This is a genomic window from Mesorhizobium sp. B2-5-11 (genome assembly GCF_006440835.1).
Lineage (GTDB): Bacteria > Pseudomonadota > Alphaproteobacteria > Rhizobiales > Rhizobiaceae > Mesorhizobium.
The window spans coordinates 282,211-392,330 of record NZ_VFUK01000005.1 but is presented as its reverse complement, the minus strand read 5'-3'; the positions used below and the strand labels follow the sequence as shown (position 1 = coordinate 392,330).

Genomic DNA, 110,120 nt, shown 5'->3' with positions numbered 1-110,120 from the left:
GATGACGACACCCGCATCCGCAACCTGCTCAAGCAATATCTGACCGAAAACGGTTTTCGCGTCACCGTCGCCGGCAATTCGGGCGAAGCCCGGCGCAAGCTCGCCGGTCTCGACTTCGATCTTCTTGTGCTGGACGTGATGATGCCCGGCGAAAGCGGCGTCGATCTGACCAAGGCGCTGCGGGCCGAGAAGAACGTGCCGATCCTGATGCTGACGGCGCTATCGGAAACCGACAGCCGCATCACCGGCCTGGAGGCCGGCGCCGACGATTACCTGCCAAAGCCTTTCGATCCGCGCGAATTGATCCTGCGCATAAACAACATCTTGCGCCGCGGCGGCCCTGCGACCACGCCCAAGGTGGAGCAGCTCGTCTTCGGCCCCTACACGTTCCAGATCGCCAGGCGCGAATTGAAGCGTGGCGGCGAGGCGCTGAAGCTGACCGATCGCGAGCAGGAGATCCTGGCGATATTCGCCGCGCGCGCCGGCGAAACCATCCCGCGCCACGAACTGGTCGGCGACGAATCGGATGTCGGCGAACGCACCATCGACGTCCAGATCAATCGGCTGCGCCGCAAGATCGAGCGCGATCCCTCCAATCCGGTCTGGCTGCAGACGGTCCGCGGTATTGGGTATCGGCTCAGCGTCGAATAGACTACCGCCTTCGGCCTGCCTGACGGCCACGGAGCGAGCGAAAGGTGAATGGCGACCACGGAACTGGAACAGCCGGAATCTGACGGCTTGAGCACGCGCTCCACCCGGCTGCTCAAGAGGGTTCCGCGCGTCTGGAACCGGTTCTGGCGCCTCGTTTCGCTCTATATGCCCAAGCGCCTCTACGCGCGCTCGCTGATCATCGTCATCGCGCCGATGATCCTGCTGCAATCGGTGGTCGCTTTCGTCTTCATGGAGCGGCATTGGGCGACCGTGACGCAGCGCCTGTCGCAGGCGACCGTGCGCGACATCGCCGCCATCATCGACCTTATCGAGACCTATCCGCACGACGCCGACTACGCCAACATCATCCGCATCGCCCAGGACCGTATGCAGTTGAAGGTCGACCTCCTGCCGCCCGACCCGCTGCCGCCGCCCGGGCCAAAGCCGTTCTTCTCCATCCTCGACGACGTTCTCTCCGCCGAGATCACCCGCCAGATCAACCGGCCGTTCTGGATCGATACGGTCGGCAACTCCAACATCATCGAGGTGCGCGTCCAGCTCGAAGGCAAGGTGTTGCGCGTCTTCGTGCGCCGCAGCCAGGCCTATGCTTCGAACACGCACATCTTCCTGATCTGGATGGTCGGTACCTCGCTGGTGCTGCTGATGATCGCCATTCCCTTCCTGCGCAACCAGATCCGGCCGATCCTGACGCTGGCCGAAGCCGCCGAAAGCTTCGGCAAGGGCCGGCCGATGCCGCGTGATTTCCGTCCGCGCGGCGCGGAGGAGGTCCGCCGCGCCGGTTTTGCCTTCATCCAGATGCGCGAGCGCATCGAGCGCCAGATCGAACAGCGCACCGCCATGCTCACCGGCGTCAGCCATGACCTCAGGACCATCCTCACCCGCTTCAAGCTGCAGCTGGCGCTGGCGGGCGGCAAGGCCGAGACCAAGGCCGCGCTCAACCAGGACATCGACGACATGCAGTCGATGCTCGAAGGCTATCTTGCCTTCGCCCGCGGCGAGGCCTCGGAAGACACCGGGCGCTTCGATCTCGAAGCCTATTTCCAGAAGCTGAGCGAGGAAGCTCGGTTGCGCAAATGCAAATTGTCGACGACGCTTTCCGGCGATCCGACCGTGCATGTGCGGCCGAACGCCTTCGCCAGGCTGATGTCGAATGTCATCGGCAACGCCTTCCGCTACGCCAAGACGGTGGAGGTGGCCGCCAATCATGGCCGCGGCTCGCTCGTGGTCACCATCGACGATGACGGTCCGGGCATTCCGGCCGAAAAGCGCGAAGAGGTGTTCAAACCCTTCATGCGGCTCGACGAGGCCCGCAATCTCGATGCCAGCGGCACTGGCCTCGGCCTGTCGATCGCCCGCGACATCGCCCGCAGCCATGGCGGCGACATCACGCTCGATGTCAGCCCGCTCGGCGGCTTGCGCGCCGTGATCAAGGTTCCGGCCTGACAGGGACTTAATCGCGGGAAGCGGAAACCGTTTCCGGACGAGGTCATGTTCGGCCGATTTCATTGGCGCGTCATGAAACCATGCTGAAGAGCGCGCATGAAGCGCGCGACCTCACTTGATTCGAGCCCGCCGCCTCACTTCGATCCCGTGCCCGCCCGGGTGCGCTGGAGCGAAGCGAGGGCCGCAGGCTGGTCGCCGTCCCGGCATCATACCGAGGCAACCGCCGACCTTTCGAGCAAAGGCCCGCCATGCGCATATTGATGGTCACCGACGCCTGGCGCCCGCAGGTCAATGGCGTCGTCCACACGCTGGAGCGGCTCACCGAGACGCTGAAATCGTTCGACGTCGCGGTGGATTTCCTGACGCCCAACATCTTTCGCACTTTGCCCTTGCCGACCTATCCCGATATCCGCCTGGCGCTGACCACGCCAGGTCATGTCGCGCGCCTGATCGAGGCCTACAAGGCAGACCACATCCACATCGTCACCGAAGGTCCGCTCGGCATCATGGCGCGGCGCCACTGCCGCAATGCCGGCCGGCCGTTTACGACCAGCTACCACACACGCTTTCCTGAATATCTCAGCGCCCGGCTGCCGGTGCCGGAAAGCTGGGCCTATCGCTGGCTGCGCGATTTCCACAATTCCGGCCAAGGCACGCTGGTCGCGACGCAGTCGCTGGCGGATGATCTTGCAGCGCGCGGTTTCAACAAGCTGAGGCCATGGACGCGCGGCGTCGACACCGATCATTTCCGGCCCGACAAGAGGAAGGATCTCGGCTTCCCCGGCCCGTTGTTCCTCTGTGTCGGCCGCGTCGCCATCGAGAAGAACCTCTCCGCCTTCCTCGATCTCGACCTGCCCGGCAGCAAGGTGATTGTCGGCGAGGGCCCGGAACTGGCGAAGCTCAAGGCGCGCTACCCCGCCGCGCATTTCCTTGGCCACCGCCCCAACGATGAACTGGCCGAAATCTACGCCTCGGCCGACGTTTTCGTCTTTCCGAGCCGCACCGACACTTTCGGCAACGTCATCATCGAAGCGCTGGCCAGCGGCACGCCGGTCGCCGCCTTTCCGGTCACGGGACCGATCGACATCGTCGGCGACGGCTTCGGCGGCGCGGTCTCCAGCGACCTGCGCGCGGCATCGCTCGCCGCCCTCGATGTCGACCGCGCCCAGGCGCGAGAACGCGCTATGCGCTACAGCTGGAAAGCCTGCGCGGAAATGTTTCTCGATACGGTCCAGGAGGCGCTGGGCACGACGCGGAAACTGGCGGCCTGACGCTACCTCTCGGCTAAAACAGCCGCCCGCCGTCCGGCACCTTGCGCTCGATGGCGCCGAGCACCACGGCGCCCTCTTCGTCGGGAAAGCCGAGCGTCAGCACTTCCGACATGAACGGCCCGATCTGGCGCGGCGGAAAATTGACCACCGCGAACACCTGCCGGCCGATCAGCGTCTCGGGCGTATAATATTTGGTGATCTGCGCCGACGATTTCTTCACCCCGATCTCGGGCCCGAAATCGATCTTGAGCTTGAACGCCGGCTTGCGTGCCTGCGGAAACGGTTCGGCCTCGAGGATCGTGCCGGCGCGGATGTCGACACGATCGAAATCGGCGAAACTGATCTCGGGCTTGCGCTCGCTGCTTGAACTCATGTCGAAAACATCTTGGTCAGGCGTTGCCGAAAGTCTCGAACAGCACCCCCGCCAGCGCGTCCTTGGCCGATGTGCCGGACCAGACGACGAACTGGAACGCCTGGAAGTAGCATTCGCAGGCCTCCAGCGCCGACGACAGCAGCACCTCGACCTGCTGGCTCGATGGCTCGACCCCGCCCGCCAGAAGCAGCGACTGGCGGAACATGATAGCGCCTTCCTGCTCCCACAGGTCGAAATGGCCGAACAGCATCTGTTCGTTGATCAGCGACAACAGCCGCATCACTTCCAGCGCGCGGGCCTCCGGCACCTTGATGTCGAAGGCGCAGGCCAGATGCAGCGCCTCGAAATCCTCCATCCAGGAGAAGGAGACGTGATAATCGGTCCAGCTTCCGGCGACCGAGATCGAGATTTCGTCGTCGCCGGCCCGTTCGAAGGACCAGTCATTGTTGTGGGCCACCTGCTCAATGACATCCACCGGATGGATTTCGCGGGAGAATTCGAGTTCGAGAAGTTCCATGGAATGCTTCCTGTGTTCAGGGGAGCGCCACACGCTCCGCGGGGCACACACGACGAACAATCTGATCTAGAACTCGGACGGCCAGGACTTCTCGACGCAAAGACCCCAGACCGGACCCCACCGCCCGGCGCATGACCCTGCTCCGAATCATGCAACAAATTCAGTCTATTGATCGGGAGTCGCGTGAACAGCCCAATTTTTCGCGCTGCGTCATTCGCATGTGGAAAGGCGCTGTCACACAGAGTCACGCAATGCCGGTAAGCGATTCACGGCAAAGCGCTTTTCAGGCTGGTGCTTTGTGGAAAAGTTTAACGAATTATTTTTTCGGCCTGGGCTTTGCGGAAGCCGCAGGTGTGGCCTGCCCGGTCAGTTCGGCAAGCCTGGCCTCAAGCGCCTCGATGCGGTCGGCAAGGCGAGCATTCTCTTCCCTGGCCTTGGCGGCCATCTCGCGCGCGGCCTCGAACTCCTCGCGCTGCACCACGTCCATCGAATTCAGGATGCGTTCGGCCTGTCCCTTGAAGGCGGTCTCCACCTCGCGCCGCACGCCCTGCGCGGCGCCCGCGGCATCGGTCATCAGCTTGGCGAATTCGTCGAGAATGCGGTTCGGTCCGGTCGACATGGCAAATCCTCGGTTGCTGAAATTGAGTTAGTAGTGCCGCGCGCCGAATGCAAGAACGTTGAGGGTTGCCGTTCCATCTGCGTTGCTGTGGCGCATGGCGGTGCCATTCCTGTAAGAAGCTCCCGGACGACGCCAGAGCTGTACTTGAGGGCGCAAGCTCGCCTATTGTGTTCTCGTCTCGTATTGCCTCAAGCACACTTCAGTCAGGTCACCAATGGCAACCCCTCCGCGCCGACCGACCAATCCGATGGCAGCCGCCGAAGCTGCCTTCAAACCGGTGAAGAAGCCGGCACCGCCAATTCGCGAAGCTTCGGCCGCGCCGAACGTCCGCGAGCTTGTTTCGATCCGGATCGACCGGGCCGTGCTCGATCATTTCCAGGAAGATGGCCCCGGCTGGCAGGACAGGATCAACGACGCGTTGCGGCAGTTGGTGGCCGCCAAGCCAAGGGACTGAGCTCACCGCCCGCACGGCGCGATGGGCCTGCAAGCGGTGATCCGATCCGATCTTTGAGGCCGACCACCTTGCCTTGACCCCGCCAAAACCCTGCCGCATGGTCCGCGCCAAACGCAACCGAGAGCTCCCGTTGAACGAATATTTCCTGCTGCCGCTGGCCTCGTTGCCCTTTCCCAACATCGACCCGGTGCTGATTCAGATCGGGCCGCTGGCGGTGCACTGGTACGGCGTCGGCTACATCGTCGGCATCCTGTTCGCCTGGTGGTACGCCAAGCGGCTCGCCGCCAATCCGAAACTCTGGGCCGACGGCATCCTGCCGATGAAGCCGGAGGACCTCGATGATTTCATCATCTGGGCGGCCATCGGCGTCGTGCTGGGCGGACGCACCGGCTACGTGCTGTTCTATGACCTGCCGCGCTATATCGCGCACCCGCTCGACATCTTCGCCGTCTGGCAGGGCGGCATGTCGTTCCATGGCGGCCTGCTCGGCGTCATCCTCGCCATGACGCTGTTTTCGATCAAGCGCGGCATCCGCACCTGGTCGCTGTTCGACGTCGTGGCCGCCGGCGTGCCGGTCGGTCTTGGCCTCGTGCGCGTCGCCAACTTCATCAACTCCGAGCTCTGGGGCCGGCCAACCGACGTGCCGTGGGCGATCGAGTTTCCCAATGGCGGGCCGTTTACCCGCCATCCGAGCCAGCTTTACGAGGCCCTGCTTGAAGGCCTGGTGCTCTTTCTCGTGCTGCGCTTCCTCACCCATTCGCGCCTCAAGCTGAAGACGCCGCGCTTCGTCGGCGGCGCCTTCATCTGCGGCTATGGCCTGTCGCGCATAGCAGTCGAATTCTTCCGCGAGCCCGACCAGCAGCTCGGCTATCTCCTTGGCACCAACTGGCTGACGATGGGCATGATCCTGTCCTCTCCGATGGTGCTGGCCGGCATTTGGGCGATGACGACAGCCAAGCCGGTGCCGCAGTCACGGCCGCAGGCGACATGACGCGGCTGAAGGCACGCATCGTCGATCTGATCGAGGCAACAGGGCCGATCCCCGTCAACGAATACATGGCATTGTGCCTGTTCGATCCCGAAGCGGGCTACTACACCACGCGCGAACCGTTCGGCGCCGCCGGGGATTTCGTCACCGCGCCGGAGATCAGCCAGATGTTCGGCGAGCTCGTCGCCGTCTGGCTCTACCAGGCCTGGCTGGCGGTCGGCCGGCCGACGCCGGTCACCATCGGCGAGATCGGCCCCGGCCGCGGCACGCTGATGAAGGACGTGCTGCGCACCCTGTCGCGGCTCGAACCGGCACTGGCCAACGACGCTGCGTTCGCCATGATCGAGACCAGCCCGCGCCTGACCGAGGTGCAGAAACAGACGCTCGGCGCCACACCGTTCTCCATTCGCTGGCACGAGACCATCGACACGCTGCCGCCACAGCCGCTTTTCATCGTCGGCAACGAATTGTTCGACGCCATCCCCATCCGCCAGTTCGTCCGCACCGGCACCGGCTGGCGCGAGCGCGTGATCGGCCTCGACGGCGCTGACAATCTTTGCTTCTTCGCCGGCGCCGGCTCGCTCGACCCGACGCTGCTGCCCGCCGATGCCGGCGAGGCGCCGCAAGGCGCGATCGTCGAACTGGCGCCGGCGCGCAGCGCCCTGATGGCGACCATCGCCGAGCGCATGGCCGCTCATGGCGGCTCCGGCCTGTTTGTCGACTATGGCCATCTGCGGCCGGGTGTCGGCGACACGTTGCAGGCCTTGCGTCGTCATGATCACGAAGATGTGCTGGCCAATCCCGGCGAAGCCGATCTCACCTCCCATGTCGATTTCGCCGCCCTTGCCGGGGTGGTGCGCGCGCATGGTCTCGACGCCCATCTGTCGACGCAGGGCGATTTCCTGCTCGGCCTGGGCATTCTGGAGCGCGCCGGCCGGCTTGGCGCCGATGCCAGCCAGGCGGCACGCGACAAGATCGCTGGCGATGTCGAACGCCTCGCCGGGCCGCAGGCCATGGGCGACCTGTTCAAGGTGCTTGCCATAATGCCGCGCGGCGTTGCCGTTCGCCCCTTTGCCCAGGCTCCGAGCTCGGATTGACAAGGCGTGACGACGGCCAGCCCGGTTGTGTCGGTAGCTTTTCATGGCCGGCAACTTCTCATGATAGGAATTTTTTCTTGACAGGGTGAAGGCAACTATGGTAGATATTTGGTTATGGTGCTGAGTTGCGCCAGGGACCCGCCGCACAGGCGGGTTTTTCCGTTCAATGCTCCCTCACCGCGCAGCGGCGAAGGAACCGTTACCCCGGATTCGTTGCGTTGCCCCTTCGCCACGCCGGATTGACTTTTCATCGTCACCCCTCCCAATCTCCCGTCCGGTAAAAGAGCGGCTGAACGCCGGCCGTCTCGCTTCGGACTTTTTCTTGACGAAACCGCCCACACGGACAACAACGCCCACATGCTGAATCAGACCAAACTGGATCCCGTGCGGTCGCCGCTGCTGGACCTGGCGCAGGCACAAGGCATCCGCCACGGTTATTTCACCCGCGTCGGCGGCGTCTCGACCGGCATCTATCAGGGCCTCAACATCGGCACCGGCTCGGATGACGACCAGGCGCTGGTCGCCGAGAACCGCCGCCGTGTCGCCGCCTGGATGGGCGTGCCGGCGGACCATCTCCTGACCGCCTGGCAAATCCATTCGCCTGATGTCGTCGTCGCCAGGGGACCCTTTGCAGGCGAGCGTCCCAAGGCCGACGCCATCGTCACCGACCGGCCGGGCATCGCCATCGGCGCCTCGACCGCCGATTGCGGCCCTGTGCTGTTCGCGGATGCCGCGGCGCGTATCATCGGCGCGGCGCATGCCGGCTGGAAAGGCGCCTTCACGGGGGTGCTCGAGAACACCATTGCCGCCATGGAAAGTCTCGGCGCCAGGCGTGAAAACATCGTCGCCGTGCTCGGCCCCTCGATCGGCCCGGAAAACTACGAGGTCGGGCCTGAATTCGTCGCCCGCTTCGTCGAGGCCGATGGCGAAAATGACAGATATTTCGCGCCTTCGGCGAATCCCGGTCATTCGATGTTCGACCTCAACCGCTACACGGTGGACCGGCTCGACAGGGCGGGTGTGACCGCGCAAGGTCTCGGCCGCTGCACCTATACCGAGGAAGATCTGTTTTACTCCTACCGGCGCACGACGCACCGCAAGGAACCCGATTACGGCCGGCAGATATCGGCAATCGTTTTGGAGAGTGAATAATGGCGCTGCATTTTGAACGATCCGAATTCGACGCGCGCCGCGACCGGCTGGTGATCGAGATGGCCGAGAAGAAGCTCGACGCCATCCTGCTCTTCGCGCAGGAAAGCATGTATTGGCTGACCGGCTACGACACGTTCGGTTTCTGCTTCTTCCAGTGCCTGGTGGTGAAAGCCGACGGGTCCATGGTGTTGCTGACCCGCTCGGCCGACCTGCGTCAGGCGCGCCACACCTCAATCATCGACAACATCGTGCTGTGGACCGATCGCGATGGCGCCAATCCGGCCGTCGACCTGCGCAATCTGCTGAACGAGCTCGACCTGCTCGGCGCCCGCATCGGGGTCGAATACGACACTCATGGGCTGACCGCCTATAATGGCCGCCGCCTCGACGAGCAGCTGCAGACCTTCGGCCAGATCGCCGATGCGTCCGGCATCGTCGGTCGGCTGCGCCTGTTCAAGAGCCCGGCCGAGATCGCCAAGGCCGAGAAGGCGGCGAACCTGGCCGACGACGCGCTGGATGCGGCCTTGCCGCTGATCAAGCAGGGCGGTGACGAGGCGCTGATCCTTGCCGCCATGCAAGGCGCGATCTTTGCCGGCGGCGGCGACTATCCGGCCAACGAATTCATCATCGGCTCCGGCGTCGACGCGCTGCTGTGCCGCTACAAGGCCGGTCGCCGCAAGCTCACCAAGAACGACCAGTTGACGCTCGAATGGGCGGGAGTGTTTCATCACTATCATGCGCCGATGATGCGCACGGTGCTGACCGGCAAGGCCTCGAAGCGTCACCAGGACTTGTTCGACGCGGCCCGTGCCGCGCTGCTGGCGGTCGAGAAGGCGATGACGCCGGGCAACAGTTTCGGCGACGTGTTCGACGCGCATGCCCGTGTCATGGAGGCACGTGGACTGACCAAGCATCGGCTGAATGCCTGCGGCTATTCGGTCGGCGCCCGCTTCACCCCGTCCTGGATGGACATGCCGATGTTCTACCAGGGCAATCCCGAGCCGATCGCGCCGAACATGACATTGTTCGCCCACATGATCATCATGGATTCCGAAACCGAGACGGCGATGACGCTTGGCCGCACCTATCTCACGACCGAATCACAGCCGAAGCCGCTTTCCCGCCATGATCTCGACTTGATCGTACAGTGAATCCACGATGGGAGGCGTTCTTCGCCAAGGAGTTAGAAGGCAAATGAGACGATCGCAGCTGACGACCGTGTCATTGCTCGTGGTCCTGGCGCTCGCCGCCTGCACCAACGCAAAAGACGTCCTCGAACCCTCCGCCATCACCCCGCCCACGGCCGCGGCGCCGGCCACGCCGGCAACCCAGGGCAGCGCCGCCACCCCGGCGCCCGCTGGCCCTGCCACGACCGCGGCGGGCGCTCCAGCAACGACCACGACGTCAGCCACGCCCGCACAGACAGCCGCAATCCTTGCCAGGACGCGCCTGCAGATCGCGCCGATCGTCGGCGCTTCGGTGGAAGCGGCGACGCCGCTGACGGCGGAGTTGCAGACGCGCGCTAGGCAGCGCGGCATCACGCTGGCCGGCAGCGCCGACCAGACCGCGACCCATGTGCTCAAAGGCTATTTCTCGGTGATCTCCGAAGGCAAGGACACCACCGTCATCTATGTGTGGGACGTCTACGATCCCTCGGGCAACCGCCTGCATCGCATCAACGGCCAGCAGAAGGCGGCTTCGGCCAGTTCCGGCGCCAGCGCGGGCGGCGACAGTTGGAAAGCGGTGGCGCCAGCCACCATGCAGGCGATCGCCGACCAGACCATCGACCAGTTCGCGGCATGGCTCGGCGGCAAGGCGGGCTAGACCATCGGACCCGAATGGAAACGGCCGCGGGGAAATCCCATGCTCGAACAAGGGGAAGGAGCAGCGGCGGCGGGTCAGCTGCCCAGTGTTGCCCATACGCGATGGCGCGAACATTTCCCAGGATTAGCCGGCGGATTTCCAATCACGGTGCTTGCAATAGCCGCGCGGGCCGCTAAAAGCCCGGTTAAAGGGCGTAGGCGAGTCTGTTGGGGCTCTCCATCCTCCACCAGGAACGGTGCATGAAACTCTTCGCGGGCAATTCCAACAGGGTGCTGGCCGAGGCGGTCGCCCGCTATCTCAACATCCCGCTGGGCAAGGCCAGCGTCAGGCGCTTCGCCGACCAGGAAATCTTCGTCGAGATCCAGGAAAACGTGCGCGGCGAGGATGTCTTCATCCTGCAGTCGACTTCCTTTCCGACCAACGATCACCTGATGGAACTGCTCATCATGATCGACGCCTTCATGCGCTCGTCGGCCAAGCGCATCACGGCGGTGATCCCCTATTTCGGCTATGCCAGGCAGGACCGCCGCGCCTCCGGCCGCACGCCGATCTCGGCCAAGCTGGTCGCCAACATGATCACCCGCGCCGGGGTCGACCGCGTGCTCACGCTCGACCTCCACGCCGGCCAGATCCAGGGCTTCTTCGATATTCCGACCGACAATCTGTTCTCGGTGCCGGTCATGGCCCGCGATGTGAAGGCGAAATACAAGCAGCTCGGCAACGTCGTCGTGGTGTCGCCCGACATTGGTGGCGTGGTGCGTGCACGCGCGCTGGCCAAGCGCTTCGACGCACAGCTCGCCATCGTCGACAAACGCCGCGAGCGTCCCGGCGAATCGGAGGTCATGAACATCATCGGCGCGGTCGCCGGCAAGGACTGCCTGCTGATCGACGACATCGTCGATTCCGGCGGCACGCTGTGCAACGCCGCCGATGCGCTGCTGGCCAACGGCGCCACCAGCGTCACCGCCTATATCACTCATGGCGTGCTGTCGGGCGGCGCGGTCGCCCGCATCAGCGGCTCCAAGCTGCAGGAACTGGTGATCACCGACTCCATCCAGCCGACCCAGGGCGTGCTCGACGCCCCCAATATCCGCGTCATCTCGATCGCCGACCTGATGGGCGAAGCCATCTCGCGCACGGCAACCGAGGAATCGGTGTCGAGCCTGTTCGACTAATTGTCGATCCCGGCGGGCGCGTAGCGCAGCAAAACAGATTACAACGTGCAATCAGTGCTCCTGCAATGGACCTTAGACCGAGGGTTGCCGCATCAGCTTGATGCCATCGGCATGCCTCAAGCGGCGATCGGACCGCCTATGCGCCGCGGGTTTTCGCCGGCATCTCGCGCGCCGCGCATATAGCCGCGCGGCGAGGCACCCAGCATGCGCTTGAACATGGTGATGAAGGCCGGCACGCTGTCATAGCCGAGATCGAGCGCCACCCGGGTGATCGGCTCGCCATCGGCGAGCCTTGGCAGCGCCGCGAACAGGCATGCTTGCTGGCGCCATGTCGATAGCGACAGTCCGGTCTGGCGATGAAAGGCGCGCGTGAAGGAGCGTCGGCTCATGCCGGCGGCATCCGCCCACTCGTCGATCGTCGCGCGCGGCGACGGTGCCGCCACAAAACGCCGGCACAGCGCCGCCAGCCTGGGATCGGAGGGGAACGGCAGGCCAAGCGGCCGCTCCGGCAAAGTCGGGATTTCGTGCAGCAGAAGATTCATGATCAGCCCGCCGCGCCCTTCCAGCACGCCGCCTTGCGGCAGTTTTTCCGATTCCACGATCAGGCTGTGCATCAGGTCGGTGACGCCGACGACGCGCAGGCCTTCCGGCAGTCCGGGGATCGCTCCCGGCATGACATAGACCGAGCGCATCGAGACATCGCCCAGCATCTCGACGGAATGCTCGGTGCCCGCGGGAATCCACATTGCGTGATCGGGCGGCACCATCCAGCGCCCGTGCCGCGTCGTCACCAGCACGACACCGACCAGCGCATGCAGCAACTGGCTGCGGCTGTGGCGGTGCCGCGGCACATGGTAGCCGTCGGGATATTCGGTCGGCAACGCCACCGCCGGTCCGGCCACTTGCTCCAGCCATAGCCAGCGGCGCTCGTGCAACTGCTCGAGGTCGGCACTACCAGCGTGAAAAATTTCCCTGCCGTGCGGCATAAGCTATGGCCCACTTGCGAAACTATTGGACCAAACCACGAAAGAAGTCGTCCCGCAAGCAGCCTATAAGCCATCCGTTTCCAAGGCGGCCGCAGGAGCGTCCGCCAGCTTGCCCGCGGGTATGCCCGCCAAAAAGACTACGGAGCCTGCCTTGACCGATACGACAGCCGTCGCCCCTCCCGCGACCGCCAGCCATGCTTCAGCCCAGGCGACGGCCTTCACCGTCATCCTGGCGGTGAGTTTTTGCCATTGCATCAACGACATCATGCAGTCGCTGCTATCGGCCATCTATCCCTTGCTGAAGGAGAATTACGGCCTCGATTTCTGGCAGATCGGCCTTCTGACCTTCACCTTCCAGGTAACCGCGTCGCTGCTGCAGCCGGTGATCGGGATGATCACCGACAAGCGGCCAATGCCCTATTCCCTGCCCTACGGCATGGCCTCCTCGCTGATCGGCCTGATCGTGCTTGCCTATGCCGGCCACTACACGCTGCTCCTGATCGGCGCTTCGCTGATCGGCATCGGCTCGGCGATCTTCCATCCGGAATCCTCGCGCATCGCGCGCTTCGCCTCCGGCGGCCGTTTCGGCCTGGCGCAGTCGCTGTTTCAGGTCGGCGGCAATTTCGGGCAGTCCATGGGGCCGCTGCTGGCGGCGTTCATCGTCGTGCCCTTCGGCCAGACCAGCATTTCATGGTTCGCCGTCGGCTCGCTGATCGGCATCGTCGTGTTGTGGCAGGTCGGCGGCTGGTACAGCCGCTTGCGCGCCACGCAGGCGAACCGCAAGACGTCCAGTTTCGTCTCGCCCTTCCCGCGCCGCAAGGTGATGGGGGCCCTGGCGGTGCTGACGCTGCTGGTCCTGACCAAGAACGCCTACATCGCCAGCCTCTCCAGCTACTACACCTTCTACGCCATCCATAAGTTCGACGTCTCGGTGCAGATGTCGCAGGTCATGCTGTTCCTCTTCCTCGGCGCCTCGGCGCTGGGCATCCTGCTCGGCGGTCCGTTCGGCGACCGCTACGGACAGAAGGCGATGATCTGGTTTTCCATCGTCGGCGTGCTGCCCTTCACGCTGGCGCTGCCCTACGCCAACATGGAATGGACGATGGTGCTGACGGTGCTGATCGGCCTGATCCTGTCGTCGGCCTTCTCCAACATCGTCGTCTTCGCGCAGGAACTGGTGCCGGGCCGCGTCGGCATGATCGCCGGCATCTTCTTCGGCTTCGCCTTCGGCGTCGGCGGCATAGCGGCGGCCGTGCTCGGCATCGTGGCCGACATGAAGGGCATCGACTTCGTCTTCCAGATCTGCTCGTACCTGCCGTTCCTGGGCCTGCTGACGGTGTTCCTGCCCAATATGAAGGAAGCGCGGAAGGCCTAGCCTGGGAAAGCGCCTCGACACGTGCGAGCGCGTCGAGGCCTCAGTGCAGGCCGAATTCGCGCAGCAACTCCTCACGGTGGCGCACGAAGCGGCTTTCGCTGCGGTCACGGGGACGCGGCAGGTCGACGGTGATCAGCCGCGCCGCGCCGCCTTTCTCCTTGGGCAGAATCAGCACTCTGTCGGCGAGATAGATCGCCTCCTCCAGGTCGTGGGTGACCATGACCATGGTGACGTTTTCCTCGCTCCAGATGCGCGCCAGTTCCTCCTGCATGGAGATCTTGGTCATGGCGTCAAGGGCGCCGAGCGGCTCGTCGAGCAGCAGGATTTCGGGCTGCACCGTCAGCGCCCGGGCGATGCCGACGCGTTGCGCCATGCCGCCCGAAAGCTGCCGCGGGTAGGCATCGCTGAACTCGGCAAGACCGACCAATGCTATGTAGAAGCGCGCCCTCTGCTCGGCCTGCGCCTTGGGCACGCCGCGAACTTCGAGGCCGAAGGCGACGTTGCCAAGCACGCTCAGCCAGGGCAGCAAGCGCGGTTCCTGGAAGATCACCGCCCGCTCCGCGCCGACCCCTTTTATTTGCTTGCCATCGATCGCAACGGCGCCTTCGTCGGCGATCTCTAACCCGGCAAGGATGCGCAGCAATGTCGTCTTGCCCGATCCGCTGGCGCCGACAATGACCACGCACTCGCCGGAGCGGATGTCGAGATTGAGCGAACGCAGCACGGCGAGCGAGCGCCCGCCGAGCGCAAAGGACTTCGATAGGTCGCGGATCGTGACCTCGCCGCGTGCTGTGGCCATGCTGGGTGCCTCCTTGCTCAATTGGTCTTGCTTTCGCCTGGCCGGTAGAGGATGTCGGCAGCCTTGAGCTTGCCTTTCGGCAGGCGGCCGTCGCGCTCGAGCACAGCCACCCAGAAGTCGATGTCGCGGTCGGTCGCCACCGCCTTTTCGCGCAGGCCGAAACCCGTCCAGTAGCGCGCCAGTTCGCCGTTCTCGCCGCGTTTGTCGAGGATTTCGGCCAGCACCTTGCGGGCCTCGTCGGGATTCTGCCGCGACCAGTCGGCCGCACGCGCGGACTGTTCGACGAAGTTCTTGGCGGCGTCGCGATTGGCGGCGATGAAATCCCGCCGCAGCACGATGAAGCCGCCCGCGATCTCGCCCAGCACGTCGGCGTCGTTGAACACGCCGCGCACACCGCCATTGGCCACCAGGGCACCGGCGAAAGTCGCCTGCCAGTAGCCGAGCCCGGCGACATCGACCTGATGCGAGCGCAACGTCTGCTCGAGTTGCGGCCCGGGCACCACGACGAGCTTGGCGGCGTCCGGCGGCAGGCCGACGCTGTGCAGCGCCTCACGCACCGCGTAGTCGAGATGGGCGCCGAGCGTGTTGACGGAGATCGTCTTGCCGGCGATGTCCGCGATCGACCTGATCGGGCTGTCCTCCAGCACATAGAAGACGCTTTTGACCTGGCTGTTGATGCCGTTGCTCGGATAGGCGGCGACGAAGTCGTTGCCGCCGGCGATCGAGTTGATCACGGCCGGCGTGGCGGCCGAACCCAGGTCGACGCTGCCGGAGGCGAGCGCAAACAGCGATTCCGGGCCGCCGCCGGCATAGCCGACATTCTCGAGCTCGATGCCGAGGCCCTTGAAGTAGCCGAGTTGGTCGGCAAGCTCATGCGGCGAGATGCTGCCGCGGCTGGCGAGATAGCGTATCTTGACGGAAGCGGCCTGCGAGCGCGCGATCGATGGTAGCCCGACGGCGATGATGCCGGCGGCAAGAGGGGCGCGCAGAAGCAGCGAGCGGCGTGTGATGGTCATGATCCGGCCTTTCACTTTTCAAAAATGACGATGATGGGGGCGGCTGTTCAGCCGGCGGAACTGCTCCAGCGGCAAAGCCGCCGCTGCAGGCTGACCAGCACCTGGTTCGCGATCAGGCCGAGCGCGGCCAGGATGACGATCGACGCGAACATCAGCGGGATCTGGAAATTGTACTGCGCGTTCATCACCTGGAAGCCGATGCCTTTGTTGGCGCCGATCATTTCCGAGGCAATCAGCAGCAGCAGCGCGGTGGTCGCGCCGAGCCTCAACCCGACGAAGATCGAAGGCACGGCGCCCGGCAGCACGACGCGCCGGAATATGGTCAGCCGCCGGGCGCCGTAGACGCGCGCCATTTCGAGCAGCTTCGGATCGACCTCCTTGACGCCGCTGATCGTGTTGAGCAGCAGCGGAAACAGCGTTGCCCAGAAGATGACGAACACTTTGGAGGCTTCGCCTAGCCCCAGAAGCAGGATGAAGACGGGATAGAGCGCCAGGGCCGAGGTCTGCCGGAACAGTTGCAGGATCGGATCGAGCGCCGTCTCGACGCTGCGGGTCTGACCCATGACGAGGCCGAGCGGGATGGCGACCGTAGCCGCCGCGGCGAAGGCGAGGCCGGCGCGCTGCAGGCTGATGGCGATGTCGCCGAGCAGGCTGCCCCCGGCGAGGCCCTTCCAGAGCGCTACGACGATCATGTCGATCGGCGGCAACACCGCGGCATTGACCCAGCCGCCACTCGCCGCCGCCTGCCAGAGCGCCAGGAACCCCAAAAGCACGCCATAGCGCGACAGCAGACGCGTGAGGGTTCGGCCAGCCAGGCTCAGAATATCGGCGCCGAGCCCGTTGCCGTTTTCATGCGCGCCGATGCCGGTCGGCCGTTCAATGTGCTGCAAAGTCATCGTCATGCCTTTCGCTTCAACGCATCATTCGGCGGCGAGCACGGTCGAACGGGCAACCGTCCAGGGGTTCTGCGGCCGCTTGAGGCCAAGATTCTCGCGCAACGTCCTGCCCTCGTAAGCAGTACGAAACAGGCCGCGCCGCTGTAATTCGGGGACCACCAGGTCGACGAAATCGTCTAGCGCGCCGGGCAGCCATGGCGGCAGGATGTTGAACCCGTCGGCGGCTTCGTTGCTGAACCATTCCTCCAGCTGGTCGGCGACCTGAATGGCGCTGCCGATCACGGTGTAGTGGCCTCGTGCGGTCGCGACCCATTGATAGAGCTGGCGGATGGAGAAGTTGTGCTCGTCGGCGATCTGGCGGATCAGCGCCTGGCGGCTCTTCATGCCTTCGGTTTCGCGGCTCGGCGGCAGCGGTCCGTCGAGCGGATAGCCCCTGAGATCGAGCGTTTGTCCGGCAAGCCCGTTGAGCAGTGCGACGCCGTCCTCGGGCAGGATCAGGTCGTTCAATTGCTGATACTTGGTTCGCGCCTCTTCTTCGGTGCGGCCGACAAAGGGCGCCACGCCGGGCATGATCAGCACCTGTTCGGGATCTCGGCCGGCCGCCGCCACGCGGGCCTTGATGTCGCGATAGAATTCCTGCGCGGAGGCAAGGTTCTGATGCGCGGTGAAGATGACCTCGGCCGAGGCCGCCGCGAGCTTGCGCCCATCCTCGGACTGGCCCGCCTGCACGACCACGGGGTGGCCCTGCACCGGGCGGGGCACGTTGAGCGGCCCTTTGACACTGAAATGCTCACCCTTGTGGTCGATGTCGTGAAGCTTGTCCTTGTCGTAGAAGCGGCCCGTTTTCTTGTCGCGGATAAAGGCGTCGTCCTCCCAGCTGTCCCACAGCGCCTTGACCGTCTCGACATGCTCATGCGCTCGTGCGTAGCGCTCGGCATGGTTGGGCTGGATGTCGCGGTTGAAGTTGCGCGCCGTGTCGTCGCCCGCCGAGGTGACGACGTTCCAGCCGGCCCGGCCATTCGACAAGAGGTCGAGCGAGGCGAATTTTCGGGCAAGCGTGTAGGGCTCCTCATAGGTGGTCGATGCCGTGGCGATGAATCCGAGATGCGTCGTCAGCGGCGCCAGCGCCGCAAACAACGTCACCGGTTCGAAGCCCGCGATCTTGGCGTTGCCGCCTTCGCGGGCGCCAAGCCCGACCGTCAGGTTGTCGGCGAGGAAATAGGCATCGAACAGGCCGCGTTCGGCAGTCAGCGCGAGCTGCTTGTGAAACTCGAAATTGGTCGCGCCGTCGGCCGGAGCGTCGGGATGGCGCCAGGCGGCGACATGCTGGCCGCCACCGGGTAGAAAGGCGCCGAGCTTGATCTGTCTTGATTTGATGGTCATGGCTGGGTCCCTTTGTTCGAAAACCATTTGGAGTTCAGGCGGCGAGGCCGACGCTGCGTGCCGTCCCGACGACGCGGGAAACCTCGGCAACCGCCTGCCGGGCGCGGGCATGGATGGCCTCCGACACCAGGACGCCGTCGGCGAAATCCTTGTCCGATGCGTAGATTGCGGTCGGCACGGTCAGCGCCTCGAAAAAACCGAACAGCGGCCGCAGCTGATGTTCGACGATCAGCGAGTGGCGTTCGCCGCCGCCCGTCGCGGCAAGGATGACCGGTTTCCCGCGCAACGACGACGGATCGAGCAGATCGAACAAATGCTTGAAGAGCCCGGTATAGCTGCCTTTGAAGGTCGGCGACCCCGCGACCAGCACGTCGGCGCCGACCAGTTGTTCGATGATGGCGCGGGCCGCAGGATCGAGATCGCCGAGGCGCCGAGCCGCCGGCAACGACGGACCGAGATTTTCAATGTCGTATATAGCCGAGGTCGCCCCGATGCGGTTCGCCGCCTCGCCGGCGATGTGGCTGATAAAGGCCTTGGTCTTCGATGGGCGGGTCAGGTTGCCGGATATTCCCACCACCAGCTTGTTCGTCATCGGGCTCTCCTCGCGGTCCTTATTCATTAAGACTACCGATTTTGTAGAATTAAATGAGCGAGAAGATTTCAAAACTGGCGGAATAGAGAGATTGAGTTTGCGCCGCGGCGCCCTTCAGTGGTTCGGCAGATGCGCGGTTCCGGCCAAGGGCGTCGCCATTCTCGGACGCCAGGCCAACGAGCGACAGATCCAGGTCGACCCGACCGCCGCCGCAAGCTGCCCGTCCATTGCAACGCCCGAATGAGACCCCGACCGAACGCTCGGGCATGACGCTGGCCGAACTCGATGCCTGAACCGAGAGATCCAGGCGCTGTGCGCGGCGTTGACGAGCGATCGTTGGCCACACCCGCGCCTGGCAGCCGTTCCGACGGTGAATTGTGCGGGGCGAGGATCAAATCGACGACCCGCCGTGCGGGTCGGCGGGACCTGAGCCAAGACTGATCAGGCGGATTTCAGCACGGTGAATGGGCGCTTGACGGTCCGTTTAACCTGGAAACTCCCGGCCGGAGCGGGACGGCCGACATGAAAACCCTGGACCTTGTCGATGCCGAATTCGCGCATGAGAGCCATCTGCTCGTCCGTTTCCACCCCTTCGACCAGGATTTTGTGGCCGCGGTTTCGGACCAGGGCGACAATGTCCTGGAGCATTGCCTTGCCGTTCGGGGTGGCGCAGTCGTGAAGGAAGGAGCGGTCGATCTTCACCGTATCGAAATCGATCAGGCGAAGCCACGAGAGGCCAGCGAAGCCGGTGCCGAAATCATCAAGCCAGATCTTGATCCCCAGCAGCTTCAGGTCGCTGATGCAGCGAAGAATGTCCGAATGCATCTCCATCTCCAGCCCCTCGGTGATCTCGAAGGCCAGCCTGTTGCCGGTGACGCCGGTCTCGCCCAGGATGGTCGCGACCGACGCCGCGAAGCCGGGCGTCTTGAGCTGGATCGGAGAGACGTTGACGCTGACCACGCGCACATGATCGTGCGCCAGGAGCTCGGCGCAAACAGTCCTGATGGCCCAGCGCCCGAGTTCCAGGATGGCGCCGGTTCGCTCCGCTACGGGAATGAACAGGCTCGGCGGAACCGATGTGCCGTCCAGCATTTTGAGGCGCATCAGGGCCTCAACCGCTTCCACCCGGTCCGTCGCGACATCCTGGATCGGTTGATAGACGAGTGAAACGAGATCCTGGCCGATCGCGATCTTCAGCAAAGCCGCAATGTTCTCGCTCTCGTCGCTGCTCTGGGGATCGGTTGGGTCGAACAGCCGGGCACAGTTTCGACCGCCTGCCTTTGCGAGATAGAGTGCGCGATCGGCCTCGTGGATGATCTTCTCCAGCTTGGCACCGGTCTGCGTCCTGGTGAATGCAGCGCCAACGCTTACCGTCACAACCGAGATACCGTCGCGCCGCAATTCGTGGGTAAGCGCCAGGTTCTCGACGGTGCGGCAGATGGCTTCCGCGATATCTATGATCTGATCCTTGTTCTCCATGCGGGCCAGGACGATGAATTCTTCACCGCCGTAGCGGCCGATCGAGCCATTGTATTCCCTGATCATATCCCGGAGGGCATTGGCGACATGGATAAGGCAACGGTCGCCTTCCTGGTGGCCGTAGCAGTCATTGAACTTCTTGAAGAAGTCCACGTCGATGAGCATCGCCACGAAACTGGTGCCGACCCTTTGCCACTCCCCCCAGTAGTCCCTGAGCTTTTCGTCGATCGCCCGTCGATTCTCCAGACCCGTAAGCGGATCGGTCCGCGACAGCCGCAGCAGGGCCTTGCCGCGTTCGGTGGCTTCCTTGTGCTGGATTTTGGCTTCCAGCGCGTTCAGGAAGACGTTGTAGCGCTCCTCGTTCAGCTTCCAATTCACATAGGACGTGAATGTGAAGCACGAAACGTAGAAGGCGCCAAATACCATCTTGTATGTTACCGTGGCAGGCACAAAGTAATTCACGGCATACAAGACACACATGATGATGGTTGATGTCACGATCGATAGATTGAAACTGAACGTGAAGAACAGATTTGCACTCATCATGAAAATGGTGCCGAATACCATATAGTAGGCGACGCTTTCCTTGTCCGCGCTCATAAAGGCCGGGAACAACCAGCCGATATAGCCGAAAATGATGGCCCCGGCGCAAGTCACGTCGAGCCATTCCGTGGCCACTCCCCGGCGAAGTTGCGCCTCCAGGATCGACAGCGCGGTCACGCCGACGGCGAAGCGCGCCATGATCGTATAGGCCGCCACGTCCGGGATCAGCAGCAGATCCGTTGCCGAAAACAGGAGATAGATGGCCACGGCGATCCAAAGCCCAGGCCGGGCTTCCAGTCTTCGCTTCGCCTGGGCTTCCCTCCGGTAAAGGACGCGAAGCTCGTCGGGCCCCGGCTCGTAGCGGGCTTCGTACGGCTCTACATGCGCCATGTCGGCCAGTCTGGATGACACGCGTTCGCTCTCGACAAATCCTGGTTGAAGGGGATTTTGCGTTCCAAGTTCTTTTTTGGCTTCTGCCCCCACGCGGGCCAACTCCTTGGACGCGACGGCGACTGCGCACCTCGCACGACAATGCAACGGCGCGAAACAAATTTCGGTTAATTCAGGCCGTGAATCCAATGCGGTGGGTTTTAACGCGCGAACATGGTTGGCGGGAAATTAAGCATACCGTTAAAATGCGTTCGGGACGACATTGGCAAATCGAGCATTGTACGCAATAAGTTAACTGACTGTTAACTATGGAGTGCTCGAGTGCAAAGTGTCTTTGATGGCAAAAGCCTGATTACTGCCGAGATGATTGCCGGCAGTTTTCCTCGAAGAAAGCCCGAGCATCACGGCGAGGCGTTCGAAACCGCCCGCGCGGAACTCGCGCTCATTCTCCACGCGACACACCAGCAGGTCGAGGAAGAGAAAGACCCTGCCGAGATCGTTCGTCGCCTGCTGTCCTATCTCAACGCCCTGCGGGCCAAGGTTCACCCCGACGTTTGGCAGTCGTTGATCCCGGTGGCGCAGAACCATCCGATCCTTGACTACTTTCTCCAGGACCCGCTCACCCGGTGGTCATTCACCAAGCCCAGGGGCTATTCCGGCGACGCGCAGTTGCTTGACTACATCTATTGTGATCCGCACGTGGCCGAAAGCGTGGCGAGCGCCTCGGACACAGGGAAGGCACTCTACAGCCATACCAAGGACGTACCGTCCTGCGTGGCGGCGCGGGAACGGCGCGATCTCTTGACCCGGTATGTCGACGAGACGGCGGACAAGAGCGGACCGCAAGCCGAGGTCCTGGCGATCGCCGCCGGTCATTTGCGCGAGGCCAATCGTTCGACCGCCTTGGCTGAGGGCCGCCTCAAGCGTTGGGTTGCGCTCGATCAGGATCCCCAGAGCGTTGGATTGATCGCGCGAGACTTCCAGGGCACCGCGGTCGAGGCCGTCGACGGCTCGGTGCGGACCGTGCTCACCAGGGGCCACAAGCTGGGCAAGTTCGACCTCATCTACGCCTCCGGCCTTTACGACTACCTCCAGCACAACGTCGCCGTGAAACTCACGAAGACTTGCCTGCAGATGCTGAAGCCGAACGGCAGGTTCCTTTTTGCCAACTACGCCGAGGGCAATCCCGACGCCGGCTATAGGGAAACGTTCATGGACTGGGTGTTGCTGCTGCGCTCCGAGGCCGACATGTGGAACATCATCAATGCCAGCGTCGACCGCAACACCGTCGAGGCGCAGGTGTTCTTTGGCGAAAACCGCAACGTGCTGTATGGCGTCATCGAAAAGCGCGGATAGGGCAATTCCAGGAAAAATGTGCAGCGGTTTTCCCGGAGAAAGTGCGTAGCGCCTTCCCGGGCAATTGCCTAAGACAAAGAACTGGAGCGGGTCGGCGATCCTATCACGCTGAACCGCTCCAGTGACAACCTTGGACCGGCGCCGGCGTGAAGCCTCGAGCGCTTTCGGCCGGGCGAGGCGTCCCGTCCCGGACCATTGCCTTTGGATGACTGCCTTTGGCTTGCACCTCCGGCCGCCTTCCGCTATAGAGCCGCCACCCGCGTAGACACCCTTGGAGGCAACGCGGCGGAAGGCCGCCTCACCCGGCGGCTTTCGACGTTTACGGTCCAGGCCCATTGCCAACCGCAAACGCTCCAGAACAACGCGAAAGGAAGTGCCATGAGCCACGATACTTACGAGCTCAAGGCCGAAGCGCGCGAACAGGTCGGTAAGGGGTCCGCCCGTGCAGTTCGCCGCAACGGTAAAGTGCCTGCAGTAATTTACGGTGACAAGCAGCCTCCCCTGGCGATCGCTCTCACCTACAAGGACATCTACTACAAGATCCACGGCGGCGGGTTCCTGACCACGATCGCCACGATCGATGTCGACGGCAAGAAGATCCAGGTCCTGCCGAAGGACTTCCAGCTCGACCCGGTCAAGGATTTCCCTGTCCATGTCGACTTCCTGCGCATCGGCAAGGACACCGAGGTCAATGTCGACGTGCCTGTCCACTTCATCAACGAGGACAAGTCGCCCGGCATCAAGCGCGGCGGCGTGCTCAACATCGTGCGTCACGAGGTCGAGTTCCACTGCCCGGCCAATGCGATCCCGGAATTCATTACCGTCGATCTCACCGGCGCCGACATTGGCGATTCGATCCATATCTCGTCGGTCAAGCTGCCGGCCGGCGTCAAGCCCGTCATCTCCGACCGCGACTTCACCATCGCGACCGTCGCCGGTTCGTCGGCGATGAAGCCGGAGACGGAAGAGACGGTCGAGGCTGCACCTGAGGCGGCTCCCGCCGCCGAAGAGAAGTAACTTTTTCACGCCCGGAGCTGACGATGCCGCTTGTCTTTGCAGGCCTCGGCAATCCGGGCGCGAAATATGCCGCCAACCGGCACAATGTCGGCTTCATGGCGGTGGACGCGATCGCCCGCCGCCACTCCTTTTCGCCCTGGTCTAAGAAATTCCAGGGATTGATCGCCGAGGGCACGCTCGGCGGTGAAAAGATCATCCTGATCAAGCCGCAGACCTTCATGAACCTGTCCGGCCAGTCGGTCGGCGAAGCGCTGCGCTTCTACAAGCTCGGCCCCGGGGCGCTGACCGTCTTCTACGACGAGATCGACCTTGCCGAAGGTAAGCTGCGCATCAAGACCGGCGGCGGCGCCGGCGGCCACAACGGCATCCGCTCGATCGACGGCCATGTCGGCAACGCGTATCGGCGTGTGCGCATCGGTGTCGGCCATCCCGGCGTCAAGGAGATGGTGCAGCATCATGTACTCGGCGATTTCGGCAAGACCGACCGCGACTGGCTGGACCCGCTGCTCGACGCGGTCGCCGACAACGCGGCGATGATCGTCAAGGGCGACGAATCCGGCTTCATGAACAAGGCCGCCCTCGCCGTTCAGGGCAAGGCCGGCGTGGAACCGGAAAAGCCGGCGCCCAAGCAGCAAAGCCACATCCGCCAGGCACGGCCGCAACAGGCGCCCGCCAAGCTGCCGGAGAGCGGCCCGATGGCCGCCATGCTGAAGAAGCTGTTCGGCAACAAGGACTGAGCTCGGGTCCATACGGCGTTACAGGGCTTGACGTTCATCACCCCTATCGCCCATAGCCCTCACCAAATCTCAAATTCCCGATAGGACCGGACAAAATGGGTTTCAAATGCGGCATCGTTGGCTTGCCCAATGTCGGCAAGTCGACGCTTTTCAACGCGCTGACGAGGACGGCCGCCGCGCAGGCCGCCAACTACCCGTTCTGCACCATCGAACCGAACACCGGCGAGGTGGCGGTGCCCGATCCGCGCCTGCAGAAGATCGCCGCGATCGGCAAGTCGAAGGAGATCATCCCGACCCGCATCTCCTTTGTCGACATCGCCGGCCTGGTGCGCGGCGCCTCGAAGGGCGAAGGCCTGGGCAACCAGTTCCTCGCCAACATCCGCGAGGTCGATGCCATCGTGCATGTGCTGCGCTGCTTCGAGGATGACGACATCACCCATGTCGAGGGCCGCATCGACCCGGTCGCCGACGCCGAGACGGTCGAGACCGAGCTGATGCTCGCCGACCTCGAGAGCCTCGAACGCCGCATCGCGCAATTCCGCAAGCGCGCGTCCGGCAAGGACAAGGAAGCCTTGACCGTGCTGCCGATGATGGAGGCAGCGCTTGAGCTTCTGCAGGCAGGCAAGCCGACCCGCATCCTGCTCAACGGCATCTCGGCGGAAGACCTGCGCATTCTGCAAGGCTTGAACCTTCTGACCTCACATCCCGTGCTCTACGTCTGCAACGTCGCCGAGGCTGACGCGGCCACCGGCAACGAGCACACCAGGGCCGTGGAGCAGATGGCCGCCGCGCAGGGCGCACGCACCGTCGTTATTTCGGCCGCGATCGAAGCCGAGGTTGCGCAGCTCTCCGACGAGGAAGAGATGGAATTCCTGTCCTCGCTCGGCCTCGACGAGCCCGGCCTGAACAAGGTGATCCGCGCCGGCTACGAATTGTTGCAGCTCATCACCTATTTCACCGTCGGGCCGAAGGAGACGCGCGCCTGGACTGTGCACAAGGGCGCCAAGGCGCCGCAGGCCGCCGGCGTCATCCACACCGATTTCGAGCGCGGCTTCATCCGCGCCCAGACCATCGCCTACAATGATTTCGTCACGCTGGGCGGCGAAGTAGCGGCCAAGGAAGCCGGCAAGGCGCGCGACGAAGGCAAGGAGTATGTCGTCCAGGACGGCGACATCATGCTGTTCAAGTTTAATACGTGATCCTTCGGTCATCTCCGCAGGGACCACAGGCCAGAGTGTGAACAGACCAGGCCGGGTCGCATTCCCGACAGGGTAAGGCCGTGCACGGGCTGCCCTCGCTAGGCCTTTCCGCTATTGGCTCAGTGAACGCGGAAGGGGACCATATGAAAAGGACCATCCCGACCCTGATCGGTTTCTCGGCCATTCTGACCTGGTCGTTCCTCGCGCTGCTGTCGACCGCCGCAGGGCCGATCCCGCCCTTTCAATTGGCGGCAATGACGTTTCTGCTGGGAGGCTCAGTCGGGGCGGCCAGCTGGATTGTCCGCCCGTCGGCGCTCAAGTCGCTACGGCAGCCATGGCAGGTCTGGGCAATCGGCACGGCAGGGCTGTGCATCTATCACTGCGCGTACTTTTTCGCCATCCAGTCCGCCCCGCCCGTCGAGGTGAGCCTGATCGCCTATCTCTGGCCATTGCTGATCGTCGTCTTCGCCGCCTTCCTGCCGGGAGAGCGGCTGAGGTCTCACCACATAGCCGGTGTGATGCTCGGCCTGGCGGGTGCCATCGTCGTCATCACCAAGGGCAGCAGCGTGGGGCTTGCCGACGGCGTGAAGCCGGGCCACGCCGTTGCCCTGTTCTGCGCCTTCGTCTGGTCCGGTTATTCCGTCCTGTCGCGCCGTTTCGGCCAGGTGCCGACCGATGTGGTGGCGGTGTACTGCCTGATCACCGCGGCCGTCGCCTTCACTCTCCATCTCGCGCTCGAGATCACGGTCTGGCCGCAGACGATGACGCAATGGAGCGCTATCGTAATTCTAGGCATGATACCGCTCGGCGCCGGCTTCTACGCATGGGACCATGGCTGCAAGCGTGGAGACATCATGATCCTGGGCGCGCTTTCCTATGCCGCGCCGCTGTTCTCGGTGATCGTGCTGCTGCTGGCCGGGTTCGGCCTCTTCCACTGGTCTGTTGCGCTCGCTTGCGTCCTGATCACGGTCGGCGCGGTGATCGCCGCCAAGGACGTGTTGCTGAAGGCGCAAAAACAACCTCTTGCCGAGGAACCATCGCGCGCATAGGGCCCGATCTGAGACTGCGACGTGGCTACTGCCCCACCACCGCCCGTCCACTCACCCAGACAGCAGCGATGTTGGCGCGTGCCGCGTTGAGCACGATCTTCTGGAAGACATCGTCGAGCGTGTCGTCCGCCATGCTGACATGAATGTTCGAGGCCTTCGCCGTCGTGTCGATCAGCAGCGCGTCGAATTCATGGCCGACGCGAAAGCTGCCCGTCGGCAGGTCGAGCGCTTCGGCACCGCCGGCGGTGGCCAGCCAGAACGCCTCCTGATGCGTGATCGGCGCGCCGGGCGCGCCGCGCTGCGCTGCGTCCAGGCCGGCATGGACACCGCTCTGCAGCGTCCTCGAGGCTGACAGCGCATGCCGGCAGCCGTCGAAGAGCGACGGGCTGTAGCCGCCGGAAATGTCCGTCCCGAGCCCGACATGCATGTGCCGGTCAAGCGCGTCGCGCAGCGGAAATACCGCATTGGCGAAATAGAAATTGGACAGCGGGCAATGCGCGACCCCAGCCCCCTTCCCCTTGATGAGGTCCATATCCCGCCCGTCGATGAAGTTCGAATGCGCCAGGATGGTGTGGCGCGTCAGCAGGCCGAAACCGTCGAGGCTCGCCGCGTCGGTGCAGCCAAAGCGCGTCTCGACGAATTGCCTTGCCCAATCGCTCTCCGAGCAATGTGTCTGCACGTGGCAGCTAAATTCCGTTGCGAGTTCGCCCAGGCCTTGCAGCGCCGCATCCGTGCAGCTTGGGATGAAGCGCGGCGTGATCACCGGCCGGACCAGCGGTCTTTCGCCGGTATCCAAGGATCTGACCGCCTCGATGAAGCGTCTGGTGTCGGAAATGGCGCTTGCCGCGTCGGCATCGCGATAGAAAGACGGGCACTGCTCGGGATCGTCCATCGCCACCTTGCCGACCAAAGCGCGCTGGCCCTTTTCGAGGCATATCTCGGCAAGCGCCAAGCTGGCCTCGACATGGACGGTGGCAAAATAGAGCGCCGTGGTGGTGCCGTTGGCGAGAAGATTGTCGATCAGGTCGGCATAGACCTCGCGGGCGTAGCCGGTGTCGGCATAGCGCGCCTCGAGCGGAAACGTATATTTTTGCAGCCAGACCTCGAGCGGCACGTCCAGTGCCTTGCCCATTTGGGGCCATTGCGGCGCGTGGATGTGCAGGTCGATCAGGCCGGGCAGCAGGAACTGGCCTTCGCCGAGCTCCACTAGGCTGCCCGCCTGGCGGGCATCGGTCTTCCTCGCCGCGTATTCGGGATGGCCGGGTGCGAGAATCTCCGCGATCCGTCCCTGTGCATCGATGCTGAACAGATGGTCCTTCAGCACCTCCAGCCGGCCGCGCTCCGGCGTGTGGAAGGCGGTGCCAAGCAGCGTGAAGGCCTCTCTTGTCATGGATCGCTCCGGTTGCGCTGGCGCGTGTGGCCGTTATTGCATGGCGCGCAAGAAAACAGTTGGCAAGCCTTTGCGCCGCTGTCCTTTGGCGCCGACTGATCCCATGATCGGCCGGGAAATTCCAGAGGGGACATCATGGAACGCACTGCACCGGAAATCACTTTGATTGCTCAGCCGGACGATCCGCTGCCACTGGGCAAGGCCGCCCCGCTCGGCCTCCAGCACGTGCTGGCGATGGATGTTTACATCGTGCCGTTCATCATCGCATCGGTCCTGGCCTTCAGCGCGGGCGATGCCGGCGCCTTCATCCAGTCAGCTTTCGTCGCGGCGGGCATCGCCACCCTGATCCAGTCGCAGCTTCTGATGCGCCTGCCGGTGGTGCAGGGGCCGTCCTTTGTGCCGATCGGCGCGGTGCTGGCTATCGCCTTCGGCGCCGGCGGCGGCATTGCCGGTCTTTCCGCGGTGATCGGAGCGCTCATTCCCGGCGCCATACTGGTCATGCTGCTCGGTTCGCCCACGGGAATCTTCCATCGCTTGGTAGACCGCTTTGTCCCGCCCATCGTCGGCGGCGCCATCATCATCGTCGTCGGCATCGCGCTGATGCCGGTCGCACTCCGCGAAAGCGTGTTCGCGGTCCACGGCACTGCCACCGTCGGCGGCAATATCATCCTTGCCTTTGTTGCGGCGGCGGTGCTCGTCGGCTGCATGCTGACCGGCATGGCGCTCGGCGCAAAGGGCGCCTGGCTGCGCCTGCTCTCCGTAATCATCGCACTTGTGGCCGGCTGCGTGGCCGCCGCCTCCATGAGCCAACTCAACATGGGAGCGGTCTCCGAGGCGACCTGGTTTTCGATGCCGCGCGTCGCCTTCCTCAACCTCGACGTGACGTTCTCGCTCTCGGCGACGCTCACGATGCTCATCGTCTATATCGTGGTCCTCGCCGAAACCACCGGCACCTGGTTCGCGGTCGGCGCCGTTATCGACAAGCCGCTGTCGAATGAACAGCTCGACAGGGGCGCCACCGGCGAAGGCCTCGGCTGCCTGGTCAGCGCACTGCTTTGCAGCACGCCGGTCACCGGCTATTCGTCGAATGCCGGCATCATCGCCATCACCGGCATCGCCAGCCGCGCCGCTTTCGCCGCGGCAGGCATCTTCCTGGTCCTGTTCGGACTGATCGGCAAACTGTCGGCGGTGATCGCCTCGATCCCGGGCCCGGTCATCGGCGGCGTGTTCGGCGTGCTCTGCGTCGTCATCGCCATGAACGGGTTCCGCGTCGTGCGCGGCACGCCGCTGACGGAAAGGAACATGCTGGTCGTCGGCCTGCCGATCCTGATGGCCCTGTTTGCTACGCTTGCGCCGCCGGATTTCGTCAAGACGCTTCCCGATATCGTGCAGTACATTCTGGGCTCGTCCATCGCCTTTGGCGCCGTCTGGGCCATCGTGCTGCACCAGATCCTGCCGAGCGCCCGATAGGGGCATTCGCAGGCCGGCCCCCGCGGGTCCGGCCAGCTCTCCACGATAAGCCCGAAGCGCGGTCGATGACCCGACCCGTCGAAGCTTTCATGCTGCCGGCTGCTCGACGAATTTTCTGAGCGCCCCTGGTGTCGGCCCCAAGTCCGGCTTGTCTTGATTTTGTCATGCCGCAAGTCTAAGCGGCGGGCACAGGCTCGGCGCACGAAGGCTAGTGCGATCCGATACGACGCAGCAATCCGAACGCTTTCCGGCAGGGAGATCTGGCGATGATCAAGGCTTTCGTCGTGGACAATGATCGCCTGCGTCTCACGGACGATCTCCTGGGCAATGGCGACAAGGTCGTCTGGGCCGATCTCTTCAATCCGACCAAGGACGAAGAGGCAACAATCGAGAATTGGCTCGGCATCGCCATTCCGACCCGCGAGGAGATGGAGGAGATCGAGATTTCCAGCCGCCTCTATATCGAGGACGGCGCCTACTTCATGACCGCCACCTTGCCCGCCCAGACCGACGTCGACGATCCCCTGATCTCGCCGGTCACCTTCGCGCTCGCCGGCAATAGGCTGGTCACCGTGCGCTATCACGAACCGAAAGCGTTCAAGACCTTCCCTTTGCGCGCCGAGAAGGTGGCGACCGGCTGCACCAGCGGCGACACCATCCTGATCGGCCTGCTGGAAGCGATCGTCGACCGGCTCGCCGACATCCTCGAGCGCGCCGGCCGCGACGTCGAAGCGATCTCGCGCGACATTTTCGAGGCGCGATCGACCAAGGTGTCGAAGCGCAACCGTGACTTCCAGGAACTCTTGAAGGGCATCGGCCGCAAGGAGGACATCGCTTCCTCCGTGCGCGACAGCCTGATCTCCTTGCAGCGGCTGGCCGGCTTCCTCGCCCATGTCGCGACCCAGGCCAAGATGAGCAAGGACGTCCGCGCCCGCATCAAGACCTTGTCGCGCGACGTGCTTTCTCTTGCCGACCACGCCACCTTCCTGTCGCAGAAGATCTCCTTCCTGCTCGACGCCACGCTCGGCATGATCTCGATCGAGCAGAACGCCATCATCAAGATCTTCTCGGTCGCCGCCGTCATCTTCCTGCCGCCGACGCTGGTCGCCTCGATCTACGGCATGAATTTCGACGTCATCCCCGAGCTCAAATGGGAGCTCGGCTATCCGTTCGCGATCGCCATGATGGTTCTGTCGGCGATCCTGCCCTTCTGGTATTTCCGCCGCCGCGGCTGGTTATGATCGCAACGGCCGGCCGGGCGCCCGCGGCTGGCTCACCAGAAAGGGCTTGACCAAACGCCGTCCGGCCTGCATCCGGGTTTGCCGATCCATGTGGATCGCGCGTTCTGCAACCGGATTCCACGCCATGACTGGAAAGACATGGGCCTATGAGGACTTCGTCGAAGGAGCCTCGTTCGACCTCGGCACCAAACAGGTGAGCGCGGCCGAGATCATCGAGTTCGCCAGCGAATTCGATGCCCAGCCGATGCATCTCGACGAGGAGGCCGGCAAGGCAAGCATCCTGGGCGGCCTCTCGGCCTCGGGCTGGCATACCTGCGCCATGTTCATGCGCATGCTATGCGATGCCTTCCTGCTGGACTCGACCTGCCAGGGCGCGCCCGGCGTCGATCAGGTCAAATGGAAGAAGCCGGTGCTGGCCGGCGACACGCTCAAGGGCAGCCTCGTCGTCCTGGCCAAGCGTCCTTCGAAATCGAAGCCGCAGCTCGGCTTCGTGACCATGCGCAGCGAGCTGGTCAACCAACGCGGCGAAAGCGTCTTCGAGCTCGAGAATTCCGTCATGTTCCTCACGCGCAATGCCGCGGGGAGCCTTGCATGATGCTCGACGAATTCTTCCGCGTCGGCACCACCGTCACGCTGGGCTCTCATACGTTCGAAGCCGAGGCGATCAAGGCCTTCGCCCGCAAATACGACCCCCAGGTCTTCCACATCGATGAGGATGCCGCGAAGAAGAGCGTGCTGGGCGGGCTGTGTGCGTCCGGCTGGCATACCGCCGCCACCTGGATGAAACTCAACCTCGAAACCCGCATGGACGCCGAGTGGAGCGGCCCTGGCCCGACGCCCGAATTTGGCCCCTCGCCCGGCTTCAAGAACCTGAAATGGCTGAAGCCGGTCTATGCCGGGCAGACCGTGACCTTCACCCGCACCGCCCTTTCCCACCGCCCGATCGCCTCACGTCCGGGCTGGCGGGTGCTGACCTTGCGCTCGGAAGCCTTCGATTCGACCGGCGACAAGGTACTGGAGTTCGAAAGCGCCGTGCTGGTCAAGGTGGAGTAATGGCGCCTCTTCCTTCTCCCAGGGAGAGAAGGAGGAACTGCTCTCTCAATGCCCCTCGAACCCGATCAGCGTCCGCACCGGCACGCCGAGCGCTTCCAGCTTGGCGCGGCCGCCGAGATCCGGCAGGTCGATGACGAAGCAGGCGGCAAGGATATCGGCGCCGATCTGGCGCAGGAGATTCACCGCCGCTTCCGCCGTGCCGCCGGTGGCGATCAGATCGTCGACCAGGATCACTTTCTCGCCCGGCGACACGCCGTCCTTGTGCATCTCCATCTCGTCCAGCCCGTATTCCAGGCTGTAGGCGACGCGCACTGTCTCATAAGGCAGCTTGCCTTTCTTGCGGATCGGCACGAAGCCGGCGGAGAGCTGATGGGCGACGGCGCCGCCGAGGATGAAGCCGCGCGCTTCGATGCCGGCGATCTTGTCGATCTTCTCGCCGGCATAGGGATGCACCAGCTCATCGATCGCGCGGCGGAAAGCGCGCGCGTTGCCAAGCAGCGTGGTGATGTCGCGGAACAATATGCCGGGCTTGGGATAGTCCGGGATGGTGCGGATCGCCGCCAGCAGCGTGTCTTCGAGCGAAGGTTTCATGAGGCGGCTCCGGGTGGTCCAGTTTCGGCGGAAGGGCGTGAAATGGCGCAGCGCCAAATCCTATCCCGGCGCGACCGACAACGGCTAGCGCGATGTGGCGGCCGAGACAAGCGCATCCGGCGAAAGGAGCACATACGTCCAAGGGCTTGCCTCTGCCGGCGCTGCGATCTTTCGCATCGAAGCAATGGCCATCACCGAAAACGCAAATTCTGGCGGGTCAACTGTTCGATCGAGCTGCACCCCATCAGCTTCATGCCGCGTTCGATCTCGATGCGCATCTGTTCGAGTGCGCGTTCGACGCCAGGCTGGCCCGCCGCCGCCAGCGGAAACAGATAGTAGCGTCCGACGCCGACGGCCTTGGCGCCGAGCGACAGCGCCTTTAGCACATGCGTGCCGCGCTGCACGCCGCCATCCATGATGACGTCGATCTGGTCGCCGACCGCATCGACGATCTCGGCGAGCTGGTCGAAAGCCGCGCGCGAACCGTCCAGTTGCCGGCCGCCATGGTTCGACAGCACGATGCCCTTGCAGCCGATCTCGACGGCGCGTCTGGCATCCTCCACCGACATGACGCCCTTGAGGCAGAACGGTCCCGGCCAAAGCCTCACCATCTCGGCGACGTCGTCCCACGTCATCGACGGATCGAGCATTTCGGTGAAGTAGCGGCTGATCGACATCGTGCCGCCGCCCATGTCGATATGCTCGTCCAGCTGCGGCAGCTTGAACGCCTCATGCGTGAAATAGTTGATCGCCCAGGCAGGCTTCATCGCGAACTGCGCCATTCCCGCCAGGTTGAGCTTGAAGGGAATCGCAAAACCGGTGCGCTTGTCGCGCTCGCGGTTTCCCCCGGTGATGCTGTCGACGGTCAGCATCATCACTTCGACGCCGATCTCCCGCGCCCGCTGCATCATCGCCCGGTTGAGGCCGCGATCGCGATGGAAGTAGAACTGATAGACCTGCGGGCCGCTGCTGATTTTTCGGACTTCCTCGAGGCTGACCGTGCCGAGCGAGGAAACTCCGAACATGGTGCCGTATTTTGCAGCGGCCCTGGCGACCGCCCGTTCGCCGTGATGGTGGAACAGCCGCTGGAGAGCGGTCGGCGAACAGTAGAACGGCATCGCCAGCTTCTGGCCCATGACGGTCACCGACATGTCGACCTCGCTCACCCCGCGCAGCACGTTGGGAACGAGATCGCAGGTTTCGAAGCTCTCGGTGTTGCGGCGATAGGTGACCTCGTCGTCCGCCGCGCCGTCGATGTAGTTGAAGATCGGCCCCGGCAGCCGCCGCTGCGCCATGCGGCGGAAATCGGAGAAGTTGTGGCAGTCGCTGAGCCGCATCATGGAACCCCAAACGCCCTATAGGCGGCAAAGCCTTCGCCGCCGTCGGGGCGTCGAATAGCAATCGCCTGCCGCGCTGCCAACCGGCTTGTTCGACAACAAAGCGATCACCTCACGCGCCAGCCTCTTCGGCAAGCAAAAAGGGCGCTTCGCGGGCGCCCTTTCTTCAATCTCCGGCCGCGCGGCTTAGTGCGCGACTGCTTCCCAAACCTTGCGCTTGGTCATGTAGACCAGTGCGCCGAACAGGAGCAGGAACACCAGCACCCGGAAGCCGGTTTTCTTGCGGGCTTCCATATGCGGTTCAGCCGCCCACGCCAGGAAAGCGGCGACGTCGCGGGAGTACTGGTCGACGGTCTGCGGCGCGCCGTCGTCATAAGTCACCTGGCCGTCGGAAAGCGGCTTGGGCATCTTCAGCGACACGCCGGACATGAAGTACGGATTGTAGTGCGTGCCTTCCGGGATGACCATTCCAGCCGGAGGCGTCTGGTCGTAGCCGGTCAGCAGCGAGTGGATGTAGTCAGGGCCGCCGGCATCATACTGGGTGAAGATGTCGAAGACGAACTGCGGAAAGCCGCGCTCCACGCCCCGCGCCTTGGCCAGCAGCGACATGTCGGGCGGGGCTGCGCCGCCATTCGAGGCTGCCGCGGCTTCCTCATTGGCGAACGGCGCCGGGAAATGGTCCGACGGCTTGCCGGGACGGTCGAACATGTCGCCGGCGTCGTTGGGGCCGTCATGGATGGTGTACTCGGCCGCCAGCGTCTTGATCTGTGCGTCGGAATAGCCGAGGTCCGAAAGCGTGCGGAATGCCACCAGGTTCATCGAATGGCAGGCCGAGCAGACTTCCTTGTAGACCTTGAGGCCGCGCTGCAGCTGCGCCTTGTCATAGGTGCCGAACGGGCCGGTGAAGCTCCAGTCCATTTCCTTCGGTTCGTTGATCGGGAAATGCGTCGGCGCCGCCGCGTTATGCGCCTCTTCGGCCGCGGTCGCCCAGGTGCCCGTAGCCCCAAGGCCGGCGGCCACAAGGCCGATCAGCGCAAGCGAGGTGAGAATCTTTTTCATGCCAAATCCCCTTAGATTCTCTACCGCTCAGCCCTTGGTCTCAGGTGCGGCCGTGGCGCCCGCCGGATGCCCGCTGCCGCCCTTGTTCTTCTCGAGCACCGCCTCGGTGATCGAGTTCGGCAGCCTGCGTGGCGTCTCGATCAGGCCGAGCACCGGCATGATGATCAGGAAGAAGGCGAAGTAGAACAGCGTCGCCATCTGCGCCATGAACACGTAGCTGCCTTCCGCCGGCTGCGAGCCCAGCCAGCCAAGCAGGATGGCATCGGCCACGAACAGCCAGAAGAACAGCTTGTACCAGGGCCGGTAGACCGCCGAGCGCACCTTGGAGGTGTCTAGCCACGGCACCAGGAACAGCATGGCGATGGCGCCGAACATGCACAGCACGCCGCCGAGCTTGGAGTTGATCGGCCCGATGTTGAAGGTAATGGCGCGCAGGATCGCGTAGAACGGCAGGAAGTACCATTCCGGAACGATGTGGGCCGGCGTCTTCAGCGGGTTGGCGACCGTGTAGTTGTCGGGGTGGCCGAGATAGTTCGGCAGGTAGAAGACGAAATAGGCGAAGAAGAACAGGAACACGATCATGCCGAACGCGTCCTTGATGGTCGCGTAAGGGGTGAAGGCGACGGTGTCGGTCTTCGACTTCACCTCGATGCCGGTCGGGTTCGACTGGCCCACGACATGCAGCGCCCAGATGTGCAGCACGACCACGCCGGCGATCATGAACGGCAGCAGGTAATGCAGCGCGAAGAAGCGATTAAGGGTCGGATTGTCGACCGCGAAACCGCCGAGCAGAAGCTGCTGGATCCAGTCGCCGACCAGTGGAATGGCGCTGAAGAAGCCGGTGATGACGGTGGCGCCCCAGAAGCTCATCTGGCCCCACGGCAGCACGTAGCCCATGAAGCCGGTCGCCATCATCAGGAGATAGATGATGCAGCCGAGGATCCACAGCAGCTCGCGCGGCGCCTTGTAGGAGCCGTAATAGAGGCCGCGGAAGATATGGATGTAGACCGCGACGAAGAAGAACGACGCGCCGTTGGCATGCATGTAGCGCAGCAGCCAGCCGGAATTCACGTCGCGCATGATCTTTTCGACTGAATCGAAAGCCAGATTTGTGTCGGACGTGTAGTGCATGGCCAGCACGATGCCGGTCAGGATCTGCGCCACCAGCATGATCGACAGGATGCCGCCGAAGGTCCAGGCATAGTTGAGGTTGCGCGGCACCGGATAGGCGACGAAGCTGTCATAGATCAGCCGCGGCAGAGGCATGCGCGCATCGAACCAGCGCTCGATACCGGTCTTGGGCGTGTAGGTCGAGTGTCCCTCGCTCATCGAAATATCCCCTGCCTCAACCGATAAGGATCTTGGTATCGGAAATGAACTTGAATACCGGCACAGCCATGTTCTCGGGCGCCGGGCCTTTGCGGATGCGGCCGGCGGTATCGTATTGCGAACCGTGGCACGGGCAGAACCAGCCGCCGAAATCGCCTTCCTGGCCGAGCGGAATGCAGCCCAGATGCGTGCAGACCTGAACCATCACCATCCAGGCTTCCTTGCCGGGCGTGGTGCGGTTGGCGTCGGTCGCCGGCGCGTCGGCCGGCAGGTTGGCGTTGCGGGCGATCGGATCCTTGAGATCGGCGAGATTGACGGCCTCGCCGTCCTTCATCTCCTTCTCGGTGCGGTTGCGCACCACGACCGGCTTGCCGCGCCACTTGACGATCAGCGACATGCCCGGCGTCAGCGAGGAGACGTCGACCTCGACCGAGGCGAGCGCCAGCGTCGAGGCATCGGGGCGCATCTGGTCGATGAACGGCCACGCGACGGCGCCCGCGCCGACCACGGCGGCCATGCCGGTGGCGACGTAGAGAAAATCTCGACGGTTGGGATCCTGGGTGTCGGTTGCGCTCACGGGTGCCTGATCCTTTCGCCTCTTCCGTGCCGGTGAGCGAGCCTTGTTCCCCGCTCATTCACGCCAACCCGACAGCGCATGGCGAACAGGCTAGCGAACTCCTCCGGCATTTGGACTTCGGTTTATGCGTGAAGCCCGTTTTTGTCCAGACGGGTGAAGGCACAAGGGCAGATTGTCGCGGGGACGAAATCCGGCACCGCGCGACAAGACGGCGGATGACCGTGAAACACCGCCAAACAGCCGGGAAACAGTAGCGAATCCGGGGGCCACCTTCGCCTCGACACCTGGCTCCGGGGGGTCTATCCTGCCCCCATGTCGCATGTCATAGACCGCGAGGAATGGGCTGTTCGCCCCGACCGCTGGAAGGGCGAGTTGCAATGTGCCCCCTACGGTTCCAACTCCTGCCTGATCTTCAACTACCTGCCGGAGACCGGCGGCGGACCGCGCCTGCATTCCCATCCCTACGCCGAGATCTTCATCATCCGCCAGGGCATCGGCCTGTTCACGGTCGGCGGTGAGGAGATCGAGGCCTCTGCCGGCCAGATCGTCATCGTGCCGCCCGGCACGCCGCACAAATTCACCAATCTCGGCCCCGGCCCGCTGGAGACGACCGACATCCACGAGAACGGCACTTCATTACCCAGTGGCTGGAGTGATCCAGGCCCAGGTGGTTCCTGGAAAAGTATGAAACGGTTTCCGTCCGCAACCGCGTCAAAAACAATCCAGCCCTGTCGGTTTTCCGATCGCCGCCTAGATCTATGGCATAGGCAGCCGGCAGGGTCAGGACATGCAAACCTCGAACATCGAAATCGAAGGGCTGAGCATAGCGATCCGTGAGGCAGGCCCGGCTGAAGCGCCTGCATTCCTGCTGCTGCATGGGTGGCCGCAAAGCTCCTATGCGTTCGAAGGGGTGATCGGCCGGCTGACTGCCGACTACCGGGTCGTCGCACCCGACCTGCCCTGCATCGGCGGCTCGCAAGGCATGCCTGAGGCGGGCGACAAGAGAACCCTGGCGAGGCTGATGAGAGGCGTTGCCGAGGCCTGCGGGCTGCGGCACCTCGTGGCGGCCGGTCACGATGTCGGCGGCCAGATCGTGTTCGCCCTGCTGCGCGACCATCCCGAGATCCTTTCCGGCGCGGCGATCATGAATGTCGCTGTTCCAGGTGTCGGGCCATGGGAAGAGGTCATTCGCAATCCGCGGATCTGGCACTTTGCCTTCCATGCCGTCCCGGCGCTACCGGAAACGCTGGTGAGCGGCCACCAAAGCACCTATTTCGACTTCTTCTTCAATGTGCTTTCGAAGGATCGGACATCGATCCCGGCGCAGGCCAGGGAAATCTATGCGAGAGCCTATTCCCGGCCTGAAAGCCTCCAGGCCGGTTTCGATTGGTATCGCGCCTTCCCCGAAGATGCCAAAGCCAATGCTGCACGGCCCGCGACGCCTACAGCGATTCCGGTGCTGTATCTCAGGGGCTCGGCCGAGTCCGGCGATATCGGCGATTATGTCGAGGGCCTTAGGGCCGCCGGGCTTTCGAATGTCGAGGGCGACATCATTGCCGACAGCGGGCACTTCGTCCCCGATGAGAACCCCGAAGCGCTCGCCAGCCGCCTGGCGAGATTCCACAGGGAAATCGGCGCGGCAAGCGCCAACCCTACATGGCGCCGAGCCTGACCAGCACCGCCTTCGGGATGTTGTATTCGCGGATGACGGCATCGTGCTTTCGAAGACCGCACAGTTCGCGCTGGATGAAGTAACCATGCACCGCCACCGCTGCCTCCTTGAGCAGCCGGGGACGCAACTGCTCGTCGCCATTGTTGCGCAGTCGGGCCAGCGTTTCTTCGACGCGTTGTCCGGCGCGGCCGAGTGCCGCCGCCTTCTCGGCAAGGACTTCATGGCCGAGCGCGTCGAAGGCGGCTTCGGCGGCCGAGGCGCTGGTCAGACGGGACGGCGGGCGCAGGGACATTTTCAACCTCCTTTCTCGAAGATCATCCGGTGCGTGACGAATTCTTCGCCCGCCACCGGCGCGAAGCCAAGCCGCTCATAGAAGCCGAAGGCTTCCTGCGGCGCACGGGTGTTGAGCACGGCGAAATAGTGGCGTGCCCTGTCGACAACGGTCTCGACCAGCATGCGGCCAAGGCCCGTGCGCCGATGGCGCGCGCCGACGAACAAATGCCGGACCCGGCCATGGTTCCTGCCCTCGAAATAGGGATCGATGTTCAGCCCGCACACGCCGGCGAGTTCGCCGCCGTGCCATGCTCCGAACAGTGCCTCGCCGTGTTTCAGGAACTTGTTGCGGCCGCTTGTCCAGCCGTCGCGAAGCCGCACCAGCATCCAGTAGCCTTCCCGCCGGCTCTCTTCCATCAGCGCATCGAAGGCCGGTGTCGTCGGCCGCAGCCGTTTCAGCAGATAGTCGGTCTCATGCGTCGCGCCCATGCCGCTACTCCGCCGGCCGCGTCTCTTCCAGCACGGCTTCCTCATGATAGAGGAAGCCGCCGGACTGACGCTTCCACAGCCGCGCGTAGAGCCCGTCGAGCGCCACCAGTTCGTCATGCGTGCCTTGTTCGACAATGCGGCCGCCGTCGAGCACGACGAGGCGGTCAAGCGCGGCGATCGTCGACAGCCGGTGGGCGATGGCTATGACCGTCTTGCCTTCCATCAGCCGCGTCAGGTTTTCCTGGATCGCCGCCTCGATGTCGGAATCGAGTGCCGAGGTCGCCTCGTCCAATATCAGGATCGGTGCATCCTTGAGGAAGACACGCGCGATCGCCACGCGCTGGCGCTGGCCGCCCGACAGTTTGACGCCGCGCTCGCCCACATAGGCCTCGTAACCCTGTCGGTCGCGATTGTCGCGCAAGGTCAGGATGAAATCATGCGCCTCGGCTTTCCTGGCCGCCGCGATCACTTGCGCGTCGGTGGCGTCGGGCATGCCGAGTTTGATATTGTCGCGCAGCGAACGGTGGAAAAGCGCTGTGTCCTGACTGACGACGCCGATATTGGCGCGCAGCGAATTTTGCGTCACCTGCGAGACATCCTGGCCGTCGATGGCGATCTTTCCGCCTTCGAGTTCGTACAACCGCAGGATAAGGTTGGCGAGCGTGGTCTTGCCGGCGCCGGACGGCCCGACCAGCCCGACCTTCTCGCCCGGCCGCACCACGAGATCGATGCCGTTGAGCACGCCGAACCCCTTGCCGTAGTGGAACTCGACATTCTTCACCTCGATGCGCCCGCCGGCCACGAACAGTTCCCGGGCGTCGGGTGCGTCGACCAGACCGAGCGGCTGCGAGATCAGCGCCTTGGAATTCTCCAGCACACCGAGATTGCGCAGGATGCTGTTGAGCTGCATCATCAGCCGGCCAAGCAGCATGTTGAGCCGCAGCACCAGCGACAGCGTGAAGGCGACCGCGCCGACGGTAATCGAGCCCTGGACCCAGAGATAGACGGCAAAGCAGCCGATCGCCGTGATCATGATGCCCGACAGCGTCGTCAGCGCCATGCGCACGCCGGTCAGCCGGCGCGTGAACGGGCGCAACGCGTCGAGATAAATGTCGAAGCCGCTCCTGATGTAGCGGTCGTCGCCATCGGCGGAGAACAGTTTCAGCGTCTGTACGTTGGAGTAGGAATCGACGATGCGGCCGGTGATCATCGACCCCGCCTCGGCGGTCGCCTCGGCATGTTTGCGGATTGCCGGCAGATAGAGCCTGGCCAGCCAGGCGAAGGCCGCGATCCAGATCACCACCAGCACTGCGAGCCTGATATCGAGCCCCGCGACCAGCGCCAGCGTCGTCACCGTATAGACGATCATGAACCAGACGACCTCGATGAAGCTTTCCATCAGGTCGCCGGTCGCTTGCCCAGCCTGCCAGACTTTTGTCGCGATGCGGCCGGCGAAATCGTTCTGGAAGAAGGAGTAGGACTGGCGCGACACGTGCCGGTGCGCCTGCCAACGCACCAGATTGTAGAAGCCGGGCGTAATTGTCTGCTCGTCGACCAGGGCCGACAGGCCGACGACGATGGTGCGGACGACCAGCACCACGACGATCATGAACACAAGTTCCGGCCCGGCGGCCGTCCACAGCGCATGCCAGCTGCGTTCGCCGGGAAGCTGGTCAAGGATGTCGACCAGCCGCCCGACAAAGTAGAACAGCCCGGCCTCGACCAGCGGCGCGATGCCGCCGATGACCAGCATGGCGAAGAAGGCGAACTTGGCCTGGCCGACATAGTGCCAGAGAAAACCGGCGACGCCGGACGGCGGCCGAAGATTCGTGGGCTCCCTGAACGGATAGACCCAGTTCTCGAACCAGCGATAGACGGCTGTCATCATGCGGCGGCGGCCATCATTCAGCGGCTTGTCCCTTTGCGCCAACGTCATTGGCAACAACGTCGTTTGCGGCACCGATCGGGCCGTCATCCAGCAGGAAACCGCCCGACTGGCGCTGCCAGAGCTGCGCGTAGAGCCCGCCCTTGGCCACCAATTCCTCGTGCGAACCTTCCTCGATGACGCGGCCTTGGTCCATCACCACAAGCCTGTCCATCGCCGCGATGGTCGACAGCCGGTGGGCGATGGCGATGACGGTCTTGCCTTGCATGAGCTTGTAGAGGTTCTCCTGGATGGCCGCTTCCGCCTCGGAATCCAGCGCCGACGTCGCCTCGTCAAGGATAAGTATGGGCGCGTCCTTCAACATAACGCGAGCGATGGCGATGCGTTGCCGCTGGCCGCCGGACAGTTTGACGCCGCGGTCGCCGACATAGGCGTCGAGTCCCTTGCGGCCGCTATGGTCCGAAAGCCCGGCGATGAAGTCCAGCGCCTCGGCGCGCCGCGCAGCCTCGACAAGCATGTCGTCGCTGGCGTCGGGCCGGCCATAGAGGATGTTTTCGCGCACCGAACGATGCAGCAACGAGGTGTCCTGCGTGACCATGCCGATCTGGGCGCGCAGCGAATCCTGTTTCACCGCCGCGATCTCCTGGCCGTCGATCAGGATACGGCCGGCTTCGAGGTCGTAGAACCGCAGCAGAAGATTGACCAGCGTCGACTTGCCGGCGCCGGAGCGGCCGACAATGCCAACCTTCTCGCCCGGCTTCACCGCCAGCGACAGGTTCTCGATGACGCCCTTCTGCTTGCCATAGTGGAAGCGGATGTCCTCGAAGCGTATCTCGCCTTTGGAGACCGTGATCTCCTTCGCACCGGGCCTGTCCTCGACAAGGCGCGGCAGCGAAATCGAGGCGATGCCGTCCTGCACCGTGCCGATATTCTCGAACAGGCCCGACATTTCCCACATGATCCACTGCGACATGCCCCACATCCGCAGAACCAGGCCGATGACCACGGCGACCGCGCCGATCGTCACCGCCTGGCCCAGCCACAGCCACAACGAGATGGCGGTAACCGAGAACAGGAGAAGCGCATTCAGGATGTAGAGCGAGCCGAACAGCACCGTCACCAGCCGCATCGACCGGTAGACCGTGTCGAGGAAGCCCATCATGCCCTCCTTGGCGAAGGAGGCCTCGCGGCGGGCATGGCTGAACAGTTTGACCGTCTGGATGTTGGAGTAGCTGTCGACAACGCGGCCGGTCATGACCGAGCGCGCATTGGCCTGTTCCTCGCCGACCTTGCCCAGCCGAGGAATGAAATAGCGCAGCAGAAGGATGTAGCCGACCATCCACACGCCGAGCGGTGCGGCCAGCCGCCAGTCGGCCGAGCCGACGATGAGCAGCATGCCGAGGAAATAGACGATGACGTAGTTCAGGACGTCGATCACCTTGATCACGCATTCGCGCACGGCGAGCGCCGTCTGCATCAGCTTGGTGGCGATGCGGCCGGCGAATTCGTCCTGGTAGAAGCTCATCGACTGCTTGAGCAGATAGCGATGCACCTGCCAGCGGATACGCATGGGATAGTTGCCCATCAGCGTCTGCTGGTTGAGCAGCGAATGCAGCCATACCGTGCCAGGCAGCGCGAACAGCACGATGAAGGCCATGCTGGCGAGCTTCCAGCCCTCCGTCTGCAGGAAGGTTTCGCGGTTCTGCGCCGAAAGCCAGTCGACGATGCGGCCGAGGAAGCCGAACATCCACACTTCCGCGATGGCGATTGCCGCCACCAGCACCGCATCGACCAGGATATAGGGCCATGCGCCGCGCGTGTAATGCAGGCAGAAGGCAACCAGCGTCTTGGGCGGCTCGACCGGCTCCGCGCCCGGGAACGGATCGAGCCTTTTTTCAAACCAGCTAAACAACAACATAGGTCATGCTCATGAAATCTGTTTCCGCTCACGCGGCGCGTGAACGTGCGAAGTCCTCGGACCGCATGGCGCCGAGGGCCGACGGTCCGGAATCATCCGGACCGTCGGCCCTGCTTCGCGCTATATAGGGGTTCGCGGGCTTTTCGCCGACAGGCTCTTTTGTTGATCCTGACGGTGCGGTGTCGACAAGGCGGATCTTCGCGCCCGGCCGGATCGCCCGGATGAGACGGCGCACCAACGAGGGCCGGCTCGGGTCGGGAACCGCGCGCGAGAAATCGACATCCGGCAGCATGCCGCGATGCGGACGCCGGCGAACCTCGGCGTGGACCGCCGACGAATAGGTTTCGCCGATCAGCAGCGCCCAGGTCGGCAGCCGGTGGATATGCAGGCTCCTCGAGCCCGGTATTCTGTAGGGATCGAACATCGGTCCGTCCTCCGTGCGAAAATAGAGATAAAAAGGGTGTTCGACGTCCTGCCGCGGGATCGGCAGCTGATCAGTCGAGACGCGTTGGGGCGGGGCCATCGGCCCCTTCGGCAGCTTGAAAAACATCGCAGGATTCCTTCGAAGACCAGGGAATGGTTTCGGCGGAAATCGGTGCGGAAGCGTCTAAGAGATCAGGAGAACCGTCGTACCGAAACCGCCAGCGGGCATGTAGGCCCACGGAGAGGGTGCTGGATGTGCATGGCCATCATGAATTACCCCTCCTTCGGTTCGGGTTGACAATGTACGCTGTATACCCGAGTTCGCAGAAAATGGCCACCCGCAGGTCCAGCAATTTCCAAAACCGCGAAGCCGCTGTGGCCGATTTGCCACTTAATAGAAGGATGCGGAAATGAACGACCGTCTCCGCATCGCCCTCTACCAGCCTGACATCGCCGGCAACACCGGCACAATCCTGCGCTTCGCCGCCTGCCTCGGGATCGGCGTCGACATCATCGAACCGGCCGGCTTTCCGCTCTCCGATAAAGCGCTCAGGCGCGCCGGCATGGATTACCTCGAAATGGCTGCCCTGACCCGGCATGTCGACTGGCACGCCTTCGAGGAGTGGCGCAAGGCCCGCGCGCGCCGGCTGGTGCTGCTGTCGACCAAGGCCGCGACCCCATACACCAGCTTCAACTTCGCCACTGGCGATATCCTTTTGTTCGGCCGTGAATCCGCAGGCGTGCCGGATCCGGTCCATCAGGCGGCGGACGCGCGGCTGACGATCCCGATGCAGGCCGGCGCGCGCAGCATCAATGTGGCCCTCTCCGCCGCCATGGTGGCCGGCGAAGCCACGCGACAACTGGGCCAGAATGCCATCCGCTGAAGCGGCGGCCACGGTCCCGCCGGCGCCCGCGACACGGCCCTCGCCCGTCATTCTCACCCAGGCGCACATAGCCATCTCCTGTCGTTTGCATGTCGATGGCTTCTTCGCTACAAGCTCAACTTAACTTGAGGTCAAGCGGAAAAGTGCGAGATGGCGCCAGCAGCGGAATTAACGGTTGGCCAAGTGGCCGCGCGCAGCGGTGTCGCGGTGTCGGCGCTGCATTTCTACGAAGCTCGCGGCCTGATCCGCAGCCACCGCACGTCAGGCAACCAGCGCCGCTACGGCCGCGACGTACTAAGGCGCGTGGCCATCATCAAGATCGCGCAGGAGGTCGGCATTTCGCTGGCCGAGATAGCGACGGCGCTTCAATCCCTGCCCGAGGGCCGCACCCCGACGCGCGACGACTGGAGCCTGCTGTCGACCGCCTGGCGCGACGGGCTCGACCGCAAGATCGGTCAATTGAAGAAATTGCGCGACGGGCTGACCGACTGCATCGGCTGCGGCTGCATGTCGATCGACAAATGTCCGCTCCGCAACAAGGATGACCGGCTGGCCAGGGAAGGAACAGGGGCGAGAAGGCTGGTTCTTCCTTCTCTCGGTTCACGGAGAGAAGGTGCCTGAGCGTAGTGAAGGCGGATACAAGGGGCGACGCCTGTATTGGGTTGTCCCCGTAAACAGGGCGAGGAATTCTAATCCGCCGCCGGCAGGCGCCTTATGGTGAATTCGATCAAATCGCCCGGCCGTTCGAACCAGCTTTCGATCTCGGTCCAGTAAGCCTGCTTGGGGAAGCGCTCGAACCATTCCTTTGCCTTGAGGCGAGCGTCCGAACGCGGCAGGACGAAGGTTTCGCGCAAAAATCCGTCGCGCGGCATGCGCGCGCGTTCAGCCCGGCTTTGATCGAGCTTTTTCTTCAGGCCATCCAGCGGCGGTCTTGCCGGGGTGCGCACGAAGGTCTCCTTGCTCCGATCAGATCAGACTTGACCCTTTCCCCTAAGAGATTAGGGATCGCGCCGGCAAAAGACGAGTCATTTGTAGGGGCCGGCCGCCCCGAAACCGGAGACAGCACTTGGAACGACCTGAAATACCGGTTGGCCTGCCCGCCGACATCGAAGAAAAGAAGATGAAGGCACGGCTGTGGTTCGAGGCGCTGCGAGAACGCATCTGCGGCGCCTTCGAGCAGATCGAGCAGGATCTCCAGGGCCCGCTCGCTTCGTGGTCGCCGGGCCGGTTCGAAAGGACGCCGTGGGAGCGTGATTCCGGCAAGGGTGGTGGCGGAACCATGTCGATGATGCACGGCCGAGTCTTCGAGAAGGTTGGCGTCCACACCTCGACGGTTTACGGCGAGTTCTCGCCCGAATTCAGGAAGCAGATGCCCGGCGCCGAGGAGGACCCGCGCTTCTGGGCATCCGGCATTTCGCTGATCGCGCACCCTTGGAACCCCAACGTTCCGGCCGTGCACATGAATACGCGCATGGTCGTCACCTCGCGCCATTGGTTCGGCGGCGGCGCCGACCTCACCCCGGTGCTCGACCGGCGCCGCACACAGGACGACCCCGACACGACAGCCTTCCACCGCGCCATGCAGTTCGCCTGCGAGAAGAATGCCGGCGTCGCCGACCATGCGAAATTCAAGGCCTGGTGCGACGAGTATTTCTTCCTTCCGCATCGCAACGAGCCGCGCGGCACCGGCGGCATCTTTTTCGACTGGCTGCATTCGGGCGAGGACAAAGGCGGCTGGAATGCCGACTTCAACTTCGTCCAGGATGTCGGGCGCGCTTTTCTCGTCGTCTATGGCCATCTCGTGCGAGGCAATTTCAACGAGAACTGGACCGATGGCGACCGCGACGAACAGCTCATCCGCCGCGGCCGTTATGTCGAGTTCAACCTGCTTCATGATCGCGGCACCATTTTCGGCCTGAAAACCGGCGGCAATGTCGCCTCGATCCTCTCCAGCCTGCCGCCGGAGGCCCGCTGGCCGTAAAAAGATGGTGAGCGCGCCGTGAGCCGCATTGATGTCCCATTCGCTTCGAAATGGGCATCGAATGTGGCGCGGGAGCCGTCGCAAAGTTTCTTTTTCGTCTAATAGGCTTCGGAAAAGACTGGGCTATTTGTCGGGACGGGTCGGGAAGCGCCGGCGGTTCGCCTGCGCAATTCCAGGAGTGCAGAGCGGTGCTCCGTTCGGAATTGCGTCAGAACGAAGCGGATCGCGACTCGACGCAACCGGACGGCCCAGGACGATGCGGGACACCTCTGCCAAAAGGGTGCCCGCGCTTTCCAGGAGTACTTCGCAATGCGCAAGATCATTGTTTCGGCCGCAGCGGCTGCCCTTCTTGCTTCCGGTTCGGTGGCATTCGCCGCCGTCAAGCACACCACCGGCACGATCAAGACCTTTGATACGGCGGCCAAAAGCCTGGTTCTCGACAATGGATCGTCTTTTACGCTTCCCCGGACCTTCAAGGATCCTGGCCTGAAGGTCGGCGAGAAGGTCAGAGTTTCATGGGACATGAGCGGCAAGGATAAGGTTGCCGAGGCAGTCAAGATCATGAAGTGATGACCTGCCCATAGGGCTGGCGTAAGAGTGCGGAGCAGCGCTGCTCCGCCTTTTTGTCGTTGACGGCAATCAATGCCACCCCATCTGTGTTATGGTTTCACCCGCTCGTGGTCCAACCAGTCTCAAGGTCGGACAACGCGCCAAGAAGATGCGGAGTCCCTGCCGCCTTTTGCAGGACGGTCGACCGGACTCCATGGAGGAAAAGGAGAAATCCCATGAAGGAATTCCACTGCGGCTCGCTCGTTCCAGGTTGTGAATGGCACACGCGCGCCGAGGAGGAAGCTGAGGTCATGCGCCGTGCCGTCGAACATATGCGCGAGACGCATGGCGAGACGATCATCCGCGAAACGATGATCGAAGCGATCCGCTCGCGCATCGAGAAGGTCCGCGACGCGGCCTGATTTGGAGCAAGTCCCGGAAATCGCGGCGATTTCCGCCCGGATTGCGTTGACTGATGCTTTATCCGGCCTTCAGGGCCTGCGCGGCGCGCTTGAGCAGCGCGTCGCGATCGGGCCCAAACCCGGCATCGACCCATTCCGCTTCGAGATTCCTGAGGATCGCGCCGAGTTTTGGCCCGGGCATCCCCCCGATCGCCGTCAGATCGGCGCCCTTGAGCGGAAACACGGGCCTTTCCCATCTCAATGCGAAGGCGAGAAGTCGGGAAAAGCCGCCTGCCTCGATGAGCGCATCGGTCTGGTCCACCGCGCGCACCCGTGCCGCTGCGAGTGACAGGCGAAGCCGGTCGACGACCCCCTGCCGGTCGCCGCGGTAGAGCGTCTTGGCCAGTTCGCCTTCGGTCGTTTTCGGCGCGATCCTCGGCGTAAGCGCCCAGTCGCGCAAACGGTTTGCTTCCGCCGTCGACAGTCTCAGCCGCTCGACCAGCGTCTTCATGCGCGCCGCATCCGGCGGCACGATCGCCTCCAGCCTGAGCAGCGGGTCCGCGGTCCAGCCCAGATCCTTCTCGGCTCTGGCCAGGCCGTGGATCGCGTCGATGCCCCATTTCTCGCTTTCCGGCAGCACGCTGGTCAAAACGCTCGCCTGCCGCATCCACAACAGCGCGCGGGACGGATCGGCCGCCGACAACAGTTTCTTGAGTTCGGACCAGACGCGCTCGGCCGAGAGCTGCACGAGCCCTCCCTTCAGCCGGGCGCAAGCCTTCAGCCCCTCGGCGTCCGGCCGGCCTTCGCCATACCAGGCGAAGAAGCGGAAAAAGCGCAGGATACGCAGATAGTCCTCGCGGATACGCGCTTCCGGATCGCCGATGAAGCGCAGCCGGCGCCCCTCTATGTCGGCGACGCCGCCGACCAGATCGACGACCGTGCCGTCGGCTTCCGCGTAGAGCGCATTGATGGTGAAGTCGCGCCGTTCGGCATCAAGCTTCCAGTCTCGCCCGAACGACACCTTGGCGCGGCGGCCGTCGGTCTCGATATCCGCGCGCAGCGTGGTGATTTCATAAGGCTTGCCGCCGGCAATCACGGTGATCGTGCCGTGCTCGATGCCGGTCGGAACCGTCTTGAACCTCGCCGCCTCGGCGCGGCGGATTGTCTCCTGCGGTAGGCAGGTGGTGGCGATGTCGATGTCGGCGACGGGCTGGCCGATCAGCGTGTTACGCACCGCGCCGCCGGCGACCCGCGCTGCCTCGCCGCCGCTCGCCAGAATGGCAAGCAGGCGCTGCAGATGCTTGTCGCCGAGCCAGTCGGCCCTGTCAGCGATCGAGACCTTCACCCATAGAGCCTTTCATAGAGCGTGCGGATGATGCCGGCGGTGACGCCCCAGATGCGCCGGTCGCCATAGGGCATATCGTAGAAGAACCATTCGAGATCGTTCCAAATGCGGCTGTCCCTGATGTGGTTGGCCGGATCCATGAGGAAGCGCAGCGGCACTTCGAAGGCCAAGTCGACCTCCTCGGCATTGAGTGTCAACTGGAAAGGCGGCCGCACGATGCCCAGCACCGGCGCGATCCTGTAACCGCTGCCCGCGACATAATCGGGCATGCGGCCGATGACCTCGATATGGTCCCGGCCAAGGCCGATTTCCTCGAAAGCCTCGCGCAGCGCCGCCGCTTCCGGACTGGCGTCGGTCGGATCGATCGTCCCGCCGGGAAAGGCCACCTGCCCGGAATGGTTGCGCAGCGTCTCGGCCCGCTTGGTCAAAAGAACCGTGGCATCGTCCTGGTGATCGACGATCGGGATCAGCACCGCCGCTTCGCGCAGCGGTTTCGCCCGGTGGAGGCGCGGATGGCCTGGATTGAAGCGATGATCGCCATAGTCGTCGCCGGCATGCGCCTGCGGCTGCGCGGCAAAGCGCGCGCGCAAATCGGCAATGGAAAAGGGCGTCGGCGTCACCTGGTCCATCATGAACTGTCCGTCACGCGCTCAGCTGCCTCAGCCTGTCGGCCGGCATGATCGGATAGGCCTGGCCTTTCGAACGAACGGCAAACATCAACCTGCCGCCGATCTCGATCTCCTCGCCATGCTCGACCAGTTCGTACATCACCGGCCGCGCCACCAGCGCCTCCAGCCGCCCGCGCACCAGCACATAAGGCTTCAGCCCGCCGGTCTCGTGCTCGTCGACGAAGCGCAGCGGCCGCTCCGGTCCGGCCTCGACGACGTCGCCGACATTGGTGCGGAACGTGATGATCTGGCCCTCGCCGCTGCCCGAGACATCCATCTCGACGGCGATGAAGGGTGCGTCGGCGACGCGGATGCCGACCTTTTCCACCGGCGTCACCAGATAGGTCCTGCCGTCCGCGTCCTTGCGCAGCACCGAGGAAAAAAGCTGTACCAGCGGCATGCGGCCGATCGGCGTGCCGAGATAGAACCAGGTGCCGTCAGCCTTGATTTCCATATCCAAATCGCCGCAGAAGTCGGGATTCCAGCGCTCCACCGGGGCCGGCCCCTTGCCGGCGCGGGCCGCACGCGAGATCAGCGCCTCGAGGCCGCGCGCCTCGGTCGCGGCCGCCAGGCTTTGCTGTCTTTGTTCGGAGCCCTCTGCCATCGTCACGAAATAGTCACTGTTGTTGCGCTTGTCAGCCTAACTCTGTGATTTAAATTTGAAGGCAGGCGCCAGACGGAGCCGAATCGCGGCATTCTGCGTCAAGCTGGTATTTCCAACCACAAGGATCGATGCTGCATGAGCGTGATGGTCAAGGAAAGCCCGATCAGCGAAAAAGACATGATCGCCGAGGCCGAGAAGGCGCTGGCCGACATTTCTAGGGTCCGCGACGGGGTCGGTCGCATCATCTTCGGCCAGGAAAGTGTCGTCGAACGCGCTCTGGTGGCGCTTCTGGCCGGCGGCCACGCGCTGCTGGTCGGCGTGCCGGGCCTCGCCAAGACCAAGCTGGTCGAGACGCTGGGCATCGTGCTCGGCCTCGATTCGCGCCGCATCCAATTCACCCCCGACCTGATGCCCTCGGACATTCTCGGCTCCGAGGTGATGGAGCAGGACGAATTCGGCAAGCGCTCCTTCCGCTTCATTTCCGGGCCGATCTTCGCGCAGTTGCTGATGGCCGACGAGATCAACCGCGCCTCGCCGCGCACCCAGTCGGCGCTGCTGCAGGCCATGCAGGAGTATCACGTCACCATTGCCGGTGCCCGCCACGACCTGCCCTCGCCTTTCCATGTGCTCGCGACGCAAAACCCGCTGGAACAGGAAGGCACCTATCCGCTGCCCGAGGCACAGCTCGACCGTTTTTTGATGCAGGTCGACATCCTCTATCCCGAACTCGAGGCCGAGCGCCGCATCCTTTTGGAAACCACAGGCGTCGAGGACGCGAAGGCACAGAATGTGCTGCAGCCGGCGCGGCTGAGGGATATCCAGACGCTGATCCGCCGCATGCCGGTGCCTGAAAGCGTGGTCGAGGCAATCCTGGCCCTGGTGCGCTCGGCGCGCCCCGGCCAGGGCAACGCCGAAACCGACAGGCATGTCGCCTGGGGCCCGGGTCCCCGCGCCAGCCAGGCACTGATGCTGTGCACGAGGGCGCGCGCGCTCTATGATGGGCGGCTGGCGCCGTCGGTCGACGATGTGCGGGCTCTGGCCGAGCCGGTGCTCCAGCACCGCATGGCGCTGACCTTCGCCGCCCGCGCCGAAGGCACCAGCGTGCGCGATGTGGTGGCCAAGCTCGTGAAAGGGATTTGATGGCGCGCATCGGCGAGCTCCAGGCTCCGGCAGCGACGCGCGACGCGCTCGCCCGCGGCCGGTTGCGGGCTTCGCTCGTGCCCGACTTGCTGGTCGAGGCGCGCCGCATCGTCAACACCGTGATCGCCGGCTGGCATGGCCGCCGCAAGCGCGGCATCGGCGAGAATTTCTGGCAGTTCCGGCCCTATGTCGAAGGCGATTCCTCGCGCATCGACTGGCGCCGCTCGGCCCGCGACGACCACACCTATGTGCGCGACCGCGAATGGGAAGCGGCCCATACGGTGTGGCTGTGGGCCGACCCCTCGCCGTCCATGCTCTACAAATCGACCGGTGCCGCCGTTTCCAAGCAATCGCGCGGCCTGGTGCTGGCGCTGGCCATGGCCGAGCTGCTGTCCCGTAGCGGTGAGCGCATCGCCTGGCCCGGCCTTACCGATCCGTTCACCGCCCGCAACGGCGCCCAGCGCATCGCCGCCCAGCTCATGCATGCCGGCGACTTGCCGGCCAAGCCCGATCTCTCCGGCATCCGCCGCTTCTGCGACATCGTCATCGCCAGTGATTTCCTCGACCCGGTCGAGGAAACCATGGCCTGGCTCGACGTGCTCGCCCGCCATGGCGTGCGCGCGCATCTGATCGAGGTCGCCGACCCGGCCGAGGAGACATTCCCCTATGCCGGCCGCACCGAATTCACCGACCCGGAGAGCGGCGAGAAGCTGACCGCCGGCCGCGCCGAGATGCTGGCCGATGAGTATCGCCTGCTCTATGGCGCCCGACGCCAGGAACTGGCCAGCTGGTGCAAGCGGCTCGGCTGGAGCTTCACCGTCAACCACACCGATCGGCTGGCTTCCGACGCCCTGGTACGCCTGCACATGGCGATGACCGATGGCGGTCAGCCCGGGCTGACCGCTGTTGGCCGCGCCGGCATGATCGCTGGTGGCGATCAGCCCAGGCCGATCGCTGGCGATCGCGGCGGCATGATCGCTAGTGGCGATCAGCCAGGAAAGGCCGTCGCATGAGCTGGCTGCCGCTTTCCTTTGGCGCGCCCATGCTGCTGTGGGGTCTTTTGGCGCTGCCGGTGATCTGGTGGCTGCTCAGGCTGACCCCGCCCAGGCCGCAGACCGAGGTGTTTCCGCCGCTGAAGATCCTGGCGCGCGTGCTGAAGCGCGAGGAAACCCCGCAGCAGAGCCCCTGGTGGCTGACGCTGCTCAGGCTGCTGATGGCGGCGCTCATCGTCGCCGCCCTTGCCGAACCGGTCTTCAATCCGCGCGAGAAACTGCCGGCCGAGGGCGCGGCCCTGGCGCTGGTCGTCGACAATGGCTGGGCAAGCGCCGCCGACTGGAACAAGCGCATCGCAACCGCCGAGCGGCTGATCGCCGACGCCGGTTCGAACGGCGTGCCGATCATCATCGCCTTCACCGCCGAAAAACCCAATGCCGAGATCGGCCCCTTCGATGCGGCCGCGGCGCTCGACCGCCTGCGCGCGGCAAAGCCCCGGCCGATCCCGACCGACCGACCGGCGGTCTACGCGCGCGTCGCAGCCGCCCTGGAGCGCCTGCCGGGCGCCAGCGTCGCCGTGCTGGCCGACGGCCTGGCGGCGAAGGGCGACGAGGCCGCCTTCAACACGCTTCTGTCCAAAAACGCTGCCCGGGTCGTGTGGGCCGTCGCCGACCGGATGCCGCTGACCGGCCTGACGGGCGCCGAGAACGAGGTCGACGGTTTTGCCCTCACCGCCATCCGGCCGCCCGGCGATGCGGCCCCGGCGCAAGTCACCGCCGGCGCCTTCGACGACAAGGGCCGCCGCATCGCCGATGCGACGCTGACTTTCGCACCCGGCCAATCCACCGCCACCGGCACCATGGCGGTGCCGTTCGAGCTGCGCAATGATTTCGCTTCGATCGCGCTCGATGGCGAGCGTCAGGCGGGCGCGGTGCGCGTGCTGGACGAAAGCTCCAAGCGCCGCCGCGTCGGACTCCTGTCGCAGGCCGAGGCCGACCAGGCGCAGCCGCTTCTGTCGCCGCTCTACTATATCAGGCGCGCGCTCCAGCCCTTCGCCGACCTGGTCGAACCTTCCAGCGCCGACCTGGCCGACGCCATTCCGCAGATCCTCGACCAGAAGCCGGCGATGATCGTCATGGCCGATATCGGCACCATTCCCGCACAGATCAGGCCAAGGCTCGTCGACTGGGTTGAAAAGGGGGGCACCCTGGTGCGTTTCGCCGGGTCGCGGCTGGCCGCCGCCGGCAATGACGACGACCTTCTGCCGGTGCGTCTGCGCACCGGCGAACGCTCGCTCGGCGGCGCATTGTCATGGACCACGCCGCAGCCGGTCACCGAATTCCCCAAGGCTGGCCCCTTCGCCGACCTGGCGCCGCCGACCGAGGTGACCGTTTCCAGGCAGGTGCTGGCCGAACCGACGCCCGATATCGTCGAGCGCACCTGGGCAGCGCTTGCCGACGGCACGCCTCTGGTCACCGGCCTGAAGAAGGGCAAGGGCACGCTCGTGCTGTTCCACGTCACGCCCGAAGCGACCTGGTCGAACCTGCCGATCTCCGGCAGCTTCGTCGAGATGCTGCGCCGCATCGTGCAGTTGTCGCGCAACCAGGGCGCCGCCATCGCCAATGCGGAAGCCGCCGCCACCTCGCTGGCGCCCTACCGCATGATAGCGGCCGACGGAATGCTGGTGCCGCCGACGCCGGATGCGCGCCCGCTGGTGCCGGGCGCCGGTACACTGCCGGTGACCTTCGAAAACCCGCCCGGCCTCTATGGCTCTGAGGCCGGCGTTTTCGCCCACAATCTGCTCGATGCGACAAGCACACTTGCGCCGCTGGCGCGCCCGCAAATCACTGTCCCGGTCACCACAATTCAGTATGCCTTTGACGAATCGCGCAATTTGAAGGGCGCGCTGGTGGCCGCCGCGCTGGCGCTGATGGTGCTCGATACGCTGGCGGTGTTCTGGATGGGCGGCCTGTTGACGCGCAGGCCGCGCCGCGCTGCGGCCGTAACCACCATGGCGGCCATTCTGATCGGGCTCGGCGCGCTGTTCGGCCATGTCGGCCCCGCGCGCGCCGACGATGCCAAGCCTGGCGACACCGCCGCGATAGAGGACATCTCCAAGACCCGGATCGCCTATGTGCTGACCGGCGTGCCCGGCGACGATTCGATCAGTCGCGCCGGGCTCGAGGGCCTGACCCGCTTCCTCATCGAGAAGACCGCGCTCGAGCCGGGCGCGCCGGCCGGCGTCGACATCTCCAAGGACGAGCTTTCGTTCTTTCCCCTCATCTATTGGCCGATCGATCCGGCCGCAGCCATGCCCAGCCAGGCCGCGATTGCCCGTATCGATGCCTATATGCAGCAGGGCGGCACCGTGCTGTTCGACACGCGCGACCAGTTCGCCAACGGCATCGGCGCCGACTCGACCAGCCCCGCCACCGAGCGGCTGCGCGACATCCTCGGCAACCTCAACGTGCCGCCGCTGGAGCCGGTGCCGTCGGATCATGTGCTGACCAAATCCTTCTTTATCCTGCCCGAATTCCCCGGCCGCTTCGCCGGCAGCCCGCTCTGGGTCGAGGCATCGCTCGACGCCAGCAATGCCGAAAACCGGCCGGTGCGTACCGGTGACGGCGTCTCGCCGATCATGATCACCGCTAATGATTTCGCCGGCGCCTGGGCCGTCGACGAGAATGGCGACCCGCTGCTGCCGACCGTGCCCAACGACCCGATGCAGCGCATCTATGCGTTGCGCGCCGGGGTCAACATCATGATGTACATGCTGACCGGCAACTACAAATCCGACCAGGTGCACGTGCCCATATTGCTTGAACGGTTGGGCCAGTAAGATGACGCTCCTTCTTGCGCTCGCTCCCCGGATCGGCCCTCCCTGCAAGGGGGAGGGTAAGGCATGAACTGGTCGATCTCCTTCGAACCGCTGATCTCCTGGCCGCTGCTGGCCCTTGTGCTGGTGCCGCTGGCCCTGCTCGCGGCCGTCGGCCTGTGGTTTCGCCAGCGCGGCGCGGTCCTGCGCCTCGTCGCATTGCTGGCGCTCGCCGCCGCTCTCTTCAATCCGGTGTTCCTCAACGAGGAGCGCGAGCCGCAGCAAAGCGTGGTTGCCCTGATCGTCGACCGGAGCCAGAGCCAGGACATCGGTGAACGGACCAAACAGACCGACGAGGCGCTGGCCGGGCTTGAGCAGCGCCTCGGCCGCTTCAAGCAGTTCGACGTCCGCGTCGTCGAGGCCGGCAAGTCGGAAGCCGCCGAGGAACGCACGGAAACGCGGCTGTTCGGCGCGCTCGAAAACGCCTTCCGCGACGTGCCGCCCTCGCGCATCGGCGGCGCCGTCATGATAACCGATGGCGAAGTGCATGACGCACCCGCCGGCGCGCCTGATTTCAATGCCCCGCTGCACGCCTTGATCACCGGCAACGACCACGAGAAGGATCGCCGCATACGTTTCGAGAACGCGCCCCGCTTCGCCCTCGTCGGCAAGCCGCTCGATATGACCTATCGCGTCATTTCAACCAGCAACGAGACCGGGCCGGTCGATGTGCGCGTTTCGGTCAATGGCGAGCAGGTCGCGGTCGAGCATGCCACCGTCGGCCAGGCCATGCCGCTGCAGGTGACCATTCCCAGCGCCGGGCGCAACATCATCGAACTCGCCATCGATCGCGAGCCGGGCGAGCTCACCGACACCAACAACCGCGCCATCGCGCTGGTCGACGGCATTCGCGAGAACCTGCGCGTGCTGCTCGTCTCCGGCGAGCCGCATGCGGGCGAGCGCACCTGGCGCAATCTGTTGAAATCCGACGCCTCGGTCGATCTCGTCCATTTCACCATCCTGCGGCCACCGGAGAAGCAGGACGGCACGCCGATCAACGAATTGTCGCTGATCGCCTTCCCGACGCGGGAACTGTTCGTCGAGAAGATCAAGGATTTCGACCTGATCATCTTCGACCGCTACCAGCACCGCGACGTGCTGCCGATCCTCTATTACGACTACATCTCCGAATATGTCGAAAAAGGCGGCGCGCTGCTGATTGCGGCCGGACCCGAATATGCCGGTGAAAGCTCGATCGCGCGCACGCCGCTGATGTCGGCGCTGCCGGCGATGCCGACCGGCGAGGTCGTCGACAAGGCGTTCTACCCACGCCTCACCGACATCGGCCAGCGCCATCCGGTGACGCGCGGTCTCGACGGTTCTGCCAGCGAGCCGCCGCACTGGAGCCGCTGGTTCCGCACCATAGGCGTGCAGAATCCCGAAGGCGAGGTGGTGATGAAGGGGGCCGACAACCGGCCGCTGCTCCTGCTCGACCGCAAGGGAGAAGGCCGCGTCGGCATGCTTCTGTCCGACCAGGGCTGGCTGTGGGCGCGCGGCTTCGAAGGCGGCGGCCCGCATGTCCAGCTCTACCGCCGCATCGCCCACTGGCTGATGAAGGAGCCAGAGCTCGAGGAGGAACGGCTGACCGCCGACGGGCGCGGCATGGTGCTGGAAATCCGCCGCCAGACCATGGCCGACGACCCCGGCCCGGCCCAGATCATTACGCCCTCCGGCAAGACCATTACCGTCAAGCTCGAGAAATCCGAACCCGGTGTCTTCCTGGGCAGCGCCCAGACCTCCGAGATCGGCCTTTACCAGGTCGGCAATGGCGACCTTACCGCGCTCGCCCATGTCGGGCCGGTCAACGCACCCGAATTCGCCGACGTCGTTTCCACGCAGGACCGGCTGAAGGCTCCCGCCGAAGCCACCGGCGGCAGCGTTCGCAGGCTTGCGGGATCGACCCTTGGAGGCGGCGACGTGACCTTGCCCTCGATCGTCCCCGTACGGTCCTCGGGAGAAGCGTCCGGCGCCGACTGGATCGGCCTGCGCACCACCGACGACAGCGTGCTCAAGGCGGTCTCGCGCGTGCCGCTGTTCAGCGGCTTCCTCGGCCTCGGCCTGCTGCTGCTGGCGATGGGTTCGATGTGGTACCGCGAGGGACGATAGGAGCATTTTCCCTCCTCCCCTTGTGGGAGAAGGTAAGAAACCTGCTCTACTCCTCCGGCTCCGTCGTGAACATTAGCGGATAGCCCTTGGCCTTGCCGGCGTCGGTGGCCCGTGTCGCCTTTGTCTCGGCGACGTCCTTGGTGAAGACGGCGACGACGCAGACGCCGCGCCGATGCGCCGTGATCATCACCCGATGCGCCTGGTCTTCGCTGAGCTTGAACTCGCCCTTCAGCACCGTCACCACGAATTCACGCGGCGTGAAATCGTCATTGAGCAGGATGACCTTGTAGAGCTTCGGCCGCTCAGTCTTGGGTAGGGTCTGCGTACGGGGTTTTGTCGTGATTTCAGGCATGGGAACCGGCAATTGCGCGAGCCTCGGCTACGCCCCTATTTTCGCACGGGCGAAAGCGAGCGTCCAATCACAGAGCTATGTGGGAAGTGCGGCCCGCGGTTCAACGGCCCTGGCGGCCGAAGCCGCTCCGGGAGGGCAAGTTTCCGGCAGCATCCGACCGGCGTTCCATCCAGGATGCGACCGGCCAGGCGACGACGCAGATCAGCGTCACGCTGGCAAGTGCGATGAGCAGCCAGGTCTGCGCGGGCGTGATGTAATCCCAGTCGGTGGAAATCACAGGCGCGAACAGTGACGGCTCGGTGCGGCCGCTGGCCGGATCCGGCACGGGACTGGCGGTGAGCAGGATCATAAGCCGGGCGGCGCCGGTGGCGACCAGGCCGCCGAACACGATCGAGCGCAGAATGGACGAAAGCCGCCTCTTCATGCGGATTGTCCTACGGCGCCGGCCTTGCAATCGGGTTAAGGCCGATCGAGACAAAACCGCCGGCGCCGGCTTCGGCCACATCGTTCGGACCTGTCCGTTCGCTTCACTGCCGATACACGGCCTTCGGCTTTTTCGGACAGGAAGAAGGCCGCTCCAGCAAAACGCGACTGGAGCGGCCTTGTCATAAGGCAGGCAGTGTGCCCGACCTGGATTAAGCCTTCGGAGCGACCTTCTTGTCGGTCTTCTTGACAGTCTTCTTCGCCTTCTTGTGCTTCTTGGCAACGACCTTCTTCACCGGAGGCTTGGCGGTCGTGGTCGCCGGAGCGGTGGTCGTCGAGGAAGCAGCCGGAGCGGCGGTCGTGGTGGCAGCGGCGTTGCCGAGAGCCGGCATGGCGAAGGCGAGAGCAACGGCGAGACCGGTGGCGGAGAGGATGGACTTTTTCATGGCTTCATTTCCTTTTCATGCGGGTCGGGTTTCGAGTGTCACTGAACCGGGTCGTTCGGTGTCACCCCCAGCAACTTCAAAGCGTTGGCGAGCATCCGGATGCCCTGTGCCTGTTTCTTGGCGGCGCAGTACCGGTTGCCCTTTCTCTGAAGTGCCTTTGCCGCGGTGACCTGCGTTGCCGTGGCATGGGTTTCGAGGGCTTCGTCGAATTGGTGGCTGAGATTGGCACACCGCTCGGTCCGGGTGGTGGGCGTCACTTTTGCATCCGATTGTCCAGCAGCGGCTGTGACGAGCGAAATGCCCATCAACGCACCCAACAAACTGATCGACAACCTTGGCATCGGTTAATCCGTGAACCCGGAGACTTGCGTCGCGGCCAAATGACCTGACCGCCACGGCACCGTTATGCCGGCCTAGTTTTTCAGGAGTTTTTCCCGATTGTAGAATTTTGTTTCTGGATTGTGTCTGTGCGCCCCGGCGGGAGGCTTCCAGCGCATTCAGTGTGGAGATTGCCGGATTTACCTTGCCTTGAAATCCAAGGCACTGGCCAACATATGGCCCGAATTCTATCGTGTGGGTGGCCGCCTGCCGGCTTGGCAGGTCAACGAAGACAGGATCCCCGTGAAATCCGACGCACACATACTGATCGTCGACGACGACAAGGGCATTCGCGACCTGCTGCAGGAGTTCTTCCAGAAGCGCGGTCTGCACACATCGGTTGCCGCCGACGGCACCGAGATGGAAACGATCCTGCGCCGTGCACAGGTCGATCTCATCGTGCTCGACGTCATGCTGCCCGGCAGGAGCGGGCTGGAACTGTGCCGTGACATCCGGGCCCAGTATTCGACGCCGATCATCATGTTGACCGCCGTCACCGAGACGACAGACCGCGTGGTTGGCCTCGAGATGGGCGCCGACGACTATGTGCCCAAACCTTTCGACCCCCGCGAATTGCTGGCCCGCATACGCGCCGTGCTGCGGCGCAACGGCGCCCCCGAGCCCAAGCGCGCCACATCGAAGCAGATCTACCGCTTCGCCGGCTGGACGATGGATTGTTCGCGGCGCCGGCTGACCGCGCCCGACGATGTCAGGGTCGAACTGACCATGGCGGAGTTCAACCTGTTGCAGACCTTCGTCAAGAGCGCACAGCGCGTGCTGACCCGCGACCAGCTCATCGAACTCTCCGGCGGCGACAGCGATTATTCCTTCGACCGCAGCATCGACATCCTGGTCAGCCGGCTGCGGCGCAAGATGGAAGATGATCCCAAGACGCCCAAGCTGATCCTGACGGTGCGCAGCGGCGGCTATCAGTTCCTCCCCGAAACGACTTCCGAATGAGACGTTTCCTGCCGCAGACCCTGCCTGTCTGGGTGCTGCTGATCGTCATTGCCGGCCTGCTGATCAGTCAGGTCGCGACGCTCTACATCGTGTCGCGCGACCGCGCGGCCGCCAATGACGTGGTCGATCTCTACCGCCTCAACGACCGCGCCTATTCGCTGGTGCAGCTGATGCATGCCGCCACGCCCGAGGAACGCAAGGCGACCGCATCCGGCCTGTTCAACGCCACCTATGCTCTCACGGTTTCAGACACCCCCGCGGTCACCTCGTCGATCGCCGGCGACGATGAACTCGCCGAGTTGGAAGACATTCTCGTTGGACGGCTGTCGAAGTTCGGCGTCACCGACGCGCGCGTCCGGCGCGATCCGGCGACGCAGGAATCCGACAGCCCCGGTGGCGAGGTCATGAACAGGGACGTCGGCCAGGTGGAACGCGATCTCCTGGTGCTGGCGGCGAATTTCGCCCAGAGTGACAAGCTGACCGCCTCGCTGCGCTTCGCCGACGGCCAATGGCTGAACTTCACCGAGCCGATCACGCCGGTCGGCCCGATCCTGAGCTTCGACAGCCTGCCGCTCTATTCGCTGATAGCGGGGCTGGTGGTGATCATGTCGATCTGGTCGCTGCGCCGGCTGACCGCGCCCTACCGAATGATGGAAACCGCCGTGAACCGGATCGGCAATGACCTCAAGAGCCCGCCGATCGCCGAAAGCGGCAGCCGCGAGGTGCGCGCCGCCGCCAAGGCGATCAACGCCATGCAGGCGAGACTGCGTGAATATGTCGAGGACCGTGAGCACCTGGCCGCCGCGCTGGCGCACGACCTGCGCACGCCGATGACCAGGATGCGGCTGCGCCTGGAACTGTTGCGCAAGTCGGCGGTTCGCGAGGCGCTGGCGCACGATCTCGCCGATGTCGAAAGCATCGCCAGTTCGGTCATCGACTTCGCCACTTTCGAGGTGAACGAGGAAAAGAGCGAGCGCATCGACTTCTGGTCGCTGGTGGAATCGATCGCCGACGGCTACACCGAGGTCTCCTTCGACAATGACGATACGCGCTCGCGCGGCCTGATCTGCATGGCGCGGCCGGTCGCGCTCAAGCGCTGCATCACCAACCTTGTCCAGAATGCCGTCACCTACGGCAAGAAGGCGCATCTCTGCCTGTACCGGTCGGGCGACATGATCACGCTGGCCATACGCGACGAAGGGCCGGGCATTCCGCAAGCCCAGATCGACGCCGTGTTCGGATCTTTCGTACGCCTGGAGCAGTCCCGCAGCCGCCAGACCGGCGGCCTCGGCCTCGGCCTCACCATCGCCCGCAACATCGCCCGTGCCGCCGGCGGCGAGATCCGCCTGTCCAACCATCCGGAGGGCGGCCTGCTGACGGAATTGAGGCTGCCGCTGGCGACTTGAGACAGGACTGAGGGATTACCGCCGCAGCACCGCGCTCAGCACGTCCCTGATGCCGATCGCGCCGACGAAGCGCGACTGATCATCGAACAGCGCCACGGGCGCAGTCTGCGATCGGTGCATGGCCAGCATCACGGTCTTCAGCGACGTTCCGGGATTGGCCCAGAACACCTGAGCCGCTTCCTCGGACTGGCCTTCGACGTCGGCGCAGGACACCCATACCGCCGGCTTGCCGTCACGCTCGGCCGCCGCCACAAGGCCATGATCGTCGATCTTGAAGCGCGTCGTCTTGCGCCGGTCGAGCCACACCCAGCCGTCCTTGCCCTGTTCGAGATCGCGGCGGTCGCGCATCACGTTCCAGGCGGTCAGCACCGACAGCGGATTCACATTGGCGATGAAGTCGCGGACATAATCGTTGGCCGGCTTGAGCACGATGTCCTCCGCCGCGCCGGTCTGCACGATGCGTCCGCCCTCCATGATTGTGATGTGGCTGCCGATCTTCAGCGCTTCCTCGAGGTCGTGGCTGACGAAGATGATGGTCTTCTTCAGTTCGGCCTGCAGCTGCAGCAACTCGTCTTGCAGCTTGGTGCGGATCAGTGGGTCGAGCGCCGAGAACGGCTCGTCCATCAGAAGGATCGGCGCCTCGGTGGCGAAGGCGCGCGCCAAGCCGACGCGCTGCTGCATGCCACCCGAAAGCTCATGCGCGTATTTCTTCGACCACTGCTCGAGATTGACCAGCTTGAGCTGCCTGTGCACGCGCTCCTTGCGCTCGGCGTCCGGCACGCCGGCAAGTTCGAGGCCAAGCCCGACATTCTCTTCCACCGTCCGCCACGGCAGCAGGCCGAACTGCTGGAACACCATGGCAACCTGCTTCTGCCGCAGGCGCCGCAAGGTAGCCTCGTCGCAGGTGACGACATCGACGGTGCGGTCGCCCTCCTTGACCAGAACCTGGCCGCGCGAGACGACGTTCAGGCGATTGACCGCTCTCAGCAGTGTCGACTTGCCCGAGCCGGACAGACCCATGAGGACGGAAATCTCGCCCTCATGCACGGTAAGGCTGGCCCCGGCACAACCGAGCACATTGCCGGTCTGCTCGAGGATCTCGGCGCGCGTCGCACCCTTGTCGATCAGCGCCAGCGAACCCGCCTGGTCGGCGCCGAAGACGATATCGACGTTCCTGAAATCGACGGCGACGGTCATTTCTTGCCTCCAACGCCAATGCGGGTCATGCGGTCGAGCACGATGGCGAGCACGACAATGGCGAGCCCGGCCTCGAGGCCGAGATCGATGCGGCGCGAACCGAGCGCGCGGTTGATCTCGGTGCCGAGCCCGCCGGCGCCGATCAGCGCCGCGAACACCACCATCGACAGCGACAGCATGATCGACTGGGTCAGGCCCGCCATGATGGTGGGCAGCGCCGAGGGCAGCTCGACCTTCCACAGCAGCTGGCTCCTGGTGGCGCCGAAGGCCTCGCCGGCCTCGATGATCGATTTGGGCACCGAGACGACGCCGAGATGCGTGAGCCGGACCGCGGTCGGGATGACGAAGATGATGGTGACGATGAGGCCGGGCGCGTTGCCAAGGCCGAACAGGGTCAGCACCGGGATCAGGTAGACGAAGGTCGGCAGCGTCTGCATCAGGTCGAGCACCGGCAGCATGAAGCGGTAGACCTTCGGCTTGTGCGCCGCCCAGATGCCGAGCGGCACGCCGATGGCCATTGCCATGGCGGCGGCGGCCACGACCAGCACCAGCGTCTGCACCGTCTGTTTCCACAGGTTCTGGTTGATGATGAAGATCAGCCCGAGGAAGACGCCGATCGCGAGCGGGCGCGAACGCTGCAGCAGCCAGGCGATGATGGCGATGATGAGCGCCAGCAGCACCGGCGGCACCACCAGCAGGAGGTCGACCAGGCCGTCGAGGATGAAGTTCAGGCCGTTGGAAAAGGCCCTGAAGACGTTGTCGAAATTGTCGGTGAGGAACCCGAAGAACGCCTTGCCCCATGGGCCGATGGGAATCTTGTAGCTGACCAGGAATTTGGAAATCGGATCCATCTTGCCCCCTCTCCTACCGGCATCGCTTTGCCGCGGTGTCCGCTGTCGTCACGTCATCTTCTCACAGCATATGAAAAAGGGCAGCCTTTTCCAGTGGCTGCCCTTTTGTTCTCACGCGTGCATGCCGAAGTCAGTCGGCTCAGCTCCCCAGTGCGGTCTTGATGGCCGCTGCCGCATCGCCGCCGTCGAAGGTGGTCACGCCGGCGATCCAGGGTGTCACGGCATCCGGATTTTTCTTCAGCCAGTCGGTGGCGACAGTCTGGGCGTCGCCGCCCTTGAGGATGGCGTCCATCAACTGGCCTTCCATGTCCAGGTTGAACTTGAGGTTGGCAATGAGCTTGCCGGCGTTCGGGCACTCGGTGGTGTAGCCCTTGCGCACATTGGTGTGGACGGTGGCGGCACCGAAGCCGCTGTCGCCCATGCCGTCGAGATAGGTGATCTTCATGGCGCCCATCACCGGGTGCGGCGTCCAGCCGAGGAAGGCGATCCACTCATTGTTCTTCATCGACTGCTCGGCCTGCGTCAGCATGCCGGCCTCCGAGGATTCGACCAGTTCGAAGCCTTCGAGATTGTCCTTCGGGTTCTTGATCATGTCGAGGATGATGCGGTTGCCGTCATTGCCGGCCTCGATGCCGTAGATCTTGCCGTCGAACTTGTCCTTGAACTTGCCGAGGTCGGTGAGTGTCTTGACGCCGGCATCCGCCACATAGGTCGGCACGACGATGCCGTAGCCGGCGCCGGTCAGGTTCGTGCTGATGGTCTCCACCGAACCGTCGGCCGTGTAGTCCTTGATGTCGTTGGTCATCGACGGCATCCAGTTGCCCAGGAAGACATCGAGGTCCTTGTTCTTCAGCGACGCCATCGTCACCGGCACCGACAGTTGGATTACCTGCGGCTCGTAGCCGAGCGCCGTGAGCAGCACCGAGGCGATGCCGGTCGTCGCCTGGATATCGGTCCATCCGACATCGGAAAGGCGTACCGCCTTGCAGCTAGCCGGATCCCCGGCGAAGGCAGCGCTCGTCGACAAGAAAGCCGCAAGGCCGAGGCCTGCGACGAAGGAATTCATACGCGACATGAACTTTCTCCCATTTCGATTCTTTGGCGAGGCGAAGTCACGGTTTTTGTGCCCGCCTTGTTTCGTCAGCCAAACACCATTCTCGTGCGGTTTCAAGCATTAAGGCAATCACGATCAACGGCGCTGGCTGGCCGATCAGCGACACGTCAGCCGCTTTTTCCATGCGAGCCGGCTTTTTTGGTGGAAGGCCTGCCAGGGGCCTTCCCCGGGCCCGGCCAAGTGGGCTTAAAAGGGCGCCATGGCCAAACTGTATTTCCACTACGCGACGATGAATGCGGGCAAGACGACGATGCTCCTGCAGGCGTCGTACAATTACCGCGAGCGCGGCATGACGACGATGCTGTTCGTCGCCGGCCACTACCGCAAGGGCGACACCGGCCTGATTTCGTCACGCATCGGACTGGAAACGGAAGCCGAGATGTTTCGTGACGGCGACGACCTGTTCGCCCGCGTCGCCGAACATCATCAGCACGGTGCCGTGCATTGCGTCTTCGTCGACGAGGCGCAGTTCCTCGAGGAGGAGCAGGTCTGGCAGCTCGCCCGGATCGCCGACCGGCTCGACATTCCGGTCATGTGCTATGGCCTGCGCACGGATTTCCAGGGCAAGCTGTTTTCCGGCTCGCGCGCGTTGCTGGCCATAGCCGATGAGCTGCGCGAAGTGCGCACCATCTGCCGCTGCGGCCGCAAGGCGACGATGGTGGTGCGCCTCGGCCCCGACGGCAAGGTCGCTCGGCAGGGCGAACAGGTGGCGATCGGCAAGGACGTCTATGTCTCGCTCTGCCGTCGCCATTGGGAAGAAGAAATGGGTCGCGCCGCCCCCGACGATTTCATCGGCTTTGTCGCGCCTTGACCGGGCTGTGGCATCACGGCCGCCACACTTGCCGCCATCGATCGGCTTTCGCGATCCCGCCACGATGCAGCGTTTGTTAAGGCCCCGGTCCTATTCTGCGTCCTCTCGTTCCAGCCAGAACTCGTCGGGGATAGCCATGTTTCGAGCCGCTTCGTCTGCCGCAGCCTTTCTGCTTGCCGGCGTCCTTGCCGCCCATGCCGGCGGCGATCCGGCACTGGGCAAGAGGGTCTTCAACCGATGCATGGCCTGCCATGAAGCAGCGAGCGACCGCGACAAGGTCGGCCCGCATCTGATGGGTGTCGTCGGCCGCGCCGCCGGCAGTGCCGAGAGCTTCCTCGGCCATTACTCCGAAGCGATGAAGAGTGCAGGCGCCGCCGGTCTCGTCTGGGACGAGGCCAACCTCGCCGAGTATCTGAAGGCGCCGCGGCAAAAAGTGCCCGGTAACAAGATGGCCTTTGCCGGCCTGAGCAACGACGAGGACATCGCCAATGTCATCGCTTATCTGAAGGCCGATCCCAAGCCCTGAGCCAGGATTATTCCGTCCCCGCGACGGACGCCGAGCTGCCACCGTCCTCACCGCGCTCAATGCTCCGTCGGATTTCAGGCATTCGTGGCAGCGGGGGACTGAATGCCTGGCCGACATCCGCCGACGTTGAAGTTCAATGACAGTTGAACCACGCGTATTCCAAACGATCCTTTCGCCATGATCGCGGATCGATTGCGTTTCAAGGGCGTGGGCAACGTTTTTGTTTTCGAAGCGCCCCTGTCTTCACGTCTTTCAATCCCCTGAAGCCCCACATATATTCGCCGCTGTTCGCAATCAGCGACCTGATGCCGGAGCGGGAGGCCCTTATGGCGACATTGCAGAATTTCGATGCCGAAATTGCCAGGACCAAGCAGGTCGTCCAGGACATGCGCACCAAGATAGACCAGTCCGGCGCCGTGCTCGACAAACTTGCCACCGCCGACAAGAAGATCGGCGACGCCAATTTCGACATCGAGAACGCCCGCATCGAAGACGTGCTGAAGCAGCAGAAGGTGATGGAAGGCAACATCGCCGACCTGATCATCGGGCTGGAGGACGCCACCAACGTCTTCGGCGCCGAGTTCGAGAGCATGAAGAACTACACCGGCTGGGAAAACTTCATCGGCATCTTCTCCAGCCAGCGCAAGCAGCGTCTGCGCACCGATCGCGTCCGCAACATGTCACTGGCCGGCAACCTGCAGGAACTGCTGGCCAAGTCCGACACCATCGTCGGCATATTGAAGGCGCAGAAAGAAGTCCTCGACCAGCGCTACAAGACCTCCGAGACCAGCCTGTCGCAGGTTATCGAGCGCCGCAAGGCCACCATGTCCAACCTGGAAACCGTGCAGAAGCGCATCGAGGAGCTCAATCCGATGCTGCTCGACATCGAAAACAAGATCGCGGCCTCCACCAGCCAGAAGGAACGCACGCAGCTCGAGGGCGAACGTTCCAAGCTCGCCACGGAATACAATGAGAAGCAGGCCAAGGAACAGGAATTGCTGGCCGAGAGCCAGACGCTGGAGCGCTACACCTCGATGTTCCAGACCTTCGTCGATTCGCTCAACAACCAGATCGCAGCACAGTCGACCCTGATCAACAAGCTGACCATCGACACCGAGCAGCGCATCGTCCTCTACAAGGCGCTGGAGGATTCGCTGAAGACCGCGGCCCAGCAGGACGTCGCCCACAAGATCAACACGCTGGGCAGCCAGGTCGACAATACCGCCGAGGAGACCATGGCCGGCATTGGCGCCGCCTCGCAGAAGCACATTGGCGACCTGCTCGAGATGCATGAGAAGAACATGGTTGCCACCGCCGATATCCAGCGCCGCAAGAAACTGGCCGACGACGCCTTCGCCCGCCGTTTCGACGAAGTGCTGAAGAAGCACAATTCGGCCAATTACGTGCAGTCGTAATTGCCGCCCGCACCGGTGCGACAATGCCATGGCCAATAGCATGACCTCCGAAAACGACGCGGCGGCGCGGTATTTCTCGGCAATCACGGCAGCGCTCAGCGGGCTGGAAGTGTTCATGCGCGACGATCGCTCGCCGCTCTACCGGCACGGCATCGTCGCCAAGATCGTCGCCGAATACATCGCCCGGCTCGACAAGTCGTTCTCCTGCTGGCGCAACCGGCTGGGCTTCATGGACACGTTCCGCATTTCGCGCGCCGAAAGCGGATTCCCGGTGTTCCAGAACCTGCTTGAGCTCGAAAACGACCGCCGCCAGGCTGACACGCGGCTCGCCAACATCCCGCTGGCCGACGAATTGCGCGAGGAGATGGCCGACTTCATCCTGCGCCACAAGGAATTCCCCCAAGCGCTGCAGAAGTCGATGGCCGAGAGGCTTTATCTCGAGGACGTCAAGAGCGAGCAGACCTTCGGCCCCTTCACCCTGGCGCAGACGGCCAAGGTTTCCGTCAATCCGAAGACGGCGCGGCCCTACTACCTCGTCCATTGGGCGACCTTCGACGGCAGCGCCAACCTGCCGCTGGTCTACATGGTGACGGTGGAAGATTCCTCCGAAGACATGATCCGCCAGCTCGTCGACCGCAATGGCAAGCTCAACGACCAGATCGACATTCCATTGCCAGTCGATGGCCTGCTCAATCCCGAGCTTGCCCATCGCTTCGACGATTTCACCGAAAAGAACTCGGCCTACACGCTGTCGCCGGCAACCATCGCCGTCAACCTCGACAAGGACTTCGAGCCGCTGCACCCCAAGCAGCTTCGGCGCGTCGTGCTCGGCCCCTTCTATTCGGCCGGGATCACCGACAACAATTCTACGGTGACCGAGGTTCTGGCCAAGGTGCGCAAGCCGGAGAACGCCTGGCTGCTGACCTGGACCATCCAGGAGGTCTATTCCAAGGGCGAGAAGCCCGGCCGCAAGGGGCTGTTTTCGAGCGAGAAGACGACGCAGGAGTTCTTCATCAACACCGACGACCTCGAGGCCGCGCGCCAGGGCGTGTCGAGCTACGAAAACCACGCATTGATCCCGCACGAGGCCTACCAGGCGCTCTATGCCGCCGGCGAGGCGCAGAAGATCTTTTCCGGCTACAAGGTCCATATCCTGTCCAACGGACAGGTCATCTCGGACGTCTGACCGTCACACCACGGAGCAACCTTCATGGATACCGGCCTGACCACCATCCCGGAAGCGGCGATCGAGAAGCACCGCGCCACCGCGCAGAGCTTCATCACCCGCATCGTCGTGCTGGAAGACCCGTCCAGCTCCTCCGGCTCCGCGCTTGCCGGCACCAATCGCCGCTTCGTCTCCACCGTCTCGGTCGGTTCGGTGCGCCGCACGCGCGAGGTCGAGCTGGCGAAGACCGTCGGCGCCGTTCACCCCGACGACCAGTTGCTGACCATCCCGCAGCACACGCTTTTGTTTCGTGCCCGGCGCGGTACGGCGCTCGCGCTCGCCATATCGGATGTTTTCGCCGAAGGCTCGGATCTCGAAAGCCTGCAGGCCAGGAACACCCGCGCTCCCCTCGAAGGCGACGAGGCCGCCACGTTCAAGAAGCTTCTGTCGGCCTCGGCTTACATTGCCGCCTTCAGCCTGTCCTCCTATCTGTTCCAGCTCATCGACAGCGACGGCGAGGCGCCCAACGACATTCCCGAGCCGGATTTCCTCTTCGACACGCCGCAGGACGCGGTGAAGTCGATCCTGGCCGGCCTCGACAAGGCGATTTCGGGCGCATCCGACGATGCCGACCTGATGACCAGGGCGCGCGCCTTCGCCCGTGTCGCCATTGACGGCCTCCTGGCGCGAAAAGGCCGCTTCGACGGCATCGGCCCATTCGAGAACGCGCATATCCGCATCGATGCCGACGATTTCACGCTCGACGGCTTCGACGTCGCGCCGGGCAAGCGTTCCAAGCCGCTGGTGATGTCCTTCAAGAAGCCGGAAGAGGTCGTCGGCAACCACATCGCCAAATATCAGTCGGTCAAGCTCGCAAAGATGCTGATGGCCTATGATTTCGAGCGCGAGCTGAACCCGTTCGTCGAGCTCGGCGGCTTCCTGTTCACCTTCATCGGCGACGGCGCGCCGGGCACCGGCAAGACGACCCTGATCCAGATGATTGCCGGTCTTGTCAATGGTTACTGCCAGGTCGCCGGTTATCCCTTCGCCTACGAGAATTTCGGCGTCGACCAGATCTCGTCATATCAGGGCAAGTCCGGCCAGAACTGCCGCCAGTTCATCAACAATGTATTGAACCCGCGCGTCATCGGCTTCGGCACCATCGACGACATCGACCAGGTGGCGGCGCGCCGTTCCGACGACCGCGCCTCGGCCGGCCAGCAGGAGATCACCGGCGTGCTGATGGACGCCTTCGCCGGTGCCGCCACAGTGGTGCGCGGCAACTGCTCGTTCGGCATGTTCTCCAACTATCCCGAAAATGTCGACGATGCGCTGCGCCAGCGCGCCGGCGCCCGCTGGCTGGTCGACGGGCCGCAGACGCGTGACGATTACATCGACATTTTCGTGCTGCTCGCCGGCAAGAACCACAAGATCCCGCTCGGCGACCACGAACTCTACGCCGCGCAGGAGATCCAGCGCGCCGTGGCCGAAGCCTATGAGGAGCACGAGAAGCCGCAGGAGGACGGGCTGATGCGGGTCCATGAGCGCTACATGAAGGAGAATGGCGCGCCCAAGACCATGGCCGACATCGGCACCTATCTGCACCTGATCAAGCAGGCCGAGCCGCGCTTCACCGGCCGCGCCATCAAGAACGTCACCGACGCCATCAAGATGCGCGCCATGGACATCGAGCTTCCCGACGACTGGTTCGAAAAACCAGAGGTTTTCATGCACAAGAGCTATGACGAGAAGAAAGTGATGATCGAGCAACTGCGCGGCCCGTTCTCGATGGACATGGTCATGCAGGAGATCAACCGCTACGCCGACAGCGAGTTCCGCTACTCCGACAAGTCCGACGACTCCGCCGTGGAAAAGCTGCTGCGTGACGCGCGGCTGCGCGAACGGGCAGCGCGTGAGATGGAGGAGATGAAGAAAAAGGGGCTGTGGAATGCGTGATGCGCTCCGGCCTTTCCTTCTCCCCTTGTGGGAGAAGGAATAATGGCCCGCAAACCCGATCTCCTGCGCGACAACGAGCTCATTTACGGCCGGCTGCTCGTCGTCGACGAGCCGCATCTCATCGAGCGCTACAACAAGGCGCTTGCCGCCTTTGGCCTCGAGCCCACCAAGCTGAAGAGCTTCCAGATCGACCGCACCGGTTTTTCGCCGGAAGTGGCGGAGGAATGCGGCGACTACGGCTACCTCGATCCCAATGAGGTCAACCGCCGCTTCATCATCCTGACGCCGTCGCAGATCGACCTGCCGGTGGTGCACACCGCCTTCTCCAACACCTCGCAGCTGATGTTCGAGTTCATGTCCAGGAATCAGCGCGCCATCGACGCGCTGACCATCAAGGATGTCATCTACGGCGAGATCGAGGATTCCATTCCCAAGGTCAACGATATCGAGGATCTGCTGTCGATCAACCAGGTCGAGTTCAAGGTGCTGTCGGCCGAAGATGTGCTGGGCAAGGCCGCGGAGCTCGGCAAGCTCGTCGACCGCCTGAAACAGGAGCCTGACGCCTGGCGCGACAACGCCATGCTCACCCGCATGGTGGAACTGGCCAAGATCTGCGGCGACATCCGCGAGAACGCGCTGGTGCCCGACCAGGTAATCTTCCGCCACAACGCCTACTGGACCAGCCATTTCGGCGGGCTCTACGTGTTCGTCGACCCCGACATGACGACCGTCATCAGCGATCCGGCGGCCCCCGGTTTCCGCCGCTCGCGGCCGTGGCAGGTAAGCTATCTCTCGATCAAGGACGCCGACAAGGTGTTCAAGTTCCTCGCCGCCACCGGCCGCATCGAACTGCCGCGCGCCTCCTGGATCGAAGCCTCGGGCTATCTCGAGCACCGCGCCGAGATGGTGGTGCGTGCGCTGATCCGCGACGCCGAGCCGAACCGCAATCTGACCGACGTCGACAAGGTCTGGCTGCAGACCTGGATCCAGGGTCATGCCGACCTGATCACCAGGGACGGCAATTTCCCCTTCCTCAACGCCGCCAAGCGCGAGATTGCCCAGCTCGGCCATCTCAAGATCGAGGATGTGTTCCCGCAGCAGCGCTTCCTGGTGGTCCGCGCCAAGCCCGACCATCCCGACGCCTGGCTGACCAACCGGCTGATCTCGGATTTCGTGCCGTCGGACTTCGTCTCGCGCTACGTCTTCAACAAGCAGGGCTTCTACAAGGACTATGAGGACTTCAGCGACGCCTGGCGATCGCATGTTGTGGACATTCTGAAAACCACATATCTGAAGGACAAGGTGGCGTTCCGCACGCGCCTTTACGGCCTGACTGACTAGAACGAAACCGGCCGTCATTTCGTTCTAACTTGTTGTTTTGGCGCATGATGTTATCCAAAAAGTCCGCAACTTTTTGACATTATGCTTTGAGGGGGTGACACAGCCATGCTCGATCCGATCGTGAACTTCTTCGTCAGGATTTTCCAATGGATCGGCCGCGGCATCGGGCTTCTGATCGGCGTCATCTTGTGGCCGTTCATCTGGGCCGGGCGCTGGTATACGCAGCGCGGTTGGATCCTCAAGGCCGTGCTCGGCCTCGCCTTGCTCGTGCTGCTCGGCCTCTATGCCAATTTCTTCTACGCCACACAGTGGTGGAACAATTTCAACCCGAACTATCCCGACACCTACACGTTCGAGAAGCGCAACATCTCGGCGGGCGAACAGGTAGCCGCCGGTGCCGGTGCCGACACTGCCAGGACCTGCGGCAACTCCGGCATCGCCCAGATTGCCGCCGATTTGACCGACTTCAACGTCAACCAGAATGCCTGGATCTCGTCGATGATCCTCTACAAGCTCGGCCTGTTCGGCATCAGCTGGGACAACACGCCGTGGATGGATAACAAGGCCTCGTTCCAGCGCGGCATCAACCAGGCGGTGCGCCGCACCGCGACCGAGCTCGCCGACAATCTCGGCCGTGTGCGCACGACATCGCAGATCGACGCCGACCTGCAGGATGCGCGCGGCAATCTGCAGTTCGACGAGTACACCTGGTATTTCGGTGTAAGCCCGTTCGGCCCGAAGACGCCGACCCCGAGCTATTATCGCGACGCCGTGCGCAAGCTGCGCTCCTTCAACGCCCGCCTCGCCACCTGCCAGGCCACCTTCGATGCCCGCGCCGACAATCTGAAGCAATATATCGACCGTATCGCCAGCGATATCGGCTCAACCTCGGCCATCCTCAAGGAACGTGCCGAAAACCACAACAATGGCTGGTTCGATTTCCGCGCCGACGACCGCTACTGGTTCGCCTATGGCCAGCTCTACGCCTATTACGGACTGATGAAGGGCGCGCAGGCCGACTTCGAGGACGTCATCAAGGAAAAGCACCTGCAGAGCCTGTGGGATACGATGGACGCGCAGTTCGTCTCAGCGCTGCGCATCCAGCCCTTCATCATCGCCAATGGCCGCGAGGACGGCTGGCTGCTGCCCACGCATCTGACGACCATGGGTTTCTATGTGCTCAGGGTGCGTTCCAACATGGTCGAAATCAGCAACGTGCTGACGCAGTAGGGCCGGTCGGCCCAATGCATGTCACCCAAAAGTGGTCCGGCCTGGGAAGAACGATATGCATGGAAACAAATGCCTGAAGCGCGATGCGCTTTAGGCCGGCGATGGCGGATTTGCGCCGCCGTGTCTGTCGCATTCCGTGCATTGCGCGGCTGTTTTGAGACGGCGGACGCGTCCCCGCTCTGGCTTCTATACGGCGCGGCAAGCGGAGCCAGAAAGAACCGGAGGCAGGTCGGCCCGCCGCAGAGGAATTTTCTTCATAGGAAACATAGTTGCATGAAAGTTGACGCCACGGCAGCGAGAGGGCTAGAACATGCCCTTGCCCGCGCGGCGTATCGAACATGCACCAGTGATCAACCCGTCCCCTCCACCGTCCAATCCAGAGGAAAGCCGTCATGGCAGAAGTGAAGTCCGACATCGAGATCGCCCGCGGTGCGAAGAAAAAACAGATCCAGGAGATCGGCGCCAAGATCGGCATCCCGACCGAACACCTTTTGCCCTATGGCCATGACAAGGCGAAGGTCTCCGCCGAATTCATCAAATCGGTGAAGGGCAACAAGGACGGCAAGCTGATCCTGGTCACCGCCATCAACCCGACCCCGGCCGGCGAAGGCAAGACGACCACCACCGTCGGCCTCGGCGACGGCCTGAACCGCATCGGCAAGAAAGCGATCATCTGCATCCGCGAAGCCTCGCTCGGTCCGAATTTCGGCGTCAAGGGCGGCGCGGCCGGCGGCGGCTACGCGCAGGTCGTGCCGATGGAGGACATGAATCTCCATTTCACCGGTGACTTCCATGCCATCACCACCGCGCACAACCTCCTGTCGGCGTTGATCGACAACCACATCTACTGGGGCAATGAGCTCGGCATCGACACCCGCCGCGTCGCCTGGCGCCGCGTCATGGACATGAACGACCGGGCGCTGCGCGAGATCATCTGCTCGCTCGGCGGCGTCGCCAACGGCTATCCGCGCGAGGCCGGGTTCGACATCACCGTCGCTTCGGAGGTCATGGCCATCCTGTGCCTCGCCACCGACCTGAAGGACCTGGAGAAGCGCCTGGGCGACATCATCGTCGCCTATCGCCGCGACAAGTCGCCGGTCTATGCCCGCGACCTCAAGGCCGACGGCGCCATGGCCGTGCTGCTCAAGGACGCCATGCAGCCGAATCTGGTGCAGACGCTGGAGAACAATCCGGCCTTCGTGCATGGCGGCCCGTTCGCCAACATCGCGCATGGCTGCAACTCGGTGGTCGCCACCACGACGGCGCTCAAGCTTGCCGACTACGTCGTCACGGAAGCCGGCTTCGGCGCCGACCTCGGCGCGGAAAAATTCTTCGACATCAAGTGCCGCAAGGCCGGGCTGAAGCCGGCGGCGGCGGTCATCGTCGCCACCGTACGCGCCATGAAAATGAATGGCGGCGTCAAGAAGGAAGACCTCGGCAAAGAAAACATCGAGGCGGTGAAGAAGGGCTGCGCCAATCTCGGCCGCCACATCGAGAACATCAGGCAGTTCGGCGTGCCGGCGGTAGTCGCCATCAACCACTTCTACTCCGACACAGATGGCGAAATCCAGGCGATGAAGGATTATGTCGCCTCGATGGGCGAAGAGGCGATCCTGTGCAAGCACTGGGCCAACGGCTCGGCCGGCATCGAGGATCTCGCCAAGAAAGTGGTGGCGCTGGCCGAATCCGGTGCCTCGCAGTTCGCGCCGCTCTATCCCGACGCCATGCCGCTGTTCGAGAAGATCAACACCATCGTCCAGCGCATCTATCGCGGCTCGGAAGCGATCGCCGACAAGTCGGTGCGCGACCAGTTGCACGCCTGGGAGCAGGCCGGCTACGGCCACTTGCCGGTCTGCATGGCCAAGACGCAGTATTCCTTCTCGACCGACCCGAACCTGCGCGGCGCGCCGACCGGCCACACCGTACCGGTGCGTGAGGTCAGGCTTTCGGCGGGCGCGGGTTTCGTCGTCATCATCTGCGGCGAGGTCATGACCATGCCCGGCCTGCCCAGGGCGCCGTCGTCGGAAAAGATCTTCCTCAACGAAGCCGGCCAGATCGAAGGCCTGTTCTAGAAATCCTCAATTCCAAAAAGTGCTAAGGGCGCCGCAGCGATGCGGCGCCCTTTCTGTTTCCGGAAATTCCTACGCAGCGTTGCGCGACAGTGCCCGCTGGTTGGAGCCGAAGATCGTGTCGCGTTCCGGCAAGGTGCCGGTCTTCAGGCATTCGATCCATTCGGCGGTCTTGAGCACCGCGGCGAAGCGCGACTGCAGGATGATTGTCACCACGCGGTGGATCTCCTCGGCCGAGGCATAGCCGGCGCTGTTGGCGTAAGGCACCGAGCCGGTCGCATCGGACAGGAACTCGACGGCAAAGCCCATATGCACGGCGTGGATGATGGTCGACAGGTCGCAATTATGCGTCATGTAGCCGACCACCACGATCGTATCGATGGCGTTGGCGCGCAGCCACTCTTCGAGATCGGTGCCGGTGAAGGCGGAAGGCAGCGTCTTCTCGACATAGTGGTCGCGTGGCCGCCTCGATATCTCGGGATGCAATTCCGCGCCATGGCTGCCCTTGGCGAAGATTGGCGACGTCTCCGGCGCCATCTGCTTGACGACCACCACCTTGATACCGGCCGCTGCTGCCATGTCCATGGCGCGCGCCACGTTGACGACGCTGTCGCGGAACGGCGGATACTGGATGGCGAGATTGCCGCCGTCATAGTCATTCTGGACGTCCACGACGACGAGCGCGCGGCGCGGCGTCTTGCTGGCTGGTTCGGATATGATGCATTCCTTTCAGGCTTGATGTGATGCCCGAGCATAGGTCCGCCACCATCGGGCGAAAGTGGCCCGATTGACATCATTCGAAAGAATTGGGACAATCCGCCATAACCCGCGCAGAAATCCCTGGCACAGACATGACCCACCCGATCGTCGCCATCCTCGCCTTCGACGGCATCAGCCCGTTCCATCTCTCCGTCCCTTGCCTGGTGTTCGGCGAGGATCGCACATCGTTCGGCCTGCCGCGCTTCGACTTCCGCATCTGCGCGATCGGGGCCGGGCCCGTCCACACCGAGGCCGGGCTGAGCGTCGCCGCGCCGCATGGGCTTGAGGGGCTCGACGGCGCCGACATCGTCATCGTGCCGAGTTGGCGGGATCTCGAAGACCCGCTGCCGGAACCGCTGACCCAGGCATTGCGGCGGGCCCACCGCAGTGGTGCCCTGATCGTCGGCCTTTGCCTGGGAACATTCGCAGTCGCTGCTGCCGGACTGCTTGGCGGTCGGCGTGCGGCCACGCATTGGGCCTATGCCGAGCGGCTTCAGAAGCTTCATCCCGACATCGCGGTGGACGCCGAGGTGCTCTATGTCGACAATGGCGACGTGGTGACGTCGGCCGGCGTCGCGGCCGGGCTCGACTGCTGCCTCCATATCGTTCGCGCCCGCTACGGCGCCGAGGCAGCACTGCGGCTCGCACGGCAGATCGTGCTCTCACCGCACCGGCAAGGCGGACAGGCGCAGTTCATCGAGCGTCCGCTGGCGAGGAGCGCCGATACCGACAGGTTCACACAAGCACTCGACACCGTGCGCGCGACGCTCGGCGAAGCGCACAGCCTGGACCGCGTCGCCGAAGCCGCCGGCCTGACCCGGCGCACCTTCACCCGCCGCTTCCAGAAATCGATCGGCACCAGTTTCGGCGATTGGCTGATCGAGCAACGGCTTGAACTGGCGCAGCGTCTGCTCGAGTCGACGGAAAAATCGATGGACGTCGTGGCCTTCGAGGCCGGCTTCGGCAGCGCCGCTTCGCTACGCCAGCATTTTTCGGCGCGTCTCAGGACCTCACCGGCGCAATACCGGCGTGAATTTTCCAGGCGGGCCGACCAGGGCGACCGGTCGCCGCACGCGCTTTCGCACTGAGCGACCGCCGGGCACTCAACCGCGTTTGACCGCCCGCGCCGGATTGCCGACCACCGTCATGTTCGCGGGCACGTCGCGCGTCACCACGGCGCCGGCGCCGACGATGGCGCCCTCGCCGATGCTGACGCCGCCGAGGATGACGGCACTGCCGCCGATCCAGGCATCGGCACCGATCTCGACCGGCCTGGCGATTTCCAGCCCGGCTTGTCGCCCCGCGGCCTCCCTGTGATGCTCGGCGCAATAGATCTGCACATTGGGGCCGAGCAGCGTTCCCTTGCCGATGCGCACGCTTGCCGTGTCGAGAATGATGCAGCCGGCATTGAGAAAGACGCCGTCCCCGAGAAAGATGTTGAAGCCATAGGCACAGTGGACCGGCGCCTCGATGCGGGCGCCCTCGCCCGCGCCGCCGAGCAGATCCCGCAAGGCAGGCCCGATGTTGCCGCGCTGACGGGGCGCAAGCGAATTGTGCTCGAATACGGCGCCCGCAGCCACGCCGCGCAGCGCCTCCAGTTCGTCATCCATGCACGTATACCACTCGCCCGCCGCCATTTTTGCGCGTTCGCTCTCAGCCATGCGGTGCCTCCGTCATCATTGCCACGCACCGTTGCGGCGTAAGAGAGCGCCTATGCAAGTACTGGCCAAATACCGGACCTATGGTAGCCTGCCTTTTCAGGGCTGTCCCGGCCCGGGATCGAGGGGGATGAACATGCTTTACATTCTTGCACTTCTGATCGGGGTCATTGCCGGCCTGCGCGCCATGACCGCGCCGGCCGCCGTCGCCTGGGGCGCCTGGCTCGGCTGGCTGCCGGTTGCCGGCACCTGGGCAAGCTTCATGAGCCACTGGGCCGCTGTCGGCATTTTCACTATTCTGGCTATCGTCGAGCTGGTCACCGACCAGTTGCCGTCGACGCCGAGCCGCAAGGTGCCGCAGCAATTCGGCGCCCGTATCCTGCTCGGTGCCTTCAGCGGCGCCGTGATCGGCGCCACTGGCGGCGCCACCATCGCCTGCCTGATCGCCGGCGCCATAGGGGCCGTCATCGGCACGCTCGGCGGCGCGGAGGCGCGCGGCCGGTTGGCGGCCGCCTTCGGCAAGGACCAGCCCGCGGCCTTCATCGAGGACGCGGTCGCGATCGTCGGCGGCCTCTTGATCGTGGCGGCGGTGGCATGACGGCGAAAACCTTCGATGCCATCGTCATCGGTGCCGGCCAGGCCGGCCCTCCGCTGGCCGGCCGGCTGACCGCGGCCGGCATGAGCGTGGCGCTGATCGAGCGCAAGCTGGTCGGCGGCACCTGCGTCAACACCGGCTGCATGCCGACCAAGGCCATGGTCGCCAGCGCCTATGCCGCGCATCTGGCGCGGCGCGCCGCGGACTATGGCGTGACCCTCTCCGGCCCGGTCGGCGTCGACTATGCCAGGGTCAAGGCGCGCAAGGACAAGGTGTCGAACGACGCCCGCGGCAATCTGGAAACCTGGATCGCCGACATGGATAAATGCACGCTCTATCGCGGCCATGCGCGTTTCGAATCCGCCAACACGGTGCGCGTCGGCGATGATCTCCTAACCGCCGGCAAGATCTTTCTCAACACCGGCGGCCGCGCATCGTTACCGGATCTGCCCGGCATTCACGACATCGACTTTCTCACCAACTCTTCGATGATGGACCTCGACGTGTTGCCGCGCCACCTCGTGGTGGTCGGCGGCAGCTACATCTCGCTCGAATTCGCGCAGATGTTCCGCCGCTTCGGCGCGGAGGTCACGATTATCGAAAAGGGCTCGCGGCTGATCGGCCGCGAAGACGAGGATGTGTCCGACGCCATCCTGTTGATCCTCGAAAACGAAGGCATCGCGGTCCATCTCGGCGCCGACGCCATAAGCTTCGCCAGGCAGGGCGAGGATATTGCTGTTGCCTTCTCCGCCGGCAAGCCGCCGGCCGTCGGCTCGCATGTGCTCCTGGCTCTGGGGCGAACGCCCAATACCGACGATCTCGGCCTCGACCAGGCCGGCATCGAGGTCGACAAACGCGGCTTCATCACCGTCGACGACCAGTTGCGCACCAGCGTGCCCGGCATCTGGGCGATGGGCGACTGCAATGGCAAGGGCGCCTTCACCCACACGTCCTACAACGATTACGAGATCGTTGCGGCCAATTTGCTCGACAATGATCCGCGCAAGGTCACCGACCGCATCGAGGCCTACGCTCTGTACATTGACCCGCCGCTCGGCCGCTGCGGCATGACCGAGGCGTCAGTGAAGAAGTCGGGACGCCGCGCGCTGGTCGGCCAGCGGCCGATGAGCCGTGTCGGCCGCGCCGTCGAGAAAGGCGAGACGCAAGGCTTCATGAAGATCCTCGTCGACGCTGACACAAGGGAAATCCTCGGCTGCTGCGTGCTTGGCCCCGGCGGCGATGAAGCCGTGCATTGCGTGCTTGACCTGATGTATGCCAAGGCGCCTGTGGACACGCTGGCGCGCGCCATGCACATCCACCCCAATGTCTCGGAACTGCTGCCAACCATCGCCCAGGAGTTGAAGCCGCTGGTCTGAACTCCGGCTTCAGCGGTCGGTTCGGCCGCTCGGCCGGGTTCGGTCAGGGTCGTTTAGGCAGCACGGCATAAGCACCGCTGCCAGTGCCTCTTTGCTCTCCGCTTTCTGCATTGCTGCATTGCGGCAATGGCGCTTGTGCGCCATGGGGCGCTCGCGCAGTTTCCATTTGAACCGATCCAGTCTGGACTTCCCATGCCTTTGCCGATCCTTGCGCTTGCCATTGCGTCCTTCTGCATCGGCACCACCGAATTCGTCATCATGGGTCTGCTGCCGGAGGTCGCCGCCGACCTTGGCGTGACCATTCCCGCGGCCGGGCTGCTGGTCACGGGCTATGCGCTGGGCGTGGTCTTCGGCGCGCCAATCGTGGCGATGGCCACCGCGCATCTGCCGCGCAAGCCGGTGCTGGTCGGACTGGCCGCACTGTTCGTCGTCGGCAACCTGCTCTGCGCCATCGCGCCCAATTACTGGATGCTGATGGGCGCGCGCGTCTTCACCGCCTTCGGCCACGGCGCCTTCTTCGGCATCGGTTCGGTCGTCGCCGCCAGCCTGGTGCCCCGCAACAAGCGTGCCAGCGCCATCGCGCTGATGTTCGCCGGCCTGACGCTGGCTAACATCCTCGGCGTTCCCGCCGGAACGGCGCTTGGCGAAGCCTTCGGCTGGCGCGCCACCTTCCTGGCGGTGGTCGGCATCGGGCTGATCTCGGTCGCGGCGATCGCTTGGCTAGTGCCGCCGGATGTCACTGAACCAAGCGGCGACGGCTTGCGCGGCGAATTGCGCGTGCTCGGCAAGCTGCAGGTGTGGCTGGCCATGCTGATCGCGGCGCTCGCCTCAGCTAGCCTGTTTGCCGTCTTCACCTACATCAAACCCTATCTCACCGACGTGTCCGGCCTCTCGACTTCAGCGGTCACCTGGGTGCTCTTGCTGTTCGGCGCCGGCATGACCATCGGCAACATCATCGGCGGCCGGCTGGCCGACTGGAAGCTGATGCCGACGGTCATCGGCACGCTGCTGCTGCTGGCGGTCCTGTTTGTCGGCTTCATGCAGTTCGGCGCTATCGCCAGTGTCGCCATAGGCATCGTCTTCCTGTGGGGCATGCTCGTCTTCGTCGTCGTGCCGCCGTTGCAGATCCGTGTCGTGGAAGCCGCTTCCGAGGGACCGAACCTTGCCGCCACGCTGAACCAGGGCGCCTTCAATGTCGGCAACGCCAGCGGCGCCTGGATCGGCGGCGTGGCGCTCTCCTGGGGCGTTTCCTATGCCAACCTGCCGCTGGTGGGCGCGGCACTCGCTCTGCTGGCGGTCGCCGTAGCCGTTGCCTCGCGGGCACTGGACCAGCGCGCTCCGGTCGTCACTCTTCAACCTGCCGCGCAGTAGCTGCTTGCGCCCATAGCGCGACAGCCTGGACCAATCGACAAGCGCACAGTCGAAGAGGCATGTCTTCTCGCCTCTCGACGGAGAAAGACCCCATGCAGAAATCGATCGAACGCATAGCCGGCGACAGCGAAGGGGTTTCCTACGAATTCCCGCTGTTTCGCTTCGCTGGAACCGACGAATCCGCGCCTTCGGCCTACCTGCAGGCAGCACTTCATGCCGGCGAACTGCCCGGAGTCGTCGCCATTGACGCACTGATGCCGATGCTGGCCAGGGCCGAGGCGGAGGGGCGCATCAAGGGCGACATCACCATCGTGCCCTGGGCCAATCCGATCGGCCGCGCCCAGTATCATTTCGGCGAACATCAGGGCCGTTTTCATCTGGGCACGCGCACCAACTTCAACCGCGGTTTCCCGCTGCTCGCCGCGCCCGACACGGCACTCCTGCCCGACACCGCGCATGGCACGCCCGACCAGCGGCTGAAGACGAGACTGGTGCAGCTTTCGCTCGGCCACGACATCGTGCTCGACCTGCATTGCGACGACGAGGGTCTCTCCTACCTGTATGTCCACACAAGCCTGTGGCCGGCAATGGCCGACTGCGCCGCCGCCATGGGCGTCGAGGCGGTGGTGCTGTGGAGTGAAGACACGGACGGCACTTTCGAGGGCGCCTCGATCATGCCCTATCAGAACGTTCCCGCCGATGTGGCGAAGCTCGGCCGGCGCGTCGTCACGACGGTCGAATATCGCGGCATCCTCGATGTCGATGGCGCGTTCGCGGCGTCGGACGCCGCGGGGCTCTACCGGCTGCTGGTGGCGCGCGGCGTGGTCGCCGACCCGGCCCTGCCCTCACCCGGTGCCTTCACCGGGGTTGTCGCGCCGCTCGAAAACATCGACATGATGCCGGCGCCCCGGGCGGGTGCCGTGCTCTATGACGTGGAGCCCGGCGACCGCGTCGCCAAGGACACGCGGCTTGCCGTCATCGTCCACGCACCGGGCGAAGCCGATGGCCGCACCGAGGTGTTCGCGCCGCAGGCCGGCATCGTCCTGACCCGGCGCTCGCGCCGTATCATCCGCGCCGGCGAGGATCTGTTGAAACTGGTGGGCGACAGGAAGAGCGCCGACGCAAGGTCCGGCACACTGGAAGATTGAGCCTCCATCGAATCCAGTTGCGCGGTCGCTCAATCGCCGCTATGGGAATCGCCATGAACATGCGTTCGATCAAGACCGTTTGGTGGTGGGCCTGCTGACAGCGGCCTGTTCGAACGCGTGCGCGTGAAAAGAGAGGGTGGCCGCAGCGGAATGTCCGGGCGGCCATTTGTTTTTTCCAAGCCATTCCCGGGTCCGTTGCCCAAGAAGCTGATGGAGACGGCAATGACGATGAAGGTTCTGGACAACGGCGCAGAGAGTTTTGTGACCGGGGGTGGCATCACCATCACCCGCGAGCGCCACGACCGGCCCTATGAAGGCGCCATCGACGCCTATGTTGACGGGCTGAATGCGCGCCGGGGCGCGGTGTTTTCTTCGAACTATGAATATCCCGGCCGCTATACGCGTTGGGACACCGCCATCATCGACCCGCCCCTGGTGATCTCGGCGCGTGGCCGGTCCATGCGCATCGAGGCGCTGAACCGCCGGGGCGAGGTGCTTCTGCCGGTCATCATCAAGACGCTCGGCGATCTGCCCGAGATCACGATCGCCGAGGCGTCGAAAAAGCTGATCCGCCTCGACGTCGCCAAACCGGGCCGTGTCTTCACCGAAGAAGAACGCAGCCGCGTTCCTTCCGTCTTCACGGTTCTGCGCGCCATTACCGCCTTGTTCAAGACCGCCGAAGACGCCAATCTCGGCCTTTACGGCGCCTTCGGCTACGACCTCGCCTTCCAGTTCGATCCGGTCGACTACAAGCTCGAACGCAAGCCAAGCCAGCGCGATCTCGTGCTGTTCCTGCCCGACGAGATCCTGGTCGTCGATCATTATTCGGCCAAGGCCTGGACCGATCGATATGACTACGCCGGCAAGGGTTTTTCGACCGAAGGCCTGCCGCGCGACGAGATCGCCGAGCCGTTCAAGACCGCCGACCGTATCCCGCCGCGCGGCGACCATGAACCCGGCGAATACGCCAATCTTGTGCGCCGCGCGATGGACAGCTTCAAGCGCGGTGACCTGTTCGAGGTCGTACCCGGGCAGATGTTCTACGAACGCTGCGAGACCCAGCCCTCCGAGATTTCGCGCAAGCTGAAGTCAATCAACCCCTCGCCCTATTCCTTCTTCATCAATCTGGGTGAAGGCGAATACCTGATCGGCGCTTCGCCCGAAATGTTCGTGCGCGTCAACGGCCGTCGTGTCGAGACCTGCCCGATCTCGGGCACGATCAAGCGTGGCGACGACGCCATTTCCGACTCAGAGCAGATCCTGAAGCTGCTCAATTCCAAGAAGGATGAATCCGAGCTCACAATGTGCTCGGATGTCGACCGCAACGACAAGTCGCGCGTCTGCGAGCCGGGTTCGGTGCGCGTCATCGGCCGCCGCCAGATCGAGATGTATTCGCGGCTTATCCATACGGTTGACCATATCGAGGGCAGGCTGCGCGAAGGCATGGACGCCTTCGACGCGTTTCTCTCGCACGCCTGGGCGGTGACCGTTACCGGCGCGCCGAAACTATGGGCCATGCGCTTCATCGAGCAGAACGAGAAGAGCCCGCGCGCCTGGTATGGCGGCGCCATCGGCATGGTCAATTTCAACGGCGACATGAACACCGGCCTGACACTGCGCACCATCCGCATCAAGGACGGCATTGCCGAGGTGCGTGCCGGCGCCACATTACTGTTCGACAGCATTCCCGAGGAAGAAGAAGCCGAAACCGAACTGAAGGCCTCCGCCATGCTCTCCGCCATCCGCGACGCCAAGACGGGCAATGCCGCCAGCACCGAGCGCACCACCGCGCGCGTCGGCGACGGCGTCAACATCCTGCTCGTCGACCATGAAGACAGCTTCGTCCACACGCTGGCCAATTACTTCCGCCAGACCGGCGCTAATGTCTCGACCGTGCGCACCCCCGTGCCGGAAGAAGTTTTCGACCGGCTGAAGCCGGATCTCGTCGTGCTGTCGCCTGGTCCCGGCACGCCCAAGGATTTCGACTGCGCCGCCACCATCGGACGAGCGCGCGCCCGCGAGCTGCCGATCTTCGGCGTCTGCCTCGGCCTGCAGGCGCTGGCCGAGGCCTATGGCGGCGAATTGCGGCAGCTGCATGTGCCGATGCACGGCAAGCCGTCGCGCATTCGCGTCTCCAAGCCCGGCATCATCTTCTCCGGCCTGCCCAAGGAAGTCACCGTCGGCCGTTACCATTCGATCTTCGCCGATCCGGTGCGGCTACCCGACGATTTCGTGGTCACCGCCGAGACCGAAGACGGCGTCATCATGGCCTTCGAGCACCGCAAGGAGCCGATCGCCGCGGTGCAATTCCATCCGGAATCGATCATGACGCTCGGCCACAATGCCGGCATGCGCATCATCGAGAACATCGTCGCCCACCTGCCGCGCAAGGCCAAGGACAAGGCCGCCTAGAGACGATGGTCGAAACGCGGGACACGATGGCGGTCGCGGCGAAGGCCGCGACCAGGCGCAAGGTCGCAAGGCTTGCCTTCTGGTCGATCGTCGTCGCTTGTGTGGTGCTCGCACTCAAGCTTGCCGCCTGGTATATCACCGGTTCCGTCGCACTCTATTCGGACGCGCTGGAATCGATCGTCAACGTCATCGCCTCGGCCGCCGCGTTCTGGGCGATCCAGGTCAGCTACAAGCCTGCCGACCAGGACCATCCGTTCGGCCACCACAAGGCCGAGTATTTCTCGGCCGTCCTGGAAGGCGTGCTGATCGTGGTCGCGGCACTCCTGATCCTGAACGAGGTCTGGCAATCCTGGCTCCACCCCGTCCCGCTCCAGCAGCCTTGGGAAGGGCTTGCCGTCAACGGTGTGGCGACGGTCATAAACGCCTTCTGGGCCTGGGCGCTGATCCGTACAGGGCGCAACGCAAGATCGCCGGCACTGGTCGCCGACGGCCAACACATCATGACCGACGTCGTGACCTCGGTCGGCGTCTTCGCCGGCCTTGTCGGCGCGGTGCTGACCGGATGGCAGATCCTCGATCCGGCGCTGGCCGTGGTCGTCGCGCTCAACATCCTGTGGCAGGGCTGGCATGTTATCGGCTCGTCGATGAACGGGCTGATGGACCGCGCCGTCGATACCCAGGAGCACATGCGCATCCGCGACATAATTTCGGCCAATTGCAAAGGCGCGCTCGAAGTGCACGACCTCAAGACACGCATCGCCGGCCGCGCCACCTTCATCGAATTTCATCTGGTCGTCGATGCCGACATGTCGGTCGGCGCCAGCCATGTCATCTGCGACCGCATCGAGGATGCGCTGCAGGCGGAAATCCCTTCCGTGCGCGTCACCATCCATGTCGAGCCCGATGATGAAGCCAAGCTGCCGAAGGGCACGACGGCGGTGCCGTTCGCGTGAGGCAGTTCACCACGTCTCGATTGACAGAGCTTTGATCCGCTCGAATTCCCGGATATTGCGGGTCATCAGCGTAAGGTTCCGCGCGCGCGCCTGCCCACCAATCAACGCATCGTAGGGACCAATTGGAGTTCCCAATGTGGCAAGCGTTGCCCGAATCTCTCCGGCATGTCTCGCATCTTCCCGATCGAATTCGAGCACAGGAAACAACAGAGCTTCGATACGCGCCAAATTTTCGACCCGTCGCTGGCTCTTTTCAGCACCATAGTGCAGTTCGTGCACGACGATCGCCGAGACGGCAAAGTCCTGCGGCCTATGCCGCTTCAGCAGTGCAAGCAGATCCTCATCGCCCTTCATGACCGCGATGACGGCATTGGTGTCAAGCAGGTAGATCACTTGAAGACGTCGTCCAAGGCAGGTCGATCCTGCCCGTCCTGACGTTCCAGTGCTGCCTCGGCGAAATCATTATCAAGCGGTCCAATCACTTGGTCGAGCCACGCCCAGTCCTGCGCAAGCGGTTCCAAGATGACGGTTTGCCCGTGACGGCGTATCGAGACCTCCTCCGTGTCGAAACGGAACTCCTTCGGCAGGCGCACGGCTTGGGATCTGCCTGACCAGAACACTTTTGCTTTGTCCATCGTGCTATCCTCAAGTGAGATATAGCAAAGATATATCCCTTCGTGCTGACCTAAACAAGGCTCTGCTCAAGGCGCGCAAGCCGATTGCGGCATCGGTTCCAGCCGGTAGATCTTATCGTCCGACTTCGTCTTGCCGTCGGCTGCCTGTGAACAGAAATCGACGATTGCCAGGCTGTTGTTGGTATTGGCCAGCATCATCATGCCGTTGGCGCCGCGCTTGAGGAAAATCTCCTTCTGCGTGATATCGCAGGAGAAATCGCTCATCTTCGAACTCGCCGTGCAGCGCCACTGGTCGGCCTCGCCCTGGCAGGAATACGCCTGCGTGACCTTGCCCGACTTTTGCCGCGTCGTGACCGAAACGGCGATGTCGGCGCCGTCAGGCCAATTGGCAAGGTCGCCGCCCGCCGCGAATGAAGCCAGTTCGACCGGCCCACGGAACACGCGGATCGACTGCGTCAGTTGGTCGGGATGCGAACCGAAATGCGCGGCATCGTAGTCGCGTCCGTAGCAGAAGGCCTGGTCGGGCTTCAGCCGGTCGCGCAGCGGCGGACCCATCGCCGGGTCGATCGGGTCGATGCGGGCGAACTCCGCCTTGCAGGTCGCTGCCGGCATCGGGTCGAGGCGGAAATTGTCGTCCTGCGAGCCCAGCGCCTGCCTATTGTATTCAGTCGTGCCGAGTTCCTCCTCGGAACCGGCATCGAGATAGATATCGGGCTGCAGGTCCGAAAGGATCAGCCGGCCCTTGTCGTCGACTTTCAGCGACGCCAGCGTGCGGTCGCATTCCATGCCGCAATGGATCGGGTTTGATGCGCCATCCTCGGATTGGTGACTACACCAGCCGCCGGCCCATTCCGGAGCCTTGGCGCCACGCACCGTGGTGATGACGAAGCCATTGTAGGACGTGTCGGCATTCGCGGCCGGTTCCTCGTTCGGCCTGCTGACGGGATCATGGCCGTAGTAGAAGAAGATCCGGGCCACCTTCTGCTCCGGATGCGCCTCGAGGTGCTTGGCATCGTAGATGCGGCCGAAACAGGCGTCCTGACCGTTGGGACTGAGTTCGGTGAGCTTGGCCGCCTCGTCGGCGGAAGCCGTCGCGCCCAGCAGGCCCAACAAGGCCGCTCCGGACAGGACGCTTGCCAGTCTCCGTTCGAACGCCATGTGACCCCTCCGCATCGGCAGGACGCGACGCCGATTTATGCTACACTCGGCGCCGCGGCCACGCAATTCGCTGCCATCTTTCAACCCGGGGGGAACCATCGCCATGCGTCGACGCGACATGTTCCGCGCGATTCTCGTCGGAGCCGGCACGCTGATTGGACTGCGGGTGGCGCAAGCCGCGGCCACCGAGGCCACGAGATTGAAGGTCGCCTATCATCTCAGTGACCTCGACAAGGTCAATTTCGTGCTGGGCAACATCAAGAATCATTACGAAGGCACCGGCGGCAATGTCGATATCGCGCTGGTCGTCCATGGTCCGGCTCTTGCCGGTTTCAAGTCGAAGGGCATATCGGCGGCGATCTCCGGTCGTTTCACCGGTCTCGTCCAGCAAGGGCTCGATCCGCATGCCTGCGCCAACACCATGCACGGCATGGATATTTCGCTCGCCGACCTGCTCGACGGTTTTCATGCGGCCGACAGTGGCGGCGTCGTCAAGCTCGCCGAACTGCAAAGCCAGGGCTATGCCTATCTCAGGCCTTGAAGCTGCATGGACTGAATGCAAGGGTAGCAAGACCAGCTAAGAACCGCGAAATCCCGGAGAAACGACAGTGCCAGCGACAACCACTCCCCTCGGGCTTGTCATTCCCGATCTCGCCGGCAAGGCGGTGCTGGTCACCGGCGCCTCGACCGGCATCGGCGCGGCACTCGCGTTGGCTTATGCGACGCAGAAATGTCTGGTCGCACTGCACTACAATTCCAGCCGTGACGCCGCCGAGAAACTTGGCAAGGCCATTCGCGACAATGGCGGCGAGGTGCTTCTCGTCCAGGGCGATTTTTCCCTGGCCGCCGACGTCGAACGCGTCGTCGAGGACAGCGCGCAGCATTTCGGCCGCCTCGACGGGCTGGTCAACAATGCCGGCGGGATGCTCGGCCGCGTGCCCTACGCCGAGCAGACAGAGGCGCATTACGACGCGGTGATGGATCTCAACGCGCGTTCGGTGCTGACCGCCTCGCGCAAGGCGATGCCGTGGCTGAAGAGACAAGGCGGCTTCATCGTCAACACCTCCTCGATCGCCGCCCGCAACGGCGCCGGCGGTGGCGCCGGGCTTTACGGCTCGGCCAAGGCTTTCGTCTCCAACGTCACGCGCGGCATGGCCAAGGAACTGATCGGCTTCGGCATTCGCGTCAACGCGGTGGCACCCGGCACCATTCTCACGCCGTTCCACGAACGCTACTCGACCGAAGAGCAGATCAGGGGCATGGTTGCCACCATTCCGCAGGGGCGCGCCGGCACGGCTGAAGATTGCGTCGGTGCTTATCTGTTCCTCTCCTCCGATCTGTTGAGCGGCTACATCACCGGCCAGGTGATCGAGGTGAATGGTGGCCAGTTGATGCCTTGAGCCGCGACCTGCATACTGACGAACGGTATACTCTTGTCGAAAACGCTGAAGGGAGACGAAGGGATGTACGGTCTGATCGGCAAGATGCGGGCGGCCCGCGGCCAGCGCGACGCTGTCATGGACGTCCTGCGCGCCAGCACCGGCGCCCTGCCCGGCTGCCTGAGCTATATCGTTGCCACCGACCCGGCCGATGCCGATGCCATCTGGGTCACAGAAGTGTGGACTGACCAGGCAAGCCACAAAGCCTCGCTGCAGCTTCCCGAAGTCCAGGCGGCCATCGCCAAAGCGAGGCCCTTCATCGCCGGCTTCGAGTTCCAGGTGGAAACCAACCCCGTCGGCGGCTTTGGATTGGCTGACGACAAGACGGGCTGATCCGGGTGGACGACTCGACGCAGATCGTAAACATTAGCGATGCGAAGGCCAATCTTTCACGTCTCGTTCAGCGAGCCGCCAACGGCGAACCTTTCATGATCGCCAAGGCTGGCAAGTCATTGGTCAAGGTCATTCCTATGGATCAATCGGTGCCGGTATAATCGCGACGGGTTGGCTTTATGGCTGGTCAGTTTTCGGTGTCCGACCGTTTCGATCGCATGAGCGGTGGAGAAATCGAGCAACTGTTCGGCACAGACATCTGAGGCGACCGCTTTTCGATGCAGCGGGGGTTCGCATCCCTTACCGCTCAGTCTAAGACCAGAACATGGATTCCTCGCCCAAGCAGCCGTCTCCTGGCCAGCCGGCCGTCGAGCGCATGGCGCGCATGCGCAAGCCTTGGCAATGGCTGGCCCTCCTCGTCATTTCCGTGCTGTTTGCCGGTGCGCTCGAACTGGCCGCGCTGCCGGCGGCGCTGCTCATCGGGCCGATGCTGGCGGCCATCGTCGCCGGCACCAACGGCGCCACCGTGCGCGTGCCGCGGCTTCTGTTCGGCTCCGCCCAGGCGATCGTCGGCTGCCTCATCGCCGCTTCGATCTCGGCCGACATTTTTCGCGTCTTCTACGCCGAATGGCCGCTGTTCCTCGGCGCAGTGACAGCCACCGTCGCGGCGTCCAGCCTGCTCGGCTGGCTGATCAGCCGGTGGCGCATCTTGCCCGGCACGACCGCCGTCTGGGGATCCTCCCCAGGCGCGGCCACCGCAATGGTGCTGATGGCCGGCGCCTTTGGCGCCGACCAGCGCCTCGTCGCCTTCATGCAGTATCTGCGTGTCATCTTCGTCTCGATGACGGCGGCCATTGTCGCCAAGATGTGGGTCGAAACGTCAGGCGTCGAAATCCCGCCGATTATCTGGTTTCCGCCGATCGATGCTCAAGCCTTAGCAGCAACCATTGGCATCGCGCTGGTCGGCGGGCTGGCGGGAAAGCTTTGCCGGCTGCCTTCGCCCTCCTTTCTGGGCACCTTCATCTTCGGCGCGTTGATCCACCTTGGCCTCGGCGTGCCGATGCAATTGCCGCCCTGGCTGCTGGCTGTCAGTTACGCCATGGTCGGATGGTCGATCGGGCTGAACTTCACCAGGCCGATCCTGCGCCATGCGACACCGGCCCTGCCGCAGATCGTCGCTTCGATCGTGGCTCTGATCGCCTTTTGCGGCGGCCTCGCCTTCATGATCAGCCATCTGCTCGGCATCGATCCGCTGACCGCCTATCTCGCGACCAGCCCCGGCGGCATGGACAGCGTCGCCATCATCGCCGCCGCCGCCCAGAACGTCGACATCTCCTTCATCATGGCGCTCCAGTCGGCGCGTTTCCTGATCGTGCTGCTTGTCGGCCCGAGCATCGCGCGGCTGGTAGCGCGCGCGGTGAAGGAATAGGCTGCTCCGCCCCGGCTGCCGGCATACTTATGGATCGATCCTAATCCTCGTCGTCGCCCTCGGCCTGCGCGTCGCGACGCCAATAGGCCGTTACCAGGTGCCGGTCGCGGCCCAGGCCCCACTCCTTGCGCACGATCTTGCGGATCTCGCGGAAGTCGGTGAACTCGCATCCGGCCCAGACGTAGAGGCTATCGGCAAGCGCCATGTGGCTGCGCTCGCGCAGGGCGGCCGCCAGCAGGCCGGCGGTGCCGGCCGCGCGGTCGTGCCGGTAAAGCCAGGTGATTTCGATGTTGTCGCCTTGCGCCAGCGCGATGCGGTCGTCCGGGCCATCGACCTCGATGAGCGCCTCGACGCGGGTTGACGGCCGCAGTTCCTCCAGAATCCGGCCAATTGCCGGCAGCGCTGTGTCGTCGCCGACCAGCAGCAGGGTCGGCGCCGTCGGCGTCTCGCCGCCGCTTGGCCCGATCATGCCGATGACGTCTCCCGCCACCGCGTTCTGCGCGAATGTGGCGGCGGGCGTGTCATAGCCGGGGTGCAGCACGAAATCGACATCGAGCCAACCGCTTGTCGGATCCACCGCCCGGATCGTGTAGATGCGCACGGTGAGCGCATCCTCACCGGCAGGCCACACAAGCAGGCCGTCGGCGCCCATCGAGGGCCAAACGGGCGGCCTGCCCCGCGGCGGCAGCAGCAGCCGGATGTGCAGGCCGCCATGAGTAAACCGGCCAAGATCATCGCCTGCAAAGCGCAGGCGCTGCATATGCGGAGAAATCCGCGTTGACGACACAACCGTGATTTCGCGGAAGAAGAGTGGGGTGCCGGTGTCGCTGCCGTCGCCTTGCCAGCGCAGTCCGCTCGTCGTTCCAAGGTGCTGCGCGACGTGGCCGGCGACCGTCATCTTCATGTAGGACAGGCAGGTTTCGTCTACGGCCGAGACGCGGATCAGCATGGAGTCGCCCTCGAGTGCCGCGCTCAGCGAACCGTAGTACAGGCGAAGTTCCCATCGATCGGCAACACCGGTCTCGACCTCGAATTCGCTGTGCTCGGTGCGCAGCCGGTCCATCACCGACCTGATCGCCGCATCGCTGATCCGGGTTTGCGCTCGCAGTTGGTCCATCGTTCGCGTCTTTCGAAACGGTTTGAAGCAATCGGCCGCAGGAGGGCCGCGCCGGCAGCGGCATGCCATAGACGTTCCGAAGTTTCCACAGAAACTTGAATACATAGGTCATCTTATATATTGAACCGCTACGTCCCGTTGGCGGCCAGGTCCGGCCTCGGCCTGTTGGAAGGGCACGCACGTCGGCGACGACGTCAGACGGAACGTGGCCCGGCACGCGCCCGACTGTCGGCATGGCTTTCGGTACGGCTTGCCTCCGGCTGGCCGCTCCTGTATGAAAACCGCCATGAACACGCGCGCCACCACCGCTTCCCGTCAGACCGGCTTTGCCGGCGAGACCGTGCGCGCGCTTGCCTCGACGCTGCTTCTTCTCGGCCTTATCGGCGATCGCCGGGTTCGCTGAAGGAGCGCCCGGCGGTCGAGCCGCCGCGCAAGCGCATGCTCCTTGGCAGTCACATCAAGCGAACGAAAAACTGGTAAAGGCGCCACTCGCCACCCATCCGCCTGAAGGCGGATTCGAGGGTCGCCGGGAGAAACGACGATGAACGCACGAGAAGAAATCCGCGTAAGCGAGGCCCCGGCGGGCCAGCAGAACGGCGGCATGCCGGACGCCGCCCGCAAGTACCAACCCTACCCAATCGTCGGCCTCACCGACCGGACCTGGCCCTCGAAAGTGATCGACAAGACGCCAATCTGGTGCTCGGTCGACCTGCGCGACGGCAACCAGGCGCTGATCGACCCGATGGGCCACGAACGCAAGGCGCGCATGTTCGCGCTGCTGCTCGACATGGGTTTCAAGGAGATCGAGATCGGTTTCCCTTCGGCCTCGCAGACCGATTTCGACTTCGCCCGCTGGTGCATCGAAGAGGGCAGCGTACCGGCCGACGTTTCGCTGCAGGTGCTGGTGCAGTGCCGGCCCGAACTGATCACCCGCACCTTCGAAGCGCTCAGAGGCGCCACCAACCCGATCGTGCATTTCTACAATTCGACCAGCGAGTTGCAGCGCCGCGTCGTCTTCGAGAAGGACGTTGCCGGCATCAAGCGCATCGCCACCGATGCCGCCAAGATGATCACCGACATGGCAGCGGGTGCCGGCGGCGGCTACCGTTTCGAATACTCGCCCGAAAGCTTCACCGGCACCGAACTCGAGGTGGCGCTGGAGATCTGCAACGCGGTCACCGAGATCGTGAAGCCGACGCCTGACAACAAACTCATCATCAACCTGCCGTCGACCGTCGAGATGTCGACGCCCAATATCTATGCCGACCGCATCGAGTGGATGTGCCGCAATCTCGACAGGCGCGAGAACCTGATCATTTCGCTGCACCCGCATAATGACCGTGGCACCGGCGTCGCCACCACCGAGCTCGGCCTGATGGCCGGCGCCGATCGCGTCGAAGGCACGCTGTTCGGCAATGGCGAGCGCACCGGCAATGTCGACATCGTCACGCTGGCGCTCAACATGTACACGCAAGGCGTCGATCCGAAGCTGGACTGCTCCGACATCAACCGGATGAAGGATGTCTACGAATATTCGAACCAGCTGAAGATTCCCGAGCGCCATCCCTATGTGGGCGAACTCGTCTACACCGCCTTTTCCGGCTCGCACCAGGATGCCATCAACAAGGGTATGAAGGCGCTGAAGAAGGCCAACACGCCAGTGTGGGAGGTTCCCTATCTGCCGATTGACCCGGCCGACGTCGGCCGCAGCTACGAAGCCATCATCCGCATCAACTCGCAGTCCGGCAAGGGCGGCATCGCCTATGTGCTGCAGGCGGATTACGGGCTCAACCTGCCGCGCAACCTGCAGATCGAGTTTAGCCAGGCAATCCAGGCGATCACCGATGCCGAAGGCAAGGAAGTGCCGGCCAGGCGCATCTATGAGCGCTTCCTCGATACCTATGTCGACCAGCCGGGCGCCAGGCTGAAATTCCTCGATCACCACACCTATCCGGACACCGAGGTAAAGGGCCGGCGCGTTGTCGAGGCGGTCATTATCGACGACGGCAAGGAGATGACGATATCAGGCACAGGCACAGGCCCGATCGACGGCTTCGTCGATGCGCTGTCGCGCCATGTCGGCGTCGATATGTCGGTGCTCGACTATTCCGAGCACTCGATGCAGCGCGGTTCGAACGCCTCGGCCATTTCCTATGTCGAGATGGAACATCCTGACGGCAAGCTGTTCGGCGCAGGCATCAACACCAACATCGTCGCTGCCTCGCTGGAGGCCGTGGTGTCCGCCGCCAACCGGATTATCGGCAAAAGAGCCGGTTGATACAGGCTTGGAACGAATTCGGGACCATCGTCGTTTAGCGATTGGTCCCGACTTTTGTGTCATTAACCACCGGGAAATTATCCGGTGTGGTACGCGATCGCATAATACGTGTATGCTTGTACGGTGGTGCGGCAACGATATGATCGCGCCTCAACCTGTGCCGACTTCGAGAGGATCGACACTTGCAGCATGCCACGCCTGCCGCCCCCGCAGTGCGCGAGACACTGGAGCGACTGCTTGCCAGCGAAACGTTCGGGAGATCCGAGCGCGCGCGCAAATTGCTTCGCTATCTCGTCGAGCGCGAGCAGGCCGGGGAAGCCGACAGGCTCAAGGGCTTTTCCATCGCCATGGATGTTTTCGGCAAGGACGGCGATTTCGATCCGTCCACCGATGCCGTCGTGCGGGTGCAGGCGGGCCGCCTGCGCGAACTGCTGCAACATTATTTCGCCAATGAAGGCATTGCCGAGCCGGTCCGCATAGCCATTCCGCGCGGCGGTTACGTCCCGGCCTACGAACTCAATGCCATCCGCCTGCCGCAAGCAGCGGAAGCCGCCAGTCACGCAGAGCCGACAGCCAGCCTGCCCGAACAGTCCGGTGCCGCCGATGATGCCGCACCCATGGCGGCCTTGCTCGGCCAGGTTCCTGCGGCGGGCCTCTCGGTGACGCGCCATCTCAGGTTCTTCTGGATCGCGATCGCCGTGGTTATCGCCATGTTGGGCGTTCTGATCCTGCGCCAGGGCGGCGGTGCCTTGCTGGCGGGAGGCGACATCCCGGCAACGTTCGAGACCGCCGGCGAAACCGGCAGCATCACGCCGTCGCCCATGGTCGAAGCGCTGCCGCTCGTCTACATCGCCCTCAGGGCCAACACTCCCAATGCCAGTCGCGTCGCCGCATCGCTGCGTGCCGGCCTGAGCAGCTTTGATACGATCGACTTCATCGGTCGCAACACCGTCAACAAAGCCGATCCGGTCGCCGATGCGACGAGTTTCATTTTCGATATCCTGCCTGGACCAGATGCGGGCGACGTTACCATCGAACTGCAAAGCTTGGCGTCCGGACGGGTGCTGTTGTCGCGCAACCTGACCGCCGCCGACAGCGCACCAACCGTAGTCGAGGATCGCATATCCGGCATTCTCAGTGCAGCACTTCCCGCTTCTGGCACCATCTACAATTACATCGAGCAGTCCGGCGCGGAGACCGGCCTGACGCAGTGCCTGCTGCTCAACGACAAGTACTATCTCGACCAGAACGCCAGGACTCACGAGACCGCCTATCGTTGCCTCGAAGCCCTTGCCAACAGTGGCGCGAAATCGTCACTGGTTTATTCGGAACTCGCCTCATTGCATTTGGAGGCCGTGACCGACCACTACGCCTACCCGCCGGACGCAACGATCGAGAAGGCGATGACGTTTGCCCATCGCGCCGTGCAGATGGGGCCGACCAGCCCGTACGCACATCGCTCCTACGGCTACATCAATTCGCGCCTCGGCAATGCCGACGAGGCCCTGCGATGGATGCGGAAGGCCCATGATCTTAACCCCTACGATCTCGCCATGGCCGCCGCCTATGGCTACGGGCTGGTTTTCGCCGGCCGGTACGCCGAAGGAACACCTCTTCTGGCGCATGCCGTGGATGCCTCGAGCGGCCACCCGACCTGGTGGGACTTTGGGCTTTTCGCCGGAGAATTAATGCTGGGCGATACCAGCAAGGCAGCGATAGCCAGCAGCGCTCTGAGAACCACTGCGGCGAAATCGCACTATCTCGCCGCCCGTCTGATCGGCGCCAAGATCGCCGGTCGGGACAACCAGGCACGCAGGCTGCTTGATGAGCTGATAACCGAATTTCCGAAATTCGCCGCCAATCCGCGCGCAACCTTCATCGACAGAAAATATCCCGCCGATCTGACCGAGCGGCTGGTCGACGCCTTGCGTGCCGCCGGGCTCTTCAACGCGAGCTAGATGTGAGCCATTCCAGGGCAGCTAGTGCCGGGTTCCCTTCCGGAGTTGCGTGAAAATGAGGACTTCAAGCGGACAGCGAGTCCATCGAATAATGAAAGGCCCAAAAGCGTTTCGCGTCGAAACGGATTCATGCGACACGCCTTAGGTCTTTTTGCTCGTGCGTGTCGTTCGCCCAAATCGAGGTCGCTTTTGGGAGCGGCATCCACCAGCAGCCGGCTCGCTGTTCGGCCAATCGCCTAATCGCGAAAATTTTACTGGCGAACGCTCTGGACTAGGAGCAATTCAGCCACATTTCCATCGCGCCTTCTCGAATAAAGCCTCAATCTTTCATGACTTCATCACTTTATGCCGACGAACGGGGTGTGGGTTCGAAGACCATCGTCCTGCTGCATGGTTTTGGCGGCAGCCACGATGTCTGGCGCGAGGTGATCTCCTTGCTGCCGCCTTCCGTACGCACATTGGCCTATGATCTGCCGGGACACGGCCTGTCGCTCGACTTTCCGTCGGCCGGACCGGCCAAGGTCGCGGCAAACGCCATCCTTGCCGACCTCTCCGCACGCGCGATCAAGCGCGTCCACCTCGTCGGCCATTCGATGGGCGGCGCGGTTGCAGCGCTGATGGCGTTGGCGGAGCCGGCAAAAGTCGCCTCGCTGACGCTCCTGGCGCCGGGCGGTTTTGGCCCCGAAATCAATGGACCGTTGTTGCGCCGCTTTGCCCGCGCGCAGGACCTGGCCGAAGTCCAGGCCTGCCTCGCCGAAATGTCCGGCCCTCGAGCCGCGCCCTCGCGTCGCATGGCCGAATTGCTGTGCGAAATGCGCGGCCGCCCCGGACAAACCGAAAAGCTCGTCGAGATCGCGGCCGCCATGACCAGGAGCGATCGACAGGGCGTCATCCCGCGCGAGCGGCTCGATGCGCTGAACATGCCGGTGATGGTGGCGTGGGGATCGGATGACGCCGTTCTACCCTTTACCCAAGTGGATGACCCGCCGGAGCGCTTCCATGTGCACCATGTGCTGGAGGCCGGCCATATGCTGGCCGAGGAAGCGCCCGACCTGATCGCCGAGATCATTCGCCGCAACAGCAATCGCCGCGTCGGGCCGCAACGGGTGAAACTGTCCGCCGCGGCCAGCTGACTTCTTCCGTCTGCGCCGCCAACGGCGACCCTTGATGCATTGATCTCGCCAGTGCATTTTGCCGGCGGCTGTGTTAACTCCATGTTAACCAAACCCGCGAGGCCACGCCCATGAAGGATGCAGGCGAAAAGATCATCGACCCGTCGAGAAAATTGTCCGATGCCATTCGCGATGTAAAGAATGCCTTTGCCGATCGCGACGACGTCGTCGTCGACATGCGCGAGGCGCATCGCATGCGGCTCGACCTTCTTGCCACCGAACTCGCGCCCGTTTTTGCCGACGTTCCCGCCGACATGGACAGTTTCGACTTCGTCGTCTCGTCCGGTCTGCAGCCGCGCCTGTGGATCGACGCCGTCAGCCATGTCGCCATGGGACGCGACCGCCGCACCTACCGTTTCCTGAAGGACACCCGCATCGGCCGTGTGGTGCTGGCCGAATCGAGCGAGATGAAGCCGGTTGCCGATTCCGTGACGCGCTATGTCGCCGAGCGGATCGTCGAACGTCAGAGAATGATGGAGGGTGGCGTCGAGGCTGCCGTTCCCGGGATGAAGCGGCACGTGGTGCCGGAAGCCGAGCCGCCTTTGCGATCGCCGCCGCGCAGCAAGGGCTGGTCGGCCGTCCTGTCCGGCCTTGGCCTGATCGCCGCAGGCGCGCTGGTGGGACTGGCGGTTTCGATCGTGCTGTTCTGGGACCGTATCGTGGCGCTGGGGCTCAGCTTGCGGCCATAGCCGGTTGCGCCCCGAGCTCGAGCGTCTGCAGATCCGAAGGTGGTATCGCCGGCCCCGTCAAGCCGCGCCGCGTCAGGCGGATGCGCCAATCGCCTTTTTCACCGTCTATGTCGAACAGATTGTACTGCGCCGCCGGAGGCTTGCCGCCGGGAGCCTGGCCGGCCGCGGCGACGCCAACCACCGGGACCTTGGCGTCGCGCGGGCCGATCTGAAACAGCGACGGCAGATGTGAATGGCCATGCAGGACGAGCTCGGCACCGTGCCGGCGAATGATTTTGTGGAAGCGGGCGATGCCGAACAGCCGCTTGTGCTGCGGGACGGCGCCCCGCACCGGCGGATGATGGATCATGATCGCACGGAACAACCCTTGCTTCGCCGTCGCATCGAGCATTTTGCGCAGCCGCTCGGCCTGGCCTTCCATGAAGAAGCCGTTGGCCATGAAAGGTGCCGTCGCACGCGCCGTGGTGATGCCGATCAACGCGACATTGCCGCGCACGCGCAGATAGGGAAACGAATTGCGATCGACCGGACTGTTGACGCCGTCGCCCGTCATCCATGCCGCCCAGGACCGGCACACCTTGTCGAAGGCGCCAGGCACATAGGCATCGTGATTTCCCGGCACCACCGACACGTCATGCGGCGAGCCGAGCGTCTCCAGCCAGTGCTTGGCCATCTCGATCTCGCCGTCGAGTGCCAGGTTGACGAGGTCCCCGGTGACCGCGAGGTGATCGGGCGCGCTGGCCTTGATATCGGCCACGATGGTGTCGATGACGGCATCGTGCATGTGCCGGCGACGGTTGCGCTGCCAGTTGACGTAGCCCAGCACCCGCTTGGAGGCGAGATCGCGATAGGTTACTTCAGGGAGTGGCCCCAAATGGATATCGGAAATATGTGCGAGCCTGAACATTTCTCCTTCATAGGCGACGCGCACGCGGCTTTCCACCCACGGTTTCGCGACTGATGACGACCGATCCCGAGAGCACTTTGCGCCAGACCGACTGGCCGGGGCTGCGAGCCAGGCTGTTCCATCTCTACTTCGTGCTGCGGCGGCCAATGACGCTTGGCGTGCGCGGGCTCATCCACGAAACGGCATCCAACTCCCTCTTCCTCATCCGCCACACCTATGTGCCGGGCTGGCAGCTTCCCGGTGGCGGAGTCGAGATCGGCGAGACGATGGCCGAAGCGCTGGCGCGCGAACTGGCGGAAGAGGGCAATATCACGCTGACCGCTCCGCCGGTGCTGCGCTCGATGCATTTCAACCGCCGCGCCAGCCGCCGCGACCATGTCGGCCTGTACCTGATCGAAAAATTCAGCCAGACAGCCCCGAAACTGCCGGACCGCGAGATCGCCGAGGCCGGTTTCTTTCCGCTCGACCGTTTGCCCCAGGGCACGACGCCGGCAACGCTGCGGCGCATCGCCGAGGTTTTTGGCGGGAAGCCGCCATCACCCTATTGGTAGTTCAGGCAGCCGCCTTGGCGAACCGTGCCCTGTCATGCCCCGCGCCGTAGTTAATTTCCGGCCCCACAGGCACTATACGCGTCGGGTTGATCATTTCGTGGCTGCCGTAATAGTGCGACTTGATATGATGGAGGTTCACCGTGCCGGCTACGCCGGGCACCTGGTAAAGGTCGCGCAGATAGTTCGACAGGTTGGGATAGTCGGCGATGCGGCGCTGATTGCATTTGAAATGGCCGACATAGACCGGGTCGAAGCGCACCAGCGTGGTGAACAGCCGCCAGTCGGCTTCGGTGATCCGCTCGCCGACGAGATAGCGCTGATTCGACAGCCGATGCTCCAGCGTGTCGAGCGCGGCGAACAACTCCCCGAACGCTTGCTCGTAGGCGGCCTGCGTGGTGGCGAAGCCAGCGCGATAGACGCCGTTGTTGATGGCAGGATAGACCAGTGCATTGACCGCGTCGATCTCGCCGCGTAGCGCCTGCGGATAGAAGTCGAGGTTGGCGTCACCCCAAGCGTCGAAAACTGAATTCAGCATCCGGATGATTTCGGAGGATTCGTTGGAGACGATGGTCTCATCCCTTTTATCCCACAGCACCGGCACCGTGACCCGGCCGGAATAGTTAGGGTCGGCCCTGGTGTAGATCTGGTGCAGGAAGTCCAGGCCATAGAGCGTGTCACCTGTGGCTCCGTCCTGCGCCAGGAACGTCCAGCCATCGGCGCCCATGAAATGATGGACGACCGACACGGAGATGATGCCTTCAAGCTTCTTCAGCGCCCGGAAGATCAGCGTTCGGTGCGCCCAGGGACAGGCAAGCGAGACATAGAGGTGATAGCGACCGGGCTCCGCCTTGAAGCCGCGGCCGCGGCCTTCGGCAGGCGCCCCGTCACGAGTGATCCAGTCGCGCCATTGCGACTGCGCCCGCACGAATTTGCCGCCGCTGCCTTTGGTGTCGTACCAGCGGTCCTGCCATTTGCCTTCGACCAGCAATCCCATCGCTTGTCCTTTCCTGTCTAGCACATCATGTAGGGCTCCAAGTCGTTGCATGGAATCGCCGGGCGCTGAACAGATCGTCAAGCACGTCGCGGCGCCCGTTGCTCTCTACCTGCAAAACCGCCGATTGCAGCGGCGGGAAATTGATGCTAGCGGACACTCCGCATGTTCGATTTTGCTTTGATCCGGTTCGACCGACGACGAAAGGCCGCCCACGCTTGATAAAGCGCTGATTGGCGAATGCTGCCGTTTGCAGCAAACCTTTCCTCCTGTACCGGAACGCAAAGACCATGAGCCTTGCCGACGTAGAATACCTGCCGGAAACTCCGGCGCATGCCCCTCAGATCGAAGCCATCAATGACGAAGCCTTCGGGCCCGGCCGTTTTGTGCTGGCCGCCTACAAGATCCGCGAGGCCGGCGGGCATGAACGCGCGCTGTCCTTCGTCGCCATGGACGGCGATCTCGTGGTCGCATCAGTTCGCATGACCCGCATCGCCGCAGGCGCCGGACGCGCGCTGATGCTCGGGCCGCTCGCGGTGCGGCCGGCCTTCAAGAATCTCGGCATCGGCCGCCGGCTGGTGGCGATCGCGCTGGAAGCGGCCGCCAAGGCCCGAGCGCCCGCCGTCATGCTGGTCGGCGACGAGCCCTATTATGGACCGCTCGGCTTCAAGCGTATCCCGCGCGGCCAGATATCGATGCCACGCCCCGTCGATCTCGACAGGCTGCTGTCGCACGAGATCATGCCGGGCGCAGTTGCAAGGCTCACGGGCGAGGTCTGCCATGCCGACCAGGCCAGGGTCGCCGAGCACTTTGCCGCGATGGCTTGACCATTCGCGCCGATTGCGCGCCTGATCCACGCCTGACTCTCATGTGAAAGGATGACGCCATGAATCCAAACGGCGAGGTCGCGGTTGTTACCGGCGGCGGCTCCGGCCTTGGCGAGGCGACGGCGCGCGCGCTGGCCGCCAGGGGCGCCCGCGTCGCCATCTTGGATGTCGGCGTCGATCGGGCGGCCAAGGTGGCGGCCGAGATCGGCGGCATCGCCGTCCAATGCGATGTCGGCAGCGCCGACAGCGGTGTTGCCGCGCTTGCCGAGGTCGCGGCCAAGCTGGGCGAACCGCGCATCCTGGTCAATTGCGCCGGCATTGCCATCGGCGTGAAGACGATCGGCAAGGATGGTCCCCATCCGCTCGATCAGTACCGCAAGGTGATCGAAGTCAATCTGATCGGCACTTTCAACATGATCCGCCTCGTCGCCGACGGCGCCGCAAAGCTCGACCCGCTGCAGGGCGGCGAGCGCGGCGTCGTCGTCAACACCGCATCCGTCGCCGCCTATGACGGCCAGATCGGCCAGGCCGCGTATTCGGCATCAAAGGGCGGGGTCGTCGGCATGACGCTGCCGGTGGCGCGCGATCTTGCCCGTTCCGGCATCCGGGTCTGCACCATCGCACCCGGCATATTCAGGACGCCGATGATGGCCGGCATGCCGCAGGAGGTGCAGGATTCGCTGGGCGCCGCGGTGCCCTTCCCCTCGCGCCTCGGCGAGCCGTCGGAATATGCGGCCCTTGCCTTGCACATCATCGAGAACCAGATGCTCAACGGCGAGACCATTCGTCTCGATGGCGCCATTCGCATGGCTCCGAAGTAGCACTTGCCAGCCTGGCGCCATCGTCTGATAAGTGGAATAGCCAAATCAACTTAGCAGGGCGAGCATTTTGGCCGATCGAACGAAGGACGTGATCCGCGAGACCGACGCCGAGGCGATCCGGCAGGCCAAGACACTCATGCGCCGCGCCCGCTTCGGCGCCTTGGCGGTGTTGGAGCCGCAAACGGGTTCGCCGCTGGCGAGTCGGGTCGGCGTCGCCACCGACATCGACGGCACGCCGCTGATCCTGGTGTCGCAGCTTTCGGCCCATACGCCCGCCATACTTGCGGACCCGCGCTGTTCGCTGCTGCTCGGCGAGCCGGGCAAGGGCGACCCGCTCGCGCATCCCCGGTTGACGCTGATCTGCCGGGCAGCGCGGATCGAGCGCGGATCGGACGCGCATGCACGCGCCGAACGCCGCTATATCAACCACAATCCGAAGGCCAGCCTCTATGCCGGCCTCGGCGACTTTTCGATCTTTCGTCTCGAACCGCAGCGCGCCAGCCTGAACGGCGGCTTCGGCAAGGCCTACCTGCTTGATCGCACCGATCTCATCACCGACGGGCCGATCGTCGAGGAACTGGCGGCCAGCGAGCAATCCGCGATCGACCACATGAATGCGGACCATCTCGACGCCGTCGCCCTCTACGCGCATCATTTTGCCCGGGCATCCGGCGACGGCTGGGTCATCGCCGGGTTCGATGCCGACGGCATGGATCTGGCCTCTGGCGACGATGCCGGCAGGGTCTTCTTTCCGCAGCCCTTGGTCACAGCGCATGAGTTGAGGCACGTCTTGGTCGACATGGCCAAGAGCGGCCGGGCGGCAACGTCGCCAAATAACCGCACTTAAATTACGTTTGATCAAAAGCAACGCTTGAGATTTGAATGAAATGTTCTACCCTTTGGCTGTGGCGCTGACTCGTTGGCGACCATTCACAACTGAGTTTATGGATTCAGGCACCATTGCCCCCATGGTGCCTCGATGAGCAAAGAGCATGGGGGATCGATGATCTCGACAAAGCTAATCGCCAACGCCGGATCGGCGGCCGAATTTCTGATGCTGATGGGCAATGAAAAACGGCTTTTGATCATGAGTTATCTGATCGACGGTGAAATGTCGGTCGGAGCCATCGCCGAGAAGGTGATGCTCAGCCAGTCCGCCCTGTCGCAGCATTTGGCAAAGTTGCGGGCGCTGGACCTTGTGGACACCCGCCGCGACCGCCAGATGATCTACTATTCCTGCAAATCCGACGCCGTGCGCGAACTGCTTGCCACGCTCGACGGCATTTTCGGCAGCGGCAAGGATGATCTGTCCCAGATGGCACAAAGGCTGCGCCGCGCCGGAACTTGAACGGCTGGTCGCGTAAACGTTTACGCCACCAGCGGCCTTCGGCAATGTGCGTCCATCCTGGGCGCGAAAATACACTTTGACACTGCATCCGCGCATCATGTTCTTGGCAACCGATTCCGATTGTCAGCCGAGGCTCAGATGACCCTTGTCCACATCGACGATCCGCGGGATCCGCGCGTCGCCGCCTATCTCGACATCCGCGAGCGTGACCTCGCCGGTCGACAGGGCCGCTTCATTGCCGAGGGCAAGGTCGTGCTCGACATGCTACTGTCGGCCGCGCGCTTCCGCGCCGAATCGGTGCTGGTTCTGGAGAACCGCTTGGCCGGCCTCGAAGAAATCCTGCACAAGGCGTCTCCTGACCTGCCGGTCTATGTCGCCGCCGGAGCTGTGATGGATGCCATTGCCGGGTTTCACATGCATCGCGGCATCCTTGCCATTGGTCGCAAGGAGACGCCCCAGCTGGCCGAGGCCCTGCTGGACGGCTTGCCTGCCCGAGCATTGATCGTGGTGCTCGTCGGCATCGCCAACCATGACAACATGGGCTCGATTTTCCGCAACGCCGCCGCGTTCGGCGCCAACGCGATCCTTTTGGATGCGACCTGCTGCGATCCGCTCTATCGCAAGGCGATCCGCGTTTCGGTCGGCGCGGCCTTGAAGGTCCCGTTCGCCTCGTTCAGCGACACCGCGCGGTTCGCCGCGACGCTCGACCGGCGTGGCTTTACCCAATTTGCGCTGTCGCCGCGCGGGACATCAGACATACGCGATGCAAAACCGGCCGAACGCCTGGCACTCTACCTCGGGACTGAGGGCCAAGGCCTGCCCGAAAGCCTGCTCGCCCGTCTCAATACTGTTCGGATCAACATGTCGGAAGGCTTCGACAGCCTGAACGTCGCGGCCACATCCGCCATCGCCCTGCATCATTTCTGCGCCGGCGGTGCCTGAATTCAATCTGCCGCAACCGCCTTCTGTAACGCCCGCACGCGGTCGGCAAGGCTGCGGCCGCCGCTGTTCGGACGCGCATCCTGCTGCGCCTCCAGCGCCTTGGCGATCGGCGACCCCGGCCCTTCGAGCTTGGCTGTCAAGTTGACGACTTCCGCCGCCAGGTCATTCATCTGTTCGCGCAACATGGAACTTGCGTGGCGTGTATCGCCCTGTGGGCCGGCGGCCTCGGCGGCGGACAGATCCGCCTTCAGCCGCTTGTTCTCGCGTACCAGTGCCGTCAGTCTGGCCTCCAGCCGCTCACGGTCGGCATCGAGCCTGGCGATCGCCTTTTCGACGTCGTCGCGCCTGTCCGCCTGTACCTGCCCGCTGATCAACCGCAAGGCCGACGCGCCGTCCTCGGCCTTCGCTTTTTCGCGCTGCCGCGCCAGATCTTTCTCGCGGCGTTCGAGCTTCTCCTCTCGGTCGGCAAGCGCGGCGAGCAACCGTTCGACTTTCTTGTCCAGTTCGGCGGTTTTTTTCCTCTCGGCCTTCAGCGCCTCACGCGCGGCCTTGCTTTCGGCCGCGATCTCCTGATTGCGCCTGTCCGCCTCCTTGCGCTGGCCGCGCAGCAGCGCGATATCGCTGGCGAGCTTCTGCAACTCGGATTCGCGCGCCACAAGTTCGATCTGGCGGCTGCTGGAGGAGAAGCTGGCGTCGTCATACATGCGTTCCAGCTTCTCAAGCTCAAGCGCGCGTTTCTCCAGTTTGCGTTCGGTCTCCTTGAGCCGCTCGGACAACCGGTGCAGTTCATCCTCGCGCTGGTGCAGCGCCGCGTTCTTGGCAGCCAGTTCATCGAGCACCTGGTTCTTGTCCATGCGCTCCATCGCCAGCCCCTTCAGGGCCTCGCGGCCGCGATTGATCTCGATGAGCTGCTCGGTCGACTTCTCGCGCAGCGCCTTGACGTTCATCTCGAGGCGGCGCGTCGCCATGGCGAACTCCGCCCGGATCCGGTCCTTGTCGGCCCCAATTTCGGCTTGCGTCAGCGGGATCGAGGCTTCGATGCGTTTGCGCGTCAGAGCGACCGCCCGCCGCCAGATGGCCGGAGCCACCATCAGCGCCAGAAAGCCGGCGCAGAGAAAGCCGAGAGCAAAGAACAGGACCGACTGAACCAAGTGACTATCCGTTATCGCGCGCCGACATGCAACAATACGAGGATCAAAAGCCGTCGCGACTTTTGACCGTTACTCTGTTGGCATGACGTAAATCAGGCGCTGCGGCAAGGGCTCGCCGCGGCGCATATGGGTCATCGGATCTGGATTCTTATCGAAGCGTATACACATTCCGGTCGTGACCTCGGGTCAGAACGGATTCCACGTCGCCCGTTCGGTAAGCTTCAGGTAGCCGAGATTGACGCCGAGCCGGGCGCCGACGCCGGTGCGGATCGGCACCAGCAGCACATTGTTGTTCTTCAGCACATTGAATCCGACGCCCGCCACCACATAGGCCGAGCCGGCGACGCCGCCATAACGGTTGTAGAGATTGCCGACGTCATCGAGATTATAGACGAGCATCATCACCCGCGATCCCTCGCCGCCGAAATCCCAGCCGAGCGACGGGCCTTGCCAGAACACTTTATGGTCGCCGGCATTCTTGGTGTAGAGTGTGCCTTCGCCATAGGTCAGGCCGCCGATCAGCGCGCCGGATCCCTCCTCGCCAAGCAGATAGCCATTGGGCAAGCCATAGGAAGCAAAAATCTTCTCCACGACTGTGGCAAGGCCGCCCGATGTCGCGCCGAAGAACTTGTGACCGGAATCGACAATCTCCTGAGCGGTGTACTCCTGGGCCCGCAGGGCCGATGTCGAGAAGACGAGAACGCCCATGAGCGTGATCGCCATTGAGAGGACACGGAGAAAACTCCGGCCGTAGAATCGGGAAAACATGCTTCCAATCTCCGTCAGGGAGCACTTTCGCCGACGCCTCGCACCCGTACGGCTCTTTAGGCGGCCGTTAAGGATGGCTGTTAGGGGCAAACTATGCCGTAATCCTTTTTCAACCATTAAACTCGCACATGAAGATGGCGGTTCGAAGGCTGTTGGGGTCGTTCATACAGGCAAGCGGCCTGCGTGAACGCGCCATAGGCCCCAACGGCGATTTTGGGTTTGTTGCTGCACGCACGGGCGCTGTGTATTCAGAAAGCTCGGGAAGAGAGCGTGATTCGCGTGGGCAGGCGTCGATCGATCGCGCGGCCATGATTTATGGGATTTTTGCAGGGATTTTCGCCGATGTCCGATCTTTTCACCCTTTCCGCACCCGATCTGGCGGCACTTTTGTGCAGCCGGGTCTGCCACGACATCATCTCGCCTGTTGGCGCGATCAACAACGGGCTTGAACTGCTCGATGAAGGCGGCGCCGACGAGGACGCCATGAAGCTGATCCGCCAGAGCGCCCGCAACGCCTCGGCGCGCCTGCAGTTCGCCCGCATCGCCTTCGGCGCGGCTGGTTCCGCCGGCATGCTGATCGACACCGGCGATGCCGAAGCCGTCGCTATCGCCTTCCTCAAGAACGAGAAGCCGGAACTCATCTGGAATGGAACCCGTGCACTGTTGCCCAAGAACAAGGTCAAGCTGCTGCTCAACCTGATCCTGGTCGCCAACGCCGCCATTCCACGCGGCGGCAAGCTTTCGGTGACGCTGGAGAATCTCGAGACCGAGCCTCGCTTCGCGCTTTCGGCGAGCGGCCCCATGTTGCGGGTGCCGCCGAAATTCCTCGAACTGCATTCCGGCCACAAGCCGGAAGAACCGATCGACGCGCATTCGGTGCAGCCTTACTATACGCTGCTTCTGGCGCGGGAGGCCAACATGACGATATCGATCCATGCGACCGCGGAAGAGATCGTGCTTTCGGCGGCCTGAGATCCGCGCAGACCAGCAGCAAAGTATTTCAGCGCTGTAATATTGGTTGAATGGACCTGCGGACGAAAGATGAACTTCGTCTGACAGCGCGGGTCAAAGCATCTGCAAGAAAAACCTTGCAAACTGGCATCTTTGCAAAAATTTTACCTAATGGCTTTTCGGCTTCTTTACCAGATCGGCCTATGCTGTGCCGCAGATACCCCGACGCGACCGGATTGCCACAAGGCAAAGAGGACCCGGAAATGAAACGCTGCATGTTCGTCGACGATTCTAGCGTCATCAGGAAAGTTGCGAAGCGCATCCTGGGCGGTTCCGACATGATGGTCATCGAAGCCGCCAGCGGGCTTGACGCGCTGGAGATGTGCGCCGCCGATATGCCTGATATCATCGTCGTCGACGGTGCACTGCCGGATGTACAGGCGGTCGACCTGATCCGGCGCGTGCGCGCCATGGAAAGCCCGACCAAGCCGCAGATCCTGATCTCGCTGGTCGAACTGGACATCGCCTCGATCATGCGAGCCAAGCGCGCCGGCGCCCAAGGCTATCTGTTGAAGCCGTTCAACCGCCCGCAGCTACTCGAGCGCTTTCGCACCCTGAAGATCGCTGCCTGATCCATCGGACCGCGGTTACCACCGGTCTATGACGCAAAAACCCGGCTGCCGCCGGGTTTTTGTCTGGAATTTCGATCGGCCGTCGCTCAGGCGCTGACGCGGATGTCTTCCGGTTCGCGCAGCACATAGCCGCGGCCCCAGACCGTCTCGATATAATTCTGGCCGCCGGACGCAGCATCGAGCTTCTTGCGCAGCTTGCAGATGAAGACGTCGATGATCTTCAGTTCCGGCTCGTCCATGCCGCCATAGAGGTGGTTGAGGAACATTTCCTTGGTGAGCGTGGTGCCCTTGCGCAGCGAGAGCAGCTCCAGCATCTGGTATTCCTTGCCGGTAAGGTGCACGCGCTGACCGCCGACTTCGACGGTCTTGGCGTCGAGATTGACCACCAGGTCGCCGGTGGTGATGACCGATTGGGCATGTCCCTTCGAACGGCGCACGATGGCATGGATGCGCGCCACCAGCTCGTCCTTGTGGAAAGGCTTGGTCATGTAATCGTCTGCGCCGAAGCCGAGGCCGCGCACCTTGTCCTCGATGCCGGCCATGCCGGAAAGGATGAGGATCGGCGTCTTCACCTTGGAGAGACGAAGCGTTCTCAAGACCTCGTAGCCGGACATATCGGGTAGGTTGAGGTCGAGAAGGATGATGTCGTAGTCGTAGAGCTTGCCCAGATCGACACCCTCTTCGCCGAGGTCGGTCGTATAGACGTTGAAGCTTTCCGATTTCAGCATCAGCTCGATGCTTTGTGCGGTTGCACTGTCATCTTCTATCAGCAGAACACGCATTTCATTCCCCTTTTCTGCTGCCGGACCATCTTGCGACCCATCCGGGACCGGAGCAGTGATTGCCTGGTGCAGAGGCTGCCATGGAATGGTTAACAAAACCTAATTCCGCGTCGATGACGGTACCAGATTTTTTAACCACTTTCTACACCCTCTTGAATTTAATAACGAATCACAGGACCAAACCGCTAATGCAACACATTAAAAACCTGGACTAAGTGACTCCAGGGACTCATCGACATCGCTTCCATGTCGCCAGCCGGATTTTTACCCGGCCTTAAGTCCTGACCCGTATGATTAACAATGCCCGTAAACGAATGGTTACCGTCGGCAAAAAACTTTAGGGTTTTGTTTCCCATAGTGCGGGGAAAGCCGGTGGACACGGGCAGCGCTTGGGCCTTTCCAAGTGGTTTGGACGATATGTGCAGGTGTGCGTTTCCGGGAGTACCGAATCATGAAGTCACGTGAAAACCTCGTTCGGCTGAAACAGTTTCAGGTGAATGAGAAGCGGCGGCAGCTGCTGCAGCTCGACATGATGATCGCCGAATTCGAACGCATGGCCGCCGAGCTGGAGCTTCAGATCAGCGCCGAGGAAAAGAAGGCCGGTATCACCGACATCAATCATTTCGCCTATCCGACCTTCGCCAAGGCGGCCCGTTTGCGCCGCGACAACCTCAGAAATTCGCAAGGCGACCTCGCCCAGCAGCGAAGCGCCGCCGAATCATTACTCGGCGAAGCTGAAGCGGAGCTTTCCAAGGCGGAAATGCTCGAATCGCGCGACACCAAGATTCGCGAGGCCGAAACTGGCGGTCGTAGCGCGATGATCGGCTGAACCGCCCGATATCCGCGTCTTTGAGCACGTCCAAGCGGGCGCGCAACGCATTGGGCGAGCGCTAAACGGCCCACTCCCCTTCATTCACGGCCGCAGCTCGCGCCCGGGCCTCCTTGATGTCGGGAACGTGTTGTTCCGACCAGGATCTGATCTGGTTGAGCAATCCCGCCAGATTCTGGCCAAGTTCGGTCAATTCATATTCGACCCGAGGCGGGACCACCGCGAACACCTCGCGCCGCACCAGGCCGTCGCGCTCGAGCACGCGCAACGTCTGCGTCAGCATCTTCGGCGTAATGCCTTCGAGCTTGCGGGCAAGCTCGCCATTGCGCTGCCGGCCTTGGCGCAGCGCACAAACAACCAGGTAAACCCACTTGCTGGCCAGCGTCTCCAGCACCGTGTGCGAGGGACAGGTCCGCCGGAATGCATCATAGCCGTAGGGGGAGTCGAGATCACTATCCATACGGTGCCTATATATCAAAAAGGTATATACTGGACAAGAGACTATTACTCTCCAAATGATAGTGGGACCGATCAATCAGGAGAAATCTTATGCGTGCCATTATCCAGAATTCCGTCGGCGGACCCGATGTCCTTGTCATCGCCGAGCGCCCGGCGCCCTCGCCCAACGCCGGCGAAGTGCTGGTCCGCATCAAGGCGGCCGGGATCAATCCGGTCGATGGCGCCGTGCGCGCCGGCTATTACCCGCTGCTCGGCGAACCACCCTTCATCCTCGGCTGGGACCTTTCGGGAACCGTCGAGGCGCTGGGGCCTGGTGTCAGCGGCCTGAATCCAGGTGACGCGGTGTTCGGCATGCCGCGCTTCCCAAAGCAGGCGGCAGCCTATGCCGAACTGGCCGCGGTGCCCGCCGATGAAATCGCGCGCAAGCCCGCGCACGCCGATTACGTCCAGGCAGGCGCATTGCCGCTGGCCGGCCTCACCGCCTGGCAAGGCCTCGTGCGTCATGGCGCGATAAAAGCCGGCCAGCGCGTGCTGGTCCACGCCGGGGCCGGCGGCGTCGGCCATCTGGCGGTGCAGGTCGCCAAGGCGGGCGGCGCCTGGGTTGCCGCCACCGCCAGCACGGAAAAATTGGATTTCGTCCACAAGCTCGGCGCCGACGAGGTCATCGACTACACCAAGGATGATTTTACCGACAAGGCGAAGGACATCGACCTGGTGCTCGAGACGGTGGGCGGCGAGCACGCCCATCAATCGTTGAAGGTGCTCAGGGACGGCGGCGTGCTGGTGTCACTGCTCGACATCAGCGACAAGACCAGGGCGGATGCCAAGGCGCGAAGCATCCGCGTCGAACGCATGTCCGTTGTTCCCGACCGCGAAGGCCTGCTGGAACTTGGCAGGCTCGTCGATGCGGGAAAGCTTACCGTGCATGTGGCAAAGACCTTCCCGCTAGAACAGGCCGGCGCCGCGCACGCTTTCCTCGCCAGCAAGCCGGTCGGCAAGGTGGTGCTGACGGTCTGAAACGCGCAAATGCTGTCAAGAAACCAAAAGGGCACGAACTTCGCGCCCTTTTGCAGATTCTTGAGCGTCAGTGCCGGTATTGCTGGATGCGCGTCGTGCGCAGCCCGGCGAGGCCGTATTCGTCGATCGAGGCCTGCCAGGACAGGAACTCCTCGGTGGTCAGCTTGTAGCGCTGGCATGCCTCCTCGAGGCTCAAAAGCCCGCCGCGCACCGCTGCAACCACTTCCGCCTTGCGCCGGATAACCCAGCGACGTGTATTCGTCGGCGGCAGATCGGCAATTGTGAGAGGGCTGCCGTCAGGCCCGATAACATATTTGACTCGCGGTCTAACCAGATCGGTCATCGTACTCTCTACAAAAAACTCAAAGA

Annotated in this window: 112 protein-coding genes and 2 pseudogenes (1 of these 114 running past the window's edge); 68 read left to right on the top strand and 46 right to left on the bottom strand. The window is 63.6% G+C overall.

What is annotated here, in order from left to right:
• The 3 genes from FJ490_RS18535 to FJ490_RS18525 form a co-directional block, all read left to right on the top strand.
• On the top strand, positions 1-651 hold the 3' portion of the coding sequence (locus FJ490_RS18535; RefSeq protein ID WP_140631839.1) for a response regulator transcription factor. The gene continues 69 nt to the left of window position 1, outside the view; only the last 651 of its 720 coding nucleotides appear in the window; its start codon lies off the left edge, out of view; it ends in the stop codon at positions 649-651.
• Positions 652-699: 48 nt separating this feature from the next.
• Positions 700-2,115: an ATP-binding protein gene (locus FJ490_RS18530; protein WP_140567059.1), complete on the top strand. Its 1,416-nt coding sequence runs from the start codon at positions 700-702 to the stop codon at positions 2,113-2,115.
• Between the two features lie 248 nt (positions 2,116-2,363).
• Positions 2,364-3,386, top strand: coding sequence for a glycosyltransferase family 1 protein (locus tag FJ490_RS18525; protein WP_140728552.1), 1,023 nt, complete (start codon positions 2,364-2,366; stop codon positions 3,384-3,386).
• Positions 3,387-3,399: 13 nt separating this feature from the next.
• Here FJ490_RS18525 and FJ490_RS18520 read toward each other — a convergent pair whose 3' ends face one another.
• The 3 genes from FJ490_RS18520 to FJ490_RS18510 all read right to left on the bottom strand — a co-directional run bounded on the left by FJ490_RS18520 (position 3,400) and on the right by FJ490_RS18510 (position 4,895).
• Complete coding sequence (locus FJ490_RS18520) at positions 3,400-3,759, bottom strand: tRNA-binding protein (protein WP_140567062.1); 360 nt, start codon at positions 3,757-3,759, stop codon at positions 3,400-3,402.
• 16 nt (positions 3,760-3,775) lie between these two features.
• On the bottom strand, positions 3,776-4,276 hold the full coding sequence (locus FJ490_RS18515) for a YbjN domain-containing protein (protein ID WP_127855850.1): 501 nt from the start codon (positions 4,274-4,276) through the stop codon (positions 3,776-3,778).
• A gap of 316 nt (positions 4,277-4,592) precedes the next feature.
• Positions 4,593-4,895 carry an accessory factor UbiK family protein gene (locus FJ490_RS18510; RefSeq protein ID WP_140496011.1) on the bottom strand — a complete coding sequence of 101 codons (303 nt, stop codon included), beginning with the start codon at positions 4,893-4,895 and terminating at the stop codon, positions 4,593-4,595.
• A 214-nt stretch (positions 4,896-5,109) separates the two neighbouring features.
• On the opposite strand from FJ490_RS18510, the gene FJ490_RS18505 reads away from it, so the two are divergent.
• From FJ490_RS18505 to FJ490_RS18475, 7 genes are all read left to right on the top strand, one after another.
• On the top strand, positions 5,110-5,349 hold the full coding sequence (locus tag FJ490_RS18505; RefSeq protein ID WP_031250360.1) for a BrnA antitoxin family protein: 240 nt from the start codon (positions 5,110-5,112) through the stop codon (positions 5,347-5,349).
• A gap of 130 nt (positions 5,350-5,479) precedes the next feature.
• Positions 5,480-6,340 (top strand): prolipoprotein diacylglyceryl transferase, encoded by an 861-nt coding sequence (lgt, locus tag FJ490_RS18500; protein ID WP_140631833.1) that lies wholly within the window; start codon positions 5,480-5,482, stop codon positions 6,338-6,340.
• Complete coding sequence (locus FJ490_RS18495) at positions 6,337-7,434, top strand: class I SAM-dependent methyltransferase (protein WP_140728551.1); 1,098 nt, start codon at positions 6,337-6,339, stop codon at positions 7,432-7,434. Before lgt ends, FJ490_RS18495 begins: the two co-directional genes overlap by 4 nt.
• A gap of 357 nt (positions 7,435-7,791) precedes the next feature.
• Complete coding sequence (pgeF, locus tag FJ490_RS18490) at positions 7,792-8,586, top strand: peptidoglycan editing factor PgeF (protein WP_140556078.1); 795 nt, start codon at positions 7,792-7,794, stop codon at positions 8,584-8,586.
• Entirely contained in the window at positions 8,586-9,737 is a 1,152-nt protein-coding gene (locus FJ490_RS18485) for a Xaa-Pro peptidase family protein (protein ID WP_140516886.1), read from the top strand. The genes pgeF and FJ490_RS18485 overlap by 1 nt, the downstream gene beginning before the upstream one ends.
• A 43-nt stretch (positions 9,738-9,780) precedes the next feature.
• The gene (locus tag FJ490_RS18480) at positions 9,781-10,410 is read left to right on the top strand and encodes a hypothetical protein (RefSeq protein ID WP_140728550.1); all 630 of its coding nucleotides are present in this window, start codon (positions 9,781-9,783) and stop codon (positions 10,408-10,410) included.
• Positions 10,411-10,649: 239 nt separating this feature from the next.
• The gene (locus tag FJ490_RS18475) at positions 10,650-11,585 is read left to right on the top strand and encodes a ribose-phosphate pyrophosphokinase (RefSeq protein WP_019860650.1); all 936 of its coding nucleotides are present in this window, start codon (positions 10,650-10,652) and stop codon (positions 11,583-11,585) included.
• A 116-nt stretch (positions 11,586-11,701) separates the two neighbouring features.
• On the opposite strand, the gene FJ490_RS18470 is transcribed toward FJ490_RS18475, so the two are convergent.
• Positions 11,702-12,571 (bottom strand): helix-turn-helix transcriptional regulator, encoded by an 870-nt coding sequence (locus FJ490_RS18470; protein ID WP_140556082.1) that lies wholly within the window; start codon positions 12,569-12,571, stop codon positions 11,702-11,704.
• 151 nt (positions 12,572-12,722) lie between these two features.
• Between FJ490_RS18470 and FJ490_RS18465 the strand changes: the two genes are divergently transcribed.
• Positions 12,723-13,946, top strand: coding sequence for an MFS transporter (locus tag FJ490_RS18465; RefSeq protein ID WP_181165220.1), 1,224 nt, complete (start codon positions 12,723-12,725; stop codon positions 13,944-13,946).
• Between the two features lie 40 nt (positions 13,947-13,986).
• On the opposite strand, the gene FJ490_RS18460 is transcribed toward FJ490_RS18465, so the two are convergent.
• The 5 genes from FJ490_RS18460 to msuE are packed head-to-tail and all read right to left on the bottom strand — an operon-like array spanning position 13,987 to position 18,632.
• The gene (locus tag FJ490_RS18460) at positions 13,987-14,745 is read right to left on the bottom strand and encodes an ABC transporter ATP-binding protein (protein ID WP_140560612.1); all 759 of its coding nucleotides are present in this window, start codon (positions 14,743-14,745) and stop codon (positions 13,987-13,989) included.
• A gap of 17 nt (positions 14,746-14,762) precedes the next feature.
• Positions 14,763-15,761: an ABC transporter substrate-binding protein gene (locus tag FJ490_RS18455; RefSeq protein ID WP_140728549.1), complete on the bottom strand. Its 999-nt coding sequence runs from the start codon at positions 15,759-15,761 to the stop codon at positions 14,763-14,765.
• A gap of 47 nt (positions 15,762-15,808) precedes the next feature.
• Positions 15,809-16,657, bottom strand: coding sequence for an ABC transporter permease (locus FJ490_RS18450; RefSeq protein WP_140496422.1), 849 nt, complete (start codon positions 16,655-16,657; stop codon positions 15,809-15,811).
• A 24-nt stretch (positions 16,658-16,681) separates the two neighbouring features.
• On the bottom strand, positions 16,682-18,040 hold the full coding sequence (locus tag FJ490_RS18445; RefSeq protein ID WP_140728548.1) for an LLM class flavin-dependent oxidoreductase: 1,359 nt from the start codon (positions 18,038-18,040) through the stop codon (positions 16,682-16,684).
• Between the two features lie 34 nt (positions 18,041-18,074).
• The gene (gene msuE, locus FJ490_RS18440) at positions 18,075-18,632 is read right to left on the bottom strand and encodes an FMN reductase (protein WP_140560609.1); all 558 of its coding nucleotides are present in this window, start codon (positions 18,630-18,632) and stop codon (positions 18,075-18,077) included.
• Between the two features lie 91 nt (positions 18,633-18,723).
• Here msuE and FJ490_RS32725 point away from each other — a divergent pair, with 91 nt between their 5' ends.
• Positions 18,724-18,876, top strand: a complete 153-nt coding sequence (locus FJ490_RS32725; RefSeq protein WP_181165221.1) for a hypothetical protein — start codon at positions 18,724-18,726, stop codon at positions 18,874-18,876.
• A gap of 197 nt (positions 18,877-19,073) precedes the next feature.
• On the opposite strand, the gene FJ490_RS18435 is transcribed toward FJ490_RS32725, so the two are convergent.
• Positions 19,074-21,044, bottom strand: coding sequence for an EAL domain-containing protein (locus tag FJ490_RS18435; RefSeq protein ID WP_140517000.1), 1,971 nt, complete (start codon positions 21,042-21,044; stop codon positions 19,074-19,076).
• A 321-nt stretch (positions 21,045-21,365) separates the two neighbouring features.
• Here FJ490_RS18435 and FJ490_RS18430 point away from each other — a divergent pair, with 321 nt between their 5' ends.
• From FJ490_RS18430 to FJ490_RS18410, 5 genes are all read left to right on the top strand, one after another.
• Positions 21,366-22,400, top strand: a complete 1,035-nt coding sequence (locus FJ490_RS18430; RefSeq protein WP_140496024.1) for a class I SAM-dependent methyltransferase — start codon at positions 21,366-21,368, stop codon at positions 22,398-22,400.
• A 378-nt stretch (positions 22,401-22,778) separates the two neighbouring features.
• A complete protein-coding gene (locus FJ490_RS18425) occupies positions 22,779-23,417 on the top strand; it encodes a 50S ribosomal protein L25/general stress protein Ctc (protein ID WP_140496025.1) in 639 nt (212 codons plus the stop codon).
• A 23-nt stretch (positions 23,418-23,440) separates the two neighbouring features.
• A complete protein-coding gene (gene pth / locus FJ490_RS18420; RefSeq protein ID WP_140728547.1) occupies positions 23,441-24,154 on the top strand; it encodes an aminoacyl-tRNA hydrolase in 714 nt (237 codons plus the stop codon).
• A gap of 95 nt (positions 24,155-24,249) precedes the next feature.
• Positions 24,250-25,353, top strand: coding sequence for a redox-regulated ATPase YchF (gene ychF / locus FJ490_RS18415; RefSeq protein WP_140496027.1), 1,104 nt, complete (start codon positions 24,250-24,252; stop codon positions 25,351-25,353).
• A gap of 143 nt (positions 25,354-25,496) precedes the next feature.
• Positions 25,497-26,402, top strand: a complete 906-nt coding sequence (locus FJ490_RS18410; protein WP_140728546.1) for an EamA family transporter — start codon at positions 25,497-25,499, stop codon at positions 26,400-26,402.
• A 25-nt stretch (positions 26,403-26,427) separates the two neighbouring features.
• On the opposite strand, the gene guaD is transcribed toward FJ490_RS18410, so the two are convergent.
• Positions 26,428-27,792 (bottom strand): guanine deaminase, encoded by a 1,365-nt coding sequence (guaD, locus tag FJ490_RS18405; RefSeq protein ID WP_140728545.1) that lies wholly within the window; start codon positions 27,790-27,792, stop codon positions 26,428-26,430.
• A gap of 135 nt (positions 27,793-27,927) precedes the next feature.
• On the opposite strand from guaD, the gene FJ490_RS18400 reads away from it, so the two are divergent.
• The 4 genes from FJ490_RS18400 to FJ490_RS18385 all read left to right on the top strand — a co-directional run bounded on the left by FJ490_RS18400 (position 27,928) and on the right by FJ490_RS18385 (position 31,556).
• Positions 27,928-29,262 carry a solute carrier family 23 protein gene (locus FJ490_RS18400; RefSeq protein ID WP_140728544.1) on the top strand — a complete coding sequence of 445 codons (1,335 nt, stop codon included), beginning with the start codon at positions 27,928-27,930 and terminating at the stop codon, positions 29,260-29,262.
• Between the two features lie 266 nt (positions 29,263-29,528).
• Positions 29,529-30,503 carry a magnesium/cobalt transporter CorA gene (gene corA / locus FJ490_RS18395; protein WP_140624154.1) on the top strand — a complete coding sequence of 325 codons (975 nt, stop codon included), beginning with the start codon at positions 29,529-29,531 and terminating at the stop codon, positions 30,501-30,503.
• A gap of 124 nt (positions 30,504-30,627) precedes the next feature.
• Positions 30,628-31,098 carry a MaoC family dehydratase gene (locus FJ490_RS18390; protein WP_140496031.1) on the top strand — a complete coding sequence of 157 codons (471 nt, stop codon included), beginning with the start codon at positions 30,628-30,630 and terminating at the stop codon, positions 31,096-31,098.
• Entirely contained in the window at positions 31,095-31,556 is a 462-nt protein-coding gene (locus tag FJ490_RS18385; protein WP_140582151.1) for a MaoC family dehydratase, read from the top strand. The genes FJ490_RS18390 and FJ490_RS18385 overlap by 4 nt, the downstream gene beginning before the upstream one ends.
• Positions 31,557-31,601: 45 nt before the next feature.
• On the opposite strand, the gene FJ490_RS18380 is transcribed toward FJ490_RS18385, so the two are convergent.
• The 5 genes from FJ490_RS18380 to petA form a co-directional block, all read right to left on the bottom strand.
• Positions 31,602-32,147 carry an adenine phosphoribosyltransferase gene (locus FJ490_RS18380; RefSeq protein ID WP_140496033.1) on the bottom strand — a complete coding sequence of 182 codons (546 nt, stop codon included), beginning with the start codon at positions 32,145-32,147 and terminating at the stop codon, positions 31,602-31,604.
• Positions 32,148-32,338: 191 nt separating this feature from the next.
• On the bottom strand, positions 32,339-33,484 hold the full coding sequence (locus FJ490_RS18375) for an alpha-hydroxy acid oxidase (RefSeq protein WP_140496428.1): 1,146 nt from the start codon (positions 33,482-33,484) through the stop codon (positions 32,339-32,341).
• A 186-nt stretch (positions 33,485-33,670) separates the two neighbouring features.
• On the bottom strand, positions 33,671-34,543 hold the full coding sequence (locus FJ490_RS18370) for a cytochrome c1 (RefSeq protein ID WP_140524913.1): 873 nt from the start codon (positions 34,541-34,543) through the stop codon (positions 33,671-33,673).
• Positions 34,544-34,570: 27 nt separating this feature from the next.
• Complete coding sequence (locus FJ490_RS18365; protein WP_140496035.1) at positions 34,571-35,872, bottom strand: cytochrome b N-terminal domain-containing protein; 1,302 nt, start codon at positions 35,870-35,872, stop codon at positions 34,571-34,573.
• Between the two features lie 16 nt (positions 35,873-35,888).
• Complete coding sequence (gene petA, locus FJ490_RS18360) at positions 35,889-36,449, bottom strand: ubiquinol-cytochrome c reductase iron-sulfur subunit (RefSeq protein WP_140496036.1); 561 nt, start codon at positions 36,447-36,449, stop codon at positions 35,889-35,891.
• A gap of 312 nt (positions 36,450-36,761) precedes the next feature.
• On the opposite strand from petA, the pseudogene FJ490_RS18355 reads away from it, so the two are divergent.
• Positions 36,762-37,105: pseudogene (locus FJ490_RS18355) on the top strand (cupin domain-containing protein).
• A 131-nt stretch (positions 37,106-37,236) separates the two neighbouring features.
• The gene (locus tag FJ490_RS18350) at positions 37,237-38,121 is read left to right on the top strand and encodes an alpha/beta hydrolase (RefSeq protein ID WP_140666064.1); all 885 of its coding nucleotides are present in this window, start codon (positions 37,237-37,239) and stop codon (positions 38,119-38,121) included.
• On the opposite strand, the gene FJ490_RS18345 is transcribed toward FJ490_RS18350, so the two are convergent.
• The 5 genes from FJ490_RS18345 to FJ490_RS18325 are packed head-to-tail and all read right to left on the bottom strand — an operon-like array spanning position 38,102 to position 43,236.
• Entirely contained in the window at positions 38,102-38,413 is a 312-nt protein-coding gene (locus tag FJ490_RS18345; protein ID WP_140496039.1) for a DUF6665 family protein, read from the bottom strand. The two genes, FJ490_RS18350 and FJ490_RS18345, sit on opposite strands and share 20 nt — an antisense overlap.
• A 2-nt stretch (positions 38,414-38,415) precedes the next feature.
• Entirely contained in the window at positions 38,416-38,883 is a 468-nt protein-coding gene (locus tag FJ490_RS18340; RefSeq protein WP_140666062.1) for a GNAT family N-acetyltransferase, read from the bottom strand.
• Between the two features lie 4 nt (positions 38,884-38,887).
• Positions 38,888-40,771 carry an ABC transporter ATP-binding protein gene (locus tag FJ490_RS18335; protein ID WP_140728650.1) on the bottom strand — a complete coding sequence of 628 codons (1,884 nt, stop codon included), beginning with the start codon at positions 40,769-40,771 and terminating at the stop codon, positions 38,888-38,890.
• 13 nt (positions 40,772-40,784) lie between these two features.
• A complete protein-coding gene (locus tag FJ490_RS18330) occupies positions 40,785-42,686 on the bottom strand; it encodes an ABC transporter ATP-binding protein (RefSeq protein WP_140649707.1) in 1,902 nt (633 codons plus the stop codon).
• 28 nt (positions 42,687-42,714) lie between these two features.
• On the bottom strand, positions 42,715-43,236 hold the full coding sequence (locus FJ490_RS18325; protein WP_181165223.1) for a hypothetical protein: 522 nt from the start codon (positions 43,234-43,236) through the stop codon (positions 42,715-42,717).
• 283 nt (positions 43,237-43,519) lie between these two features.
• Between FJ490_RS18325 and FJ490_RS18320 the strand changes: the two genes are divergently transcribed.
• Both FJ490_RS18320 and soxR read left to right on the top strand, forming a co-directional pair.
• Complete coding sequence (locus FJ490_RS18320; RefSeq protein ID WP_140496042.1) at positions 43,520-43,993, top strand: tRNA (cytidine(34)-2'-O)-methyltransferase; 474 nt, start codon at positions 43,520-43,522, stop codon at positions 43,991-43,993.
• Positions 43,994-44,143: 150 nt separating this feature from the next.
• Positions 44,144-44,614, top strand: coding sequence for a redox-sensitive transcriptional activator SoxR (gene soxR, locus FJ490_RS18315; protein WP_140496043.1), 471 nt, complete (start codon positions 44,144-44,146; stop codon positions 44,612-44,614).
• 68 nt (positions 44,615-44,682) lie between these two features.
• Here the strand turns inward: soxR and FJ490_RS18310 are convergent, their stop codons facing one another.
• Complete coding sequence (locus FJ490_RS18310; protein ID WP_140496044.1) at positions 44,683-44,940, bottom strand: hypothetical protein; 258 nt, start codon at positions 44,938-44,940, stop codon at positions 44,683-44,685.
• Between the two features lie 119 nt (positions 44,941-45,059).
• On the opposite strand from FJ490_RS18310, the gene hemF reads away from it, so the two are divergent.
• The 3 genes from hemF to FJ490_RS18295 all read left to right on the top strand — a co-directional run bounded on the left by hemF (position 45,060) and on the right by FJ490_RS18295 (position 46,945).
• Positions 45,060-45,974, top strand: coding sequence for an oxygen-dependent coproporphyrinogen oxidase (gene hemF / locus FJ490_RS18305; protein ID WP_140496045.1), 915 nt, complete (start codon positions 45,060-45,062; stop codon positions 45,972-45,974).
• 309 nt (positions 45,975-46,283) lie between these two features.
• A complete protein-coding gene (locus tag FJ490_RS18300) occupies positions 46,284-46,544 on the top strand; it encodes a DUF1344 domain-containing protein (RefSeq protein ID WP_140516926.1) in 261 nt (86 codons plus the stop codon).
• Between the two features lie 215 nt (positions 46,545-46,759).
• Positions 46,760-46,945 (top strand): DUF1059 domain-containing protein, encoded by a 186-nt coding sequence (locus FJ490_RS18295; protein ID WP_140496047.1) that lies wholly within the window; start codon positions 46,760-46,762, stop codon positions 46,943-46,945.
• A gap of 58 nt (positions 46,946-47,003) precedes the next feature.
• Here FJ490_RS18295 and FJ490_RS18290 read toward each other — a convergent pair whose 3' ends face one another.
• The 3 genes from FJ490_RS18290 to FJ490_RS18280 are packed head-to-tail and all read right to left on the bottom strand — an operon-like array spanning position 47,004 to position 49,541.
• A complete protein-coding gene (locus FJ490_RS18290) occupies positions 47,004-48,269 on the bottom strand; it encodes a CCA tRNA nucleotidyltransferase (protein WP_140728542.1) in 1,266 nt (421 codons plus the stop codon).
• Positions 48,266-48,898, bottom strand: coding sequence for a CoA pyrophosphatase (locus tag FJ490_RS18285; RefSeq protein WP_140524963.1), 633 nt, complete (start codon positions 48,896-48,898; stop codon positions 48,266-48,268). The genes FJ490_RS18290 and FJ490_RS18285 overlap by 4 nt, the downstream gene beginning before the upstream one ends.
• A 13-nt stretch (positions 48,899-48,911) precedes the next feature.
• Positions 48,912-49,541, bottom strand: a complete 630-nt coding sequence (locus FJ490_RS18280; protein WP_140517010.1) for a DUF1285 domain-containing protein — start codon at positions 49,539-49,541, stop codon at positions 48,912-48,914.
• A gap of 135 nt (positions 49,542-49,676) precedes the next feature.
• Here FJ490_RS18280 and FJ490_RS18275 point away from each other — a divergent pair, with 135 nt between their 5' ends.
• The 4 genes from FJ490_RS18275 to FJ490_RS18260 all read left to right on the top strand — a co-directional run bounded on the left by FJ490_RS18275 (position 49,677) and on the right by FJ490_RS18260 (position 56,655).
• Complete coding sequence (locus tag FJ490_RS18275) at positions 49,677-50,681, top strand: MoxR family ATPase (protein ID WP_140496049.1); 1,005 nt, start codon at positions 49,677-49,679, stop codon at positions 50,679-50,681.
• Positions 50,681-51,694 (top strand): DUF58 domain-containing protein, encoded by a 1,014-nt coding sequence (locus tag FJ490_RS18270; RefSeq protein ID WP_140728541.1) that lies wholly within the window; start codon positions 50,681-50,683, stop codon positions 51,692-51,694. Before FJ490_RS18275 ends, FJ490_RS18270 begins: the two co-directional genes overlap by 1 nt.
• Positions 51,691-54,513: a DUF4159 domain-containing protein gene (locus tag FJ490_RS18265; protein WP_140728540.1), complete on the top strand. Its 2,823-nt coding sequence runs from the start codon at positions 51,691-51,693 to the stop codon at positions 54,511-54,513. Before FJ490_RS18270 ends, FJ490_RS18265 begins: the two co-directional genes overlap by 4 nt.
• Positions 54,514-54,576: 63 nt before the next feature.
• On the top strand, positions 54,577-56,655 hold the full coding sequence (locus FJ490_RS18260) for a hypothetical protein (RefSeq protein ID WP_140728539.1): 2,079 nt from the start codon (positions 54,577-54,579) through the stop codon (positions 56,653-56,655).
• Positions 56,656-56,701: 46 nt separating this feature from the next.
• On the opposite strand, the gene clpS is transcribed toward FJ490_RS18260, so the two are convergent.
• From clpS to FJ490_RS18240, 4 genes are all read right to left on the bottom strand, one after another.
• Positions 56,702-57,007: an ATP-dependent Clp protease adapter ClpS gene (clpS, locus tag FJ490_RS18255; RefSeq protein ID WP_140496053.1), complete on the bottom strand. Its 306-nt coding sequence runs from the start codon at positions 57,005-57,007 to the stop codon at positions 56,702-56,704.
• 100 nt (positions 57,008-57,107) lie between these two features.
• Complete coding sequence (locus FJ490_RS18250) at positions 57,108-57,431, bottom strand: hypothetical protein (RefSeq protein ID WP_140624184.1); 324 nt, start codon at positions 57,429-57,431, stop codon at positions 57,108-57,110.
• A 211-nt stretch (positions 57,432-57,642) separates the two neighbouring features.
• On the bottom strand, positions 57,643-57,876 hold the full coding sequence (locus FJ490_RS18245) for a hypothetical protein (RefSeq protein ID WP_140496055.1): 234 nt from the start codon (positions 57,874-57,876) through the stop codon (positions 57,643-57,645).
• A gap of 38 nt (positions 57,877-57,914) precedes the next feature.
• Complete coding sequence (locus FJ490_RS18240; protein WP_140556114.1) at positions 57,915-58,217, bottom strand: hypothetical protein; 303 nt, start codon at positions 58,215-58,217, stop codon at positions 57,915-57,917.
• A 280-nt stretch (positions 58,218-58,497) separates the two neighbouring features.
• Here FJ490_RS18240 and FJ490_RS18235 point away from each other — a divergent pair, with 280 nt between their 5' ends.
• Together FJ490_RS18235 and FJ490_RS18230 are read left to right on the top strand one after the other, a co-directional pair.
• The gene (locus FJ490_RS18235) at positions 58,498-59,214 is read left to right on the top strand and encodes a response regulator transcription factor (protein WP_140556209.1); all 717 of its coding nucleotides are present in this window, start codon (positions 58,498-58,500) and stop codon (positions 59,212-59,214) included.
• On the top strand, positions 59,211-60,620 hold the full coding sequence (locus FJ490_RS18230) for an ATP-binding protein (RefSeq protein WP_140516934.1): 1,410 nt from the start codon (positions 59,211-59,213) through the stop codon (positions 60,618-60,620). Before FJ490_RS18235 ends, FJ490_RS18230 begins: the two co-directional genes overlap by 4 nt.
• 15 nt (positions 60,621-60,635) lie before the next feature.
• On the opposite strand, the gene choV is transcribed toward FJ490_RS18230, so the two are convergent.
• From choV to FJ490_RS33565, 4 genes are all read right to left on the bottom strand, one after another.
• Positions 60,636-61,817: a choline ABC transporter ATP-binding protein gene (gene choV, locus FJ490_RS18225; protein WP_140728538.1), complete on the bottom strand. Its 1,182-nt coding sequence runs from the start codon at positions 61,815-61,817 to the stop codon at positions 60,636-60,638.
• Positions 61,814-62,668, bottom strand: coding sequence for a choline ABC transporter permease subunit (choW, locus tag FJ490_RS18220; protein WP_140516938.1), 855 nt, complete (start codon positions 62,666-62,668; stop codon positions 61,814-61,816). The genes choV and choW overlap by 4 nt, the downstream gene beginning before the upstream one ends.
• A gap of 139 nt (positions 62,669-62,807) precedes the next feature.
• Positions 62,808-63,743, bottom strand: a complete 936-nt coding sequence (locus FJ490_RS18215; protein WP_140496061.1) for a choline ABC transporter substrate-binding protein — start codon at positions 63,741-63,743, stop codon at positions 62,808-62,810.
• A gap of 37 nt (positions 63,744-63,780) precedes the next feature.
• Positions 63,781-63,906: a hypothetical protein gene (locus FJ490_RS33565; protein ID WP_263483040.1), complete on the bottom strand. Its 126-nt coding sequence runs from the start codon at positions 63,904-63,906 to the stop codon at positions 63,781-63,783.
• A gap of 75 nt (positions 63,907-63,981) precedes the next feature.
• Here FJ490_RS33565 and FJ490_RS18210 point away from each other — a divergent pair, with 75 nt between their 5' ends.
• The 8 genes from FJ490_RS18210 (at position 63,982) to FJ490_RS18175 (ending at position 74,298) form a co-directional block, all read left to right on the top strand.
• Complete coding sequence (locus tag FJ490_RS18210; RefSeq protein WP_140516940.1) at positions 63,982-64,593, top strand: thymidine kinase; 612 nt, start codon at positions 63,982-63,984, stop codon at positions 64,591-64,593.
• Positions 64,594-64,729: 136 nt separating this feature from the next.
• Positions 64,730-65,119 carry a cytochrome c family protein gene (locus FJ490_RS18205; RefSeq protein WP_140657065.1) on the top strand — a complete coding sequence of 130 codons (390 nt, stop codon included), beginning with the start codon at positions 64,730-64,732 and terminating at the stop codon, positions 65,117-65,119.
• A gap of 326 nt (positions 65,120-65,445) precedes the next feature.
• Complete coding sequence (locus FJ490_RS18200) at positions 65,446-66,534, top strand: hypothetical protein (RefSeq protein WP_140496064.1); 1,089 nt, start codon at positions 65,446-65,448, stop codon at positions 66,532-66,534.
• A 40-nt stretch (positions 66,535-66,574) separates the two neighbouring features.
• A complete protein-coding gene (locus tag FJ490_RS18195; RefSeq protein ID WP_140624186.1) occupies positions 66,575-67,720 on the top strand; it encodes a hypothetical protein in 1,146 nt (381 codons plus the stop codon).
• 24 nt (positions 67,721-67,744) lie between these two features.
• On the top strand, positions 67,745-69,655 hold the full coding sequence (locus tag FJ490_RS18190) for an ATP-binding protein (RefSeq protein WP_140657064.1): 1,911 nt from the start codon (positions 67,745-67,747) through the stop codon (positions 69,653-69,655).
• A gap of 42 nt (positions 69,656-69,697) precedes the next feature.
• Positions 69,698-70,996, top strand: a complete 1,299-nt coding sequence (locus FJ490_RS18185) for a DUF6638 family protein (RefSeq protein ID WP_140666050.1) — start codon at positions 69,698-69,700, stop codon at positions 70,994-70,996.
• A 105-nt stretch (positions 70,997-71,101) separates the two neighbouring features.
• Positions 71,102-72,226: a DUF2333 family protein gene (locus tag FJ490_RS18180; protein WP_140582174.1), complete on the top strand. Its 1,125-nt coding sequence runs from the start codon at positions 71,102-71,104 to the stop codon at positions 72,224-72,226.
• Between the two features lie 392 nt (positions 72,227-72,618).
• A complete protein-coding gene (locus tag FJ490_RS18175) occupies positions 72,619-74,298 on the top strand; it encodes a formate--tetrahydrofolate ligase (protein WP_140496069.1) in 1,680 nt (559 codons plus the stop codon).
• Positions 74,299-74,367: 69 nt separating this feature from the next.
• Here FJ490_RS18175 and FJ490_RS18170 read toward each other — a convergent pair whose 3' ends face one another.
• Positions 74,368-75,012 (bottom strand): cysteine hydrolase family protein, encoded by a 645-nt coding sequence (locus FJ490_RS18170; RefSeq protein ID WP_140666044.1) that lies wholly within the window; start codon positions 75,010-75,012, stop codon positions 74,368-74,370.
• Between the two features lie 134 nt (positions 75,013-75,146).
• On the opposite strand from FJ490_RS18170, the gene FJ490_RS18165 reads away from it, so the two are divergent.
• Entirely contained in the window at positions 75,147-76,142 is a 996-nt protein-coding gene (locus FJ490_RS18165) for a helix-turn-helix domain-containing protein (RefSeq protein ID WP_140728537.1), read from the top strand.
• A gap of 15 nt (positions 76,143-76,157) precedes the next feature.
• On the opposite strand, the gene FJ490_RS18160 is transcribed toward FJ490_RS18165, so the two are convergent.
• Positions 76,158-76,715: a sugar O-acetyltransferase gene (locus tag FJ490_RS18160; protein WP_140624194.1), complete on the bottom strand. Its 558-nt coding sequence runs from the start codon at positions 76,713-76,715 to the stop codon at positions 76,158-76,160.
• A gap of 133 nt (positions 76,716-76,848) precedes the next feature.
• On the opposite strand from FJ490_RS18160, the gene FJ490_RS18155 reads away from it, so the two are divergent.
• The 6 genes from FJ490_RS18155 (at position 76,849) to FJ490_RS18130 (ending at position 84,567) form a co-directional block, all read left to right on the top strand.
• Entirely contained in the window at positions 76,849-77,310 is a 462-nt protein-coding gene (locus FJ490_RS18155; RefSeq protein WP_140666039.1) for a DUF4126 domain-containing protein, read from the top strand.
• Positions 77,307-78,683, top strand: a complete 1,377-nt coding sequence (locus tag FJ490_RS18150; protein WP_140666036.1) for an FAD-containing oxidoreductase — start codon at positions 77,307-77,309, stop codon at positions 78,681-78,683. Before FJ490_RS18155 ends, FJ490_RS18150 begins: the two co-directional genes overlap by 4 nt.
• Before the next feature lie 192 nt (positions 78,684-78,875).
• Positions 78,876-80,054, top strand: coding sequence for an MFS transporter (locus FJ490_RS18145; RefSeq protein WP_140496075.1), 1,179 nt, complete (start codon positions 78,876-78,878; stop codon positions 80,052-80,054).
• A gap of 92 nt (positions 80,055-80,146) precedes the next feature.
• The gene (locus tag FJ490_RS18140; protein WP_140524933.1) at positions 80,147-81,202 is read left to right on the top strand and encodes a succinylglutamate desuccinylase/aspartoacylase family protein; all 1,056 of its coding nucleotides are present in this window, start codon (positions 80,147-80,149) and stop codon (positions 81,200-81,202) included.
• Between the two features lie 222 nt (positions 81,203-81,424).
• Positions 81,425-83,614, top strand: coding sequence for an anthranilate synthase (locus tag FJ490_RS18135; protein ID WP_140561426.1), 2,190 nt, complete (start codon positions 81,425-81,427; stop codon positions 83,612-83,614).
• Between the two features lie 5 nt (positions 83,615-83,619).
• The gene (locus tag FJ490_RS18130; protein WP_140728536.1) at positions 83,620-84,567 is read left to right on the top strand and encodes a cation diffusion facilitator family transporter; all 948 of its coding nucleotides are present in this window, start codon (positions 83,620-83,622) and stop codon (positions 84,565-84,567) included.
• Between the two features lie 6 nt (positions 84,568-84,573).
• On the opposite strand, the gene FJ490_RS18125 is transcribed toward FJ490_RS18130, so the two are convergent.
• The 3 genes from FJ490_RS18125 to FJ490_RS18115 all read right to left on the bottom strand — a co-directional run bounded on the left by FJ490_RS18125 (position 84,574) and on the right by FJ490_RS18115 (position 86,360).
• Positions 84,574-84,960 carry a type II toxin-antitoxin system VapC family toxin gene (locus FJ490_RS18125; protein ID WP_140728535.1) on the bottom strand — a complete coding sequence of 129 codons (387 nt, stop codon included), beginning with the start codon at positions 84,958-84,960 and terminating at the stop codon, positions 84,574-84,576.
• Positions 84,957-85,202, bottom strand: coding sequence for a type II toxin-antitoxin system VapB family antitoxin (vapB, locus tag FJ490_RS18120; RefSeq protein WP_140496080.1), 246 nt, complete (start codon positions 85,200-85,202; stop codon positions 84,957-84,959). Before vapB ends, FJ490_RS18125 begins: the two co-directional genes overlap by 4 nt.
• Positions 85,203-85,268: 66 nt before the next feature.
• Entirely contained in the window at positions 85,269-86,360 is a 1,092-nt protein-coding gene (locus FJ490_RS18115; protein WP_140728534.1) for a hypothetical protein, read from the bottom strand.
• Positions 86,361-86,463: 103 nt separating this feature from the next.
• Here FJ490_RS18115 and FJ490_RS18110 point away from each other — a divergent pair, with 103 nt between their 5' ends.
• The 5 genes and pseudogenes from FJ490_RS18110 to FJ490_RS18090 all read left to right on the top strand — a co-directional run bounded on the left by FJ490_RS18110 (position 86,464) and on the right by FJ490_RS18090 (position 89,561).
• A complete protein-coding gene (locus tag FJ490_RS18110) occupies positions 86,464-86,901 on the top strand; it encodes a DsrE family protein (protein WP_140524937.1) in 438 nt (145 codons plus the stop codon).
• A 67-nt stretch (positions 86,902-86,968) separates the two neighbouring features.
• Entirely contained in the window at positions 86,969-87,760 is a 792-nt protein-coding gene (locus FJ490_RS18105) for an SDR family oxidoreductase (protein WP_140672479.1), read from the top strand.
• A 63-nt stretch (positions 87,761-87,823) separates the two neighbouring features.
• On the top strand, positions 87,824-88,132 hold the full coding sequence (locus tag FJ490_RS18100) for a putative quinol monooxygenase (protein ID WP_140496083.1): 309 nt from the start codon (positions 87,824-87,826) through the stop codon (positions 88,130-88,132).
• A gap of 5 nt (positions 88,133-88,137) precedes the next feature.
• A pseudogene (locus FJ490_RS18095) lies at positions 88,138-88,395 on the top strand (type II toxin-antitoxin system prevent-host-death family antitoxin).
• A 62-nt stretch (positions 88,396-88,457) separates the two neighbouring features.
• A complete protein-coding gene (locus FJ490_RS18090) occupies positions 88,458-89,561 on the top strand; it encodes an AbrB family transcriptional regulator (RefSeq protein ID WP_140728533.1) in 1,104 nt (367 codons plus the stop codon).
• 40 nt (positions 89,562-89,601) lie between these two features.
• On the opposite strand, the gene FJ490_RS18085 is transcribed toward FJ490_RS18090, so the two are convergent.
• Entirely contained in the window at positions 89,602-90,678 is a 1,077-nt protein-coding gene (locus FJ490_RS18085; RefSeq protein ID WP_140496086.1) for a siderophore-interacting protein, read from the bottom strand.
• 541 nt (positions 90,679-91,219) lie between these two features.
• Between FJ490_RS18085 and leuA the strand changes: the two genes are divergently transcribed.
• The 4 genes from leuA (at position 91,220) to FJ490_RS18060 (ending at position 96,775) form a co-directional block, all read left to right on the top strand.
• Entirely contained in the window at positions 91,220-92,956 is a 1,737-nt protein-coding gene (gene leuA / locus FJ490_RS18075) for a 2-isopropylmalate synthase (RefSeq protein WP_140631775.1), read from the top strand.
• Positions 92,957-93,138: 182 nt separating this feature from the next.
• Positions 93,139-94,914, top strand: a complete 1,776-nt coding sequence (locus FJ490_RS18070; RefSeq protein WP_140728532.1) for a hypothetical protein — start codon at positions 93,139-93,141, stop codon at positions 94,912-94,914.
• Positions 94,915-95,243: 329 nt separating this feature from the next.
• Positions 95,244-96,047 carry an alpha/beta fold hydrolase gene (locus FJ490_RS18065; RefSeq protein ID WP_140518309.1) on the top strand — a complete coding sequence of 268 codons (804 nt, stop codon included), beginning with the start codon at positions 95,244-95,246 and terminating at the stop codon, positions 96,045-96,047.
• 110 nt (positions 96,048-96,157) lie between these two features.
• Positions 96,158-96,775, top strand: coding sequence for a hypothetical protein (locus FJ490_RS18060; RefSeq protein WP_140496090.1), 618 nt, complete (start codon positions 96,158-96,160; stop codon positions 96,773-96,775).
• Here the strand turns inward: FJ490_RS18060 and FJ490_RS18055 are convergent.
• Complete coding sequence (locus tag FJ490_RS18055; protein WP_140639857.1) at positions 96,759-97,682, bottom strand: metallophosphoesterase; 924 nt, start codon at positions 97,680-97,682, stop codon at positions 96,759-96,761. The two genes, FJ490_RS18060 and FJ490_RS18055, sit on opposite strands and share 17 nt — an antisense overlap.
• A 53-nt stretch (positions 97,683-97,735) precedes the next feature.
• Here FJ490_RS18055 and FJ490_RS18050 point away from each other — a divergent pair, with 53 nt between their 5' ends.
• Positions 97,736-98,233: an NUDIX domain-containing protein gene (locus FJ490_RS18050; RefSeq protein WP_140728531.1), complete on the top strand. Its 498-nt coding sequence runs from the start codon at positions 97,736-97,738 to the stop codon at positions 98,231-98,233.
• A gap of 1 nt (position 98,234) precedes the next feature.
• Here the strand turns inward: FJ490_RS18050 and FJ490_RS18045 are convergent, their stop codons facing one another.
• On the bottom strand, positions 98,235-99,227 hold the full coding sequence (locus FJ490_RS18045) for a glutathione S-transferase family protein (protein WP_140728530.1): 993 nt from the start codon (positions 99,225-99,227) through the stop codon (positions 98,235-98,237).
• A gap of 287 nt (positions 99,228-99,514) precedes the next feature.
• On the opposite strand from FJ490_RS18045, the gene FJ490_RS18040 reads away from it, so the two are divergent.
• The 5 genes from FJ490_RS18040 to FJ490_RS18020 all read left to right on the top strand — a co-directional run bounded on the left by FJ490_RS18040 (position 99,515) and on the right by FJ490_RS18020 (position 103,162).
• Positions 99,515-100,051 (top strand): N-acetyltransferase, encoded by a 537-nt coding sequence (locus FJ490_RS18040; protein WP_140728529.1) that lies wholly within the window; start codon positions 99,515-99,517, stop codon positions 100,049-100,051.
• Positions 100,052-100,110: 59 nt separating this feature from the next.
• Complete coding sequence (locus FJ490_RS18035) at positions 100,111-100,872, top strand: 3-hydroxyacyl-CoA dehydrogenase (RefSeq protein WP_140556150.1); 762 nt, start codon at positions 100,111-100,113, stop codon at positions 100,870-100,872.
• Positions 100,873-100,939: 67 nt separating this feature from the next.
• The gene (locus FJ490_RS18030; RefSeq protein ID WP_140728528.1) at positions 100,940-101,719 is read left to right on the top strand and encodes a HugZ family protein; all 780 of its coding nucleotides are present in this window, start codon (positions 100,940-100,942) and stop codon (positions 101,717-101,719) included.
• A gap of 156 nt (positions 101,720-101,875) precedes the next feature.
• Positions 101,876-102,220: a metalloregulator ArsR/SmtB family transcription factor gene (locus FJ490_RS18025; RefSeq protein ID WP_140496438.1), complete on the top strand. Its 345-nt coding sequence runs from the start codon at positions 101,876-101,878 to the stop codon at positions 102,218-102,220.
• A gap of 138 nt (positions 102,221-102,358) precedes the next feature.
• Entirely contained in the window at positions 102,359-103,162 is an 804-nt protein-coding gene (locus tag FJ490_RS18020) for an RNA methyltransferase (RefSeq protein ID WP_140728527.1), read from the top strand.
• A 2-nt stretch (positions 103,163-103,164) separates the two neighbouring features.
• Here the strand turns inward: FJ490_RS18020 and FJ490_RS18015 are convergent, their stop codons facing one another.
• Positions 103,165-104,313, bottom strand: a complete 1,149-nt coding sequence (locus FJ490_RS18015) for a hypothetical protein (RefSeq protein WP_140582212.1) — start codon at positions 104,311-104,313, stop codon at positions 103,165-103,167.
• 186 nt (positions 104,314-104,499) lie between these two features.
• Positions 104,500-105,036 (bottom strand): EipA family protein, encoded by a 537-nt coding sequence (locus FJ490_RS18010; protein ID WP_224518884.1) that lies wholly within the window; start codon positions 105,034-105,036, stop codon positions 104,500-104,502.
• A 387-nt stretch (positions 105,037-105,423) separates the two neighbouring features.
• On the opposite strand from FJ490_RS18010, the gene FJ490_RS18005 reads away from it, so the two are divergent.
• Together FJ490_RS18005 and FJ490_RS18000 are read left to right on the top strand one after the other, a co-directional pair.
• Positions 105,424-106,053, top strand: coding sequence for a histidine phosphotransferase family protein (locus tag FJ490_RS18005; protein WP_140564027.1), 630 nt, complete (start codon positions 105,424-105,426; stop codon positions 106,051-106,053).
• A gap of 242 nt (positions 106,054-106,295) precedes the next feature.
• The gene (locus FJ490_RS18000) at positions 106,296-106,664 is read left to right on the top strand and encodes a response regulator (RefSeq protein ID WP_140496100.1); all 369 of its coding nucleotides are present in this window, start codon (positions 106,296-106,298) and stop codon (positions 106,662-106,664) included.
• Positions 106,665-106,750: 86 nt separating this feature from the next.
• Here FJ490_RS18000 and ctrA read toward each other — a convergent pair whose 3' ends face one another.
• The gene (gene ctrA / locus FJ490_RS17995; protein ID WP_006203583.1) at positions 106,751-107,446 is read right to left on the bottom strand and encodes a cell cycle two-component system response regulator CtrA; all 696 of its coding nucleotides are present in this window, start codon (positions 107,444-107,446) and stop codon (positions 106,751-106,753) included.
• 451 nt (positions 107,447-107,897) lie between these two features.
• On the opposite strand from ctrA, the gene FJ490_RS17990 reads away from it, so the two are divergent.
• Positions 107,898-108,275 carry a flagellar export protein FliJ gene (locus tag FJ490_RS17990; RefSeq protein WP_140496101.1) on the top strand — a complete coding sequence of 126 codons (378 nt, stop codon included), beginning with the start codon at positions 107,898-107,900 and terminating at the stop codon, positions 108,273-108,275.
• 61 nt (positions 108,276-108,336) lie between these two features.
• Here FJ490_RS17990 and FJ490_RS17985 read toward each other — a convergent pair whose 3' ends face one another.
• On the bottom strand, positions 108,337-108,735 hold the full coding sequence (locus FJ490_RS17985; RefSeq protein WP_140496102.1) for a helix-turn-helix domain-containing protein: 399 nt from the start codon (positions 108,733-108,735) through the stop codon (positions 108,337-108,339).
• An 89-nt stretch (positions 108,736-108,824) separates the two neighbouring features.
• Between FJ490_RS17985 and FJ490_RS17980 the strand changes: the two genes are divergently transcribed.
• Positions 108,825-109,751, top strand: a complete 927-nt coding sequence (locus tag FJ490_RS17980) for an NADP-dependent oxidoreductase (protein WP_140518054.1) — start codon at positions 108,825-108,827, stop codon at positions 109,749-109,751.
• A gap of 67 nt (positions 109,752-109,818) precedes the next feature.
• Here the strand turns inward: FJ490_RS17980 and FJ490_RS17975 are convergent, their stop codons facing one another.
• A complete protein-coding gene (locus FJ490_RS17975) occupies positions 109,819-110,094 on the bottom strand; it encodes a DUF1153 domain-containing protein (RefSeq protein ID WP_006203587.1) in 276 nt (91 codons plus the stop codon).
• Between the last annotated feature and the right edge of the window lie 26 nt (positions 110,095-110,120).

What these genes read in the sequence shown, in the direction of transcription:
- FJ490_RS18530 (WP_140567059.1), top strand. Translation starts at nt 700, where the DNA reads ATGGCGACCACGGAACTGGAACAGCCGGAATCTGACGGCTTGAGCACG.
- FJ490_RS18525 (WP_140728552.1), top strand. Translation starts at nt 2,364, where the DNA reads ATGCGCATATTGATGGTCACCGACGCCTGGCGCCCGCAGGTCAATGGC.
- FJ490_RS18520 (WP_140567062.1), bottom strand. Translation starts at nt 3,759, where the DNA reads ATGAGTTCAAGCAGCGAGCGCAAGCCCGAGATCAGTTTCGCCGATTTC.
- FJ490_RS18515 (WP_127855850.1), bottom strand. Translation starts at nt 4,276, where the DNA reads ATGGAACTTCTCGAACTCGAATTCTCCCGCGAAATCCATCCGGTGGAT.
- FJ490_RS18510 (WP_140496011.1), bottom strand. Translation starts at nt 4,895, where the DNA reads ATGTCGACCGGACCGAACCGCATTCTCGACGAATTCGCCAAGCTGATG.
- FJ490_RS18505 (WP_031250360.1), top strand. Translation starts at nt 5,110, where the DNA reads ATGGCAACCCCTCCGCGCCGACCGACCAATCCGATGGCAGCCGCCGAA.
- FJ490_RS18495 (WP_140728551.1), top strand. Translation starts at nt 6,337, where the DNA reads ATGACGCGGCTGAAGGCACGCATCGTCGATCTGATCGAGGCAACAGGG.
- pgeF (WP_140556078.1), top strand. Translation starts at nt 7,792, where the DNA reads ATGCTGAATCAGACCAAACTGGATCCCGTGCGGTCGCCGCTGCTGGAC.
- FJ490_RS18485 (WP_140516886.1), top strand. Translation starts at nt 8,586, where the DNA reads ATGGCGCTGCATTTTGAACGATCCGAATTCGACGCGCGCCGCGACCGG.
- FJ490_RS18480 (WP_140728550.1), top strand. Translation starts at nt 9,781, where the DNA reads ATGAGACGATCGCAGCTGACGACCGTGTCATTGCTCGTGGTCCTGGCG.
- FJ490_RS18475 (WP_019860650.1), top strand. Translation starts at nt 10,650, where the DNA reads ATGAAACTCTTCGCGGGCAATTCCAACAGGGTGCTGGCCGAGGCGGTC.
- FJ490_RS18470 (WP_140556082.1), bottom strand. Translation starts at nt 12,571, where the DNA reads ATGCCGCACGGCAGGGAAATTTTTCACGCTGGTAGTGCCGACCTCGAG.
- FJ490_RS18460 (WP_140560612.1), bottom strand. Translation starts at nt 14,745, where the DNA reads ATGGCCACAGCACGCGGCGAGGTCACGATCCGCGACCTATCGAAGTCC.
- FJ490_RS18455 (WP_140728549.1), bottom strand. Translation starts at nt 15,761, where the DNA reads ATGACCATCACACGCCGCTCGCTGCTTCTGCGCGCCCCTCTTGCCGCC.
- FJ490_RS18450 (WP_140496422.1), bottom strand. Translation starts at nt 16,657, where the DNA reads ATGACTTTGCAGCACATTGAACGGCCGACCGGCATCGGCGCGCATGAA.
- FJ490_RS18445 (WP_140728548.1), bottom strand. Translation starts at nt 18,040, where the DNA reads ATGACCATCAAATCAAGACAGATCAAGCTCGGCGCCTTTCTACCCGGT.
- msuE (WP_140560609.1), bottom strand. Translation starts at nt 18,632, where the DNA reads ATGACGAACAAGCTGGTGGTGGGAATATCCGGCAACCTGACCCGCCCA.
- FJ490_RS18435 (WP_140517000.1), bottom strand. Translation starts at nt 21,044, where the DNA reads ATGGCGCATGTAGAGCCGTACGAAGCCCGCTACGAGCCGGGGCCCGAC.
- FJ490_RS18425 (WP_140496025.1), top strand. Translation starts at nt 22,779, where the DNA reads ATGAGCCACGATACTTACGAGCTCAAGGCCGAAGCGCGCGAACAGGTC.
- pth (WP_140728547.1), top strand. Translation starts at nt 23,441, where the DNA reads ATGCCGCTTGTCTTTGCAGGCCTCGGCAATCCGGGCGCGAAATATGCC.
- ychF (WP_140496027.1), top strand. Translation starts at nt 24,250, where the DNA reads ATGGGTTTCAAATGCGGCATCGTTGGCTTGCCCAATGTCGGCAAGTCG.
- FJ490_RS18410 (WP_140728546.1), top strand. Translation starts at nt 25,497, where the DNA reads ATGAAAAGGACCATCCCGACCCTGATCGGTTTCTCGGCCATTCTGACC.
- guaD (WP_140728545.1), bottom strand. Translation starts at nt 27,792, where the DNA reads ATGACAAGAGAGGCCTTCACGCTGCTTGGCACCGCCTTCCACACGCCG.
- FJ490_RS18400 (WP_140728544.1), top strand. Translation starts at nt 27,928, where the DNA reads ATGGAACGCACTGCACCGGAAATCACTTTGATTGCTCAGCCGGACGAT.
- corA (WP_140624154.1), top strand. Translation starts at nt 29,529, where the DNA reads ATGATCAAGGCTTTCGTCGTGGACAATGATCGCCTGCGTCTCACGGAC.
- FJ490_RS18390 (WP_140496031.1), top strand. Translation starts at nt 30,628, where the DNA reads ATGACTGGAAAGACATGGGCCTATGAGGACTTCGTCGAAGGAGCCTCG.
- FJ490_RS18385 (WP_140582151.1), top strand. Translation starts at nt 31,095, where the DNA reads ATGATGCTCGACGAATTCTTCCGCGTCGGCACCACCGTCACGCTGGGC.
- FJ490_RS18380 (WP_140496033.1), bottom strand. Translation starts at nt 32,147, where the DNA reads ATGAAACCTTCGCTCGAAGACACGCTGCTGGCGGCGATCCGCACCATC.
- FJ490_RS18375 (WP_140496428.1), bottom strand. Translation starts at nt 33,484, where the DNA reads ATGCGGCTCAGCGACTGCCACAACTTCTCCGATTTCCGCCGCATGGCG.
- FJ490_RS18370 (WP_140524913.1), bottom strand. Translation starts at nt 34,543, where the DNA reads ATGAAAAAGATTCTCACCTCGCTTGCGCTGATCGGCCTTGTGGCCGCC.
- FJ490_RS18365 (WP_140496035.1), bottom strand. Translation starts at nt 35,872, where the DNA reads ATGAGCGAGGGACACTCGACCTACACGCCCAAGACCGGTATCGAGCGC.
- FJ490_RS18350 (WP_140666064.1), top strand. Translation starts at nt 37,237, where the DNA reads ATGCAAACCTCGAACATCGAAATCGAAGGGCTGAGCATAGCGATCCGT.
- FJ490_RS18345 (WP_140496039.1), bottom strand. Translation starts at nt 38,413, where the DNA reads ATGTCCCTGCGCCCGCCGTCCCGTCTGACCAGCGCCTCGGCCGCCGAA.
- FJ490_RS18340 (WP_140666062.1), bottom strand. Translation starts at nt 38,883, where the DNA reads ATGGGCGCGACGCATGAGACCGACTATCTGCTGAAACGGCTGCGGCCG.
- FJ490_RS18335 (WP_140728650.1), bottom strand. Translation starts at nt 40,771, where the DNA reads ATGATGACAGCCGTCTATCGCTGGTTCGAGAACTGGGTCTATCCGTTC.
- FJ490_RS18330 (WP_140649707.1), bottom strand. Translation starts at nt 42,686, where the DNA reads ATGTTGTTGTTTAGCTGGTTTGAAAAAAGGCTCGATCCGTTCCCGGGC.
- FJ490_RS18325 (WP_181165223.1), bottom strand. Translation starts at nt 43,236, where the DNA reads ATGTTTTTCAAGCTGCCGAAGGGGCCGATGGCCCCGCCCCAACGCGTC.
- FJ490_RS18320 (WP_140496042.1), top strand. Translation starts at nt 43,520, where the DNA reads ATGAACGACCGTCTCCGCATCGCCCTCTACCAGCCTGACATCGCCGGC.
- soxR (WP_140496043.1), top strand. Translation starts at nt 44,144, where the DNA reads ATGGCGCCAGCAGCGGAATTAACGGTTGGCCAAGTGGCCGCGCGCAGC.
- FJ490_RS18300 (WP_140516926.1), top strand. Translation starts at nt 46,284, where the DNA reads ATGCGCAAGATCATTGTTTCGGCCGCAGCGGCTGCCCTTCTTGCTTCC.
- FJ490_RS18295 (WP_140496047.1), top strand. Translation starts at nt 46,760, where the DNA reads ATGAAGGAATTCCACTGCGGCTCGCTCGTTCCAGGTTGTGAATGGCAC.
- FJ490_RS18285 (WP_140524963.1), bottom strand. Translation starts at nt 48,898, where the DNA reads ATGGACCAGGTGACGCCGACGCCCTTTTCCATTGCCGATTTGCGCGCG.
- FJ490_RS18280 (WP_140517010.1), bottom strand. Translation starts at nt 49,541, where the DNA reads ATGGCAGAGGGCTCCGAACAAAGACAGCAAAGCCTGGCGGCCGCGACC.
- FJ490_RS18275 (WP_140496049.1), top strand. Translation starts at nt 49,677, where the DNA reads ATGAGCGTGATGGTCAAGGAAAGCCCGATCAGCGAAAAAGACATGATC.
- FJ490_RS18270 (WP_140728541.1), top strand. Translation starts at nt 50,681, where the DNA reads ATGGCGCGCATCGGCGAGCTCCAGGCTCCGGCAGCGACGCGCGACGCG.
- FJ490_RS18265 (WP_140728540.1), top strand. Translation starts at nt 51,691, where the DNA reads ATGAGCTGGCTGCCGCTTTCCTTTGGCGCGCCCATGCTGCTGTGGGGT.
- FJ490_RS18260 (WP_140728539.1), top strand. Translation starts at nt 54,577, where the DNA reads ATGAACTGGTCGATCTCCTTCGAACCGCTGATCTCCTGGCCGCTGCTG.
- clpS (WP_140496053.1), bottom strand. Translation starts at nt 57,007, where the DNA reads ATGCCTGAAATCACGACAAAACCCCGTACGCAGACCCTACCCAAGACT.
- FJ490_RS18250 (WP_140624184.1), bottom strand. Translation starts at nt 57,431, where the DNA reads ATGAAGAGGCGGCTTTCGTCCATTCTGCGCTCGATCGTGTTCGGCGGC.
- FJ490_RS18245 (WP_140496055.1), bottom strand. Translation starts at nt 57,876, where the DNA reads ATGAAAAAGTCCATCCTCTCCGCCACCGGTCTCGCCGTTGCTCTCGCC.
- FJ490_RS18240 (WP_140556114.1), bottom strand. Translation starts at nt 58,217, where the DNA reads ATGCCAAGGTTGTCGATCAGTTTGTTGGGTGCGTTGATGGGCATTTCG.
- FJ490_RS18230 (WP_140516934.1), top strand. Translation starts at nt 59,211, where the DNA reads ATGAGACGTTTCCTGCCGCAGACCCTGCCTGTCTGGGTGCTGCTGATC.
- choV (WP_140728538.1), bottom strand. Translation starts at nt 61,817, where the DNA reads ATGACCGTCGCCGTCGATTTCAGGAACGTCGATATCGTCTTCGGCGCC.
- choW (WP_140516938.1), bottom strand. Translation starts at nt 62,668, where the DNA reads ATGGATCCGATTTCCAAATTCCTGGTCAGCTACAAGATTCCCATCGGC.
- FJ490_RS18215 (WP_140496061.1), bottom strand. Translation starts at nt 63,743, where the DNA reads ATGTCGCGTATGAATTCCTTCGTCGCAGGCCTCGGCCTTGCGGCTTTC.
- FJ490_RS33565 (WP_263483040.1), bottom strand. Translation starts at nt 63,906, where the DNA reads ATGGAAAAAGCGGCTGACGTGTCGCTGATCGGCCAGCCAGCGCCGTTG.
- FJ490_RS18210 (WP_140516940.1), top strand. Translation starts at nt 63,982, where the DNA reads ATGGCCAAACTGTATTTCCACTACGCGACGATGAATGCGGGCAAGACG.
- FJ490_RS18205 (WP_140657065.1), top strand. Translation starts at nt 64,730, where the DNA reads ATGTTTCGAGCCGCTTCGTCTGCCGCAGCCTTTCTGCTTGCCGGCGTC.
- FJ490_RS18200 (WP_140496064.1), top strand. Translation starts at nt 65,446, where the DNA reads ATGGCGACATTGCAGAATTTCGATGCCGAAATTGCCAGGACCAAGCAG.
- FJ490_RS18195 (WP_140624186.1), top strand. Translation starts at nt 66,575, where the DNA reads ATGACCTCCGAAAACGACGCGGCGGCGCGGTATTTCTCGGCAATCACG.
- FJ490_RS18190 (WP_140657064.1), top strand. Translation starts at nt 67,745, where the DNA reads ATGGATACCGGCCTGACCACCATCCCGGAAGCGGCGATCGAGAAGCAC.
- FJ490_RS18185 (WP_140666050.1), top strand. Translation starts at nt 69,698, where the DNA reads ATGGCCCGCAAACCCGATCTCCTGCGCGACAACGAGCTCATTTACGGC.
- FJ490_RS18180 (WP_140582174.1), top strand. Translation starts at nt 71,102, where the DNA reads ATGCTCGATCCGATCGTGAACTTCTTCGTCAGGATTTTCCAATGGATC.
- FJ490_RS18175 (WP_140496069.1), top strand. Translation starts at nt 72,619, where the DNA reads ATGGCAGAAGTGAAGTCCGACATCGAGATCGCCCGCGGTGCGAAGAAA.
- FJ490_RS18165 (WP_140728537.1), top strand. Translation starts at nt 75,147, where the DNA reads ATGACCCACCCGATCGTCGCCATCCTCGCCTTCGACGGCATCAGCCCG.
- FJ490_RS18160 (WP_140624194.1), bottom strand. Translation starts at nt 76,715, where the DNA reads ATGGCTGAGAGCGAACGCGCAAAAATGGCGGCGGGCGAGTGGTATACG.
- FJ490_RS18155 (WP_140666039.1), top strand. Translation starts at nt 76,849, where the DNA reads ATGCTTTACATTCTTGCACTTCTGATCGGGGTCATTGCCGGCCTGCGC.
- FJ490_RS18150 (WP_140666036.1), top strand. Translation starts at nt 77,307, where the DNA reads ATGACGGCGAAAACCTTCGATGCCATCGTCATCGGTGCCGGCCAGGCC.
- FJ490_RS18145 (WP_140496075.1), top strand. Translation starts at nt 78,876, where the DNA reads ATGCCTTTGCCGATCCTTGCGCTTGCCATTGCGTCCTTCTGCATCGGC.
- FJ490_RS18140 (WP_140524933.1), top strand. Translation starts at nt 80,147, where the DNA reads ATGCAGAAATCGATCGAACGCATAGCCGGCGACAGCGAAGGGGTTTCC.
- FJ490_RS18135 (WP_140561426.1), top strand. Translation starts at nt 81,425, where the DNA reads ATGACGATGAAGGTTCTGGACAACGGCGCAGAGAGTTTTGTGACCGGG.
- FJ490_RS18130 (WP_140728536.1), top strand. Translation starts at nt 83,620, where the DNA reads ATGGTCGAAACGCGGGACACGATGGCGGTCGCGGCGAAGGCCGCGACC.
- vapB (WP_140496080.1), bottom strand. Translation starts at nt 85,202, where the DNA reads ATGGACAAAGCAAAAGTGTTCTGGTCAGGCAGATCCCAAGCCGTGCGC.
- FJ490_RS18115 (WP_140728534.1), bottom strand. Translation starts at nt 86,360, where the DNA reads ATGGCGTTCGAACGGAGACTGGCAAGCGTCCTGTCCGGAGCGGCCTTG.
- FJ490_RS18110 (WP_140524937.1), top strand. Translation starts at nt 86,464, where the DNA reads ATGCGTCGACGCGACATGTTCCGCGCGATTCTCGTCGGAGCCGGCACG.
- FJ490_RS18100 (WP_140496083.1), top strand. Translation starts at nt 87,824, where the DNA reads ATGTACGGTCTGATCGGCAAGATGCGGGCGGCCCGCGGCCAGCGCGAC.
- FJ490_RS18090 (WP_140728533.1), top strand. Translation starts at nt 88,458, where the DNA reads ATGGATTCCTCGCCCAAGCAGCCGTCTCCTGGCCAGCCGGCCGTCGAG.
- FJ490_RS18085 (WP_140496086.1), bottom strand. Translation starts at nt 90,678, where the DNA reads ATGGACCAACTGCGAGCGCAAACCCGGATCAGCGATGCGGCGATCAGG.
- leuA (WP_140631775.1), top strand. Translation starts at nt 91,220, where the DNA reads ATGAACGCACGAGAAGAAATCCGCGTAAGCGAGGCCCCGGCGGGCCAG.
- FJ490_RS18065 (WP_140518309.1), top strand. Translation starts at nt 95,244, where the DNA reads ATGACTTCATCACTTTATGCCGACGAACGGGGTGTGGGTTCGAAGACC.
- FJ490_RS18060 (WP_140496090.1), top strand. Translation starts at nt 96,158, where the DNA reads ATGAAGGATGCAGGCGAAAAGATCATCGACCCGTCGAGAAAATTGTCC.
- FJ490_RS18055 (WP_140639857.1), bottom strand. Translation starts at nt 97,682, where the DNA reads ATGTTCAGGCTCGCACATATTTCCGATATCCATTTGGGGCCACTCCCT.
- FJ490_RS18050 (WP_140728531.1), top strand. Translation starts at nt 97,736, where the DNA reads ATGACGACCGATCCCGAGAGCACTTTGCGCCAGACCGACTGGCCGGGG.
- FJ490_RS18045 (WP_140728530.1), bottom strand. Translation starts at nt 99,227, where the DNA reads ATGGGATTGCTGGTCGAAGGCAAATGGCAGGACCGCTGGTACGACACC.
- FJ490_RS18040 (WP_140728529.1), top strand. Translation starts at nt 99,515, where the DNA reads ATGAGCCTTGCCGACGTAGAATACCTGCCGGAAACTCCGGCGCATGCC.
- FJ490_RS18035 (WP_140556150.1), top strand. Translation starts at nt 100,111, where the DNA reads ATGAATCCAAACGGCGAGGTCGCGGTTGTTACCGGCGGCGGCTCCGGC.
- FJ490_RS18025 (WP_140496438.1), top strand. Translation starts at nt 101,876, where the DNA reads ATGATCTCGACAAAGCTAATCGCCAACGCCGGATCGGCGGCCGAATTT.
- FJ490_RS18020 (WP_140728527.1), top strand. Translation starts at nt 102,359, where the DNA reads ATGACCCTTGTCCACATCGACGATCCGCGGGATCCGCGCGTCGCCGCC.
- FJ490_RS18010 (WP_224518884.1), bottom strand. Translation starts at nt 105,036, where the DNA reads ATGGCGATCACGCTCATGGGCGTTCTCGTCTTCTCGACATCGGCCCTG.
- FJ490_RS18005 (WP_140564027.1), top strand. Translation starts at nt 105,424, where the DNA reads ATGTCCGATCTTTTCACCCTTTCCGCACCCGATCTGGCGGCACTTTTG.
- FJ490_RS18000 (WP_140496100.1), top strand. Translation starts at nt 106,296, where the DNA reads ATGAAACGCTGCATGTTCGTCGACGATTCTAGCGTCATCAGGAAAGTT.
- ctrA (WP_006203583.1), bottom strand. Translation starts at nt 107,446, where the DNA reads ATGCGTGTTCTGCTGATAGAAGATGACAGTGCAACCGCACAAAGCATC.
- FJ490_RS17990 (WP_140496101.1), top strand. Translation starts at nt 107,898, where the DNA reads ATGAAGTCACGTGAAAACCTCGTTCGGCTGAAACAGTTTCAGGTGAAT.
- FJ490_RS17985 (WP_140496102.1), bottom strand. Translation starts at nt 108,735, where the DNA reads ATGGATAGTGATCTCGACTCCCCCTACGGCTATGATGCATTCCGGCGG.
- FJ490_RS17980 (WP_140518054.1), top strand. Translation starts at nt 108,825, where the DNA reads ATGCGTGCCATTATCCAGAATTCCGTCGGCGGACCCGATGTCCTTGTC.
- FJ490_RS17975 (WP_006203587.1), bottom strand. Translation starts at nt 110,094, where the DNA reads ATGACCGATCTGGTTAGACCGCGAGTCAAATATGTTATCGGGCCTGAC.